At 68.7% G+C, this 109,772-nt stretch carries 118 protein-coding genes and 1 tRNA gene (2 of these 119 running past the window's edge); 55 read left to right on the top strand and 64 right to left on the bottom strand.

What is annotated here, in order from left to right:
- Both CVV72_RS27610 and CVV72_RS27605 read left to right on the top strand, forming a co-directional pair.
- Positions 1-639, top strand: the 3' portion of a protein-coding gene (locus CVV72_RS27610; RefSeq protein WP_219146423.1) for an SDR family oxidoreductase. 30 nt of this gene lie to the left of the window's left edge; 639 of the gene's 669 nt are visible here — the last part of the coding sequence; its start codon lies beyond the left edge, outside the window; it ends in the stop codon at positions 637-639.
- 4 nt (positions 640-643) lie between these two features.
- Complete coding sequence (locus tag CVV72_RS27605) at positions 644-1,537, top strand: SWIM zinc finger domain-containing protein (protein WP_219146422.1); 894 nt, start codon at positions 644-646, stop codon at positions 1,535-1,537.
- Here the strand turns inward: CVV72_RS27605 and CVV72_RS27600 are convergent.
- Positions 1,534-2,526 carry a tetratricopeptide repeat protein gene (locus CVV72_RS27600; protein ID WP_219146421.1) on the bottom strand — a complete coding sequence of 331 codons (993 nt, stop codon included), beginning with the start codon at positions 2,524-2,526 and terminating at the stop codon, positions 1,534-1,536. The genes CVV72_RS27605 and CVV72_RS27600 overlap by 4 nt on opposite strands.
- A 156-nt stretch (positions 2,527-2,682) precedes the next feature.
- Between CVV72_RS27600 and CVV72_RS27595 the strand changes: the two genes are divergently transcribed.
- Positions 2,683-3,351 (top strand): HNH endonuclease family protein, encoded by a 669-nt coding sequence (locus CVV72_RS27595; RefSeq protein WP_038507695.1) that lies wholly within the window; start codon positions 2,683-2,685, stop codon positions 3,349-3,351.
- A gap of 28 nt (positions 3,352-3,379) precedes the next feature.
- A complete protein-coding gene (locus CVV72_RS27590) occupies positions 3,380-4,036 on the top strand; it encodes an alpha/beta fold hydrolase (RefSeq protein WP_219146419.1) in 657 nt (218 codons plus the stop codon).
- On the opposite strand, the gene CVV72_RS27585 is transcribed toward CVV72_RS27590, so the two are convergent.
- Positions 4,014-4,649 (bottom strand): nitroreductase family protein, encoded by a 636-nt coding sequence (locus CVV72_RS27585; protein ID WP_219146417.1) that lies wholly within the window; start codon positions 4,647-4,649, stop codon positions 4,014-4,016. The two genes, CVV72_RS27590 and CVV72_RS27585, sit on opposite strands and share 23 nt — an antisense overlap.
- Before the next feature lie 55 nt (positions 4,650-4,704).
- On the opposite strand from CVV72_RS27585, the gene CVV72_RS27580 reads away from it, so the two are divergent.
- The gene (locus CVV72_RS27580) at positions 4,705-5,181 is read left to right on the top strand and encodes a MarR family transcriptional regulator (RefSeq protein ID WP_219154161.1); all 477 of its coding nucleotides are present in this window, start codon (positions 4,705-4,707) and stop codon (positions 5,179-5,181) included.
- Here CVV72_RS27580 and CVV72_RS27575 read toward each other — a convergent pair.
- From CVV72_RS27575 to CVV72_RS27565, 3 genes are all read right to left on the bottom strand, one after another.
- Entirely contained in the window at positions 5,150-5,575 is a 426-nt protein-coding gene (locus CVV72_RS27575) for an ATP-binding protein (RefSeq protein ID WP_219146415.1), read from the bottom strand. The two genes, CVV72_RS27580 and CVV72_RS27575, sit on opposite strands and share 32 nt — an antisense overlap.
- A 77-nt stretch (positions 5,576-5,652) precedes the next feature.
- The gene (locus tag CVV72_RS27570; protein ID WP_219146413.1) at positions 5,653-6,426 is read right to left on the bottom strand and encodes a SigB/SigF/SigG family RNA polymerase sigma factor; all 774 of its coding nucleotides are present in this window, start codon (positions 6,424-6,426) and stop codon (positions 5,653-5,655) included.
- A complete protein-coding gene (locus tag CVV72_RS27565) occupies positions 6,423-6,839 on the bottom strand; it encodes a Serine-protein kinase RsbW (RefSeq protein WP_005149761.1) in 417 nt (138 codons plus the stop codon). The genes CVV72_RS27570 and CVV72_RS27565 overlap by 4 nt, the downstream gene beginning before the upstream one ends.
- A 136-nt stretch (positions 6,840-6,975) precedes the next feature.
- Here CVV72_RS27565 and CVV72_RS27560 point away from each other — a divergent pair, with 136 nt between their 5' ends.
- The 6 genes from CVV72_RS27560 (at position 6,976) to CVV72_RS27535 (ending at position 10,120) form a co-directional block, all read left to right on the top strand.
- A complete protein-coding gene (locus CVV72_RS27560) occupies positions 6,976-7,284 on the top strand; it encodes a WhiB family transcriptional regulator (protein WP_034319872.1) in 309 nt (102 codons plus the stop codon).
- Between the two features lie 214 nt (positions 7,285-7,498).
- On the top strand, positions 7,499-7,852 hold the full coding sequence (locus CVV72_RS27555; protein ID WP_219146410.1) for an STAS domain-containing protein: 354 nt from the start codon (positions 7,499-7,501) through the stop codon (positions 7,850-7,852).
- Between the two features lie 54 nt (positions 7,853-7,906).
- A complete protein-coding gene (locus CVV72_RS27550; RefSeq protein ID WP_219146408.1) occupies positions 7,907-8,692 on the top strand; it encodes a metal-dependent hydrolase in 786 nt (261 codons plus the stop codon).
- A 63-nt stretch (positions 8,693-8,755) separates the two neighbouring features.
- Complete coding sequence (locus CVV72_RS27545; protein ID WP_219146407.1) at positions 8,756-9,313, top strand: TetR/AcrR family transcriptional regulator; 558 nt, start codon at positions 8,756-8,758, stop codon at positions 9,311-9,313.
- A 53-nt stretch (positions 9,314-9,366) separates the two neighbouring features.
- Positions 9,367-9,690 (top strand): hypothetical protein, encoded by a 324-nt coding sequence (locus CVV72_RS27540; protein WP_219146405.1) that lies wholly within the window; start codon positions 9,367-9,369, stop codon positions 9,688-9,690.
- 37 nt (positions 9,691-9,727) lie between these two features.
- On the top strand, positions 9,728-10,120 hold the full coding sequence (locus CVV72_RS27535) for a hypothetical protein (RefSeq protein WP_219146403.1): 393 nt from the start codon (positions 9,728-9,730) through the stop codon (positions 10,118-10,120).
- 42 nt (positions 10,121-10,162) lie between these two features.
- Here the strand turns inward: CVV72_RS27535 and CVV72_RS27530 are convergent, their stop codons facing one another.
- Positions 10,163-11,800: an ABC transporter permease gene (locus CVV72_RS27530; RefSeq protein WP_219146401.1), complete on the bottom strand. Its 1,638-nt coding sequence runs from the start codon at positions 11,798-11,800 to the stop codon at positions 10,163-10,165.
- Complete coding sequence (locus tag CVV72_RS27525; RefSeq protein WP_219146399.1) at positions 11,797-12,693, bottom strand: ABC transporter ATP-binding protein; 897 nt, start codon at positions 12,691-12,693, stop codon at positions 11,797-11,799. Before CVV72_RS27525 ends, CVV72_RS27530 begins: the two co-directional genes overlap by 4 nt.
- Positions 12,694-12,787: 94 nt before the next feature.
- On the opposite strand from CVV72_RS27525, the gene CVV72_RS27520 reads away from it, so the two are divergent.
- Positions 12,788-13,291, top strand: coding sequence for a GbsR/MarR family transcriptional regulator (locus tag CVV72_RS27520; protein ID WP_192747577.1), 504 nt, complete (start codon positions 12,788-12,790; stop codon positions 13,289-13,291).
- Between the two features lie 48 nt (positions 13,292-13,339).
- Here CVV72_RS27520 and CVV72_RS27515 read toward each other — a convergent pair whose 3' ends face one another.
- Positions 13,340-13,930, bottom strand: a complete 591-nt coding sequence (locus CVV72_RS27515; protein ID WP_219146397.1) for a TetR/AcrR family transcriptional regulator — start codon at positions 13,928-13,930, stop codon at positions 13,340-13,342.
- 96 nt (positions 13,931-14,026) lie between these two features.
- Here CVV72_RS27515 and CVV72_RS27510 point away from each other — a divergent pair, with 96 nt between their 5' ends.
- From CVV72_RS27510 to CVV72_RS27485, 6 genes are all read left to right on the top strand, one after another.
- Positions 14,027-14,659 (top strand): NAD(P)-dependent oxidoreductase, encoded by a 633-nt coding sequence (locus CVV72_RS27510; protein WP_219146395.1) that lies wholly within the window; start codon positions 14,027-14,029, stop codon positions 14,657-14,659.
- An 85-nt stretch (positions 14,660-14,744) separates the two neighbouring features.
- Complete coding sequence (locus CVV72_RS27505; RefSeq protein WP_219146393.1) at positions 14,745-15,470, top strand: SGNH/GDSL hydrolase family protein; 726 nt, start codon at positions 14,745-14,747, stop codon at positions 15,468-15,470.
- 116 nt (positions 15,471-15,586) lie between these two features.
- Positions 15,587-15,757 (top strand): hypothetical protein, encoded by a 171-nt coding sequence (locus CVV72_RS27500; protein WP_219146391.1) that lies wholly within the window; start codon positions 15,587-15,589, stop codon positions 15,755-15,757.
- Positions 15,758-16,089: 332 nt separating this feature from the next.
- Positions 16,090-16,695 (top strand): RNA polymerase sigma factor, encoded by a 606-nt coding sequence (locus CVV72_RS27495; protein WP_007030724.1) that lies wholly within the window; start codon positions 16,090-16,092, stop codon positions 16,693-16,695.
- A complete protein-coding gene (locus CVV72_RS27490; RefSeq protein WP_007030725.1) occupies positions 16,692-17,171 on the top strand; it encodes a hypothetical protein in 480 nt (159 codons plus the stop codon). The genes CVV72_RS27495 and CVV72_RS27490 overlap by 4 nt, the downstream gene beginning before the upstream one ends.
- A 42-nt stretch (positions 17,172-17,213) precedes the next feature.
- Entirely contained in the window at positions 17,214-19,814 is a 2,601-nt protein-coding gene (locus CVV72_RS27485) for a CHAT domain-containing protein (RefSeq protein ID WP_219146389.1), read from the top strand.
- Positions 19,815-19,983: 169 nt separating this feature from the next.
- On the opposite strand, the gene CVV72_RS27480 is transcribed toward CVV72_RS27485, so the two are convergent.
- Entirely contained in the window at positions 19,984-20,424 is a 441-nt protein-coding gene (locus CVV72_RS27480; protein WP_219146388.1) for an SRPBCC family protein, read from the bottom strand.
- Positions 20,425-20,558: 134 nt separating this feature from the next.
- Between CVV72_RS27480 and CVV72_RS27475 the strand changes: the two genes are divergently transcribed.
- From CVV72_RS27475 to CVV72_RS27460, 4 genes are all read left to right on the top strand, one after another.
- A complete protein-coding gene (locus CVV72_RS27475; RefSeq protein ID WP_219146387.1) occupies positions 20,559-22,523 on the top strand; it encodes an FUSC family protein in 1,965 nt (654 codons plus the stop codon).
- 76 nt (positions 22,524-22,599) lie between these two features.
- Complete coding sequence (locus CVV72_RS27470) at positions 22,600-22,938, top strand: hypothetical protein (RefSeq protein ID WP_219146386.1); 339 nt, start codon at positions 22,600-22,602, stop codon at positions 22,936-22,938.
- 202 nt (positions 22,939-23,140) lie between these two features.
- The gene (locus CVV72_RS27465) at positions 23,141-24,073 is read left to right on the top strand and encodes a TauD/TfdA family dioxygenase (RefSeq protein WP_219146385.1); all 933 of its coding nucleotides are present in this window, start codon (positions 23,141-23,143) and stop codon (positions 24,071-24,073) included.
- Positions 24,074-24,134: 61 nt separating this feature from the next.
- Positions 24,135-24,365, top strand: coding sequence for an antitoxin (locus tag CVV72_RS27460; protein ID WP_219146384.1), 231 nt, complete (start codon positions 24,135-24,137; stop codon positions 24,363-24,365).
- 68 nt (positions 24,366-24,433) lie between these two features.
- Here CVV72_RS27460 and CVV72_RS27455 read toward each other — a convergent pair whose 3' ends face one another.
- The 5 genes from CVV72_RS27455 to CVV72_RS27435 all read right to left on the bottom strand — a co-directional run bounded on the left by CVV72_RS27455 (position 24,434) and on the right by CVV72_RS27435 (position 29,455).
- The gene (locus CVV72_RS27455; RefSeq protein ID WP_219154159.1) at positions 24,434-25,387 is read right to left on the bottom strand and encodes a prephenate dehydrogenase; all 954 of its coding nucleotides are present in this window, start codon (positions 25,385-25,387) and stop codon (positions 24,434-24,436) included.
- A gap of 48 nt (positions 25,388-25,435) precedes the next feature.
- Positions 25,436-27,454: an NADPH-dependent 2,4-dienoyl-CoA reductase gene (locus tag CVV72_RS27450; protein WP_219146383.1), complete on the bottom strand. Its 2,019-nt coding sequence runs from the start codon at positions 27,452-27,454 to the stop codon at positions 25,436-25,438.
- Positions 27,455-27,463: 9 nt separating this feature from the next.
- A complete protein-coding gene (locus CVV72_RS27445) occupies positions 27,464-28,000 on the bottom strand; it encodes a PadR family transcriptional regulator (RefSeq protein WP_219146382.1) in 537 nt (178 codons plus the stop codon).
- Between the two features lie 111 nt (positions 28,001-28,111).
- On the bottom strand, positions 28,112-28,960 hold the full coding sequence (locus CVV72_RS27440; protein WP_219146381.1) for an SAM-dependent methyltransferase: 849 nt from the start codon (positions 28,958-28,960) through the stop codon (positions 28,112-28,114).
- Positions 28,961-28,987: 27 nt separating this feature from the next.
- Complete coding sequence (locus CVV72_RS27435) at positions 28,988-29,455, bottom strand: MarR family winged helix-turn-helix transcriptional regulator (protein ID WP_125679026.1); 468 nt, start codon at positions 29,453-29,455, stop codon at positions 28,988-28,990.
- A 146-nt stretch (positions 29,456-29,601) separates the two neighbouring features.
- On the opposite strand from CVV72_RS27435, the gene CVV72_RS27430 reads away from it, so the two are divergent.
- Positions 29,602-30,549: an alpha/beta hydrolase gene (locus tag CVV72_RS27430; protein ID WP_219146380.1), complete on the top strand. Its 948-nt coding sequence runs from the start codon at positions 29,602-29,604 to the stop codon at positions 30,547-30,549.
- Positions 30,550-30,673: 124 nt separating this feature from the next.
- Complete coding sequence (locus CVV72_RS27425; RefSeq protein ID WP_219146379.1) at positions 30,674-31,891, top strand: esterase family protein; 1,218 nt, start codon at positions 30,674-30,676, stop codon at positions 31,889-31,891.
- Here CVV72_RS27425 and CVV72_RS27420 read toward each other — a convergent pair whose 3' ends face one another.
- On the bottom strand, positions 31,892-32,731 hold the full coding sequence (locus tag CVV72_RS27420) for an oxygenase MpaB family protein (protein ID WP_219146378.1): 840 nt from the start codon (positions 32,729-32,731) through the stop codon (positions 31,892-31,894).
- A gap of 45 nt (positions 32,732-32,776) precedes the next feature.
- Entirely contained in the window at positions 32,777-33,673 is an 897-nt protein-coding gene (locus CVV72_RS27415; protein ID WP_219146377.1) for a class A beta-lactamase-related serine hydrolase, read from the bottom strand.
- 132 nt (positions 33,674-33,805) lie between these two features.
- On the opposite strand from CVV72_RS27415, the gene CVV72_RS27410 reads away from it, so the two are divergent.
- Complete coding sequence (locus CVV72_RS27410) at positions 33,806-34,402, top strand: DUF4383 domain-containing protein (RefSeq protein ID WP_219146376.1); 597 nt, start codon at positions 33,806-33,808, stop codon at positions 34,400-34,402.
- A 3-nt stretch (positions 34,403-34,405) separates the two neighbouring features.
- On the opposite strand, the gene CVV72_RS27405 is transcribed toward CVV72_RS27410, so the two are convergent.
- The 3 genes from CVV72_RS27405 to CVV72_RS27395 all read right to left on the bottom strand — a co-directional run bounded on the left by CVV72_RS27405 (position 34,406) and on the right by CVV72_RS27395 (position 37,410).
- Positions 34,406-35,389, bottom strand: coding sequence for an SCO0930 family lipoprotein (locus tag CVV72_RS27405; protein ID WP_219146375.1), 984 nt, complete (start codon positions 35,387-35,389; stop codon positions 34,406-34,408).
- Positions 35,390-35,471: 82 nt separating this feature from the next.
- Positions 35,472-36,845 (bottom strand): 3-carboxy-cis,cis-muconate cycloisomerase, encoded by a 1,374-nt coding sequence (gene pcaB, locus CVV72_RS27400; protein ID WP_219146374.1) that lies wholly within the window; start codon positions 36,843-36,845, stop codon positions 35,472-35,474.
- A 25-nt stretch (positions 36,846-36,870) separates the two neighbouring features.
- Complete coding sequence (locus CVV72_RS27395) at positions 36,871-37,410, bottom strand: DinB family protein (protein ID WP_219146373.1); 540 nt, start codon at positions 37,408-37,410, stop codon at positions 36,871-36,873.
- A gap of 99 nt (positions 37,411-37,509) precedes the next feature.
- On the opposite strand from CVV72_RS27395, the gene CVV72_RS27390 reads away from it, so the two are divergent.
- A tRNA-Lys gene (locus CVV72_RS27390) sits at positions 37,510-37,582 on the top strand.
- A 43-nt stretch (positions 37,583-37,625) separates the two neighbouring features.
- On the opposite strand, the gene CVV72_RS27385 is transcribed toward CVV72_RS27390, so the two are convergent.
- The 13 genes from CVV72_RS27385 to CVV72_RS27325 all read right to left on the bottom strand — a co-directional run bounded on the left by CVV72_RS27385 (position 37,626) and on the right by CVV72_RS27325 (position 47,861).
- Complete coding sequence (locus CVV72_RS27385; protein WP_219146372.1) at positions 37,626-38,795, bottom strand: site-specific integrase; 1,170 nt, start codon at positions 38,793-38,795, stop codon at positions 37,626-37,628.
- Positions 38,795-38,989: an AlpA family transcriptional regulator gene (locus CVV72_RS27380; protein WP_219146371.1), complete on the bottom strand. Its 195-nt coding sequence runs from the start codon at positions 38,987-38,989 to the stop codon at positions 38,795-38,797. The genes CVV72_RS27385 and CVV72_RS27380 overlap by 1 nt, the downstream gene beginning before the upstream one ends.
- 10 nt (positions 38,990-38,999) lie before the next feature.
- A complete protein-coding gene (locus CVV72_RS27375; protein WP_219146370.1) occupies positions 39,000-40,619 on the bottom strand; it encodes a replication initiator in 1,620 nt (539 codons plus the stop codon).
- Positions 40,619-41,005: a hypothetical protein gene (locus tag CVV72_RS27370; RefSeq protein WP_219146369.1), complete on the bottom strand. Its 387-nt coding sequence runs from the start codon at positions 41,003-41,005 to the stop codon at positions 40,619-40,621. The genes CVV72_RS27375 and CVV72_RS27370 overlap by 1 nt, the downstream gene beginning before the upstream one ends.
- On the bottom strand, positions 41,002-42,558 hold the full coding sequence (locus CVV72_RS27365; RefSeq protein ID WP_219146368.1) for an FtsK/SpoIIIE domain-containing protein: 1,557 nt from the start codon (positions 42,556-42,558) through the stop codon (positions 41,002-41,004). Before CVV72_RS27365 ends, CVV72_RS27370 begins: the two co-directional genes overlap by 4 nt.
- 307 nt (positions 42,559-42,865) lie before the next feature.
- Entirely contained in the window at positions 42,866-43,120 is a 255-nt protein-coding gene (locus tag CVV72_RS27360) for an AMED_5909 family protein (RefSeq protein ID WP_063277333.1), read from the bottom strand.
- Positions 43,098-43,346 (bottom strand): hypothetical protein, encoded by a 249-nt coding sequence (locus CVV72_RS27355; protein ID WP_219146367.1) that lies wholly within the window; start codon positions 43,344-43,346, stop codon positions 43,098-43,100. Before CVV72_RS27355 ends, CVV72_RS27360 begins: the two co-directional genes overlap by 23 nt.
- Before the next feature lie 294 nt (positions 43,347-43,640).
- Positions 43,641-44,102 (bottom strand): hypothetical protein, encoded by a 462-nt coding sequence (locus tag CVV72_RS27350; RefSeq protein WP_219146366.1) that lies wholly within the window; start codon positions 44,100-44,102, stop codon positions 43,641-43,643.
- A 23-nt stretch (positions 44,103-44,125) separates the two neighbouring features.
- Complete coding sequence (locus CVV72_RS27345) at positions 44,126-44,422, bottom strand: hypothetical protein (RefSeq protein WP_016331156.1); 297 nt, start codon at positions 44,420-44,422, stop codon at positions 44,126-44,128.
- Between the two features lie 162 nt (positions 44,423-44,584).
- Positions 44,585-44,923, bottom strand: coding sequence for a hypothetical protein (locus CVV72_RS27340; RefSeq protein ID WP_219146365.1), 339 nt, complete (start codon positions 44,921-44,923; stop codon positions 44,585-44,587).
- An 18-nt stretch (positions 44,924-44,941) separates the two neighbouring features.
- Positions 44,942-45,436, bottom strand: a complete 495-nt coding sequence (locus CVV72_RS27335) for a flavoprotein (protein ID WP_255632279.1) — start codon at positions 45,434-45,436, stop codon at positions 44,942-44,944.
- A gap of 71 nt (positions 45,437-45,507) precedes the next feature.
- Positions 45,508-46,746 (bottom strand): helix-turn-helix domain-containing protein, encoded by a 1,239-nt coding sequence (locus CVV72_RS27330; protein ID WP_037319070.1) that lies wholly within the window; start codon positions 46,744-46,746, stop codon positions 45,508-45,510.
- An 89-nt stretch (positions 46,747-46,835) separates the two neighbouring features.
- Positions 46,836-47,861, bottom strand: a complete 1,026-nt coding sequence (locus tag CVV72_RS27325) for a hypothetical protein (RefSeq protein ID WP_219146363.1) — start codon at positions 47,859-47,861, stop codon at positions 46,836-46,838.
- Positions 47,862-48,863: 1,002 nt separating this feature from the next.
- On the opposite strand from CVV72_RS27325, the gene CVV72_RS27320 reads away from it, so the two are divergent.
- On the top strand, positions 48,864-49,175 hold the full coding sequence (locus tag CVV72_RS27320) for a helix-turn-helix transcriptional regulator (protein ID WP_219146362.1): 312 nt from the start codon (positions 48,864-48,866) through the stop codon (positions 49,173-49,175).
- A gap of 3 nt (positions 49,176-49,178) precedes the next feature.
- Complete coding sequence (locus tag CVV72_RS27315; protein ID WP_255632278.1) at positions 49,179-50,060, top strand: SRPBCC domain-containing protein; 882 nt, start codon at positions 49,179-49,181, stop codon at positions 50,058-50,060.
- Here the strand turns inward: CVV72_RS27315 and CVV72_RS27310 are convergent.
- Positions 50,045-50,233 carry a hypothetical protein gene (locus tag CVV72_RS27310; protein ID WP_219146361.1) on the bottom strand — a complete coding sequence of 63 codons (189 nt, stop codon included), beginning with the start codon at positions 50,231-50,233 and terminating at the stop codon, positions 50,045-50,047. The two genes, CVV72_RS27315 and CVV72_RS27310, sit on opposite strands and share 16 nt — an antisense overlap.
- A gap of 241 nt (positions 50,234-50,474) precedes the next feature.
- On the opposite strand from CVV72_RS27310, the gene CVV72_RS27305 reads away from it, so the two are divergent.
- A complete protein-coding gene (locus CVV72_RS27305; protein WP_219146360.1) occupies positions 50,475-50,804 on the top strand; it encodes a putative quinol monooxygenase in 330 nt (109 codons plus the stop codon).
- 65 nt (positions 50,805-50,869) lie between these two features.
- Here CVV72_RS27305 and CVV72_RS27300 read toward each other — a convergent pair whose 3' ends face one another.
- Together CVV72_RS27300 and CVV72_RS27295 are read right to left on the bottom strand one after the other, a co-directional pair.
- The gene (locus tag CVV72_RS27300) at positions 50,870-51,616 is read right to left on the bottom strand and encodes an SDR family oxidoreductase (protein ID WP_219146359.1); all 747 of its coding nucleotides are present in this window, start codon (positions 51,614-51,616) and stop codon (positions 50,870-50,872) included.
- A 30-nt stretch (positions 51,617-51,646) separates the two neighbouring features.
- Complete coding sequence (locus CVV72_RS27295) at positions 51,647-52,138, bottom strand: carboxymuconolactone decarboxylase family protein (RefSeq protein ID WP_255632277.1); 492 nt, start codon at positions 52,136-52,138, stop codon at positions 51,647-51,649.
- A gap of 185 nt (positions 52,139-52,323) precedes the next feature.
- Here CVV72_RS27295 and CVV72_RS27290 point away from each other — a divergent pair, with 185 nt between their 5' ends.
- A complete protein-coding gene (locus CVV72_RS27290; protein WP_219154154.1) occupies positions 52,324-53,202 on the top strand; it encodes an RNA polymerase sigma-70 factor in 879 nt (292 codons plus the stop codon).
- Between the two features lie 12 nt (positions 53,203-53,214).
- Here CVV72_RS27290 and CVV72_RS27285 read toward each other — a convergent pair whose 3' ends face one another.
- Entirely contained in the window at positions 53,215-53,475 is a 261-nt protein-coding gene (locus tag CVV72_RS27285) for a hypothetical protein (protein WP_219146358.1), read from the bottom strand.
- 746 nt (positions 53,476-54,221) lie between these two features.
- Between CVV72_RS27285 and CVV72_RS27280 the strand changes: the two genes are divergently transcribed.
- Entirely contained in the window at positions 54,222-54,548 is a 327-nt protein-coding gene (locus CVV72_RS27280) for a MerR family transcriptional regulator (RefSeq protein WP_219146357.1), read from the top strand.
- A gap of 124 nt (positions 54,549-54,672) precedes the next feature.
- Complete coding sequence (locus CVV72_RS27275; RefSeq protein ID WP_219146356.1) at positions 54,673-55,227, top strand: dihydrofolate reductase family protein; 555 nt, start codon at positions 54,673-54,675, stop codon at positions 55,225-55,227.
- Here CVV72_RS27275 and CVV72_RS27270 read toward each other — a convergent pair whose 3' ends face one another.
- The 4 genes from CVV72_RS27270 to CVV72_RS27255 all read right to left on the bottom strand — a co-directional run bounded on the left by CVV72_RS27270 (position 55,228) and on the right by CVV72_RS27255 (position 62,762).
- Entirely contained in the window at positions 55,228-56,061 is an 834-nt protein-coding gene (locus CVV72_RS27270) for a MarR family transcriptional regulator (protein WP_219146355.1), read from the bottom strand. It lies immediately after the preceding gene.
- 91 nt (positions 56,062-56,152) lie between these two features.
- On the bottom strand, positions 56,153-56,878 hold the full coding sequence (locus tag CVV72_RS27265; protein WP_219146354.1) for a dienelactone hydrolase family protein: 726 nt from the start codon (positions 56,876-56,878) through the stop codon (positions 56,153-56,155).
- 169 nt (positions 56,879-57,047) lie between these two features.
- Positions 57,048-58,256, bottom strand: a complete 1,209-nt coding sequence (locus CVV72_RS27260) for an amidohydrolase family protein (protein ID WP_219146353.1) — start codon at positions 58,254-58,256, stop codon at positions 57,048-57,050.
- Between the two features lie 60 nt (positions 58,257-58,316).
- Positions 58,317-62,762: a DUF6531 domain-containing protein gene (locus CVV72_RS27255; protein WP_219146352.1), complete on the bottom strand. Its 4,446-nt coding sequence runs from the start codon at positions 62,760-62,762 to the stop codon at positions 58,317-58,319.
- Between the two features lie 213 nt (positions 62,763-62,975).
- Here CVV72_RS27255 and CVV72_RS27250 point away from each other — a divergent pair, with 213 nt between their 5' ends.
- Together CVV72_RS27250 and CVV72_RS27245 are read left to right on the top strand one after the other, a co-directional pair.
- Positions 62,976-64,499, top strand: coding sequence for a nucleobase:cation symporter-2 family protein (locus tag CVV72_RS27250; protein WP_219146351.1), 1,524 nt, complete (start codon positions 62,976-62,978; stop codon positions 64,497-64,499).
- Between the two features lie 338 nt (positions 64,500-64,837).
- The gene (locus CVV72_RS27245; RefSeq protein WP_005149851.1) at positions 64,838-65,041 is read left to right on the top strand and encodes a cold-shock protein; all 204 of its coding nucleotides are present in this window, start codon (positions 64,838-64,840) and stop codon (positions 65,039-65,041) included.
- 185 nt (positions 65,042-65,226) lie between these two features.
- Here the strand turns inward: CVV72_RS27245 and CVV72_RS27240 are convergent, their stop codons facing one another.
- Genes CVV72_RS27240 through CVV72_RS27225 form a run of 4 tightly spaced genes read right to left on the bottom strand, consistent with a single transcriptional unit; the run spans position 65,227 to position 70,805 of the window.
- Positions 65,227-66,588, bottom strand: coding sequence for a DUF4407 domain-containing protein (locus tag CVV72_RS27240; RefSeq protein ID WP_219146350.1), 1,362 nt, complete (start codon positions 66,586-66,588; stop codon positions 65,227-65,229).
- Entirely contained in the window at positions 66,578-67,828 is a 1,251-nt protein-coding gene (locus CVV72_RS27235; RefSeq protein WP_219146349.1) for a hypothetical protein, read from the bottom strand. Before CVV72_RS27235 ends, CVV72_RS27240 begins: the two co-directional genes overlap by 11 nt.
- On the bottom strand, positions 67,825-69,855 hold the full coding sequence (locus tag CVV72_RS27230) for a hypothetical protein (RefSeq protein WP_219146348.1): 2,031 nt from the start codon (positions 69,853-69,855) through the stop codon (positions 67,825-67,827). Before CVV72_RS27230 ends, CVV72_RS27235 begins: the two co-directional genes overlap by 4 nt.
- Complete coding sequence (locus tag CVV72_RS27225) at positions 69,852-70,805, bottom strand: BTAD domain-containing protein (RefSeq protein ID WP_219146347.1); 954 nt, start codon at positions 70,803-70,805, stop codon at positions 69,852-69,854. The genes CVV72_RS27230 and CVV72_RS27225 overlap by 4 nt, the downstream gene beginning before the upstream one ends.
- 177 nt (positions 70,806-70,982) lie before the next feature.
- Between CVV72_RS27225 and CVV72_RS27220 the strand changes: the two genes are divergently transcribed.
- Positions 70,983-71,198, top strand: a complete 216-nt coding sequence (locus CVV72_RS27220; protein WP_219146346.1) for a DUF397 domain-containing protein — start codon at positions 70,983-70,985, stop codon at positions 71,196-71,198.
- Between the two features lie 102 nt (positions 71,199-71,300).
- On the opposite strand, the gene CVV72_RS27215 is transcribed toward CVV72_RS27220, so the two are convergent.
- Positions 71,301-72,182, bottom strand: a complete 882-nt coding sequence (locus tag CVV72_RS27215) for a helix-turn-helix transcriptional regulator (protein WP_219146345.1) — start codon at positions 72,180-72,182, stop codon at positions 71,301-71,303.
- Between the two features lie 452 nt (positions 72,183-72,634).
- On the opposite strand from CVV72_RS27215, the gene CVV72_RS27210 reads away from it, so the two are divergent.
- Positions 72,635-73,279 (top strand): GNAT family N-acetyltransferase, encoded by a 645-nt coding sequence (locus CVV72_RS27210; protein ID WP_219146344.1) that lies wholly within the window; start codon positions 72,635-72,637, stop codon positions 73,277-73,279.
- Here the strand turns inward: CVV72_RS27210 and CVV72_RS27205 are convergent.
- Positions 73,269-73,916, bottom strand: coding sequence for a response regulator transcription factor (locus CVV72_RS27205; RefSeq protein WP_219146343.1), 648 nt, complete (start codon positions 73,914-73,916; stop codon positions 73,269-73,271). The genes CVV72_RS27210 and CVV72_RS27205 overlap by 11 nt on opposite strands.
- Positions 73,913-75,115 (bottom strand): sensor histidine kinase, encoded by a 1,203-nt coding sequence (locus tag CVV72_RS27200; protein WP_219146342.1) that lies wholly within the window; start codon positions 75,113-75,115, stop codon positions 73,913-73,915. The genes CVV72_RS27205 and CVV72_RS27200 overlap by 4 nt, the downstream gene beginning before the upstream one ends.
- A 139-nt stretch (positions 75,116-75,254) precedes the next feature.
- Between CVV72_RS27200 and CVV72_RS27195 the strand changes: the two genes are divergently transcribed.
- Positions 75,255-76,343: an alpha/beta hydrolase gene (locus CVV72_RS27195; RefSeq protein WP_219146341.1), complete on the top strand. Its 1,089-nt coding sequence runs from the start codon at positions 75,255-75,257 to the stop codon at positions 76,341-76,343.
- Here CVV72_RS27195 and CVV72_RS27190 read toward each other — a convergent pair.
- On the bottom strand, positions 76,340-77,296 hold the full coding sequence (locus tag CVV72_RS27190; RefSeq protein WP_219146340.1) for an SDR family NAD(P)-dependent oxidoreductase: 957 nt from the start codon (positions 77,294-77,296) through the stop codon (positions 76,340-76,342). The two genes, CVV72_RS27195 and CVV72_RS27190, sit on opposite strands and share 4 nt — an antisense overlap.
- Before the next feature lie 55 nt (positions 77,297-77,351).
- Here CVV72_RS27190 and CVV72_RS27185 point away from each other — a divergent pair, with 55 nt between their 5' ends.
- From CVV72_RS27185 to CVV72_RS27175, 3 genes are all read left to right on the top strand, one after another.
- Complete coding sequence (locus CVV72_RS27185; protein ID WP_219146339.1) at positions 77,352-77,744, top strand: MerR family transcriptional regulator; 393 nt, start codon at positions 77,352-77,354, stop codon at positions 77,742-77,744.
- A complete protein-coding gene (locus CVV72_RS27180; protein ID WP_370641977.1) occupies positions 77,663-78,112 on the top strand; it encodes a PPOX class F420-dependent oxidoreductase in 450 nt (149 codons plus the stop codon). The genes CVV72_RS27185 and CVV72_RS27180 overlap by 82 nt, the downstream gene beginning before the upstream one ends.
- Before the next feature lie 106 nt (positions 78,113-78,218).
- Positions 78,219-79,205 carry an MCE family protein gene (locus CVV72_RS27175; protein WP_219146338.1) on the top strand — a complete coding sequence of 329 codons (987 nt, stop codon included), beginning with the start codon at positions 78,219-78,221 and terminating at the stop codon, positions 79,203-79,205.
- A 113-nt stretch (positions 79,206-79,318) separates the two neighbouring features.
- Here CVV72_RS27175 and CVV72_RS27170 read toward each other — a convergent pair whose 3' ends face one another.
- A complete protein-coding gene (locus tag CVV72_RS27170) occupies positions 79,319-79,729 on the bottom strand; it encodes a hypothetical protein (protein WP_219146337.1) in 411 nt (136 codons plus the stop codon).
- Complete coding sequence (locus CVV72_RS27165) at positions 79,722-80,087, bottom strand: hypothetical protein (RefSeq protein WP_219146336.1); 366 nt, start codon at positions 80,085-80,087, stop codon at positions 79,722-79,724. The genes CVV72_RS27170 and CVV72_RS27165 overlap by 8 nt, the downstream gene beginning before the upstream one ends.
- Before the next feature lie 425 nt (positions 80,088-80,512).
- Between CVV72_RS27165 and lanKC the strand changes: the two genes are divergently transcribed.
- The 4 genes from lanKC (at position 80,513) to CVV72_RS27145 (ending at position 86,769) form a co-directional block, all read left to right on the top strand.
- A complete protein-coding gene (gene lanKC / locus CVV72_RS27160) occupies positions 80,513-83,074 on the top strand; it encodes a class III lanthionine synthetase LanKC (protein WP_219146335.1) in 2,562 nt (853 codons plus the stop codon).
- A gap of 39 nt (positions 83,075-83,113) precedes the next feature.
- On the top strand, positions 83,114-83,257 hold the full coding sequence (locus CVV72_RS27155) for a SapB/AmfS family lanthipeptide (protein WP_091598068.1): 144 nt from the start codon (positions 83,114-83,116) through the stop codon (positions 83,255-83,257).
- A gap of 111 nt (positions 83,258-83,368) precedes the next feature.
- On the top strand, positions 83,369-85,036 hold the full coding sequence (locus CVV72_RS27150; protein ID WP_219146334.1) for an ABC transporter ATP-binding protein: 1,668 nt from the start codon (positions 83,369-83,371) through the stop codon (positions 85,034-85,036).
- Positions 85,033-86,769: an ABC transporter ATP-binding protein gene (locus CVV72_RS27145; protein WP_219146333.1), complete on the top strand. Its 1,737-nt coding sequence runs from the start codon at positions 85,033-85,035 to the stop codon at positions 86,767-86,769. The genes CVV72_RS27150 and CVV72_RS27145 overlap by 4 nt, the downstream gene beginning before the upstream one ends.
- Here the strand turns inward: CVV72_RS27145 and CVV72_RS27140 are convergent.
- Together CVV72_RS27140 and CVV72_RS27135 are read right to left on the bottom strand one after the other, a co-directional pair.
- Entirely contained in the window at positions 86,725-87,144 is a 420-nt protein-coding gene (locus CVV72_RS27140; RefSeq protein ID WP_219146332.1) for a thioesterase family protein, read from the bottom strand. The two genes, CVV72_RS27145 and CVV72_RS27140, sit on opposite strands and share 45 nt — an antisense overlap.
- The gene (locus CVV72_RS27135; RefSeq protein WP_255632276.1) at positions 87,138-88,370 is read right to left on the bottom strand and encodes a hydroxyacid-oxoacid transhydrogenase; all 1,233 of its coding nucleotides are present in this window, start codon (positions 88,368-88,370) and stop codon (positions 87,138-87,140) included. Before CVV72_RS27135 ends, CVV72_RS27140 begins: the two co-directional genes overlap by 7 nt.
- A 210-nt stretch (positions 88,371-88,580) precedes the next feature.
- Here CVV72_RS27135 and CVV72_RS27130 point away from each other — a divergent pair, with 210 nt between their 5' ends.
- From CVV72_RS27130 to CVV72_RS27115, 4 genes are all read left to right on the top strand, one after another.
- The gene (locus tag CVV72_RS27130) at positions 88,581-90,203 is read left to right on the top strand and encodes a thiamine pyrophosphate-dependent enzyme (protein ID WP_219146330.1); all 1,623 of its coding nucleotides are present in this window, start codon (positions 88,581-88,583) and stop codon (positions 90,201-90,203) included.
- 256 nt (positions 90,204-90,459) lie between these two features.
- Positions 90,460-90,630 carry a hypothetical protein gene (locus CVV72_RS27125; RefSeq protein ID WP_167373513.1) on the top strand — a complete coding sequence of 57 codons (171 nt, stop codon included), beginning with the start codon at positions 90,460-90,462 and terminating at the stop codon, positions 90,628-90,630.
- A 248-nt stretch (positions 90,631-90,878) separates the two neighbouring features.
- The gene (locus CVV72_RS27120; RefSeq protein ID WP_005163378.1) at positions 90,879-91,082 is read left to right on the top strand and encodes a cold-shock protein; all 204 of its coding nucleotides are present in this window, start codon (positions 90,879-90,881) and stop codon (positions 91,080-91,082) included.
- A 201-nt stretch (positions 91,083-91,283) separates the two neighbouring features.
- The gene (locus tag CVV72_RS27115; RefSeq protein ID WP_219146329.1) at positions 91,284-91,994 is read left to right on the top strand and encodes a hypothetical protein; all 711 of its coding nucleotides are present in this window, start codon (positions 91,284-91,286) and stop codon (positions 91,992-91,994) included.
- Here the strand turns inward: CVV72_RS27115 and CVV72_RS27110 are convergent.
- Positions 91,964-92,626: a response regulator transcription factor gene (locus CVV72_RS27110; protein ID WP_219146328.1), complete on the bottom strand. Its 663-nt coding sequence runs from the start codon at positions 92,624-92,626 to the stop codon at positions 91,964-91,966. The two genes, CVV72_RS27115 and CVV72_RS27110, sit on opposite strands and share 31 nt — an antisense overlap.
- Positions 92,623-93,882, bottom strand: coding sequence for a sensor histidine kinase (locus CVV72_RS27105; RefSeq protein ID WP_219146327.1), 1,260 nt, complete (start codon positions 93,880-93,882; stop codon positions 92,623-92,625). Before CVV72_RS27105 ends, CVV72_RS27110 begins: the two co-directional genes overlap by 4 nt.
- A gap of 132 nt (positions 93,883-94,014) precedes the next feature.
- On the opposite strand from CVV72_RS27105, the gene CVV72_RS27100 reads away from it, so the two are divergent.
- The 6 genes from CVV72_RS27100 (at position 94,015) to CVV72_RS27075 (ending at position 99,556) form a co-directional block, all read left to right on the top strand.
- The gene (locus tag CVV72_RS27100; RefSeq protein ID WP_219146326.1) at positions 94,015-94,698 is read left to right on the top strand and encodes a DUF998 domain-containing protein; all 684 of its coding nucleotides are present in this window, start codon (positions 94,015-94,017) and stop codon (positions 94,696-94,698) included.
- On the top strand, positions 94,649-95,521 hold the full coding sequence (locus CVV72_RS27095; protein WP_219146325.1) for an ATP-NAD kinase: 873 nt from the start codon (positions 94,649-94,651) through the stop codon (positions 95,519-95,521). The genes CVV72_RS27100 and CVV72_RS27095 overlap by 50 nt, the downstream gene beginning before the upstream one ends.
- A gap of 72 nt (positions 95,522-95,593) precedes the next feature.
- The gene (locus CVV72_RS27090) at positions 95,594-96,856 is read left to right on the top strand and encodes a GAF domain-containing protein (RefSeq protein ID WP_219146324.1); all 1,263 of its coding nucleotides are present in this window, start codon (positions 95,594-95,596) and stop codon (positions 96,854-96,856) included.
- Positions 96,857-96,931: 75 nt separating this feature from the next.
- Positions 96,932-97,090 carry a hypothetical protein gene (locus CVV72_RS27085; RefSeq protein WP_219146323.1) on the top strand — a complete coding sequence of 53 codons (159 nt, stop codon included), beginning with the start codon at positions 96,932-96,934 and terminating at the stop codon, positions 97,088-97,090.
- 106 nt (positions 97,091-97,196) lie between these two features.
- Positions 97,197-98,591, top strand: a complete 1,395-nt coding sequence (locus tag CVV72_RS27080; protein WP_219146322.1) for a hypothetical protein — start codon at positions 97,197-97,199, stop codon at positions 98,589-98,591.
- A complete protein-coding gene (locus tag CVV72_RS27075; protein WP_219154150.1) occupies positions 98,591-99,556 on the top strand; it encodes a glutamate ABC transporter substrate-binding protein in 966 nt (321 codons plus the stop codon). The genes CVV72_RS27080 and CVV72_RS27075 overlap by 1 nt, the downstream gene beginning before the upstream one ends.
- 43 nt (positions 99,557-99,599) lie before the next feature.
- Here the strand turns inward: CVV72_RS27075 and CVV72_RS27070 are convergent, their stop codons facing one another.
- From CVV72_RS27070 to CVV72_RS27055, 4 genes are all read right to left on the bottom strand, one after another.
- Positions 99,600-101,084: a hypothetical protein gene (locus CVV72_RS27070; RefSeq protein WP_219146321.1), complete on the bottom strand. Its 1,485-nt coding sequence runs from the start codon at positions 101,082-101,084 to the stop codon at positions 99,600-99,602.
- A gap of 18 nt (positions 101,085-101,102) precedes the next feature.
- On the bottom strand, positions 101,103-101,666 hold the full coding sequence (locus CVV72_RS27065) for a DUF3558 family protein (protein ID WP_219146320.1): 564 nt from the start codon (positions 101,664-101,666) through the stop codon (positions 101,103-101,105).
- Complete coding sequence (locus CVV72_RS27060) at positions 101,667-102,089, bottom strand: hypothetical protein (RefSeq protein ID WP_219146319.1); 423 nt, start codon at positions 102,087-102,089, stop codon at positions 101,667-101,669.
- Positions 102,090-102,183: 94 nt separating this feature from the next.
- Complete coding sequence (locus CVV72_RS27055) at positions 102,184-102,936, bottom strand: ESX secretion-associated protein EspG (protein WP_255632275.1); 753 nt, start codon at positions 102,934-102,936, stop codon at positions 102,184-102,186.
- Positions 102,937-103,072: 136 nt separating this feature from the next.
- Between CVV72_RS27055 and CVV72_RS27050 the strand changes: the two genes are divergently transcribed.
- Positions 103,073-105,727 carry a serine/threonine-protein kinase gene (locus tag CVV72_RS27050; RefSeq protein WP_219146318.1) on the top strand — a complete coding sequence of 885 codons (2,655 nt, stop codon included), beginning with the start codon at positions 103,073-103,075 and terminating at the stop codon, positions 105,725-105,727.
- A gap of 66 nt (positions 105,728-105,793) precedes the next feature.
- Here CVV72_RS27050 and CVV72_RS27045 read toward each other — a convergent pair whose 3' ends face one another.
- The 6 genes from CVV72_RS27045 to CVV72_RS27020 all read right to left on the bottom strand — a co-directional run.
- Positions 105,794-106,378, bottom strand: a complete 585-nt coding sequence (locus tag CVV72_RS27045) for a PaaI family thioesterase (RefSeq protein WP_020633063.1) — start codon at positions 106,376-106,378, stop codon at positions 105,794-105,796.
- 9 nt (positions 106,379-106,387) lie between these two features.
- A complete protein-coding gene (locus CVV72_RS27040; RefSeq protein ID WP_219146317.1) occupies positions 106,388-107,803 on the bottom strand; it encodes an MFS transporter in 1,416 nt (471 codons plus the stop codon).
- Between the two features lie 214 nt (positions 107,804-108,017).
- Entirely contained in the window at positions 108,018-108,470 is a 453-nt protein-coding gene (locus CVV72_RS27035) for a hypothetical protein (RefSeq protein ID WP_255632274.1), read from the bottom strand.
- Positions 108,471-108,474: 4 nt separating this feature from the next.
- The gene (locus CVV72_RS27030) at positions 108,475-109,032 is read right to left on the bottom strand and encodes a SigE family RNA polymerase sigma factor (RefSeq protein WP_034310423.1); all 558 of its coding nucleotides are present in this window, start codon (positions 109,030-109,032) and stop codon (positions 108,475-108,477) included.
- The gene (locus CVV72_RS27025) at positions 109,033-109,386 is read right to left on the bottom strand and encodes a hypothetical protein (protein ID WP_126732296.1); all 354 of its coding nucleotides are present in this window, start codon (positions 109,384-109,386) and stop codon (positions 109,033-109,035) included.
- Between the two features lie 288 nt (positions 109,387-109,674).
- Positions 109,675-109,772: the 3' end of an Ig-like domain-containing protein gene (locus CVV72_RS27020; RefSeq protein ID WP_219146315.1), read on the bottom strand. The gene runs 1,144 nt beyond the window's last position; the window shows 98 of its 1,242 coding nt (coding positions 1,145-1,242); its start codon lies off the right edge, out of view; the stop codon is at positions 109,675-109,677.

Below are 109,772 nucleotides of genomic sequence, written 5' to 3'. Positions count from 1 at the left end.
CGGGGGATCGGCGCGGCGATCGCGCGGAGGCTCGAGCAGGACGGCATGACCGTCTTGAGGCAAGACAGCAGTCAGGCCGACTTGTCGACCATGGCGGGAGTCGACAAAGCCCTCGAGGGCATCGACAGCCTGGACATCCTGGTCAACAACGCGGCCGCCCAGCCGGCGGGCCCGATCGAGACGGACACGCCCGAAAGCTTCGATCGCCTGATGGCGGTGAACGTGAAGGCGCCGTACTTCCTCATCCAGCGAGCCCCGCTGAACGACGGCGGCCGCATCGTCAACGTCTCGTCGGTCGCGACCAGGATGGCCAACCCCGCCCAGACGTCCTTCGCGATGACCAAGGGCGCGCTCGAGACGATGAGCCGCACCCTCGCCCACCAGCTCGGACCGCGCGGGATCACGGTCAACGTCGTCGCGCCGGGCGCCACCAGGACCGCGGACAACGGCCGGATCTTCACCCCGGAGCTGGAGGCAGCCATCAAAACCCTCACCGCGCACCGGAGGCTCGGCACCGCGGAGGACGTGGCGGACGTCGTCGCGTTCCTCGCCTCCGACGACGCCCGGTGGGTGACCGGGCAGGTCATCGAGGCGAGCGGCGGGTTGTTCCTCGGGCCGCCGGGCCAAGGCGCAGAATAGGCCGGTGACGTGGTTCAGCGAGGACGAACTCCGCAGGCAGGCCGGTGACGTCTCCTTCGCGCGCGGCGCCAAGTACCTGGAGTCGGTCGAGACGCTGGACGACGTCGCGGGCGGGGTCACGGCGGTGGTCAGCGGCACCGACCGGTACACGGTCCGGTTGCGCAACGTCGACGGCGAGCTGGCCGGCGAGTGCTCCTGCCCGCACGCGGCGGACGGCTTCTTCTGCAAGCACTGCGTGGCCGTCGGGCTGCTGGTCCTCGAGGGTGTGGCGGACGGCGGCGCGGCCGACATCCGAGGGTACGTCGAGACCCTGGACCGCGCCGAGCTGATCGAGCTGCTCGTCGGGCACGCGAACGAGGACCCGGTCCTGTTCCGCAAACTCTCGCTCAAGGCGGGCCGCGGCGACCTCGACGCGTTGCGACGGCACGTCGAGGGAACGTTGCGGTTGCGTGGTTTCGTCGGTTTCCAGGGCACGGTCGCGTACACCGAGAAGGTGCGCGAGGTGCTCGCGACCGTCAGGGAACTCATGGACGGGCCGCTGTTGTGCCGCGTCATCGAGCTGGTGGTGGAGGCGCTGGACTTCGTCGAGGACTCGTTCGGCGCGCTCGGTTCCGAGGTGTCGGGAGCGCTCGCGTTGTACGCGGAGGCCTGCGCCGATTCGCCGCCGGAGCCCAAGGAGCTCGCGGAGTGGTTGCTACGGCTGGACCTCGACGGCTCCGGCCGCGTCGACGTGAACATCGCGGACTTCACCGCGGGCCTCGGTTTCGAGGGGCTCGCGGTGTTCCGCGCCGGCGTCGAGGAGCGGTGGCGGCTCGACGACGGCGAGGACCCGTACCGCAGCCGCAAACTCCAACGGTTGCGCGAGGGGTTCGCCGCGATGCGGAACTGGCAGAGCTAGTACCGCTGACGGTTGCGGTACAGCTCCTCCAGATCCCGCCGCCCCGCCTGGTCGCCGGTGTCGGCGGCCGCGCGGAACCAGTGCTCGGCCTCCTGGAAGTTCCCGTGGTCGGCGGCGAGCCTGCCGAGGTTGGTGTACGCGGGAACACTGCCGAGTTCCGCGGCCTTCCGGTACCAGGCGGTGGCCTCGCCGGGATCGTTCCGGTCGTTGGCCAGCACACCCAGGTTCGTCATCGCGGCGGCGTCGCCCCGTTTGGCGGCCTTGAGATACCAGCGTTCGGCGGCGTCGAGTTCGCCGCGCCGGTGCAGCACCAGGCCGAGGCGGACGGCGGCGTCGGGGGCGCCGGCGGCCGCGGCCGCGTGATAGCAGCTTTCGGCACGCGTGAGGTCGCCGCGTTGCTGGGCCTGGCGGCCGAGTTTGATCAGCGACGTCGCGTCGGCCTCTTCGCTCGCCTTGCGCCACCAGGGATCCGCTTCGGCCGTCCGTCCGGTGTCGCAGAGCACGGCGCCGAGCGTGATCATCCCTTCGACGTTGCCCGCCTCCGCGGCCTCGCCCGCCCAGTACTCGGCCTCCTGGAGTTCACCGCGCCGGTGCAGCGCCCGCGCCAGTTCCGCCATCGCCTCGACGCGGCCCTCTTCGGCGGCCCGTCGCCACCAGTTCTCGGCGGCGTCGGAATCACCTCGGCGCGCGCAGAGATTTCCCAGATGCGACATGGCCTGCGAATCACCGGCCGTCGCGGCTTCGCGGTACCAGCGTTCGGCCTGTTCCGGCACGCCGCGCTCGGTCAGGAGGTGCGCCAGGTTGCCCATCGCGACCCTGTCCCCGCCCTCGGCGGCCTTCCGGAACCACGCCTCCGCCTCGTCGAGATCGCCGCGCTCCAGCGCGGTGGATCCCATACGTGCCATGGCGATCACGTGTCCGCGTTCCGCGGCCTTCCGGTTCAGATAGTCGTCGACCCGGGTGTTCCACTTACGTTTTTCGGCGCCCACAAGCCCGCTCCTTCCGGCAGCGTCCCTGGGGTAGTCGCTGCTCAGGACCCGGATGTGACAACAACTACCGGGTGTCATCGCCGTGTCGCACCGGGTTTCCCCGCCCATCGCGGCGATACTTGGCGCTCCCCAACCCCCGTCGAGAGGAACCGTGCGGTGGCCACGCGTACCAGCCAGATGACCACGGCTCAGCGGCTGCTCCTGCTGATCACCCTCGCCGCCGTCGTACTGGCGGTCTTCTGGTTCGTGAGCGGCAAGGGCGACGCGTTGCAGCCGAAGCCCGCCAACCCCGCGAGCGCCGCCGACGCGCGCAAGCAACTGGACGAGCTCACCGTCGCGCCGCGCGGTTCGATGGACGGCTACGACCGCAAGAAGTACCCGCACTGGGACAACCAGGGGAACAACTGCAACACCCGCGAGTTCGTGCTCAAGCGTGACGGCAAGGACGTCAAGGCTGGTTCCGACTGCGCCCCGACCTCCGGCAGCTGGACGAGCATCTACGACGGCGAGACCTGGACGAAGCCGACCGACGTCGACATCGACCACATGGTCCCGCTCGCGCAGAGCTGGGTCAGCGGCGCGAAGTCGTGGACCGACGAGAAACGGCGCCAGTTCGCGAACGATTTGACCAGGCCGCAGCTGTTCGCCGTCACCGACAACGTCAACCAGGAGAAGAGCGACAAGGCGCCGGACCAGTGGAAGCCGCCGCTCGTGTCGTTCTGGTGCACCTACGCCACCGACTGGATCACCGTGAAGCACTACTACGGCCTCACGATCACCACCGCCGAAAAGAGCGCGCTCAGCGACATGCTCGGTCGTTGCTGATCCGCCCGGATTCGGGTTGGCTGGGGCGATGGCGACCTTCGTATTGATCCACGGCGGTGGCGGCAGCGCCTGGGACTTCCACCTCCTCGAGGCGGAGCTGACCGGCCGCGGGCACGACGTCGTCGCGGTGAACCTGCCGATCGACGACGAGAAGGCCGGCTTCCCGGAACACGTCGACGCCGTCGTGAACGCGATCGGCGACCGCGAGGACCTGGTAGTGCTGGGCCATTCCTACGGCGGCTTCACCGCGCCGATCGTCGCCGGGAAACTTTCGGCGCGGCTGCTCGTGCTGCTGACCCCGATGATCCCGAAACCGGGCGAGACGCCGGGGGACTGGTGGGGCAACACGGGTTTCGAGGACGCGGAGGGCCTCACCGACGAGGAGAAGTTCTTCAACGGCGTCCCCGCGGACATCGTCGCGGAGGCGGGCTCGCACGGCCGGAACCAGGTCAGCGCCGAATGGGGACAGCCGTGGCCGCTGGACGAGTGGCCGGACGTCCCGACGAAGGTGCTCATCGGGCGCGAAGACCGCTTCTTCACGCCAGAGTTCCAACGCCGGGTCGTCCAGGACAGGCTCGGTTTCGCGCCCGACGAGATCGACGGCCCGCACTCCGTGCCCTTGAGTCACCCCAAGGAACTGGCGGACCGGCTGGAGTCCTATCTCACCAGCGGTCCAGCCGCATGACCTCTTCGAGCGGCTGACGCGGGGCGGGTTTGAAGGTGTCACCGGTGTAGAACGCCGTGGGGATGAGCGCGGCCTGGTGCACGTTGTCCGGCAGGCCGAGGATCTCCGCGGCCTCCTTCTCGTACGCGAGGTGCAGCGTCGTCCACGCCGTGCCGAGCGTGACGGCCCGCGCCGCGAGCATGTAGCTCCAGACCGCGGGCAGCAGGTTCCCCCACAGCCCGGCCTGGTTGCCGGCGGGCAGTTCGGCGCTGCTCGTCTCCAAGCACGGGATGACGTGCACGGGCACCTCGCCCATCTTGTCGGCCAGATACTCGACACTGGAGCCGACGCGCTTCTGCACCTTCGACCGCTGGGGGTCGTCCGCGAACAGTTTCCCGGCCGCGTGCGGGGAAGCCAGGTACTCGCGGCACGCCCGCTGGTACAGCTTGCCGAGTTCGGCACGCTGCCCGGGGTCGGTGATCACGAGCCAGTGCCAGCGCTGCGTGTTCGACCCGCTCGGCGCCTGCAACGCCACCTGCAGGGCGTGTTTGACCAGTTCGAGAGGCACCGGCCGGGTCAGGTCCAGTCGTTTACGGACGGTCCGGGTGGTCGTCAGCAGCTCTTCGGGCGTCATCCGGCGATTATGTCGTTATGATCCGCTGGTGGGGAGGCCGCCGCGCGAACGAGGGATGGGCACTTTGCTCAGGCACGTCCTCGAAGTGACCGAGGCGGACGTCGCCGCGTTCTTCGAGGACATCGGGCTGGGTGACTACCGCCCGCGGTTCACGCCGTTCGTCCGCGCTCTAGTCGCGCACGGACCGTCGCCCATCCGCGACCTCGCCGCCGAAGTCGGCGTGACCCATTCCGCGGCCAGCCAGACGATCGCGCAGATGGCGCGGCAGGACCTCGTCTCGCTCCGGCCCGGCGCCGACGCCCGGCAGAGGATCGTTTCGCTCACCGAGAAGACGCGGCGCCTGATGCCGACACTCGAAGCCGAGTGGGCGGCGACCAGCGCCGCGGCCGCGCAGCTGGAAGCCGAACTGCCGTATCCGCTCAGGGAGGTGCTGGTCGCCGCCGTCGAGGCCTTGGAGCGGAAATCGCTCCGGGAACGCATCGCCGAAACCGACGCCGCGCTCAAGCTGAAGCGTCGGCCCGATCGAGACTGAACACGGCCCACACGTACTTGCCGCCCGAGCAGAGCTCGTGGCCCCAGTCGTCGGACAACGCGTGCACCAGCTGGAGACCGCGGCTGCGCGCCGCCATCGGCGACGGCTCCTTCAGCTTCGGCCGCTCCGATCCGGAATCGAAGACCCGCAGGGTGAGCCTGCCGTCGGAGTACTCGATTTCGAGCCTGTCCGGTTTCTCCCCGTGCTCGAAGGCGTTCGTGACCAGCTCGGAGGTCGCCAGGAGGACGTCGTCGACCGCCGGGCCGTCCACACCGAAGCTCGCCAAAGTCGCTCGCACCGCCTGCCGCGCGACGGCGGGTGCCGTCACAGCGACCGGCAGAGGGAGGGAGACCACCGGCAACGAGCCCTCCGATCGTGTCTTGGACATCGTCATGGTTCCGCACCTCCCCTCACGAGAGACTCCCAGATCCGCTGTTCGCCTCCCAGATACCCACAAGCGCCGAGGTCGAATCAGACTCCGTCCGTGAGTTCCGTCTCCGTCAGTCCTTCACGCAGTTTCTTGAGCGTGGAGGCCAGCAACCTCGACACCTGCATCTGGGAAACCCCGACACGGCGGGCGATATCCGACTGGCTCATCCCGGACCCGAACCGCAGCGCGACGATCTTGCGCTCACGGTCGGGCAGCCGTTCCAGCATCGGCCGCAGCGCCTCACGCAGCTCCGCCTGACTCAGATTGGCGTCGGCCTCGCCGAAGCGGGTGTGCGCGGAGTTCTCCAGGAGGTTGTCCAGCGAGGCGCCGTACCGGCCTTGGCCGGCACGGAGACCTTCATAGACCTCGTCGATCGGAACGCCGAGATGGGCGGCGATCTCACTGGGCTTCGGCGCGCGGGAGAGCCGGACCGTCAGCTCCTCGCGCACGGCCGAGATGTTCGCGTTCAGCTCCTTGAGCCGCCGCGGCACTCGCACCGACCAGCTGTTGTCGCGGAAGTGGTGGCGCAGCTCGCCGGAGATGGTGGGGACCGCGAAGGCCAGGAAATCGCTGCCCTGCCCGGGATCGAACCGATCGACGGCGTGGATCAGCCCGATCGTCGCTATCTGGACCAGGTCCTCCATCGACTCGTCCCGGTTGCGGAACTTGCGTGCCAGGTTGCGCGCGAGTTCGAGGTGCGTGCGCACCAGCTCGTCGCGCAGCGCTTCGCGTTCGGGAGCGCTCTGGGGCAGCGCGCACATGCGCTCGAACAGGGCCGGGACGTCCGCGCCGTCTTGCTCGACGGGTTCGGTCACGGCCGGGCCGCCTCGCTCTCCCGGATGAGCTCCACCCTGGACAGGTAGCCACCATCGGCCGGGGTGACACTCCGCCGCGCGGACGTCGCCAGCGCGGTGAGCAGCTGCCAGGACAGACCTGTCTCGTCGTCGGGTTCCGGAGAGTCCGAAAGCACCGAGACGGTCACCTCGATCCGCCCGTCCTTCCACGAGAAAACGCAGGTCAGGTGCCCGTCGGCGGCCGAGGGGAGGAGCATGGAGCACGCCTCGTCCACCGCCATCCGGAGATCCTCGACGGCGTCCAGGTCGAAGTCCTGGCGCATCGCGATGTCCGCGACGATCGTCCGGAGTGTCGGTACCACGTGCGGTACCGCGGCCGTGCGTACCTCGATGAGTTGAGCGCCCTCCCCGCTGGGCGGGGTGTTGTCCACCACGTGTGTTCCTCTCTCGAGCTGCGCTGCCGATCGGTCAGATGCCCTGGGTGTGAGCAAACCAAACCCACGTTTGAGCCGTGCAAGGGGCGGGCATGTAACCGGCGACAAACGATCTCCTGGGAAGGCGGGGACCGACATGGCTGACGTGAGCCGGCTGCCGAACGTGGTGGCGGAAGAGTGGGATTGGCAGCTCCGTGGGTCGTGCCGAGGCGCCGACAGCAGCTTGTTCTTCCACACGGACAACGAGCGCGGTTCGGCCCGCGAGCGGCGCGAGTCGCGGGCCAAGGCCATCTGCCAGACCTGCCCCGTGCTGGCGCAGTGCCGCAAGCACGCGCTCTCGGTGCAGGAGCCGTACGGCATCTGGGGTGGGCTGGGCGAGATCGAGCGCCGCGAGTTGTTCCTCCGCGAGCGCCGCGCCGAGCGCAAGGCCTTGACCGCGCATTGAGCGCGTCCCGGGCACCGGTCGGCGACGCGCGAGACGGCGATCGTGGCGCCCCGTCCGTACTGGGTTAGGGTTGGGACTGTCGTTGCGGGGACAGCCACGCCTACCCGCCGAAGAAGAGCGTGCGTCCGTGTCCGGACTGGGCGCGGCCGTCGCTTGAGACCACAGGCGCGTTCCGGCGCTGAGCGTCGGTTCTCACCTGATGAGGAGAATGTGCATGCCCGCAGCGGACCAGAACACCACGCCGCCCGGTTTCAGCATCACGCTGGACGCCGAGGCGTCTGAACAGCGTGTGGTGGTCACCGGTGAGCTCGACCTGCTGACGAGCCCGCAGCTCCAGGAGACCCTCGGGGCCCTGATCACGGACAAACCGTCGGGTCGGGTGGTCGCCGACCTGACCGGGGTGACGTTCTTCGACTCCTCGGCGCTGAACGTGGTGCTCCAGGCACAGCGTCAGGCCGCCGAGAACGAGGTCGAGCTCGAACTGGTGCCCAGCCCGCAGGTGAGCCGAGTGATCGAGCTCACCGGCGTCGCCGAGCACCTCAGCGTGTCGGAAGAGCCCCCCGCCTGATCCCCCGCTACGGTCGTGGGCTCGTGATCCGCGACACCTGGGGGCAGCACGATGATGGGGCGGACGCATGCCCTGACCGGCTGGTGCGCGGGCCTCGCGCTCGCACCCGTCGTCGGGGCGGGCACGGTGCACCAAGCGGTCGTGTTCGCCGCGACCACGGCCGGATTCGCCCTCCTGCCCGATCTCGACCACCCGGGCGCCCGCGCGTCGAAGCTGCTCGGCTGGTTCACCGGAGCGATCTCCTGGCTGCTCCGCCGGGTTTCGGCGGCCCTCTACGCGCTGACCAAGGGGCCTCGGGACGAGAAGGTCACCGGTAAGCACCGCCATCTCTCGCACACCGTGCTGTTCGCCGTCGGTCTCGGCTTCCTGACTTCCTGGGGTACGGCCGAAGGCGGCCCGTGGGCGGTGTTCGGTGTCGTCGTCCTCGGCCTGCTGCTCGCGGAAGGCGCGCTCGGCGACTGGCTCCTGCCGGTCAGCGGCGCCGCGGTGGGCTGGTGGGTGTGGACCGCGCCGCCGGACAAGGCGGCGCAACTCGCGGAGATCTCCGGCTGGCTCGGCATCGCCGTCGCGGCCGGGTGCTTCGTGCACTGCCTCGGCGACGCGCTGACCGAGTCCGGCTGCCCGTTCCTGTTCCCGATCCCCATCGCGGGCGAGACCTGGTACGAGATCCGGCCGCCGAAGGCGCTGCGGTTCCGCACCGGCAAGAACGTGGAGAACCGGCTGATCTTCCCGGTGTTCGCGGTCGCCGCGGTGGTGCTGATCCCCGGGGTCTGGGAGTACCTGTTCACCACCGTCCAGGGCTTTTTCCCGCCGGAGGGCACACAGACCGCGGTGCAGTGAGGAATGCCCTCGTCGGCGGCGGCGTTGAATCGGAACGCCGGACCCGGTTCGAGGAGGGGAACAGTGGACAAGCCAGTGCTGCGCGCCGACGCGCGCCGCAACCGAGCGAAGGTGCTCGCGGCCGCTGAAGAGGCCTTCGCCGTCGACGGCCTCGCCGTCCCCCTCGACGAGATCGCCCGTATCGCCGGTGTCGGCGCGGGCACCGTCTATCGGCATTTCCCCAGCAAGGAAGCGCTCTTCCAGGCCGTCGTGGTGGACCGGCTCGAACAGTTCGCGGCGGAAGCGCGCGAACTGCTGACCGCCGAAGACCCCGGTGAAGCGTTCTTCGGCTTCTTCAAACGCGTCGTCCAGCAGGCGTCGCGCAACCGGGCACTCTGCGACGCGCTCGCCGAGACGACCGGGCTGGGGTTCAAGGCGGGCGCGGGCGACGACTTCCGGGCGGCGTCACAGGCGCTGCTGGCCAGGGCGCAGGCCGCGGGCGCGGTCCGCGAGGACATCGACGGCGACGACCTGCGCGCCCTGATCGCCGGATGCCTCGCCGCCGAACGGTACTCACTCGAAGAGCGTCATCTCGTGCGGATCATTGTCGACGGTTTGCGCACGTTACGTAACAAAACGTAAGATCAACGCGAGAAGTCCTCGTACCTGCGCTTCGCACGGCGAGGGGGTGCCGGATGTTCGGTCAAGGTCCCACCGCCGGTTCCGTCACGGTCGCGGCCATCGCCGGCCTGGCGACCGGGCTGCTCGTCGCCGCCCTCCTGGTGGCAGGACGCGAGCCGCAGCGCCGCGTGTACGAAGTCGGCACGACCCCTTCCCCGGTCACGACGTCCCGTTCGGTCGGGCCGGTCACGGTGACCGTGCCTGGCAGCGCGCCGGAACCGCTCGTCGTCACCCGCACCAGGACGCCGGCGCCGCGCACGGTGACCAAGACCGTGACGCCTTCACCCACCTCGACGGAGCTGCCGCCCAGCACGACCACGGGATTCCGGATCGACTGAGGCAACCCGGGCGGCCCCTCGCGCCGTCTGTCCGGGTATGCGGCGGCTCCCCGTTTTCGTGCTCTTGCTCGCGTCCTTGACCGCGTGCCATCCCGGCGAAAACGCTTGTGCGGCCATCGGGCTGAGCGAGGGGATATCCCTCGCCATCCCGCCGGAAGTGGCCGCCCGTGTCACCCGTGTGTCGCTGGAGTTGTGCTGGGCCGGTACCTGCGTGACCGAATCCGCGCCCGGTGGCGAGCGCGTCTTCATCCCGACCCGGGGCCTGCCGACCACGCCGGTCCGGACCACGGTGACCCTCGACAACGGAAAGCCCTATGTCCTCGACGTCACCCCGGTGATCGCCTATCCGATAAACAAAGCGTGCGGAGACGGCGTGCCGGTCGCGAAACTGGTCGTGACGCCCGGCGGCGAAGTACGGCAAGGACCGTGAAGGCCGCCCCCGATGAACGGCCTCCACGGTCATCCCCTGTGGCTAGCCGACGTCCCTGCGCCGCCAGCCCATGAGCCCGGCCACGAGCGCGACCACGGCGACCCCGGTCAGCCAGACCAGCGGTGTCGCGGTGAACTCCGCGGCGGGCAGTTTCGGAACGTGCGAGAACGGGGAGGCGTCCACGACCGCCTGCGGCAGGTTCAGCACCGGGCCGAACAGGCTGAGCAGCAACGCCAGCCCGGCGATCGCCCACGCCGCCGTCGAGAGTTTCGGCGCCAGCCCGAAAAGCGTCACGGCGAGGCCGGTGATCACCCACACCGCGGGAAGCTGCGCCAGCGAAGCGAGCACCATGTCCCCGACCGAGTCGGGGACACTGCCCGCCCGCATCCCGTTCGACAGTCCCAAAAGGACACCGCTGACCACCATCATCAGCGCCGTGCCGCCGAACGTGAACACGAGATGGCTCCCCAGCAACCGCATCCTGCCCACGCTCGTCGCGAGGAGCGGCTCCACCCGCACGGCGGTCTCCTCGGCGCGGAGCCGCAAGGCGGACTGCACGCCGTAGAGCGCGACGACCATGGCGAACAGGCCGGCCATCGCCGCCATGAAGGCATCGATCAGCCCGTCCGTGCCGCCGAGGCGCTGGAAGATCTCCTTCGCCTGCCGGCTTTCCCCGACGACGTCACCGATACCGCTCGCCACCGAGCCGAACACCGCGGCGCAGACCGCCGTGCCGACCAGCCAGCCGATCAACGGACCCCGGTGCAGCCGCCACGCCAGCGCGAACGGGCTGCGCAGCGACGACGCCGCCTCGGCGGGCCCTGGACGCGGAGGGATGATGCCGGTGCCGACGTCACGCCGCGGAAGAAGCGCGTACCCAGCGGCGCCGACGACCACCGTCGCGGCCAGCGGCAGCAGGAACACCCACCAGCGCTCACCGGCGAACGGCCGGATCTGCTGCGCCCACCCGATCGGGGAAAGCCAGGAGACCCACGTCGCGTCCGAGGTCGAGTCACCGACGGCACGTAGCAGGAACGCGACCCCGACGGCGGTGGCGCCGATCCCGTTGGCCGTCCTCGCGTACTCGGCGACCTGGACGGCCACCGTCGCGATCGCCGTGAAGACCAGCCCGGTCACCGCGGTGGCGGCGCCGAGCGCGAGCGAGCCGCCGACGGGCAGCTTCGCGCCGATCATCAGCCCGGTCTCGACGAGTCCGATGAGGACACTCGCGCCGGCGGACACCAGCACGCCCGCGGTCAGCAGGGCGTAGCGGCCGACCACCGCGGAGGCCAGCAGTTCCGCGCGGCCGGAGTCCTCCTCGGCGCGGGTGTGCCGGGTGACGGTGAAGACCGCCATCAGCCCGGCGATCAGGGCGAGGAACCCGCCGAGCCGCCACGCGGTGAACCCGCCGGCGGTCGAAAGGTCGAAGGCCGGTCCGTAGATCAGCGAAAGCGACGGGTTCGCGCCCATGCTCGCGGTGAGCCCGGCCCGTTCGGCGGCCGTCGGGTACAGCGTTTCGAACGTCCCCGAGGACGTCGAGGGCATGATCCCGAGCAGGACGACCCAGATCGGCAGGACGATCCGGTCCCGCCGCAGCGCCAGCCTGGTCAGATGCCAGGTGCCGACGAGTCCGTGCGACGGCCCGGAAACGGTCACCGGGCGCTCCAGCGTCGCGGTCATTTCGCGCTCGCTTCGGTGGTGTAGTGACGGAGGAAGAGTTCTTCGAGCGTCGGCGGCTGGCTGGTCAGGCTGCGGACGCCGACCTGGGTGAGCTGACGCAGCGCTTCGTCGAGGGAGCGGGTTTCGACGTCGAAGCGGACCCGGTTGCCCTCGACCTTGAGGTCGTGGATGTTCTCCAGCCTGGTCAGCCCGTTCGGCGGGCCGGCGAGCTCGGCGGAGATCGACGTCCTGGTGAGGTGCCGGAGCTCGGCCAGCGTGCCGGTCTCGACGGTGTGCCCGTTGCGGATGATGCTGACCTTGTCGCAGAGCGCCTCGACCTCGGCGAGGATGTGGCTCGACAGCAGCACCGTGCGGCCCTGCTCGCGTTCCTCCTGGATCGCGTACTGGAAGGTGGCCTCCATCAGCGGGTCGAGGCCGGAGGTCGGCTCGTCCAGGATCAGCAGGTCCACGTGCGAGGCCAGCGCGGCCACGATCGCGACCTTCTGCCGGTTGCCCTTGGAGTAGGTGCGCCCCTTCTTCCTGGGGTCGAGGTCGAACCGTTCGATCAGATCCTTGCGGCGGCGCTGATCGAGCCCACCCCGCAGCCGCCCCAGCAGATCGATCACCTCGCCGCCGGACAGGTTGGGCCAGAGGTTCACGTCGCCGGGGACGTAGGCGAGGCGCCGGTGCAGGCTCGCCGCGTCCTTCCAGGGGTCGCCGCCGAGGAGGCGGACGTCGCCCGAGTCCGCATGGAGCAGGCCGAGCAGGACCCGGACGGTGGTCGACTTCCCCGCGCCGTTCGGGCCGAGGAAACCGTGCACCTCCCCGACGGGTACCTGCAGGTCAAGGCCGTCCAAAGCCTTGGTCCGGCCGAAGGATTTGTGAAGGCCGGAGATGGAGATGGCGTTTTCCATGAAGCTGAAGGTACAGTGATTTCACGAAGTTGTGAAGTTAAGAAAACGTATGGACGGTGTGATCACTCTGGGGGTCGTAGGAGAGGATGTGTCCATGACGACGACGCCTGAGAGTGCTTCGAGCACCCAGAGAGACGAGGACGCCGTCCGCCGTTACGTGGAGCACCTGGGCCTCACGCTTTCCCAGATCGGGATGCAGCGGATGCCCGCCAGGGTGTTCGCCGCGCTGATGACCACCGACGCCGGCCGCCTCACCGCGGCCGAGCTGGCCGACCAGCTTTCGGTGAGCCCCGCCGCGATCTCGGGGGCCGTGCGATACCTGGAACAGATCGGGCTGGTCGCCAAGGAACGCGAGCCCGGCTCGCGCCGCGACCACTACCGGCTCTTCGACGACCTCTGGTACGCCACCTTCATGAAACGCGACCGCATGATCACCATGTGGCGCGACGCGGCCGACGAGGGCGTTTCGGCGCTGGGCGAGGACACGCCGGCGGGCGAGCGGGTCGCCGAGATGCGGGACTTCCTGAGCTTCATGATCAAGGAACTCAACGACATGTACGCGAAGTGGCACGAGATGCGGGCCGAAAAGGGCAAGTAGGTGCTGGGCCTCGTGAGTGGCTAGGACGGTTAGAACCGTCCTAGCCACTCACGAGGTCACCGCGACCACCAACGTGCCCGCGAGCCTTTTCGCCCACTCGTCCAGCTCTTCCGAGGGCGGCTCACGGTCGTCGAAGGACGCCAGGAACGCGTACTGGAAACAGGCCCCGAGCAGCAGTGACGCCGCCGCGTCCAGATCCGCGTCCTCGCGAACCCTGCCGAGCCGGGCCTCCTCGCCCAAGTACGCGGAGACGCGCACCAGCGGGACGTCCGGCCCGCCCGCCCGGCTCATGACCTGGTCCCGATGGGTCGCGAGCAGCTCCCGCGAGGAGAACAGCGACACCGCGATCGGGAAGCTCTCCAGGTAGAACGACAGCGTGACGCGTGCCAGCCGGGCGAGGTTCTCCGCGAGCGACGTGTCCGCCGCGGACCTCATCAGCTCGTCCAAGGTCGTCCCGAGCGCGGGCAGCCGCTCGGTGAGCACGCTCATGAAGATCTCGGTCTTGTCCTTGAAATGCTTGTACAGCAACGCCTCGGAGTAGCCCGCCGCCCGTGCGATGGCCTTCGTCGTGGCGTGCGCGTAACCCTGCTCGCGCATCACCTTCGCCGCCGCGGCGACGATCTCCTCGCGGCTTCCCATATTCGCTCCTGAGGGCTTCTCAGCGTTCGCTCGACAAGTGGTGGGTGAACACTCACCATAGTGGGTGAGTGTTCACTAACCCAGGAAGGCGTGACCATGAAGCTCACTGTTCTCGGTGCCACGGGCGGGGTCGGCTCCGAAGTCGTCAAGCAGGCACTGGCCGCGGGGCACCACGTCACGGCGGTCGTCCGCGACCCGTCCCGTCTGGACGCGGAAGGCGAACTGCTGGAGGTCGTCGTCGCCCAGCTGTCCGAGCACGGCGTGCTGACCGAGGCCGTGTCCGGGCGCGACGTGGTGATCTCCGCCCTCGGCTCCCGCGACCGCAACCCGACGACCATCGTCACCGACGGGGCGCACGCCGCGATCGCCGCGCTCGGATCGGCGGGCACGCGGCGGCTGCTCCTGGTGAGTGCCAGCGGCCCGTTCGTCGACGGCGACGCCTTCTTCACCAGGAACGTCGTCAAGCCGATCCTCGGCAAGGTCCTCCGGCACGCCTTCGCGGACATGGTCGCCGCCGAGCGGATCGTGCGCGCGAGCGATCTCGACTGGACGATCGTGCGCCCGCCGCGTCTGCTGAACGGGCCGCACACCGGCGCGATCGCCGCCCGCACCGACGGCAACGTCCGCGGGAGCTACAGCATCAACCGCGCCGACGTCGCCGACTACCTGCTCCGCGCGGCCGCGGACGACTCGCTCGTCCGCCAGACGGTCTCGATCGCACAGGGCTGACACCCCGCGTTTCGTCCGCTGAAAGCGGTTGTTGCGTGCGCAACGATCGCGTTCGGATGACGAAACGCGGAAGTAGGGTCGCGGGGTGATCAGCCGTGCGGTGGTGCTCGCCCCGATCCTGCTCGCGCAAGCCGTCCGGGTGCGCCGTACGACGCCGAGGCTGCCCGGTGCCGAAGGGCCGGTCACCGGACTCGTGAAGGGCGACGGCCGTCCGCTGCGGCTGGCGGTGCTCGGCGAGTCCACCGTGGACGGCGTCGGTGCGGCCACCCACGCCGAGGCGCTGACCGGACGGCTCGCGGACGAACTCGCGCGGGACGGCGGCGCGGTCGCCTGGCAGGCCATCGGCAAGACCGGCGCCAACGCGCGCGTGGCGCGCGAGGAACTGCTGCCGCTGCTCGAACCCGCCGACCTCGTGGTGATCGCGCTGGGTGTCAACGACACGATCGAACTGCATTCGGCCACTCGTTACCGGCGCGACCTGCTCGATCTCGTCGTCGCCGTGCGGCGCCGGGCAGGCCGGGTGCCGGTGGTGCTCGCGGGCGTGCCGCCGATGGGCCGGTTCCCCTCGCTGCCGCGTCCGCTGCGGGACGTCCTCGGCGCGCGGTCGGCCGTCCTCGACGCCGCGGCCGCGCGGCTGGGGTTGCTGCCCGGTGTCGTCCACGTCCCGATGCCCGCCGCGATGCTGGACCCGGCGACCTTCGCCGAGGACCGTTTCCATCCCGGCCCCGAGGGCTACCGGCGCTGGGCCGAACAACTCGCGGACGTGAGCCGACGGCTACTCAGCGACACCATTTCCGGGCAAAAACGCTGATCAGGTCACCCGCCTGCCACAGATTAAGAAATTTCCGCGAAAAAGCTGGCTCTGCGTGTATCTGGTGGCAGCCTCATTGCGTCCTATGGAGCAGTCGAGGAAATGAGGGACACCCGATGACGACCGAGACCAACACCGCGCCCGTCGACGACGAGGCCACGGCCACCGAAGACCTCGAAGAGACGACCCCGAAGCCGAAGCCGATCACGGCGCCGGTCCCGCCCCGTCCCGGCACCGGCCCGGACGGCAACTGGGACCCGTACGGCACCAACCCGCCGTCGAACTGAATGAACACGGACAGGTGATGTCCGGAGGCCGAGGGGGCCGCCGGGCATCACCTCCGGGTGCTCCTTCGGGGGAGGGGGACGCCCGGACGCGGGCCCGTTGGGGAGCGGGCCCGGGGGGAGGGAAAAAAGGGCCGGCCGGTGCGCAGTCCACACCTACTCGCGCCGGCCGGTGCCTTTGTCCCTCGCCCAGACCGAAGAGGACGACCGAAACTCGACGAAAAAAAGTTAGTGACTTGATGTATCCCAGAGCCTCTTGCACGCTCCTTCTCCCCGAAGGGCCCGCGATACTGCCAGCGCCGACACGAAGACACGTCCGAAGTGGGGCAGATACGGTGACCGACGTGCAAACGACCGAGGTAGACCCGCCATGGGAAGGACTGACCGGTGCCGACCTGCATGCCGCCTGCATGCGCGCGGCGCGGGCCGGTGACCGCCAGGCGATGGACAGACTTGTGCACGAGCTGACCCCGCTCGTATGGCATGTCGCGCGCGCGAACGGGCTCGATCGCCTGACCGCCGAGGACGTGGTCCAGACGGTGTGGCTCGCCCTCTTCAGCCAGCTCGAAAAACTCCGTGACCCCAAAGCGCTCGCCGCCTGGTTGATCACCACCACCAGGCGCGAGGCCCAGCATCCCTTCGGTCGCCGCGCTCAGCCCGTTCCGCTGACCGACGAGCTGGCCGAAAGCATGGAGAGCACCCATCCGGCCCCCGAAGAGGAAGCCGTCCGCGCCGACCGGGATCGCCGGGTCTGGCGCGCCTTCCTCCGCCTGCCGCACCGCTGTCAGCAGCTCCTTCGGCTGACCGTGCTCGCCGGGCGGGCCGAATACCAACTGGTCGCCGAAGCACTCCGTATGCCGCGCGGAAGTGTCGGCCCGACCAGGGGCCGTTGCCTCGAATCGATGCGCGACCTGCTGGCCCACGAAGGGGGAAGCCGATGAACGACCTCGGGACGCCGGGGGAGATGACCTCCCCGGGCGATGAGGCCTTGCTCGCCGATATCGGGCGCTTCATGGACGAACTGGACCCGCCACCGGGAGACCTGGTGCAGCGGGTTCAGTTCGCGCTCGCGCTCGAAAACCTCGACGTCGAGGTCGCCCGCTGGGAACGGATGGACGCCACCGCGGGCGTTCGCGGCAGCGACACCGGCACGATCACCTTCACCGTCAGCGACCTGACCGTGATGATCAACCTCACCAAGATCGGCAAGAAACACCGGATCGACGGCTGGCTCGTGCCCGCCGGCGAGTACGGAGTGGAGGTTCGCGTCGCCGAGCACGGCACGAGTTCCACCACCGCCGACGAAGGAGGCCGGTTCGTGCTGGACAATGTCCCCCAGGGCACCACCCAGATCGTGATCCACCTCGGCGACGTGACCTGTCGCCGGACGGTCGTGACCCCGACAGTGGTGCTGTAACCGGACGGCTGTTCCGTTATGCGGCGTGGGTGTGCTCCCATAGTGCGTGTGCCCGCGCAGCCTTCCGTCGTCGACGCCGTAGTCGAATCGGCGGCCGATCTGCACCGCCGGGCCAGGGTCGCGGCTTCCGACCACGGGCCCGGCGCGGCGATCAGGTTGCTCCAGAGCGGGTTGTCCCGGCTCGGGCAGGTGGACGCGGACAGCCCCGAACGGCTGGAGATCCGGGTCCGGATCCTGGTCAGTCTCGCGGCCGCGGAAGCGGAGATCACGTCCCAAGAGGACGGTTTCGTCCGGCTGGACGAGGCGGAGCGGACAAGGCTTCGGCTGCCGAGCGGTGAAGCCCGGCGAGAACTGGGTTTCATCGTCGTATTGCAGCGCGCGCTGGTGATGATGCGAGTGGGGCGGCTCGACGAATCGCTCGCGCTCTACAACGCGGTGATCCCCCAGCTCGTCGCCGAGGCTGACAGGCACAGTCTCCTGCTGACCAGGACCTTGGTGAACCGGGCCTGGCTTCAGCTGCAGAAGACCAATCCCGTCGACGCGCACCGGGACCTCGTCGACGCACTCGATCTCGCCGTCGAACACGGGCACCGGATGCTCGAAGGGAAGATCCGGCACAACCTGGGGGATCACGCCCAGTTGCTCGGCGACATCCCCGAGGCGCTCCGGCACTACGAACAGGCGGCCTCGATCTTCGTCACCGACGGGCCCGGCTCGCTGCCGCTCGTCCGGCTCGACCAGGCGAAGGCCCTGCTCACCGCCGGGCTCGCCGAGGAGGCGGCGCGACACCTCGACGAGGCGATCCCCGAACTCCGGGACAACGGCGCGCACCATCTCGTCGCGGAAGCGGAGGTCGCGCGGGCCGGGGCCGCCATCCTCGAGGGTGACCACGTCCTCGCGAAGAAGCTCGCGACGTCCGCACGGCGGAGCTTCCTGCGGCGTGGCAACGGCCGGTGGGCGGAGATCGCCGAGTTGACCCGGCTCCGCGCGGACGCGGTGAAGGCACTGGCGGACCGGGAGAAGAAGCCGTCCGCGAAACTGCCGGAGCGGCTCGCCGACCTCGCCATCCGGCTGGCCGGGCTCGGTCTGCGCGACGAAGCGGGCGCGGCCCGGATGTTCGCGGTGCGGCTGCTGATCCGTCGCGATGAGACGGTCGTCGCGCAGGAACTCCTGGCGCAGGTACCGAAACCGCGGCAGACCACGCCGATCGACCACCGGATGCAGCTGCGGTTGTGCCGGGCCGAACTCGCGGTGGCGTCGCACCGGCCGCGTTCGGCGCTCGCGCAGGCGCGGGCCGGGCTGGCGGAACTCGGGCAGATCCGCGACCGCATGGGCGGGCTCGATCTCGTCTGCGGGACCGCGGCGCATGGTGAGGAGCTGGGCAAACTCGCGCTCACGCTGGTGCTCAAGAAGGCGAGGCGCAGCGGTGCCGGGGCGAAGAGCCTGTTCGCGTGGCTGGAGCGCACACGCGCGCAGGTGTACCGCTACGAACCGCTGCCGGTCATCGAGGATCCCGCGCTCGCCCGGCACATCAACGAAATGCGGCACGTGCAGGGGACGATCCAGGCACGTCGGCTGTCCGGTGAACCGGTCGGGAAACTCGAGGAGCGCTACGACCGTCTGCAGCGGGAGGCGACGCGGCTCGGGTGGTACACCAGCCAATGGGGTCGTCCGCGCCCGGTCTCGGCACCCGAAGAGGTGGTGGAGCGGCTCGGCGATCGCGTACTGGTCAGCCTGATGGGGTATCGCGACACCTTGTACGCGGTGGTCGTCGACCGCGGCCGGTTCCGGCTGCTGAAGCTGGGGCCGCTCGCGGAGATCGTCGAGACCGCGCGGCAGTTGCACGCGGACCTCGACGCGCTCGCCCCGGACAACCTGCCCGCGCCGCTGGTCGAGGTCGTCACCGGTTCCGCGCGGCGCCGGGCGGACAAACTGGACAAGCTGATCTCGGCGTCGCTGGCGAAGACGCTGGAAAACCGCGAGCTGATCATCGTGCCGATCGGCTCGCTGTACGCGTTGCCGTGGGGAGCTTTGCCGTCACTGCACGGACATCCGGTGTCGATCGCGCCGTCGGCGACCGCCTGGGTGACCGCGTCCGGACGGCGGAGTTCCGGTCCGGTCCTGCTCGCCGGCGGCCCCGGTGTGCCGGGTTCTGTCGGTGAAGTGCGGAACCTGCGGGCCGTGTACCCGCAGGCCCGTCTCGTCGACGGGAAAGATGCGACCAGCGACGCCGTACTGTCCGCTTTGGACGGTTCCGGGATGGCGCATCTGGTCGCGCACGGCGCGCACGAACCGGCGAACGCGCTGTTCTCGCGGTTGGAACTCGTCGACGGCCCGTTGTACGCGCACGAAACCGCCCGGCTCGCGAAGCCGCCGGAACGGGTGGTGCTGGCCGCGTGCGAACTCGCGATGAGTCATATCCGGCCCGGCGAGGAGGCGCTCGGTTTCGCCGGGACGCTGCTCGCCAGTGGTTCGCGGACGGTCATCGGCGCGATCGCGCGAGTCGGCGACAAGGCCGCCGCCGCGGCGATGTCCGACCTGCACCGGCGGCTGGCTTCGGGGACGGCGCCCGCCTTGGCACTCGCGGAAGCGACCGCCGCCGATCCGCTGCGGCGCCCCTTCCTGTGCCTGGGCGCGGGCTGAAGGGGACTCTCGCCGCGTCCAATGTGGCCATGGCGTCCTTCAGTTCCCCACAGGACTTGTCCACAACCATCGCCACCTGTGGACAACTCCGCCGAGCGGCCCTTTCCCACGCCCAGCGCCGGTAGACTGGACTCGGGGTCGCCCCCCTTGGGAAGGGCGGGGGGTGGGGTCAGGCGCGTTCCGCGTATTTCACCAGGCGGGTGGCCAGGATCGAGACCACGGTGCGCAGGGCCGTGCGGACGGCGGCGCCGGTGCCGGGCAGCGGTTCGGTGAACCGGCCCGTCCAGCGGAGATCCGTGCCGCCGGAAGCGTTCGGCGTGAACGAGACTTCGGCGCGATAGTCCTTGAGCGGCGCGAGACCCGCGAAGCCGTAGACGTGCTTTCGGTCCTGTTCGTACTCCAGCGTCTCTTCGTGGAGGTACACCGGCCACAGCCCGACGGCCCGGACGGCGCCCACCCCGTCCGCGTCCGGTTTCCGCGCCCAGCGCGAGTGGAACACCACCGGCTTCGCCCATTCCGACCACCGGGAACCATCGGCCTCCAGCGCGAACAGAGAAGCGGGCGAGGCGCTGCTCGTCCGGTTGACCTCGAAAGAGTACGTCTTGCCCATGTGGCGACGATAACCGCTCCGGCCGCCACGGATAAGTGGACAAGGGTGACAATGCCGCCTCCGTCGATGTTGCCAAAGTGGCTTTCGCAACGCGCCACCCCTGGCCGTACCGTCCGATAAGTCAAGATAGGGGCGTGAGCACGACGCGTCGCGAGATCGCCGCACCACATTGGCTGGTGCAGCTGCTCCGCAGCACGCCGGTTCCCATTCCGTGGAACATGGTCGCCCGCGCCGTCCTCGCCCTCGCCGTCCCGCTGGCCGTCGGCTACGCGCTCGGCGACATCGGGGTCGGCGCGCTCGTCTCCACCGGCGCCCTGCCCACCGTCCTCTCCGAATCCGCCGGCCCGTACCGCTACCGCGCCCGGCGGCTCGGCGGCGCCACCGCGGCCGCCGCCCTCGGCTACTTCGCCGGGTTGATCACCGGCGGAATCCCGGCCGCGTCCATCCCGGTCGTCGTCGGCGTCGCGGCGGTGTCCGCCCTGATCAGCGCCGCGGGCAGCAACGCGTCGGTCGCCGGGCTCCAGATGTTCGTCTTCTGCGTCCTCGGCACCGGCCAGCACGTCACCGGCCTGCGCGTCGAGGTCCTCCTCGGCTACTTCTGCGTCGGCGCCGCCTGGAGCCTGCTCGTCGCGCTCGCCACCTGGACCTTCCGCGCCACCAGCCCCGAACGCGGCGCCGTCGCGCACGTCTACGTCGAACTCGCCGCGATGTTGTCCGCGACCGACGAAGCCACCTCCCGCGTCGCGCGCCACCAGCTGACGACCGCGATGAACACCGCGTACGACCGGCTGCTCACCGCGCGATCCTGGCTGTCGGGCCGCGACGCCACCTACCGCCAGCTGCTCAACCTGCTTTCGGCCAGCACGCCCGCCGTCGAGGCGTCGGTCGCGATGGTCAACGCCGGCCGTCACGCCCCGGACGACGTGATCGATCACTTCATCGCGACTTCGGCCGCCGTACTCGCGAACCAGGAACTACCGGAGCCGCCCGAAGCGCCCGAAGACGCAGACCCGGTCCTCGCCGCGCTCTACGCCGGACTCGCCCGGATAGGCAAGGGCGACAACCGGAAACGGCGCGAGGTCCAGCCGTGGCACAAACGCCTCCGCGGCTGGGCGGGGTCGCTCGTCTCCGGCCCGCTCACCTGGTTCGCCGCGCTCCGCCTCACCTTGTGCGTCGCGATCGCCGAAGTCGTCGCGCTGCTCGTCCCGTTCGAACGGTCCTACTGGATCACGCTCACCGTCGGCATCGTCCTCAAACCCGACTTCGGCTCGGTCTTCGGCCGCGCCGTGCTGCGTGGTATCGGCACGGTGATCGGGGTGGGCATCGGCGCGGCCGTACTCGCCGCGGGCGGCGAAGGCTGGCTGCTGGTCCTGCTGATCGCCGTGTTCGCGGGCGGCGTCGCGGTCGGCAAGGTCCGCAACTACGGCATCCTCAGCGCCTTCGTGACGCCGCTGATCATCCTGCAGATGGATCTCGCCAGCACCGGAAGCTGGGACGTGGTGCTCGCACGGCTCGTCGACACCGTGCTCGGCTGCGCGATCGTCCTGCTCTTCGGCTACCTGCTCTGGCCGGGCAGCCGGCGCCCGCAGGTCGGCGGACGGCTCGCCGACAGCCTCGACAGCCTGGTGAAGTACGTCGACAAGGGCCTCGTGCTCGCACCCTCGGGTGAAGCGCGCCTGGAACGTTCCCGCGCCCGTCGCCGCGCCTATCGCGCACTGGCCGATCTGCGGACCGCGTTCCAGCAGGTCGTCGTCGAACCCTCCGCCGCCGGGCGGCAGGCCGTCGCCTGGTGGCCGGTGATCGCCGGGCTCGAACGTGTCGCCGACGCCGTCACCGAGGTCGGCGTCACCCTCGGCCGCGGTACCCCCGCCCCGGCCGACGCCGACATCGCCCTCCTGACGGCCGCCCTCACCGAACTCGCGGTCGCCGTGCGCGAAGAACGGGAACCGGCGGAGATGCCGATGCCCGACAACGAGCAGCTGTCCGGCGTCGTCGACCAGATCGGTGCCGCCTTCGACGCCGTGCGCGGCCCCGACCTCGTCGAACGCGCGCCGCTGCGGCTGGTCCGGCGGTTCCTGCCGTACCACCGCCGCGCCTGAGGCCTGCCACCACCCGGACGGGGGAGGGTGAGCATCATCTCGAACTAATGTTCGAGTTTTCACGCATAATCGACGCATGCTCGACACTGGTGACACGCTGCCGCCGGGGCCGCGTCACCTGCACATGGTCCGGCCCAACCAGCCCGTTTGGGTCGATCTCAAGCTGGTGTACCCCGTCGGCGCGGTGAAGACCCGCCTGCCCGACGGCCTGGATCTGACCGGCATCGTCCCCGGTCTGCTGGGGATGTGGCGGGCGACGACGACGGGACACTGGGTCGGCTGGGTCACCTTCCAGCTCGGCCCGGTCGGCCGGGGCGGCACGACGCATTCGCAATGGGTGCTGGCCGAGGCGCTGCGCCCGCGCGAGGAGCGGAACACGTGGTCGGGAAGTTTCCCCTCCGAGCGGAGACGATGATCGTCCCGTTCCGTGGACGCTGTTGACCGCACGCCAAATCGCGCCCACGATGGCCCTGTGTCCGTCCACTGGGAGTCCGCGCCGACGCGTTCGGCCGGCGAAGGCGTCGCCGCACTGCTCCTGCGCCGTGGACGGTTGGGCTCCCCGCCCGCGTAGCTCCTCATCTCGCCAAGTCATCCGACGGTGAAGCCTGGGAGCACGTATGTCCATCGCCCTGCCCGGCCGTGTCCGTCTCCGCCCCGCGACCGTCCCCGACGGCGGCATCCTCGAAGGGCCGCGGCTGCTGCGGCGCCTGCCGGAAGGCGTCGAAGAACGCCCGTACGAACTTTTCTCGCTGCGTCCGCTGGGACGGGTGATCGGTGCCGAAATCGGCGGCGTCGACCTCGCCCGGCCGCTGACGCCCGCTCTCCACGCCGAGCTGAATCGCGCGCTGCTGGAGTGGAAGGTGTTGTTCTTCCGCGACCAGGACATCACTTCGGAACACCAGCGCGCCTTCGCCGCCAACTGGGGCGAACTGGAGACGAACCCGTTCATCCCGCAGGGGGAGACCGAGGACACCACCCGGTTCACCCGTTCGGCGAGCATGCCCGCGTTCGAGAACATCTGGCATGTGGACGTCACCTTCCTGCCCGAGCCCGCGCTCGGTTCGGTCCTGCGGCTGATCGAGGTCCCGCCGGTCGGTGGCGACACGATGTGGGCCGACATGGCCGCCGCCTACGACAACCTGCCCGAAGACGTCCGCGAGCGGATCGACGGGTCGACCGCGGTGCACGACTTCATCCCCGGCTTCGACCGCTTCTCCGATCCGGAACTGCTGCTGCGTCACCAGGACGCGTTCCCGCCGGTCGAGCATCCGGTCGTCCGCACGCATCCGGAAACCGGGCGGCGCACCCTCTTCGTGAACCAGGCGTTCACGACGCATATCGTCGGCATGGACCGCGGCGAGAGCGACAAGCTCCTGCGGTACCTGTTCAGCCGGGCGCATGTCCCCGAGTTCCAGGTGCGCTTCGCCTGGCGGCCGGGTTCGGTGGCCTTCTGGGACAACCGCGCCACCCAGCACTACGCCGTCAACGACTACCACCCGCACGCGCGGGTGGCCGAGCGCGTCGCCATCGTGGGCGACCGGCCGTTCTGAGCGTCCCCACGACGGGTGATCGCCGGGGCGTCTTCGCCGGTACCTGTGTGACGATGTGGCCATGGGCATCAACTTCGACGAATTGAAGAACAAGGCCACCGACGCTCTCCGCGAGCACAACGACAAGATCGAGGGCGGCCTGGACAAGGCGGCGGACTTCGCGAAGTCGAAGTTCTCCGGTCACGACTCGCAGATCGACTCCGGGGTCGAGAAGGCGAAGGGCTTCATCAACAAGTTCGACGACACCCCCGACAACCCGCCCCAGGGCCAGCAGCCCCCGCAGGCCCAGTAGCCCTCGCGTTTCGTCCTCTGGATGCGGTCCTTGCGCGTGCGACTACCGCATTCAGGGGACGAAACGCGTCAGGAGACCTCGCCGATCGCGGTGTCCCCGTCGATCGCGGTGATCCAGCCGCCGCGCTCGCCGAGCGCGATCAGGCCGTCCCGCGCGTCCGGCGCGCTCAGGCTGATCCGGACCCCGGCGCGTTCCGCGTCCTTCGCGGCCGCGAACGCTTGCGCCCCTTCATGACCCGCGTTGACCGTCACCGCGAGACCGCCCGTCGACGCCAGTGAGCCCCGCGCGGCACCCAGCCGCCCGAGCGCCTCGTCGACGATCGGCAGCAGCGCGTCCCGGTTGCCCTCGGTCATCGCCCGCACCAGCGCCGGGCTCGACCCCGCCACCCGCGTGCCGTCCGTGTAGGACCCGGCGGCCAGCGACATCGCCAGCGGCCCGCCCTGCGCGCCGATCGTGGCCAGGATGGCCGCGAAGATATGCGGCAGATGCGAGATCCGCGCGACCGTCTCGTCGTGCGAGTCCGCCGGCAGCGGTACGACATGCGCGCCGACGTCCAGCACGAGCTGGGCGACTTCGGCCCAAGCGGTCAGATCGGTGTCGTGTTCGACGCCCAGCACCCACGCCGCGCCGCCGAACAGCGCCGGGTCGCTCGCCTTCCAGCCGGAGTTCGCCGTCCCGGCCATCGGATGCCCGCCGACGAACTTCGCGTACGGCGCGCGACGGCGGACCGAGTCGAGCACCGGGCCCTTCACGCTGGTCACGTCGGTGAGCACGCAGTGCCCGGCGACCCGCGAAACGGTCCGGAGTACCTCCTCGACCGCGGGCAGCGGCACCGCGAGCACGATCATCGCGTCCCGCTCCGCCGCCTTGCCCAGCGCGGCTTCGACCTGCGTCGTCACGTCGAAACCCGCTCTGCTGGCGGCGTCCGCGTCAGCTTCGGAGGTCGTCGCCCCGAACGTGGTGCGGCCGATCGAATGCGCCGCGCGCAGCAGCGAACCACCGATCAACCCGAGCCCGATCACGCATACGTCCCGCACAAGGGTTCATCCTGCCATCTACAAGGCCCCACGTCAGAGAACGGCGGCGAGGCGGGTTCCCTGATCGATGGCCCGTTTGGCGTCCAGTTCGGCCGCGACGTCGGCGCCGCCGATCAGATGCACCGGCAGTCCGGCCGCGCGCAGGTCGTCCACGAGGTCGCGTACCGGCTCCTGTCCCGCGCAGACGACGACGTTGTCCACATCGAGCACGCGTGGCCGGTCACCGACGGTGATGTGCAGGCCGTCGTCGTCGATCCGGTCGTAGGTGACCCCGGTGAGCTGCTCGACGCGTTTGGCCTTCAGCGCGGCCCGGTGCACCCAGCCGCTGGTCTTGCCCAGCCCCGCGCCGATGCCGGACTTCTTGCGCTGCAGCAGGAACACCTGCCGCGGTGACGGCTCGACCTTCCGCTCGGTCAGCCCGCCCGCCGCCCGCTCGGGATCGGTGACGCCCCATTCGGCCATCCACGCGTCCAGATCGAGCGCGGGGGAGGTGGTATGCGTCAGGAACTCGCTGACGTCCACGCCGATCCCGCCCGCGCCGATCACGGCGACCTTGCCGCCCACCGGTTTCCCGTGCCGGACGACGTCCACATAGGACAGAACCTTGGGGTGGTCGATACCGGGGAGCGACGGCACCCGCGGCGTGACGCCGGTGGCCAGTACGACCTCGTCGAATCCGGCGTCGACCAGGTCGGCGGCGGCCACGCGCGTGCCGAGGTGCACCTTGACACCGGTGACCTCCAGCCGTCGCGTGTAGTACCGGATGGTCTCCGCGAACTCCTCCTTGCCGGGGATCTTCCGCGCGATCCCGAACTGGCCGCCGATCTCGTCGTGGGCTTCGAACAGATCGACCGTGTGCCCGCGCTCGGCGAGGCCGGTCGCGGCCGCGAGCCCGGCGGGACCGGCGCCGACGACGGCGACGCGTTTGGTTTTGCGGGTGGGCGAAAGCGTCAGCGTGGTCTCGTGGCCGGCACGCGGATTCACCATGCAGGAAACCAGTTTCCGCTTGAACGCGTGGTCGAGACAGGCCTGGTTGCAGGCGATGCAGGTGTTGATCTCGTCCTCACGCCCGCTCTCGGCCTTGCGGATCCATTCCGGATCGGCGAGGAACGGCCGCGCCATCGACACCAGGTCCGCGTCCCCGCTCGCCAGCGCCTCCTCGGCGACCTCGGGCATGTTGATCCGGTTCGACGTGACCACCGGGATCCCGACGTGCGGTTTGAGCTTGCCGGTCACCCAGGTGAACGCCGCGCGCGGCACGGACGTCACGATCGTCGGCACCCTCGCCTCGTGCCAGCCGATGCCGGTGTTGATGATCGTCGCGCCCGCCTCTTCGACCTCCTTGGCCAGCGCGACGACGTCTTCCCAGCGCTGCCCGCCTTCGACGAGATCCAACATGGACAGCCGATAGACGATGATGAAGTCCTCGCCGACCGCCTCGCGCGTCCGGCGCACGATCTCGACGGCGATCCGTCGGCGGTTTTCCGCGCTCCCGCCCCATTTGTCGGTGCGCTTGTTGGTCCGCTCGGCGAGGAACTGGTTGATGAAGTAGCCCTCGGAGCCCATGATCTCGACGCCGTCGTAGCCCGCTTCCTTGGCGAGGAAGGCGCAATCGGCGAACGCGCGGATCTGGCGCAGCACGCCGTACCCGGAGAGAGCCCGCGGTTTGAACGGGTTGATCGGCGCCTTGATGCCCGACGCGGAAACGCTCAGCGGATGGTAGGAATACCGGCCCGCGTGCAGGATCTGCAGTGCGATCTTGCCGCCCGCCTCGTGCACCGGATCGGTGAGTCGCTTGTGCGCCTTGGCTTCCGCGCGCGTCGAGAGCTTCGACGCCAGCGGCAGGAGCCAACCGGTCCGGTTCGGGGCGAAGCCGCCGGTGACGATCAGCCCGACCCCGCCGCGGGCGCGTTCGGCGTAGTACTCGGCCAATTGCGGGAAGTGTGCTTCCTTGTCCTCGAGGCCGGTGTGCATCGAACCCATGATCACCCTGTTGCGCAGGGTGGTGAAGCCGAGATCGAGGGGGGACAGCAGGTTGGGGTACTGGCTCATCGCTGGTCCTTACGCATCGTGGTGGAATGCCCGGAGGACTTCCTCGAGCCACTCGACGTGGCCCTGTTCGGTTCGGATTCCTCCGCGCAGCACGAGGTACTGATGCAACGACTGTCCACTGAGGACGCTGGGGTCGGGAAAGTCGTGCTTCTCGATCAGCAGGTAGGCGTCGAGTCGTGCCGCGTGCGCGTCGCGATGCCGGGCGACCTCGGCGGCGACGGCGGCCGGATCGCCGAGGGCGGCGCCGCGGATCTTCACGGCGAGCTCCCTGGCGGTGGCCGACGGATCGGGTTCGGCGAGCCAGCGGGCCAGTTCGGCCCGTCCCGCGTCGCCGACGGTGTAGACCTTCTTGTCGGGTTTCCCGGACTGCGCGACGGGGGCGACGGCGACCCAGCCGGCGTCCTCCATCCGCTTGAGGACACGGTAGATCTGCTGGTGGGTGGCGCTCCACCACAATCCGATGGACTTCTCGAAGCGGCGCGTCAGCTCGTAGCCCGAGCCGGACCGCTCGGACAGCGAAACGAGGATCGCGTGCTCCAATGCCATGCACCTAGTTTCATATGCACCTAGTTGCACTGCAAGGCGACGCGCGTCACAAGCGCGTGAAGGCCCCCTTCCCTCGGCTGAGCCGAGGGAAGGGGGCCTTCACGGGAAAAGCTATGGCTTGCGGGCGATACCGCCGATGACGCGGGACTCCGAGGGGTTCGCGGCGAAGATCGTCTTCTCGTCAGGATGCCACGCCGGCGCGTAGACCAGGCCCGGCTCGAGCAGCGGCCAGCCACCGAAGAACCGCCGGAACTCGTCCATGGTGCGCAGGAAACCGGGGTTCGTCGTGGTCTCGTAGTACTCGAGGATGTCGAGCAGCGCCTGTCGTTCCTCGTCGTTGGCCGGATTCTCGTTGGTCATCTGGGAAAGCACCAGCAGCGAACCCGGCGCGAGCCGGTCGCGGTAGAAGTCCAGCAGCCCGTCGGGGTCCTGCTCGTCCTTGATGAAGTGCATGACCGCGTTGACCACCAGCGCGATCGGCTCCCGGACGTCGATGATGCCGGAGTCCATCACCCGGTCCCAGAGGTCTCCGGGGTCGAACAGGTCGGCGGCGATCGCGTGGTGACGGTCCGGGTCGGCGGTGTCGGCGAGCAGCAGCGTCGAATGCGCGAGCGCGATCGGCTCGTTGTCGATGTAGAGGACGTGCGTGTCCTCCTGCGGCCGCGCCTCGTCGGCGACCTCGTGCACGTTGCCCGCCGTCGGCAGGCCGGAGCCGATGTCGACGAACTGCCGGATGCCCAGTTCGGCGCAGTGCCGCACGGCCCGGCCGAGGAACTGCCTGCTGGTCTTGCAGTAGTCGCCCATGAGCGGCAGGCGCTCGCGCACCTTCTCGGCGAAGTTGCGGTCGATGGCGTAGTGGGTGTCGCCGCCGATGAAGTAGTCGTAGACCCGGGCCGCGGACGGCCGGTCCAAGCTGTTCTCGACGGCCCTGAGCGCCGCGTCGTGATCGATCATCGTCATCCCTTTGTCCGCGCCGGAAATCCCATGCTAACCGGCCGGGACGTAGGCCTCGCGGTAGGCGTTCACGGATTCGGTCAAGCGATCGAGCTCCGCGCGGGTGCGGGCGAGACCGGCCGCGTCGAGCCCCATCGCGTCACCGATGATCTTCGGGATCCCGCTCGCGCGCTCCCGGAGCCGGGCACCGTCCCCGGTCAGGCTGATGCGGACGGACCGTTCGTCGTCGGCTTGCCGGACGCGCTCGACCAGCCCGGACTTCTCCAGCCGCTTGAGCAGCGGCGACAGCGTGCCGGAATCGAGGTTCAGCACGGTGCCGAGTTCCTTGACCAGCCGCTCGTCCTCCTCCCAGAGCGCGAGCATCACCAGGTACTGCGGATAGGTCAGGCCCAGATCGTCGAGCACCACGCGATAAAGCGCGGTCACGGCCCGCGATGCCGCGTAGAGCCCGAAGCACAGCTGATCGTCCAGGCACAGCGATCCGGTGTTGTCCGTCGGCATCGGTCCTCCTCGTCCCCATGGTGCGTCGATCATGCCGCAGAACGCCACTCGAGTGAGCCAAATCTCCTTGAGTACATTTTAGTTGTGCACAACTTAGTTGCGAGCTATCTTCGATCTCGTCCCACTTCGGCTTTCAGGAGGCAGAGATGACCGCCAACCCGCACAACCTGGCCCTCGAACCGGCCGCGCAGGCTTTCGTGGAGGCCACCGCCACCCCGCCGTTCCTCTTCCAACTGCCGCCGGACGAAGGCCGCAAGGCCGTCGACGAGGTCCAGGGCGGCGACGTCGAGCTGCCCGCCACGGACGTCGAAACCACGCACGTGGACGGCGTCGAAGTCCGCATCGTCCGCCCGCGGGGCGTCACCGGCCCGCTGCCCGTGATCGTCTACATCCACGGCGCCGGCTGGGTCTTCGGGAGCTTCCACACCCACGAGCGCCTGGTCCGCGAGCTCGCCGTCGGCGCGGGCGCGGCCGTCGTCTTCCCGGAATACGACCGCTCGCCCGAGGCGCGGTACCCGGTCGCCATCGAGCAGAACTACGCCGTGGCGAAGTGGGTCGCCGAGCAGGGCGCCGAAAACGGTTTCGACAGCACGAAGATCGCGATCGCCGGGGACTCCGTCGGCGGCAACATGACCGCCGCGCTCACCTTGCTCGCGAAGCGACGCGGCGACGTCGCCTTCCGGCAGCAGGTGCTCTTCTACCCGGTCACCGACGCGAACTTCGACACCGAGTCCTACCGGCGGTTCGCCGAGGGCTACTTCCTCGCCCTGGACGGCATGAAGTGGTTCTGGGACCAGTACACGACCGACCCGGCGCAGCGCGCGGAAATCACCGCGTCGCCGCTGCGGGCGAGCCTCGACGACCTGGCGGGCCTGCCGCCCGCGCTGGTGATCACCGCCGAGGCCGACGTCCTGCGCGACGAAGGCGAGGCGTACGCCGCCAAGCTCCGTCAGGCCGGGGTTCCGGTGACCGCCGTGCGGTACCAGGGCATCGTGCACGACTTCGTCATGCTCAACACGTTGCGTGGAACGCACGCCGCGGAAGCCGCGATCACGCAGGCGATCGGAGTGCTGCGCACCGCGCTCGAAGGCTGAGCGATCCGTCCAGGGTGACACGCGTCACCCTGGACAACACTTTCCGGTGGTCGCACGTCTCTTGATCCAGATGTGGGAAGTGCGGTGCGGGGGCGCGCCGCCGCCGGAGAGGGACACGATCGCCATGGGATTGGGACTGAGTGCCATCCGGCTCGATTCCACGCTGAACCTCGTCATCGTCGTGGTGCTGGCCCTGCTCGCGATCATCGCCGTCCCGTTCTTCTGGGAACGCTGGCGCCGCAAGCTTCTCGGCCGCAGCGGCACGATCCTCGTCGCGGTGGTGCTGATCGTGGTCAGCACCGCGATGGGCGGGAACATGATCGGCGGGTTCTTCCCGACGGTCGGCGCCCTCTTCGGCACCGGCGTGTACTCGGCCGACAGCGTCGACGCCGTCGCCGGGGAGAACGGCTCGGACCTCGACAAACTGCGCGACGCCGGGGCGATGCGAGCCAAGGAGGGCAAGGGATCCGTCGTCCACATGACGGTGACCGGCAAGCGCACCGGCCTCACGCGCGACGTCTCGGTGTACTTCCCGCCCCAGTACTACGATCCCGCGTACCGGTCGCTCAAATTCCCGGTCATCGAATGGATCCCGAACTACCCGTCCGGCCCGGAAGTGGTCACCGGCCCGTACGGGATGCCCGCCAGGCTCGACGAAGCCATCGCGAAGCACGTGCTCCCGCCGACCCTGGTGATCATCCCGGACCCGACCGGGAAACCGAAGGTCGGTCACGACACCGAATGCGTCGACGAAGTCGACGGCGCGGCCAACGACACCTATCTGACCGCCGACATCCGCGACTGGGCCATCGAAAAACTCGGTGCCGGCACGCAGCGGAAGGCATGGACGATGGCGGGCTGGTCCTCGGGCGGCTACTGCGCGATGAACCTGGTGACTCGACACCCGCAGTGGTACGGCCAGGCGGCGAGCGTCAGCGGCTACTTCAAGGCCGCCGTGGACGCCGAGACGGAGAATCTTTTCAAGGGCAGGCAGGACATCGTCGACGCGAACACGATCACCTTGAACCTGCAGAAGCACCCGTCGCCGGTCGACATCCTCGCGATCGCGGGGGAGAAGGAAAGTTTCGAGAGCTTCTCGCTCGATCAGCTCCAATCCGCCGTCCGCGCGCCCACGACGCTGTCCACTTGGCGGATCCCGGACGCCGGGCACAACATGAACACCTTCAAGACCCAGATCCCGGACGTGCTGGCGTGGATCGGCGCACGCACCGCGCCGCCGAGTGCGCCGCAGGACAAGAAGATCGTCGGCAGCGGCGGGGTCAAGCCGTGGCCGCTGCCGAACACGGGCGCCAAGGGCGCACTGGTCGACGTCGTCGAATAGCTACCCGCGCTTGGCGTGGTAAGCCTTGGGGTACAAGCGAAGGCGGTCGGGAACGCGGCTGCCCGCCATCCTCGTGGCCGTGCCGACGCGCCTGAGGCGCCGCTCGTCCGCGTCTGTCCACTTGAGACTCAATCGGTCGCGCAAGGATGAGGGGAGCAGGCCGATCGCGCACAGGGTCAGCACGGTCCCGCCCACCGGCCGGACGGGACGCCACAAGGCCTCCGGCAAGAACCACCACGGCGGCGGTGGCGTGTCCCGCATGGTGATCGAGTGGAGCAGTTCCCGGACCGTGTGGTTGTCTTCGAGCCGATTCGCGACGACGCCGTCGAAGTAGGCCTCGAACCCTTCGAAATCCTCCGGCATGTGGTGTTCGCGGAGGCCGAGAAGCAGGCCGAGCCGTCGCCATTCCGCGTAGAAGCGACGCTTTTCGTCGTGGGACAGAGGGCGTATGAACACCTCCTGCATGCGAACCGCCGTCCAGAACGTCGAGCCGTGCACCCACCAGTAGGCCTCGGGGTTCAGCGCGTGATAGCGCTTGCCGTGGTGGTCGACGCCCTTGATCGCCTTGTGCATCTCCCGGAGCCGTTCGGCCTCCGCGATCGCTTCCTGGCCGCCGAAAACCTGTGACAGCAAGGAATCGACGGTCCGGTCGAGGCGGCCCCACGGATCTTCGGTGAAGTTCGAATGGTCGTGCACGCCGGCGCCGATCACCGGATGGGCGACCTGCAGCAGCAACGCCGTCCCCGCGCCGAGCAGCAGTCTCCGATCGCCGACCACTCGCCAGGCGACGGAATCCGGGCCGAGCGGGGTCACGGCGGGCAGGCGGGCTTCGATGCTCATGACGACCTCCCGAGAGAGCGGCGTGCGGCCACTGTCCCACCTTGTTTACAGGTCGTCAATAGCCGGTCGAAGCGCTTTCACCACCTCGGTCGCCCGCCTGCCCGCGCCGGTGTAGGTGGTCGACACCGGTTGGGACGTCAGTACTACGACGATGTGGCGATCGTCTTCGCCGACGGTGCCGGAGCTGTGCAGGATCCGGGAACCGCGGCAGCACGCCCAGCCCTGCTTGACCGACCAGCGGAGGGAACTGACGGCGTCCGGGATGCCGAAGTATTGCCGGACGCCGTCGGATCCGCTCTCCGTCGCGCCGCTCAACGCCCGCATGATCGTCGTCCGCGTCCCCGCTGCCGCCTGGTCCAGCAGGTAACGGTAGATCTTCGCGACGTCCGCGGCGGTGGTCCTGGTGTCGCCCCAGCGGCCGGGATCCTCGGGGGGACGCGTGGCGCCGAGGCCGATCTTGGTCGCCCAGCGGGTGACGATGGCGGGTCCGCCGTGGGCCGTCCACAGCCTGCTGGCGATGTCGTCGTCGCTGACCGAGAGCATCCGTTGCACGGTGCTCGACGGCGCGCCCGCTTGAAGCGCTTCCAGCGCGATGAGCAGTTTCACCAGCGAAGCCGAGGTGTACGGCCGGTCCGCCTTGACGGAGACCGTGGTCTTCTTGGCGGTGCGGTCGTAGACGACCACGCTCACCTGCCCGCCGGGGACGAGGCCGGGGAGGGCCTCGGTGTCGACGGACTTCGGCGGCGGTCCTGGCTCCGCCGAGGAGGACGGGGCCGGTGATTCGGCCGGCTCCAGTTCCGCTTCGACGGTCATCACCGTGTCCCCCGACGCCGCGACCGCGACCGCCACCGGGCCCGGACGTGGCAACGGAATCAGCACCATCGCGAGAATGGCCCCCAGGCACAGTCCCACCAGGAGGACGACTCCGCTCACCTTGCCCACACGACTTGTTGACCGGATCACCCGATCGTGTTCACGGCTAGGCCGTTCGGACGCCTCGGTTTGCCCGGGAGGGTCCCGGGGTATCCGGCACCCAAGCCTTAATCGAGGTCGCCAACTCTGGGAGGCGGAGCAATGGCACGTGCACAACGCGCTCGAATCCGGACGGCGGGTGTCCAACCCGCGCAGGTTCTCGCCGGGCTGTCGAGCCTGGCCTTCCTGGTGTTCGGGATCGTGGGCTTCACCAGGACCGGGTTCGCCGATTTCGCCGGTCGCAGCGACGCGACGGTGCTCGGATTCTCGGTGAATCCGCTCTACAACCTCGGGTTCGTCCTACTGGGCGCGATCGGTCTGCTGCTGACCTTCGGCTCGGGCCGGTCCAGGGTCTTCGGTCTCCTGACGTTCGCCGCCTTCGGCGCGCTGTTCGTCTGGGGACTGATGATCACCGGCACCGTTTCGACGAATCCGGTCTCGGAGGCGGGGAACCCGTTCAACCTCAACGCGACGGACAACTGGCTGCACCTCGGCCTCGCCGCCCTGGGGCTGCTGATCGCGTTCCTGCCCGCGCGGCACAAGGTGCTGCTGCCCGAGGACGAAGAGGAGAATGTGGTGCCGGGCCGGGCCGACAGCGCTACGGTCGTCGAACCCGTTCCCGACGGCACGCGACGGCCGAAGCATGAAAAAGGCCCGACCATCGCTCGCGATGAGCGACCGCCGGGCCTCGCCCACTAGGCGTCAGTAGCCGTACTCCTGGGCGGGAGCGCCTTCCTCCTTCTTGGGGGCGGCGTTCCCGCTCTGCTCGGCCTTGTTCTTCACCGGAGCGGTGCTCTTGCAGCCGGCGGGCTCGATGACGAACCACGTGCCGCCGACGCCGTGCCCGTTCGCCTCACCGGCGTTCGCGTCCTTGGCGTAGCGGTAGACAGCCCATCCGCCGACAGTGACCTGCGTGGTGCCGTCCGCGCGCTTCACCGTGCCGAGCAGCTTCTGGTCGATGCCTTCGAGCTGGACGTCGCCCTCGGCGAGCACCGGCGGCCAGGCCTTCGCGCAGTCACCGTTGCAGGTCGGCTGCTTGTTCTTCTTGTCCTTGGTGAACATGTAGAGGGTGAAGCCTTCCTTGTCCACAATGGCCGGTCCGATACCGTCGACGTTGCTCGCGACGAGCTTCGTGGCACCGTCTTTCTCTTCGGCCGGAGCCTCCGCTTTCGCTGCCTGGCCAGCTTTGCCGCCCTTGGCGTTCGCGGCGTACCAGGTGCTGCCGACGCCCTGTCCCTTCGCTTCGCCCGCCTTGGCGTCCTTGGCGTACCGGTAAAGCGCCCAGCCACCGACGGTCACCTGCTTGCGTCCGTCGGCGCGGGTCACTTCGCCGACCAGCGCCTGGTCCACACCCTCGATCTGGACCTCGCCCTCGGCCAGCATCGGCGGCCAGGTCTTCGCGCAGTCACCGTCGCAATTGGACTTCGGCGGCTTCGCGCTGTCCTTGTCGAAGCGGTACAAGGTGAACCCGTCCTTGTCGACGAGCACCTGGCCGAGATCGCCGGCTTCGGCCACGGCCACCTTGGTCTCACCCTTGGCTGCGGGGGCGTTCCCTCCCGCCCCGGCCACCGCGGCGGCGGGAGCGACGGCCGGTGCCGCCGTCTCGGTGCCGCCGGAGCAGGCCGACAGCACGACCAGGCCCGCGGCCGCGGACGCCGCTGCGACGACGAAACGCTTGCGAAGCATGGGATTTCTCCTTGTTCGTAGGGGTTCCGCGGCTTGGCGCGGTGAGCTTGTACCCCCTACACGGAGCCGGCACGGGACCGGTTCAAGGAGTTTTCGGAATTTCTTCGCGGGCCTCCAGCGCGGCGTCGGTGAGCACTCCGGCCGACCCGGTGTAGTTCGCCGGATCCAGCAACTCGGCAAGGGAATCCGCGGGGAGGACTCCGGTTATCTCCGGCAGGCCGGAAAGAACCTCGCCGAGCGGCTTGTCCTGCTCCAGCGCGAGCTTGGACGCGCGTCCGAGCACCTCCTTGGCCCGCGCCTTGCCGAGCAGCGGGGCGAGCACGGTCGACAGACGCTCGGAGACGATCTGGCCGTGCGTGAGGCCGAGGTTCTCGCGCATGCGCTCGTCGTCGACCACCAGACCACGGGCCAGTTCGGCCGCCGTGTGCGCGGCACCGCCGGTCAGGCGCAGGCATTCGCGCAGCAGTTGCCACTCGGCGTGCCACGCGCCCGCGGACCGTTCGTCCTCGGAGACCAGGGCCTGGGTGACGCCGGTGGCCAGCACCGGGACCTGGAGCGCGGCCGACCGGATCAGCGTCGCGAGCACCGGATTGCGCTTGTGCGGCATCGCCGAGGAACCGCCACGGCCCTCACCCGCCGGTTCGGTGACCTCGCCGACCTCGGTGCGCGTCAGGAACTGGACGTCGACCGCGATCTTCCCGAGCGCGGCGGCCGTGAACGCGAGGGCGGCCGCGAGATCGGCCGTCGGGGTGCGGAGGGTGTGCCAGGGGAGCATGGTCTCGGCGAGACCGGTCTCCTCGGCGAAGGCCGTCTGGAGCCGCTGCGGATAGCCGTCGGGCAGGTCGGCGAGGCGCGCGTACTCGGCGTACGCGGCTCTCGTGCCCGCCGCGCCACCGAGCGAGACCGGGAGGACGACACGATTCAGCCGGGCGCGCGCGTCGAGCGTCAGCTGACGCCAGCCCGCCGCCTTGAGCCCGAACGTGGTCGGGACCGCGTGGGCGGTGAGGGTGCGCCCGGCCATGATCGTGTCGCGATGCGTGCGAGCGAGGTCCCGCAGCGCGTCCGCCGTCGCCTCGAGGTCGGCGACAAGGATCGCCCGGGTCCGCGCGGCGACCAGCATCATCGCGGTGTCGAAGATGTCCTGGCTGGTCGAGCCGCGATGGACGTACTCCGTGCCGGCGGCCTCGGTCAGTTCCTTGATCAGCCCCACGACCGGGTTCGCCGTCTCACGAGCCGCCCTCGCCAACGCGACCACGTCGATCTCGGCCGACGCGGCGGCCTCGGTGATCGCCTCCGCGGCGGCCCGCGGAATCAGCCCGGTACTGGCCTGCGCCCTGGCGAGCGCCGCCTCCGTGTCCACCAGCGCCCGCACCCAGGCGAGATCACCCGTCGCCGCCTCGGCGGGCGTGCCGGCGCGGACCGGGGACAGGAGGCCGGAATCGGGATCGGCGTTCATCGGCCCAGCATCGCACTTCAGGATTTCAGTGGCCTGTCCTCCCGTCGACGCGCTCGCGCAGCAGGTCGGCGTGGCCGTTGTGGCGCGCGTACTCCGCGATGTGATGGGTCAGCAGCCAGCGCAGCGAGAACGGCTCCCCGTCGCGACGGCCCTTGCCCGTGTCGTCGAGCGACGCGGCCGCCACGATCTCCCGCGACCGCGCGCACTCCGCACGCCACGCCGCCCACGCCTCCTCGACATCGCCGCCCAGATCCTCGAAGTCCTGCTCGGGCCACTCGTCGGAGTAATAGAGCAATGGGACGTCCTCGCCCGCGAACTGCAGGCGGAACCACCAGCGCTCGACGCCCGTGAGGTGCCTGAGCAGCCCGTGCAGCGACATGCTCGACGGCTCCACCGCCCGCAGCGCCATCTGCTCCGGCGTCAACCCCTGGCACTTCAGCTCGAAGGTGCGGCGATGCCAGTCGAGGGTGGACGTCAGGATCTCGCGCTCGCTCGCCACGCGCGGAGGCTCCGGACGGTCGCCTTCCCAGCTGGCCGCGTAGTTCTCCTCGGGGACCGTATCCATGCCTCCGAGCATGGCAGAGACCTCCGACAATTCCGTGGCGCTCCGGCGGCCGCCCCGCCATCCTGGTGGTCGACAGCGGTCTACTAGACTCAGCCGCACGGGCCGTTAGCTCAATTGGTAGAGCTGCGGACTTTTAATCCGTAGGTTCTGGGTTCGAGCCCCAGGCGGCCCACTCTTTCGCCTGGTCCACGCGTTGTGGCCACCCGAGACCAAGATCATCTCCCCGGTTTATCCCCGGTTTTGGGTCGAACGGGTTTATCCAAGAGCCCCTCCAAGGCCTTCGCCGTGGCCGGGTCGACCGTCTTCCGCTCCAGGTAGTTGTCCTGCGTCATCGACACCCGCGAGTGGCCGAGCTGGTCCGCGATCAGCCTCGTCGGCACCCCCGCGTCGTCCAGCGCGGTCGCGGTCGTCTTCCGGAAGGTGTGCGAGGTGACCCACAGGAAGTCCTCCCCGCCACGAATCTCCCGGATGACCCGCAGGACGTTGTTCGGGTCTCGCATCCCGCCGGTCGAGCTGGGGAAGATCGGGCCAGATGCCGCCGCCCGCTTCGCCAGCAGCTCCACCGCCCAGGACGGGAGCGGCAGTGCGCGTTTGCTCGACTCGCTCTTCGGACGCGGCTTGCGGAGCAGCCCTTGCCCCTTGATCCGGACCACGGTGTGCGTGATGTCGACCGTGCCCTCCACCAGGTCGACGTCCTCCCAGTACGTCGCGAGCGCTTCGCCGACCCGGACACCGGTAGCCATCATGAACCGGGACAAGTCGGGCAGGTCCCAGCGCACCGCTTTCTCATCCGCCTCCAGCCGTGCCAGCCATGCGGCGCGCTCGTCCGCGTCCAGCGCGCGAGGCTTCTTCTTCGCAGTCGGGATGCGCCGGGTGTCCCGAGTCGGGTTGCCGTCGATCGCGTCGTACCGGGCCGCCAGCCCGAGCATTCCCGAAAGGACGGTCCGCGCGGTCTTCGCCGTCGACGCCCCGATGTTGCGCTGAAGAGCCCCTAGGAAGCGATCGAGCCGCATCACGGTTGCTTCCCGCGCGCGCAGCTCACCGAGGCCGGGCACGACGTGAGCGTTCAGGACCGATTCGTACGCGGTCTCGGTGGTCGGCGACTTCTTGCCGTCCTCGACGTCCTGCCGCACCTGCTCCATCCAGACTTCGGCCAGGACCTTCAGGTGCGTCTCCCGCGTGATCTCGCCAGTCGTCGACCCGGTCCACTCGCGGAAGACGTCCTTGAGCCGCTGCGCAGCCTTGCCTTTCGTCTTCCCGGTCCGCTCGACCTCCCGCGTGTTGCCGTCGAAGTCGCGGAACAGCGCACGAGCCCGGTACCCGCCCGCGACAGGCGAATACCGGATCTCCCCGTACGTTCCGATCTCCAGTTGAGGCCGAGGCATCAGGCCACCTCTACGGCCAACTGGTCCACCCACGCCCGGACGTCCTCAGGGCGGTACCGCACGTATCGGCCCATGCGACGGCCAGCAGGGCCGTAACCCTTGCTGCGCCACTGGTACAGCGTCCCGACAGGGACACCGAGGTACGCCGAGACGTCTTCCACCGTCCAGAGTGGATCGATGTTGTGCACGTTCATGTGATCCCCCTTAGGCCGCGAGTGGAGTTGCCGAAAGATCCGGCGGACTCTGCGCGGCTAGTAGTGCTTTGTCATACTCGGCTTTCCAGGTGATGCGTTCGGAGATGGCGTGCATCACCAGGTGGTCCCGAGGTGGCACGGAGGGGTCGCCGGAGTCGACCTTGCGCCAGACCAGCCGGGCCGGGTCGGGTGCTGGTTTCTCGATTCCAACCGCCGCTAGCGCCTCCAGGACGAACGCCTTCCGGTCAGCCTTGTGGTCGACGAGCGTCTTGCCGGACCACTTGCGCGACACCAGCACCCGGCGCCCCGGAAGGCCGAGGGTGGTCCGCCGATGCGCCCGTCCCTTGCAGTGGCCTGGTGTGGTCTTTCCGTTGGCTCCCTTGGGATTGACGCCGTACAGCAGCCACAACGCGCAGCGAGGCGAGCAGGGTGTCACCGACAGTTCCGCGTGCAACCGGTCGTGGTGGTCCCTCTGCTGGGCCGTGTCGGCTTCGACCACCTCACCGGTGGACTTGGTGAGGTACTTGGTTAGGTAGCCGATGTGCCGCCCGGCTTCTTCGGTGCCGCCGAGGATGCCCTTGGAGTGCACCTGGCGGCCGAAGGTGACCACGTGCGCCGGGTGCTCTACGGCTTCTATCGCGTCGTCCCAGTCGGTCAGCGGTGCGCGGGTGTCCGGGTCGACGAACACCCTGGCGTCGCCGTCCCAGATCGGCATCCGGTCGACGTAGACGACCTGGTCGTGGTCGGGCCACCAGACCTGGTGATAGGTCGCTTCGGTGACTTGGCGGATGACGTCATGCGGCACCGATCCCCGGATCGCCGCGTGCAGGTGTGGGGCGGCCCGTCGTTGGGGTTCGACGGTGGCGAAGTACTGCGCGTCCCAGCCGACCACACGCCGGAGGTTCTGCCACCAGCGGTCCACCAGGGCCGAGAAGTGGACCGCGTCCCGAGCGGCCCGCCGGTAGTCATAGGTCGACGGGTCGACAGGTGCGGCGTCGGAGCGGACCGGGCCGTAGGTGTCGCAAGTGAGCGTGACGAACATCGACGGCCGGAACCGTCCCGCGTACTCACGGCCCACGGTGGTCTTGGCGACCTTGCGTCGAGGCAGGTTCGGCGCGTCCTGCCGCCGCTTGGTCGAGCGCTTCACCGCCTTCTTCGTGGGCATGTCGATTGAAGGGAGACGGCCCCTCATCCCGAGTTGCCGAAGTTCCTCATCGACACTCTGGATCTCCTCCCGCAGCTCCTCGGCTTCCCCCTGGTCTGTCTCTTGCCGGTGAGCGGCGACGAGGTCAGCCCGGAACGCCAACAGCTCCGTCTGCGTCTCAGTCGGTGGCTCCGGGGTGAAGTCCGGTTCGGTCTCCATGTGCCAGCCCTCACGGCACTGAACCTGTCGAAGTGCCTTCGCCTTACGAGCGCACGGCAGACACACCGATTCCACGGTCGAACCGCACGGAACAGGGACGTAGCGGAGTTCGCCGGTATCGGTGTCGCCGACCTCCATCGTGAACGGCCGAACGCACACGCCGTGCTTCTCAGCGGTCGCTTTCACCACGTCCGACGCCAAGGGCTCACGCATCCGAGCGGCCCGAGTTTTGGCCGGCATGGTCACCGCGGATTCCTGGGTACTCATCAGGCGGCCACCTCCCCAGGGCTGTTCCACTGCCGCAGCACGAACACCGGCATCTCTTGCCGCATCCCCGCAGGCAGGTCCGGGAAGGTGGCTTCGTCGAACCGGACGCCGCCGTAGACGACCACGGGGACGCCGCAGGGAGTTCGGCCGCTGAGTTCCAGGTGCACCGACCCGCCGCCCGCAGGACGCCACAGGGATGCCGTCACGTCGTCGAGCGAGGCAGCCCAGGTGAGCAGGCCACGGGCAACGTCCTCCAGGCGGTCGGAGTCGAGTTGCACCGTGATCGGATCAGGTCCCACCCCGACTCGGACCGAGGCGGCCGGAGGCAGGGCGAACGAGTCCAGGTGGTCGCGGATCGCGTCGAGGAAGACCATCAGCCGGTTCATGCCGCCCTCCCCTCGGAGACGATGTGAGCGCCGCCGTTGGTCACGTAGGCCTCCAGAGCCTTGATCTCCTCGTCGGCGACCCATCCGGCCCGGACGCGCAGGGGTTCGCGGACGCCTTCGCCCCAGACGTAGCCGACACCGGCTTCGGAATCGCCGATCCGGTTCGCCCACGCGCCCCGCTCGTACGCGCCGTCACCGAGGACCATCCCGACGTGGGTCTTGGACGTCACCCGCAGACACACGCGGCGCGGGAACAGCTCACGAACCGGGACGGTGTCCTTTGTGGGCTCCTGCACGTAACCGCGCACCGTGATCCCCAAGGCCCGGCCTTGTGTGGTGAGGAGCGCGACCTTCTCCACGATCGCGTCACGCGTCTTGCGGTCGGTGTACTTGGTCAGCGCGCCGATCTCGTCGAACTCCAGAACCTCAAGCGGATGCTCGACGCTGATCGGGATCATCCGCACGCGTCCGGCGAACTCGTGCTTGCGGGCTTCCATCTCCTCAAGCAGGCCGTCGAGAAGTTCGAGCGCCTGCTTACCGGTCACCGCGTACCGGGCGAAGATCCCGCGCCCGTAGGCGAGTTCCATCCCTTTGGGATCGATGCCGGACACCCGGACCACACCGGACCGGATCGCGGGTGCGGCCGACACCAGCGGGCACCACATGACCGAGTTCTTGCCCGATCCGGTCGCGCCAGCGGTCAGGCAGTGCGCTCCCGAGCCGACCAGCGGAACCCGCCAGTCCGAGCCGTACTCCGTGGTCCCGGACCACACATGCCGCAGATCCACGCCGAGCACATCGGGGGCCACCAGGTCAGGAACCGGCAGGGAGGTCACCGCGGATTTGAGTAGGTCACGGCGCTGGAAGTCGATGGAGACCACGTTGGGCTCCAGTTCCCGCACCTGGCACCGCTTGACCTTGCGCGCCACCGCGAGCGCCCGCGCGGCCTCGTCGAAGTCCTCGGGCTTCTGCCCCGGAACGAGCTGCACCCGCACCTCATCCCACGACGACCCCGACCGGACCTTGAGCACCTTCGGCACCTGCACTGCGCGAGATGCCGACGCGGCCTTACGGGACAGCAAACGTCGACGGCCGACCAGGTTCACCGTCACTTCCACCGGCAGCGTCTCATCCCGGATGCTCAGCCCGCAGGCGTGCAGCCAGGCCGGGAGCTTGCGCGCGTAGACCGCCCAGCGCATCCACCAGGACCGGAGGAACCGGCCGCAGTGGTGGTCATAGGACACCACGTCGAGCAGCCACCACGACGCCAGCACGGCGACGACCGAGCCCACGACGACCGCCAGCGACAGCCACCCGAGGTACTGCCACCACGCCACGAGCGCCACCACGGCAAGGCTGGTCCTCCAGCGCGTGACGACTTGCTTTCCCAACCACAGCAACGATTTCAGCAGCCACCAGAGGGCGATGAACACCAGCGCGGCCGCCGCCAGGACTTCCAAGATCGTGGCGAGCGCGCGACCGAGCTTGTGCAGCAGCCACACCACCACGCCGAGCGCTCCGCCGCCGACGAGAAGGACACCGATCCCGTTCATCGGCGACCACCGCCGGTCAGATCCAGCGGAAGCATTCCCTGACAGGGCGCGCATTCCTTCTCGCCGGGCAGCAGCTTCGCGAACCGCTTACAGACCGTGCAGCGCGTTCGAGTGACCCCGTCTAGCGCACGCTTGTTGCCATCGTTTAGCGTTGTCATTGTTCACTTCCAGAGGTTGTGGACAGCGCAGGAGCGGCAAGGTTGGTAGCCGGATTCCGCTTCTGCGCCTTACAGGACAAGAAAAGCGATTGAGGACGTGTTTGTACGCCGCACGTCCCCACGTGCGTTTTCGCTCTGTCATTCAGTTTCTAGCTAGCTTGCGACTTCTCCTTCTGGATCTGGGCGGCCACCTCCTCCGCCTTGCGCTCCTCATAGCCCACCCAGTAACGGAGTTCGTGGTGGTGACCTCGGTCCACATCGGACACGGCGCGATACATGCGCGCGTTCTCCCTGTGGAATTTCAGCCACGTCGACAGATTCGAACCGGGTTTCGGGCGACGAGCGGAAGCAACGGCGTGTGCGTCCGCCAGCGTCTGCGGCTCATTCCGGCCGGGCGTCGTCATCACGCACCGCCTTGTGCTTGTCGAGAAACACGGCCAGTTCGTCCGCGCTGTCGCGGATTTGGCGAAGGAGCCGGATGAATTCCGGCCACGCGGCCGGGTCGGACGGCGGCAGGATCGCCAGGCTGTCCGGATCGAGGTAGATCACCAGGGCCGGGTTCGCCGAACCATTGCCCTGCATCCCCGCGACCGCCTGCGGCCCCGGCTTCCACATCGCGTTGAACGCCACGGCCTTGTCCCTCCTCACTGTGAGCGCGGATCTCCCACGACCGCGCGTTCTCCTCGAATCCCTCAGCCGCCGCTGTCACGGCCGCGAGCACCCACCACGGCAACTGGCCTTCCGAAGCGAGGTCCCGCCAGGCCGACGCCACCGCGAGGGAAGCAACGGCCAGGTCATGCGCCGCCAACGGGTCGACCGCGTGCGCCCGCAGAGCGCCGTAGTGGTGGTAGGCCATCTCCCACGCCTGGACCAGGTGCGGAGGAACCACGGCCACACGGTGGCTCCCCGGCACCCCGTCCGGCATCACGCAGCCTTGGGCGTCGACTCAGCGGAACCCGAGGCCCGGCCCGACTTCGACGCACCGCCAGCGGCCGCCGCCTTGAAGCCGGTCGCGCGGAACGTGTACGACTGGTACTTGAACTCGCCCTGACCAGCCACCTTCGGCTCAGCCGTCAGGCCCTCCAGTTCGATCGGCCGCATACCCGGCAGCACCTCGGACGTGGTCGGCACCGGCTGCACATCGGCCAGCAGCGTGATCTCGAACGACGCGCGCTTGGCCTTGACCTCGTCCGGGTCGGTCACTGTGACCTTCCACTGACGCTTGCCCGTCACTTCGTCGACCCGCTGCCGAGCCGGACGACCCGACGACCGGTCCTCTCGCGACTGGTACTCGTTGTCCGGCGACACTTCGCCGACCATCACCAAGCCCTGACCGAAAGCCTCGTCAAAGTCGATGGGAAACCGGAAACCCTTGTAGATAGCCATTTGTTGCTCCTAGGTGCGTGTGATCAGTCGTTCTTGCGCGTGACGGCGTCATCGGCAGCGTCGGACCACTGGTCATGGAAGGAAGAGGAATGCGAGCGCGTGCGGTGCTGGGTCTCGCACCACTCGCTGAACTCGCTGGCAGCGGCCGCGAGACTCTGCGCGAACCGTGCGGTGTCCATCAGGCCGCCGATACGGGCGGGTACCTGGACGATGAAGGAGGTCTCTTCACTTCCGGCGACGAGCTGACGAACGCCAGGAGAGGGTGAAACCACCGCCGCGCCGTAGCCGACGAGGGGCTGAATCACCACGTGAATGCCCATGTGTGCTCTCCCGATGTCTCGGTCTCGGCGAGCCCGGTCGGGCGCGCTGGACACAGGAGACACCCAGTGAGGAGCCTCACCCCGGACAAACTGTCCGGGTAGGTACTAGCGGGGGAGAGCGTCCTCAGAAATGACGGCCCACCTGGCGTGACGTGGCCGGGTTCAGGAGGCCCGGTACTCGTCGAGGAGGCGGAAGAACACCTTCAGAGGTTCCTCACCGTCGGCGTGCGCCTCGATGGCAACCGCCCAGCCAGCAGACATCGACCAGCCAAAACGAGCCTCGATCCATTGGGCGAACGGACCGACAGCCCCCATCGTGAACTTCTCATCGAGTCCGTGAACGTCCAGGGCGACGCCGTAGCCGAAGAGGATGCTCTCCAAGTCCCGCAAAGACCGTTGCCGGAGCCACATCCCCGGCCGAAGCCGGATCTGGTCGAGGATTTCTTGAACGTTCTGACACTGATCGATGGGTTTCGGCCGTTCCCCAGACGCAGCTGTCACACCGTCGATCTTACCGAGCTAGCCCGGCGACGGGACCGCTGCGTTCACCGCGGAAAGTACGGCTGACCAGGGCAGCTCCCTCCCGGGAGCGCTCCGCGGTTCATGCAGCGGCCACACGTCATCCCCGTACACGAGACGCACCCCAGCACGCCGCAGCGCGTCGATGTGGGTTTCCCAGGACGGGTGACGGGCGTGCGCGGCGTTCACGCGTGGGAAGACGACGACCGGCAGGTTCAGGGTGCCGATGGCCTCGTTGACCTGCGTCAGAGCTTGATTGTCGGCGATGCCCATCGCGAGCTTGGCGACCATGTTCGCCGAGGCGGGCGCGACCAGGTAGCAGTCCGGGGCCGGATGCGGGCTAGATTCGGCCGGCGAGCGCGGCTCCACCCGGACCGGGAACCCGGTGGCCTCCTCGATCTCGGCACGGCCGCCGTTCTCGTCCAGCCAGCGCCCCGCCGTCGGGGTCAAGGTCACCGCGACCGTCCAGCCGTCCTCTTGAAGGGGCTGGATCACGCGCGGAAGAAGGTCCTCAACACCACCAGCACCCGAACCGACCAGGCCCAGAACACGCGACGCCACCCGACCTACCTCACCGCGCCACAGCGCTCAGCCAACGCCAACAAGGGCGAGGACTTCTTACCAGCCGTCGCCGGGGCACGGCGATACATCGACCGCACGACCTCCCGCACGGCGGTGCTGTGCCGGACGATCCCCGGAGCCTTCTGCTCAGCCGTCAGCAACGCCGACAACGCCTCGTCATCCTTCGCGACCAGGCTCAACGCCCGCGCGAAGTCGATCAGGTGCGTGACCTGCCGCTCTACTGGCAGGTGGTCAACGCTGATCCTCGGAGCCGACTCGATCACCTGCGAAATGTCGCCCAGATCCAGCGCCGCCGACAACCTGTGCAGCTCGACGTTGGCCGGGCCGAACCCGGTCTGCCAGTGGTTGGCGTCCACGCCGAGCTGATCAGCCGCCCGACCTGCGTGAGACAGCAGCTCGTTTGCCGTCGACCGGTCCTGTTGCCGGGCAGCGGCGACGGCCGTCCGCAGATAGAGCATCCCGTAGAGACTCAACGCGGCCGGATCACCATCGCGCATCCTCGGGACCAGCCACTTCGCGGCCACATCGCCCAGCTCAAGCGCGTCATCGAACCGGCCGACGGCCAGGAGCGCGTGAGTGCCGGACCGGGCAGCGGAGGCCAGCACCAGGGGATCATCCGCCTCGTCGGCTGCCTGCATAGCGCGCTCTGCCGCGATCCACGCGAGGTCGGCTTCACCGATCTTGCTCAGTGTCGTTGCGGCCAGGTGGTGGACGCGTGCCGACACCGCTGCACAGGCTCGCCGGTAGGCCGCGTCATCGGCCGAGGCGGACTCCATGCCCTGGCTGGTCTTGATCAGACCCGGCAGGGCCGCGACGACACGGCCGAGGTCACCCTTCTGATAGCTGGACCAGGCACCCTCCACCAGCTGAGCCACCGGGGCCGGGTCGATGTACTCCGGCGACATGGCAGAGGAGAACAGAGTGCGGGACAGCCGCCGGGGAGCCATGAGCGCGTCACGGATGGCCGGGACGTCGTCGTTCTTGTCCTCGTCCTCCATCAGCACCGGTTCGCCGAGGAGATCTCCCAGCGTCACCCGCAGGCCACGCGCGACGTCAGCCAGCACGTCCAAGCGCCGGATTTCCCGTTCGCCGCGCTCGATCTTGCTCAGCCAGTCCTCAGTACGGCCCACCAAGTCAGCAAGAACCGCCTGCGACAGACCACGCCGCCGCCGGTAGAAGGCAATACGCTCCCCAATGCTGAGCTGATCACCCGCACCACGCATAGCTCCAGGCTAGCAGAGTTCGCACAGCTGCCGATTCATGTGAGCCGCTCCATCAAATTTGTTCGATTAATGCAGGAAGGCGCCCGTTTTTACAAACTTGTAGGTAGTATTTCATTGTTTGTCCCAACGGTTCGATATACTGCGAGCGGAACTAATGAGAAGCTTGGATACTGGGGAACGTCGGCGAAACCGATTCTTGCGAAGTGTTCTACGTAGGCGTTCAAACCCTGGGCAAATTTATTTCGATTGATATCTCCATCGACGAACGCTTGTGCGATCTCTGATCCATCGGGAACTGCATTTTCCTTGCCGGGGGAGTGGCATCCAAGTGTCCCAACGACCGTCCACTGCTGTGGCGAAAAACCGTACCGGGCAAACACCATCTCGGGATCTGATTCAAGATGCCTCCTTCCTTCTTGGAGTCGAATGTTGACGGCGTAGGACTTGTTCGAGCAGGGCAATAGGCTTAGGTGCAGTCCTGGCTGGAAGACCCCGCGGGCGATCCTTACAAACGCTCTCAGGAACTCGGGATTCAAGTCATCCCCGTCGGTAAGGGTGGGGAAGTCCTTGATTTCGTCTTCAATTTGTTCGGATGAGTCTGGCGGGCTACTGGAATCTCTTTGCCTGGAGCCGCCTTTGGTCTTCGATGACCCCGGCCTTCTGGGTTCGACTTGGTCAAATAGCTGCGGCGCAATTTTGGAAAGGCCAAGTATGGTCGAGCCGATCCCGGCGAACAGTTTGCCGACGTATCGAGCATCGAATAAGGATCCTTGACTCGTCACCCTTATCAGGGTTCCTGGAGGCATGTCCCTTTGCAAAGAACCATTCGTCCAAACTTCCGGGGATGAAAGAATGCTCGATGCTTCTGTCAGTAGTTGGTTAACTTCAAGTATTTCTTCCAGGTCTGAGTAGATGGCATCTGCGAGTGATTTTTGTACATATTCCTCGGTTCCCCAGTTGCGCTCGTGACTCGCAATAGACTTCACGCCACCCGTAGTCGTCTTTATCGTCTTCTCTGTTCGACGTGCTTCTTCGGCGACGCCGCCATCGAGTTGTGTAAGTAGGGAGCGAACTTTGTCTGCGTCGACGTAGAGGTACTCCCGAAGTGGCATCATCTGATCTCCGATCGATCTTGCAACGCTGGAATGGCTGCCGAATCTGGCTCTATGGGATCAAGGGCGCGCCGCCGCCGGGCGGCGCGCCGGGCGCGTAGGTAGCCCCTCGCCTGGGCGGCCGCGCCGGTTCCCGACACGGCGGGCTGCCGCTCCGCTCCGCCCACCGGCCGGGCGACGCGGCCGCCAGCGGGTCACCTTGCGCAGCGCCACCCAGCGGCGGCGCACATGTCCCCATAGCCAACGTCGGCCCTCCTCAACGAGCGTCGTGACATACCGGTCGTCGGTGTATCGCCACCTGTTACGCGCCGTCGTCGATCTCCTCCACCCCGACGCCTGATCGTGACAACGGCCGGTAACGCCGCGTCAAGGCTGGAAAGCATGCCTTGACCCGACGTCACCGGCCGCGTGCTGGCTTCGTATCGGGATGAAGGGGAGGTGTGGGCAGTAGAATGGCGTCACGCGAACGTGCGCGAGACCAGGGCGAGAAGCATGATCATCTCCCCGGTTTATCCCCGGGAAACGACCGCAGACGACGCCAAACGATCACAGGCCATGATCGTTATCGGTCAGAGTTCGCGCTGGTGAGAGCGGTTGTCGGCAGCTAACGGCAGACGTCCACAGGCCCCGCCCAAGATTCCGTAGGTTCTGGGTTCGAGCCCCAGGCGGCCCACTCTTCGACATCCCCGCTGGACTGCGGGATGTTGCTTCTTCTGGGGCTATGTCCGCCTCGGCGTTCTTCACGATTGGTCTCCGTTCGCTCTGCAGTGCTGGTCAGCGCAACTGCCTGCATGACCGTTCGGATGGAGGCTTGAAGGACATCGCCCAGGGCCGCGCGGGCGTCGACTTGCTGAGTTCGCCGAAGCCGAGTCTCGGTCTGCGATGGAGACAGACCCGCACAGGCGGACCACGGAGTTGCCATCCGCCTGAGCAACCGAACCGCCGCGTCGAGCCCGGTGAAGGGTGCACCGGGCACGAATATGCCACTTCAGCTATATTGCTGACATGGCATCTACCTTCGCCGTGCTGGCGGATCCGAGTCGCCGGGAGATTCTTGACCTGCTGCGTGAACGCGAGCAGCCGGTCGGCGACCTCGTCGACCGGCTGACGCTGACCCAGCCGACCGTGTCGAAGCACCTCAAGGTGCTGCGTGAGGCCGGCCTGGTCGAGGTGCGCACGGACGCCCAACGCCGCTGGTACCGCGTCAACCCGCACCCGCTGGCGGAGGTCGACGCTTGGCTCGCGCCCTACCGCGCGATGTGGGAGAAGAGCTTGGACGCGCTCGAACGCCGACTCGACGAGATCGAAGGGAACTGACCAGTGGACGCGGAACTGCAGATGATCGAGGGTAAGCCTGTGCTGCGCTTCGAGCGCCGGCTGCGACACTCGCCGGAGAAGGTCTGGCGGGTGGTCACCGAACCGGCCGAGATGAAGCACTGGTTCCCTGCCGAGGTCACGATCGACGGCCGCACCCTGCGCTTCACCTTCCCGGATGCCGCCCCGGTCGACGCCGACGGCGGCGAGGGCGAACTGCTCGAGTCCGACCCGCCGAAGGTCTTCGCCTTCCGCTGGGCGAACGACGTGCTGCGCTTCGAGATCCTCCCGCAGGCCGACGGCTGCCTGCTCGTGTTCACCGCCGTGGTCTCGTCGAAGCTCTCCGCCGGCCGCGACGTCCCCGGCTGGATCACCTGCCTGGACGCCCTGGTCGCCCACGCCGACGGCACCGAGTTCGAGCCTCCCACCGAATGGCTCTCGCGCATCGAGTACTACATCGCGAAGTTCGGCCTCGACGAGGGCACCGACAACCCCGACGGCATCCACTTCGCCCGCGATCTGGTCTGGACCCCGCTCGACGACGTCTGGGCCCTCCTCACCGAAGGCGCCACCGGCACCGTTCCCACCCGCGCCGCCCACCCCGGCATCACCCCGGGCAGGCTCACCCGCTCCGAAGCATCTCACCTGCTGGAGTACGAGTGGCTCCAGGACGGCATCCCACAGGGCGTCGTGCGCTGGGAGTTCCAACACGAACACCTGCAGGGCACCACCGTGACCCTTTTCCAAGAAAACGCACACGGCCCCGAAGCCCTCGCCGCCTGGCACGTGCACATGGAACTCTTCTTCGCCGCCAGCCAAGGCGACATCCGCTGCCCCTGGCCCACGGCCCGAGAGGAGGAGCTCGCCAAGCGCTACGCCGACCAGTGATCACCCGGCCTGCGAACCATCGCAAGCGGGTCCACGCCGACACCGCTGATCGGCATCCGCTCCTTGCGGTTGCCGACCAGCCGCTGGGTCCAGTCGACGAACCCGCCGTCGACGTGCAGGAACACCTTGAAGCGCAACTCCTGTAGTACCCGGCGGAGGTTCGTCCAGGGCAACTGGTCACGGGTCGGTTACTGAGCCGGGCGCAGGCGTCCTGGATGAGCTCTTTGCTGACGCCGTGCTCTATCCGCGGAACCTGTTGGTGCGCAGGCCTGGAGTTGAATCACGTCACCGAAGTAGCGGAGAAGACATACGGCCACGCCACGTTTCGCGGGGCAGCTTCCGATCTTCCTGTGACTCACCTCATGCCGAAGCGGCTTGAGGCTGACATTGATGTCACCTCTTAACGTTGCTTGCATGACGACCATTTCGACCGCGCCGGCGCCCGTCTCGCTCTATGGCTTCCTGACCCCCAAGCCCGGGCACGCCGACGAGCTCAGGAAGCTCCTGATGGACCTCGTCGAGCCGTCGCGAGGGCACGCGGGCAACCTTCAGTACCACCTCCACGAGCAAGAAGACGGCCGGTTCTTCCTCTATGAGATCTGGCGTTCGCAGGAGGACCTCGATCGGCACAACGCGACCCCACTGCTGCGCGCCTTCATGGACGAACTGCCCGAGCACCTCGAGGGAGCGCCCGAGGCCTACTTCGGCGCCATGAGGAGTCCCTACCCGGCCACCGTGGCTTGATCGTCGCGGATCTCCTGGTGAATGCGCGGTCGGCGTGGAACCCCCGAACGGCGCTTCGCTTCCGTTCAGGATTGGGCGTCGAGCCAGTCTGAGAACGTGGGGCCCGCGAGCTTGGCGTGCGGGCTCGGCAGGAAACCGCCGGCGGCCGCGATTTCGGCGTCGGGCATGCCGGAGCCGTCGATGCCGACGACCTCGATGCCCCGGCGGGCGGCGAGGAGACGGGCGGCGTCCGACATGATTTCCTTGCGGGGCCCCGCGATTTCGGGGATCGGCGATCCCTGGGCGTCCCGGTCGAGGGCGAGGTCGACCAGTTCCTCCGCGACGGTGCGGCAGGCCACGAGCTGCGTGGGCAAGGCGGGCAGGTGGACGACGTCGCTTCGCTGCCAGTCCAGGAGCTGGCCGACGAACTCGTGGAACTGCGCGGCCCGCAGGATGCGAACGGGCAGGGGCCCGGCCAGGAGAAGTTCCTCGTGCACCTTCTTGGCGGCGATGAAACCGGCCGTGGCCTTGTCGGCGCCGATGATGGAGACCGCGGCGATCCGCGCGACCCCCGCCTGACGGCCGGCTTCGTGCAGATTGCGGGCGGACGCGCGGAAGAATTCCGTCGCCGCCTCCTGTTCGGAGCCGTGCCAGGAGGCGACGTCGATGATGACCTCGACTCCGGCGAGTGCTTCGACGAGTCCTTCACCGGTGACGATGTCCACGCCGGTGGTCCGGGACATCGGCACGACGTGCTGTCCTCGTTTGGTGAGGACGTCGACGACATGCCGTCCCAGCCGGCCGGTCGCTCCGGCAACCGCGAACTTGCTCATGGGTCAAGCCTTTCTCGAAGGTGGGGAAGGTCAGTCGGTGTAGTTCCGGCCGGGCGGCATGCCCGGAATCGGCTTGGCGATGAGCGCGGCGGGGGCGAAGAAGCCGATATGCGCGATCGCCATTACGAGCGTCCAGAGTGCTTTGGTGTCGTAGCAGGCGGATGCCTTGGCGTACAACGAATCGGGCACGCGCTCGCCGGATGGGTTCGGGGTGAGGACGGCCTCCGCGAGTTCCAGTGCGACCCGTTCGGGAGCGGTGAAGCAGGTGGCGTCCGGCCAGGTCGCCACCGCGGTGATGCGCTCCTCGGACTCCCCGGCTTCCCGAAGAGTGCCGGTTTCGCGGATCGTGAAGTAGGTGCTGCCGAGCAGTTGCCCGGCCCGCAGCTGCAGCAGCGCGATGGTCGTCGAGGGGATCGCGCCGTTCTCGAGGACCTTGTGCAGACCGCCCGCGACCTCGGCCATTTCGGGGACGAAAGGGATCGGACCGGGCATGCGCGAGCGCGGGCCCGTCGTCGTGGACATGGGTGGATTTCCTTTCTCTCGGCGTCGCCACCAAGAGATCCCGGTGACCCGATCCCCGTGACAGGCCTGCCTTGTGACGCAGGCCACCGGGCTTCGGTGTCACAAAGGGAGGAGGGCCGGGATCGTATGGGCCCGGGCACGTTCGAGAAAGGCAGGAACCGGTGACGAGTGAACGAGACCCCGCCATGGGGCCGGCCACCGACGCGTTCGTGGCCCACCGCAACCTGTTGTTCACCGTGGCCTACGAGATGCTCGGTTCGGCCACCGACGCCGAGGACGTCCTGCAGGAGACCTGGCTGCGGTGGGTGGACGTGGACTTCGTGACGGTGCTGGCCCCGCGCGCGTTCCTGGTCCGGATCACCACCCGGCAGGCGCTCAAACGGCTGCGGACGCTCGGCAGGCGCAAAGAGTCCTACGTCGGCCCGTGGCTGCCGGAGCCGCTGCTGACCGCGCCGGACGTGGCCGAGGACGTGGAGCTGGCCGAAAGCGTCTCCATGGCGATGCTGCTGGTACTGGAGACGCTCGCGCCGACCGAGCGAGCGGTGTTCGTGCTTCGCGAGGTCTTCGCGCTCGACTACGACGAGATAGCCGAAGCGGTCGGCAAAGCGCCGGCCACCGTGCGCCAGATCGCCCATCGGGCGCGGGCGCACGTCGCCGCGCGCCGACCCCGCGGCGCCGGCTCTCCCGCCGAACACCGGGCGGCACTCCAGGCCTTCCAAGCAGCGGTCGAAACCGGGGATCTGCAGGGTCTGCTCGACATCCTGGCGCCGGACGTCGTCGCACTCAGCGACGGGGGCGGGGTGAAACACGCCCTGCCGCGCCCGGTCGTGGGCGTGGACAAGGTGGCGCGTCTGCTGGCGGGCGGCTGGTGGAAACGTGACGCGGAAAGGACGGTCGAGCCGGTCCAGATCAACGGCGGGCCGGGCCTGCTCGTCCGCGTCGACGGCGAGATCGACGGCGTGCTGGCGGTCCGCGTCGAGAACGGCTTCGTTACCGGCGCCTACCACGTCCGCAACCCGGAGAAGCTGGCGAGCGTGGAGAGAGAGATCGCCGTCAGCCGCTGAGCTTCGCCGTCTTCAGGCGCCGAGGCGGTTGTAGATCCGGCTGGCCAAGGAAGCGGCCAGCTGGTTCAACGCGCTCCAGGGTTCGCTGAGCGCGAACCGGCCGAGCAGTTCCGCCACCGCGTAGGCCTCGGCTTCGGAGAGCAAGGTCGTGCGCTGGTCTCGCAGTCCCTGCTCGACCAGCCGGTTGAGGGCTTCGGCGTACTCCCCCAGGTCACGCACCTCCGCCAGGCCGTACCGCTCATCGAGCGAATCCCCGGCGAGGTCGTCACTCATGGTCGTCTCTCCTTCTGCCTTCACCCGTCCGACGCGCCGTAGAAAATCTATGGTGGCTGGAGTAGACATTCAACGGCGGGTGTGTGTAGTGTTCTCCTTGTACCGAGAAAGACAACGTCAAGCAGGCGCGGGAGATGACGTAACTACCCGCGAGGTGAGACAAGCCGGTCAGGCGGCGCGGGGCCGATCAAGGAACAGGTCCCGCACGGTGATCGGGAGCAGGACCCCAGGGCCGGGTTGTGAAGAGGTTCGACCAGGTAGTGCCGGCCCTGGCAGGAAAGTGCAGGACGCGGGCGGAGCAGGTGCGTCCGTGAGGAAAACGCAGGTTGTAGTCAGTAAATGCAGTTGCAGGACCGGTCAGGTGGCCGGAGCCGATCGGTGACGGGGCTCCGGGCAGTGGCCAGCGGCGTCAGCGTGCTGGGACCGATCAGTGGAAGGGTTCCCGTCGTTGGCGTTCGCAGTAGGTGAAGTAGCAGTACCCAGCAAGGTGAGAACACAGGAAAGAAGGGAACGGCAACATCATTGGATCGCCCGCAGCGGCAAGGTAGCGCCGCGCGGGTGCCGTAGTTCCATCGAGTTCGGAGGTGGTTCGCGGTCACGAATGAGCGATCCCCGCAAGGTCCGGCTTTCCAGCGGACGCGGGTGCAAGAGGCCGGCGGTCACGTCGGTTGACAATGGTGAAACCCAACCCTGAGGACCCCGGGTGCCGTTCTGGCACCCGGGGTCCTTTGTGATGTGGAGGTGGAATGATCCCTGACCAGAACGGATCGGCCGACGGGGCCGACAAATTCGACGACGAGCACTACCCCGCCTACACGATGGGCCGGGCCGCCGACATGCTCGGCGCCACCCAGGGCTTCCTTCGCAGCCTCGACGAGGCCGGTCTGATCGTCCCGCAGCGTTCCGCCGGCGGCCACCGCCGCTACTCCCGGCACCAGCTTCGCCTGGCCGCCCGGGTGCGGGAACTGGTCGATCAGGGCACCGCCGTCGAGGCCGCCTGCCGCATCGTCACCCTCGAAGACCAGCTCCACGAAGCACAGCGTGTCAACGCGGAACTCCGCGCCGACGACTGAAACCCCGCCCTGTGAACGCCCTTGTCCGGATCGGGCAAGGGCGTTCGTGCGTGGATGTCGAGACGGCCGAATCCGCTCCGACTCCCTCCCGAATATGCCGGACGGGAGCGAAGGAGGCCTTGCGATGAACAAGGTGGTGCTGGATGTGTCGATGTCGCTGGACGGCTTCACCGCCGGGCCGGACGTCCGGGCCGAAGAGCCCATGGGAGACGGCGGGGAACGCCTGCACGAATGGATGGCCGGAACGGGGCCCGACGCCCGCGTTTTCGAGGAGGTGAACGCGAGGGGCGGGGCGGCCGTCATCGGCAGGCGCACTTTCGATCTCGGTCTGCGGCCGTGGGGCGGGACGCCGTGGCCCGGTGTCCCCAGCTTCGTGATCACCCACCGGACCAGGGAAGACCTCCTCGGCGACAACGGCGGCACCTTCGCCTTCGACGGGCTGGAGGCCTCGGTCCGCCGTGCCAAGGACGCCGCGGGGGACAAGGACGTGCTCGTGCTGGGTGCCGACGTCGCCGGGCAGCTGCTGGCGGCGGGCCTGCTCGACGAGGTCTGCCTCCACCTCGCCCCGGTGGTGCTGGGGCGAGGGACCTCGGTGTTCGCCGGGCACCTGGGCGAGTTCGTCCTCCAGGGCGAACCCGTCGCGGGCGTCGCCACCCACCTGCGTTATCGCGTCCGGTGACTACCACGGGATAGTGGCCCGGATGGCGGCCGAGATCGGTTCGAGGTCGGCGACAAGGTTCTTGAGTTCGGTGGGGCTCAAGGCGTCGTAAGGCGCCTCCGCGAGCCGGTCGGTCGTCGCCTCGACGCGCTCCTTCGTGGCCCGGCCCGAGTCGGTGAGCCGGTCGTCGGACCCGATCAGGCCGCGGTCGCGCATCCCGTCCACGACCGCGGCCAGCTGCGCGGCGGGGAGATGCCAGACCCGGCCGAACTCGTTCGCGGGGATGTCGACGGACAGGGCGTGGAGCACGTGGCACTCGGTTCCGCCGATGCCTTCGGTCAGCAAAGCGGCGGTGTGCCCGTCGCCCCGGTGCTCACGCAACAGGGTGGCCGCGTGCCACAGCCGTGCCACGGGCTCCTGCGGGATCGGAAGCGTTCGGACGGCGGCGAAGAGGGCGCGCCCCTCCACGGGTGCGCTGGTCGCCGCCTTCAGCAGGAGTTCGCCGGCGCGCGTGACGCCGGGGTCGTCGGCGAGGTCGCCGAGGATCCGCCGCATCCCCGCGACGCATCCCCGTTCGCGGGCGGCCAGCGCCGCCTCGGGCGTGGTCAGCTCCCAGACCTTCGGGAGGTGACGTGCCACCTCGCCCGGGGCGAAGTTGTAGAAGATCGCGTGGATCACCTCGGCGGGCGCCGACCGGCCGAACGGCGCGGCCCGTCCGGCGAAGTAGGCGTCCCACTGGTTGCGCAGGCCGAGCGCGATCAGGGCCTCGTCCGACTCGTCGGCGAAGTAGGGGATCAGGCCGATGGGCTCGACCAGGTCGTACATGCGGCGGGCGACGGGTTCCGGGTGCGACATCGGGTCTCCTGTGGTCGTGGCGGCGCCCTCGTGGCGACCGCTCGACTACCCCACGAACGCCGCACCCGGAAATCGACATCGGCTCCGCGGCCTATTTCAGGTGCCGGGTGATGAACCGGCCCGCGGCGTCTCCTTCGAAGTGCGGGACGCCGGTGTGCCCGCCCATGTTGGCGTGCAACGTCTTCTCCCGCGAACCGAAGGCGTCGAACAGGTCGAGGGCGTGCTGCCGGTCGTTCCCTTCGTCGTCCCACTGCAACAGGACCAGCAGCGGGATGGTGACCTTCCTGGCCTCTTCGAGGATGCTGCGGGGAACGTAGCTTCCGGCGAACAGGACGGCGGCCGCGATCCGGGGTTCGACCACCGCGAGCCGCGTGGCGATGGCGATCACCCCGCCCGAGAACCCGACCGGACCGCCGATCCCGGGCAGCGTGAGAAGGGCGTCCAGAGTGGCCCGCCATTCCGGGACCGCCGCGTCGACCAGCGGGAGGACGAGCCGGTCGACGATGTCGTCGCTGACCGGCTCCCCGGCCTTCAGTGCGCTCAGCAGGTCGCCACGGGCTTCGTCGACGACGGGGAAACGGGGCCGGTCGCCGGCTCCCGGGAGTTCGATGGTGGCCGCGGCGTAGCCCGTCGCCGTGCAGGCCAGGGCCCTGGCCGCGAGCCGGGGATACATCTTGCCGAGTCCGCCAGGGTGCCCCATCAGGATCAGCGGGGCCGGGGCCGCCGATTCGGGCGTCCACAGGATTCCGGGGATGTCGCCGAGGGTGAATTCGCGCTCAAGGGCGCCTTCGAGGCGTCGTTCGGAAGTGAAATGCATGGTCGTGCCTTTCGGGAGTGCTCGTGAGACGGCGCTCCCGGACGACCTATCGCCCGGCCGTGACCCCTGAGAGGAGCACCCTGGTCGGAATGTCCACGGGTACCACCTCCTCGTTCGCTCGCACGGCCTCCGGCAAAGTAGCAGCGGCCGTCGCCGTCACGCCAGCGGTTTACCCGAGCACCGAAAGCCCGTCCGCCACGACGACGCCGTCGTGCAGCACCGTGCGGTCCTTGCCGCGGTCCATCACCGCGCTCGTCGGGGTCTCGCCGTCGACCAGGACCAGGTCGGCGCGGTCGCCGACAGCCACCCCCGGCCGGTCTTCGATACCCGCCAGTCGGGGGACATCGTGACTCATGATCGACGCGCCGCCCATCGTCGCGACGGCCAGCGCCATCTCGATCAGGTCGTCGCGGCGGAAACCGTTGGTGAAGGCCAGCTGCCAGGTGCGGTCGAGCAGGTCGCAGTTGCCGTACGGGCTCCAGTAGTCCCGCTGGCCATCCTCGCCGAGGCCGACGCGCACCCCCGCGGTCGTGAGGTCCGCGAGCGACAACTGCCCGTCGGTGGACGGCGCGACGGTCGCCATCGCGATGTCCAGTTCGGCGAACGTGTCGATCAGGCGGCGGCTCACCGATTCCGAGATCGAGCCCAGTTCGTACGCGTGCGACATGGTCACCTTGCCGCGCATGTCCAGCGCGCGGACCCGTTCGATCACCAGGTCGGTCGAGAACAAGCCGAGGTGGCCGGGTTCGTGCAGGTGGATGTCGACCTCGACACCGTACTTCTCGGCGAGCCCGAACACGACGTCGAGATGTCCCTTGGGGTCCTTGTCCAGCGAGCACGGGTCGATCCCGCCGACGACCGTGGCGCCCGAGCGCAGCGACGCTTCCAGCACGTCCACGGTGCCGGGCTCGCGCAGGATCCCGGCCTGCGGGAACGCCATGATCTCCACGTCCGCTTGCTTGGCGAAGCGCTCCTTCGCGGCAAGGACGGCGTCGAGCTTTTCGAGCCGGCAGTCGACGTCCACCTGCGCGTACGTGCGCACGCGGGTGGTGCCGTTCGCGATCATTCGCTCTAGCGTCCCGGTGACGCGTTCGGGCAGCGGAACCTCGGCGTTCCGCCAGTTCTCGCGGTCGTTCAGCATCATCGCCCAGACACCCGGCGCGCCGGTGTGCGGCCGGAACGGCAGCCCGATCCGCGTCGAGTCCAGGTGGACGTGCACGTCGCTGAACGACGGGAACAGCAGCCGCCCGCGCCCTTCGACCGTGTCCGGCGACGACGCGGCGGCGGGATCGTGCGGCCGCACCGCGGTGATCCGGCCGTCGGCCACCTCGACGTCGCTGCGCTGTCCGCCCCAGGGGCGGACGTCACGGATCAACACGGGCACACCTTTCTCGCCGGACTCTCTTTGGTATACCAAATCCGGTGAGCGGGGGCAACGTCACTTGGTGTGCCGGTACGGGCGCGTGTGCCCGGTTTCCGCGTTGTGCTTGGTGATGTGGTCGATCCCCATCTTTTCGAGCCGCGGGTACTCGGTCACGTCGAACACGTTGTCCTCGCGGCGATGCGGGTAGACGTCGTGTCCCTTGCCCGGCCAGTAGGGGAAGACCACGTGCGTGTCCTTGTTGGAGTTCTTCGCGAAGGTTTCGGAGACGTAGTCCCATTTCTCCTGGACGAGCGGTTTCCTCGGGTCGTGGGGATCGTTGATCCACCCGGGCATCTTGATGTTGTTGTCCTTGAGGGTTCCCTCGAGGGTGTTGCCGCCGTTCTGCTTCGCGATCTTGGTCGCCTTCTCCTCGACCGAGCCGAGATACTCGTCCTCTTCGCCACGCTTGCGTTTCTTGGTGCCACCGGACCAGAAGAAGTGCTTGTCCGCCTTTAGGATCTGGTCGAGTTTCGGCTTGAACTTCTCGAACTCCTCCTTCGACATCTTGTCGACGTCGATGGGAGGCTTCCGCGGGCTCCGCCGCAAGGGCTGGGGTTGCCCGCTGGGCCCGACCGGCTGAGGTCGCTGCTGGCTGCCCGGACCGCTCCGCCCGCAGGGCGGGACGAGGCCGAGCGGGTCACCGATGAGCAGCGGCTGGTCGACGTAGCCGACGGGGTTCGGCGCGGCGGCGAGGCCGAGGGGATCCTGGCTGAGGTACCGCGACGTCCTGGGGTCGTAGTACCGGAAGACGTTGTAGTGCAGCCCGGTTTCCTCGTCGCGGTGCTGGCCGGGGAACGCCAGCGGTATCGACGCGGTGTCGGCGCCGGGCAGCGGCACACCCCAGAAACTGCTGCGGTCCTGCCAGACCAGCGTGCCGTGTTCGTCGAGCAGTTCGGTCGGCGTTCCCGCGGGCGACGTGATCACGGCACGGAACACGGCGTCTTCGAGGGCGCCCGTGCGCTCGATCTGCACGACGGGGCGGTCGTCGTCGTAGCGTTCCCAGGTCAGGAGCCGGTAGGACTCGTCGGCGGGGTCGTAGTCCATCCGCTCGACCACGTTCATCCCGCTCCACAGGAACCGGACGTCGTGCGTGAGCTCGGCGTCCCCCTCCTGGTCGATCAGCCAGCGGCGTTTGGCGAACCGCCGCCCGAGCGGGTCGTAGTGGTAGGTCCAGAGCGCGCCGTCGGGGGTGCGCACGGAACGCAGCCGGTCGAGGTGGTCCCACTCGTAGGCGCAGGACTGGTCCGCGACGACCCGGCCCCGCTCGTCGCCGCGGTAGCCGTCCTCGCCGATGGTGATGGTCCCCGCGGCGTCGTGGGTGAACCGTTCGGCCCCGCCGGGCCCGCGCGCTTCGCTGACCCTGCCCGCGGTGTCGTAGGTGAGCCGCCAAGGCCGGATCGCGTCGTCGACGGCGGCGAGCCTGCCGTCCGGCCGGTAGCCGTAGACGCGGGGCCCGACGCCCGCGATGTGCTCTTCGGCGAGCCGGTCTTCCGCGTCGAAGCGCCGCCGGAGCACCACGGTGCCGTCGACGCTGCGCGTGATCTCCCGTCCGGCGTCGTCGTAGCCGAACTCGACTTCGTGGCCGGCGATCCGCAGCGACCGCGGCAGTCCGTCGCCGGTGAACCGCCACTCACTGTCCACACCGGACGATGTCCGGCGGACGAGCACGTCGCCGTCGTGGCGCCAGCACACCCCGAGCCCGTTGATCGTGTCGACGACGACCCGGTCCCCGTCGTCGTGGACGAGTTCGACCCGCGACTCGGTGTTCTCGGCGACGGTCATCCTGCCGAGCGCGTCGTATTCGTACCGCGTGACGTCGTCCGGGGTACGCCTCGCCACGACGTTGCCCTGGAGGTCGTAGTCGTACTCGGTCGCTTCACCCGTACTGCTGGTCATGCGGAGCAGTTGCCCCGCCGCGTCGTAGGCGTAGCCGATCCGGCGGCCGTCGTAGTCGATCTCCTCGACGAGCCTGCCCGCGGCGTCGCGGACATAGCGCCAGGTGCGGCCGTTCGGGTTGGTCACCGAGGTGAGCCGGAGTTCGCCGTCGTAGGTGAACAGCGTGCGCGCGCCCGCGGCGTCGGTCTCCTCCAGGACGAGGCCGAACGGGCCGTACTTGCGGCGCCGCGCGGCACCCGCCGCGTCGCGGTGCTCGACGACGTGGCCTTCGGCGTCGTGCACCCACGTCTCGCGGCCGCCGTCGGGGCCGAGCCGCCAGGCACGGCGACCGTCGGCCGTCCAGCCGAGCCTCGCCGCGCCGCCGGAGGCCGTGTACGCGAGACGGGGGCGGCCGAACAGGTCGCGGTCGCCGGGACGGTCCGTCACGGGGGCGTCGGTGAGCGGGTCGGGCGCGTCCGGGATCTCTACCGGCATCCCGGTGCCGACCAGGGTGGTGGCCGGGTCGAACGCGGGGACCACGCGCTGGACGTCGCCCGAGGACAGCCGCACCTCGCCGTCGGCGGCGCGGGCCAGCCGCACCGTCGAGCCACCGGGACGGTGGACGGCGACCAGTTCGCCGTCTTCGTCGTACTCGTAGCCGGTCTCCCGGCCGAGTTCGTCCACTTGGGACAGCAGTTCGTCGCGCCGGTTCCAGGAGTAGCGCTGGGAGTTGCCGAGCGGATCGACGCGTTCGACCAGCTGCCTGGCGTCGTTGAGGCGGTACGTCCACGTGTGGCCGTCGGCGTCGGTGTGCCGGGTCGTGCCGGGTTCGTAGGCGAACGTCGCGTTGTAGTAACCGCTCGCCCCGACGGCGCGGACGCACCGTCCGGCGTCGTCGTAGACGTAGCGGTACCAAGTGCCCGTGCGGTCCCTCCAGCCGACGAGCCGGTGACTGAAGTCGTAGTCGAGGGCCATGGGGCGGCCGGCGTAATCCATGACGGTGCTCAGCTGGCCGAGCCGGTTGTACGAGAAGCGCACCAGCGGCGGCTGCCCCGGCGCGCCGAGCGCGACGATCCGCCCGTTCGCGGTGCCGATCGCGAGCTCGACGCCGTCGGCACGGCGGAGCCGCGCGGGCGTGCCGTCGGCCGCGTAGGCGAACTCGGTACGGACGCCGTTCTGTTCGATGGCCGTGAGCGGCAAGATCCGGCCCGCACCGGTGAAGTGCAGCTCGCGATCGCCCATCGACAGCCGGTAGCCGTCCGCCTCGCGGCGCAGCCGGTGCCGCGGTCCCTGTACCGGCAGGACGGCGCCACCCGCCGGGACGGGATAGGTCAGCACCATGCCGTCTTCGGCATAAAACAGGACTCGGCCGGACTGGACCGCCAGTCTTTGGTCCATTGTGGACGTCCAAGATGGACCGAACCAGCGGCCCGCGGTGTAGGACGACAGATGGGTGCGGGAGAGTTCGAGATCGCCCGCGTCGCCGGGCAGCGTCACGTCGACCTGCTTCATGACGACCTCGCCGGTCGCGACGTCGACGGGGTCGCCGCAGTAGTTCTTGGAATCCGACGACGTCGAGCGGTCGCCGCTGCCGTCCTTCTTGGTGGTGTCGGTGTTGCCGCCCCGGTCGCGAGTGCCGCCACCACCGCCGGTGCCGCTGGTGTTCGTCTGGTCGTTGTCGCTCTTGGTGTTGGTGCCCCTGTCGTTGGTGGGGCCGTCGTTGCCGCCGCCCGGTTTGCCGTTGCCGTCGGCGCTGGAACTGCTGGTGCCCTCGTCGATCCCGCGGTCGTTGCCGCCCTTGGTCTTGGGTGGCGGCGGCGCGTCCACCTTGCCGCTTTGCAGCTTCCGCAGGGCTTTGGCGGCGTCGTCGAAGAGCGTGTCGGCCTTCTTGAGCAGCGGCATCAGGCCCTTGAGCGCCTTGACGAGCTTGGTGGTGAGGTCGGCGATCTTCGAAGCGGTCTTGGCGACCGCGGTCACCACCTGCGGCACCACCCAGGTCAGGCCGATGCCGAGGGTGAACAGCACCTGCAGCGCCCAGCTGATCAGGTGGCCGACGAGTTCGGCGATGATGTCGCGGACCAGGGTGCGGACGGCGGCGACGACCTCGCCCGCGGTCTTGACCCCGCTGGACGCGCCCTCGCAACCCTTCTGCGCGGCGGTGAGCACGGTGACCGTGTCCTTTGACCGTTCGCGGTAGCGGTCCGCGGCGTCGCCCGCCCACGTCCGCAGGTCGGCCTTGACCAGGTCGGTCAGATCCGTGCCGATGGCACCGAGTTCCTTCGCGATGTTGGACCAGGTCTCGGCCTGCGCCTTGATCTGATCGGCGTCGCCGGTCAGGGCGTCGAGCGCGTCGGAGAGCGGGCCGACGTGTTCGAGCAGCCAGCCGACGCCCGCGGCGAGGATCGAACCGAAGGGGTCCATGGCCATCGACAGCGCGTCGAGAGCCGTCCCGACGGCACCCATCGCGACCGCGGCCCAGTCGCCCTTCTCGATGCCTTCCTTGAGGTCGATCGCGGATTCCAGCAACGGGACACCGGAGTGCGCCTTCGTGGAGTCCTGGCGCTCAGCGACCAGCGGATTCGCCATGTATGCCGTCTTTCCTGCCTCGGGATCCTCACCGACTGGGCAGCCGATTTCTACCATCGCCGCGCCGGGGCCTCCCCGTGCGGAACGGATCTTTGTCCGGCCGCCGCAAGGACGACCCCTACGGGCAGGGTCTTGCAAGTTCTGCTATGTGGAAGTTAACCTCCGCAGATTGAAATTGCCCGGCATCGCTCGCTTCTATCGAGAGGCGGATCCATGGTGAAGAGGACGCGGGCCGAAGCGGCCGCGAGCGGCAGGCCCGAGGACGAACGGCTCGGGATCGGCAAGAGTTTCACTTACGGCGTCCAGCACGTCCTGACGATGTACGGCGGGATCATCGCGCCGCCCCTGATCATCGGCGGCGCCGCTGGCGTCTCGACGGCCGAGATCGGGCTGCTGGTCGCGTCGTGCCTGTTCATCGGCGGTCTGGCGACGATCCTGCAGTCGTTCGGCATCCCCTTCTTCGGCTCCCGGCTGCCGCTGGTCCAGGGCACCTCGTTCGCGGGCGTGGCGACGATGACCGCGATCGTGGCCGACGGCGGGCTGCCCGCCGTGTTCGGCTCGGTGATCGCGTCCGCGCTGCTCGGCCTGCTCATCACCCCGGTGTTCTCCCGGCTGGTGAAGTACTTCCCGCCGGTGGTCACCGGGACGGTGATCACCGTGATCGGGCTCAGCCTGATGCCGGTCGCGGCCCAGTGGGCGATGGGCAACAACACCAAGTCGCCGGAGTTCGGCTCGGTCTCCAACATCGGGCTGGCCGCGATGACGCTGGCGATCGTGCTGCTGCTCAGCAAGGTCGCCGTCCCGGCCATCTCCCGGCTCTCGATCCTCCTGTCGATCGTGGTCGGCACCGTGCTGGCCGCTGTCCTGGGCAAGGCCGACTTCTCCCAGGTCTGGGACGGCCCGATCTTCGCCGTGCCGACCCCGTTCGGCTTCGGCGCCCCGACCTTCGACGTCGCCGCGATCGTGTCGATGTTCATCGTCGTGCTGGTGACCCTCACCGAGACCACGGCCGACATGCTCGCGGTGGGGGAGATTGTCGGCACGCGGGTCGGCAAACGCCGGATCGGCGACGGGCTGCGCGCCGACATGGCGTCCTCGGCGGTCGCGCCGGTCTTCAACGGGTTCATGCAGAGCGCGTTCGCCCAGAACGTCGGGCTCGTCGCGATCACCGGGGTCCGGAGCCGCTTCGTGGTGACCGCCGGCGGCGTGATCCTGCTGGTCCTGGGCATGCTCCCGGTACTCGGCCGGGTCGTCGCCGCGATCCCGTACCCCGTACTGGGCGGCGCCGGTCTCGTACTGTTCGGCACGGTCGCGGCGTCCGGTATCAAGACGCTGTCCAAAGTGGATTACAACGGGAACATGAACCTGGTGATCGTCGCGGCGTCGGTGGGGCTGGGCATGGTCCCGATCGCGGCGCCGGAGTTCTACCACCACTTCCCGGCGTGGGTCGGCACGATCTTCCACTCGGGGATCAGCTCCGCCGCGCTCATGGCCGTCGTGCTGAACCTGCTGTTCAACCACCTGAAGCCGGCCAAGGCGGGCAGCGACCCGTCGGTGTTCGCGACCGCCACCCGGGTGATCGACTACTCCGACCTCAAGGCCTTCTCCCGGCTCAAGGACGGCGACAGGATCGTCGACGGCAAGATCGTGGACGCCGAGGGCAAGCCGGTCGAGGTGTGCGACGAGGACGGCAAGCCCGTGCCCTACCGGATCGGCTCCGAGCCGGAAGAGCACTGACGCGGCGGGGGCACCTGCGTCGATCGCTCGATCGGGTGTCCCGAAGGTGCCCTTCGAGACGCTCAACGTCCGCAAGGGCACTTTCGGGACACCCGGCCCGAAGCCTCATCGGGTCCCGGCTGCGTCGGCGTCGGCCAGGCTCGCCACGGGGGCTGCCAGGACCCCGGAAATCGGCGGTCCACCCCCTCCGGGTGACCCGCCGAGGGTGGCCTTGACCTGGCGATCTGCACGAATTTGAGACGGCGACGTGTGTTACCGGGCAAGACCTGCGAGAATGGTCCACGAGATCGGGGCATCGAATGAGCTCAGACTCGCTATGAAGAGCAGGTAGAAAAAGTATGGCTCAGGGCAGCGTTAAGTGGTTCAACGGCGAAAAGGGCTTCGGCTTCATCGCTCAGGACGACGGCGGACCGGACGTTTTCGTGCACTACTCGGAGATCCAGGGCAGCGGTTTCAAGTCCCTGGACGAAGGGCAGCGCGTCGAGTTCGAGATCGGCCAAGGTCAGAAGGGCCCGCAGGCCCAGCGCGTCGTCGCCATCTGACTTTCTTCACGCCGAAGGCCCCCATCCGTACCGGGTGGGGGCCTTCGGGCGTCTCCGGGCGAGGCAGGGCCGCCCGATCGTGGCTCGCAAACGGGTACCGACGGCACCCCGGGGCAGCAAGGGAACTGCGGCCAGTTTCGAAGGGTGGCGTGGCATGGGCGTCTTGGACGCCCATGCCACGCCCCTCACCGCCTTTCCAGCTGTTCGGCCAGGCGGTCGATCTGCGCGGTCAGCTCCTGCTTGCGTTTGGCCCGGCCCATGCGCTCCTCGTTGTCCATGTCGCCGGTCTTGGTGCGGAGCTTCTGTTCGGTGCGTTGCGCCAGGATGTCGAGATCGACGCTGTCCCGACGTTCGTAGAGCGAGACGTGTTTCGTGTGCAGGCGCTTCGCGGACTCCAATTGCCGTGACACGAGGGTGTCGTAGCAGGTGGCGCCGCCCATGAGCTTGGCGAAGACGGGCATGCAGTCGATCGCGATCAGCAGTAGCCGCAAAACCCAGCCGGCGACGGACACGGCCGTGCTTTCGTCCGAGAGCCGGTCGAGCGCGTCAACCTCGTCAAGCAAACCTCGATCGTCGAGGTTCGCCCTCTTCGCGTCGACCTTAGCGGTGATCGCCAGGCTGATCGTGGTCTCGCTGTTCGCTCTCGCGGTTGACAGCTGTCCGTTCAGGGCGGTCACCTTGTTGTTCAGCGCGACCAGATCGGCGTGCTGCTTGTCGAGCTGGTTGTCCGTCCGGAACTGATCGGCCTTCTGCCGGTTTCGAAGGCATTCGCCGCCTTCACCGCGGTCCCCGGTCAATCCCGGCCCTGATTTGCCGGCACATTCGTCCCTGGCGAGTTGCTCGAGCCCCGAGTGCTTGCCGTCCAGGTCGGTGAGGGTTTTCTGCGTGTCGTCGCGCAGCCGGATCGTGTCGCCGAGCTCGGCCTGGATCGCGGCCGGACTGTTCGGGATGTTGACCAGGGAACCGGCGCAATCCGGGGCCCCGGTGGGTTCGCCGGTCGGCGGATTGCACCGCCGCAGCAGGCCTTCGTACTCCTCGACCACCTTCTTCCGGTGGTCGTCGATGTTGTTATGGATCGACGGCTGGAAGACCCAGAGCACCAGGGGTTCGGCGATGGCGGCGCCGAGCAGTACCGAGATGACGATGCGTGGCAGGAACAGCCGGAGCTTCGAGACGTGCTGCACGCCGTGCGTGCTGGAGATGAGCCAGCCGTCGAAAGTCATGATGAGGTAGCCCCACAGCGCGCCGAATGGCAGCAGCAGCCACCAGGCACCACCCACGACGCTGTGCAACGCCACCACCAGTGACAGCCCGGCGAGCAAGCCCGTGTTCAGCACGATCGCGCCGAGCCTGGTGTACCTCGATCGTTCTTCCGGCACCCAGTCGAGGATGTCCTCGCGGATCCCGGCGAGCTGTCGCAGCCGCCTGGCGACACCGAGGGCCGGGCGGACCGGCCGGTAGAGACCGACGGCGGAGTCGTTCGGCAGGGAGGACCGCGCCGCCGGATCGCCGTTGACGACTGGCGGGTCGGCGAGATCAGTCGGCATCTTCTTCCCTCACCTCGATGTCGTCACCGCGGTCCTCGTCGGTCGGCTGATCGGGCTTCGACGGCAGCTCGCCCATCGTGCGGCCGACCCGGTCGTCGCGGAGGTACTTGTTGACGACGCCCTCGAGCCTGAGATTCGCCGTGTCGAGGGCTCCTCGCTGGACGAGTTCCTTGATGAGAGTGACTTCCGCTTCGAGCTGGCGGTTCTTGTCCTCGCGATCCCACTCTTCGAGCCGCCGCTCGTCCTCGCGTTTGAGTGCCATCCGCTGCGCGTGCAGACGCCGGGATTCCTGGTGGTCCTCGCGCTCCACTTCCCACTTGTGCCGGGTCGTCTCCTGTTCCCAGGCCCGGCGTTCCCGGGAGTCCTCGCGATCCCATTCCCGGTTGTCCCGGGTCTCGGCCCGGCTCGCTTCGAGCCGCTCTCCTTCACGGCGGATGATCTCGTCGGCGAAGTCCTTGGCGCTGATCTCGCGCTGTGACAAGGCGAGGATCAACGCGCTGTCGGGATCGGATTCCACCACTTCCTGCTGCTTCTGGTACTGGTAACGCTCGAAGTCGCGCTGAGTCGCGTCCAGGTCGAGCGTGTGCCGTTGGGTACGGACTTCGTCGTAGTGCTTGTACTTTGTTTCGTCGTTCTGCAGCGTGTGCTGGTTCTCCTGCTCGCGCAAGGACTTGTGCAGCGCCGAGATCTCTTCCGGGGTCAGTAGCTCGACACTGGCGAGGTCCGCGCTGACTCCCACGAAGACGGGCGGATTGATCGTGGTGAACGCCTTCACCTGCGCGTTGAGTTTCAGCCGCGCCCGGTTGATCTCGGCGAGGGAGAAGTCGAGACCGAGTTCGAACAGCCGGTGATGTCCTTTGAGGTAGCCGCGGAGAGCGGCTCGAAGGTCCGGTGATCCTTCCCTGACCACCGCGGCGGCATCGTTGACGGAACAGACGAAGGTGACGCGAAGCGTGAACATCCCGGCGTCCTTCGACGGGATTTCCAGTTCCACCACCACTTCGACGTTCTGGGCCACGTCGACGAGGCTCACATGCGAAGCGGCGATGACTTCGGGTGAGTCGAGCGGCAGCGCGGCGTTGTCCAGCACGTACTCCCCGCTGATGCGATAGACCAGGCGATGGTTCGCACTTCCCGACGGGATCTCGGCAAGGGTCCGGGTCCGTTTCGGACCGAACAGCCGCCGAGGTGCCACCGGCGTCAAGGTCCGCTGCTCGACCACCGGGTAGGGGACGTTCATCGAGTTTCCTTCCTGACCGTGTCTTCAGGGATGAGTGCTTTGAGCAGGGTGGTGAACAGGACGGTCACGACCTCGTTGTTCCCGGCCCGCTCCCGTTTCGTGATCCGGCGCATCTCCGCTTCTAGGCGGACCCGTTCTTCCGCGGTCATTTCGGCGGCGAGCGCGCCTCCGAGCCGCGCCGCCTCCTTCGACGGGTTTTCGTGGTGGTCCGAGATGTCCTCTACCGCGTCGCGCAACGAGCGGATCGCGTCGCGTCGGGTCGGCGAGTTGCCCAGGACGGCGACCCACAGCTTCGCGACCACGCCGATGCGGTCAGGGGATCTATCGAGGTAGCGAAGGAACGCGCGACGGCCTCTGACGTCGTCCTGGACCGACAGCACGGCGAGCGTCGCTTTCATCGCGACCGCCTGCATGACGACGTTTCCACCGGGGCCGCGGAAGCGCCTGAGCTTGCCGTCCAGCGTGCTCAGCACGATGCCGGCGTCCGGGGTGTTGCTGGCCAGCGAGCTGAACAGTCTCGCGAGCGCGAACGAGGGGTCACCGGAGGACGTGTGCGGCTGGGTGCAGAGCTGCCACAGCCGGTTCACCGCCTCGTGCGGGAATCGCCTGCCGAGGTCACCGCTGAAGGCCACCGCCGCGGTCCAGCGTTGCGCCGCGTTGTCGCTGTTGATCCATTTCGTCGAGGTTTGCAACGCGGCGGGGGCCAGCTCGTTGCTCACGGCCATTGTGGACAGGACCAGGATGGCGACCCATTGGCCTCGTAAGCCGCGGCTCCCACGCGACCACGGCACGAGTAGCGTGCGGACCTCGGCGAAGGCGACCTCGGCGAGGCCTGCGAGCCCGAAGCCGACCCCGCCGTCGAGAACGGTCATGCGATTGAGCCATTCGCGGACCGCGTCCCAGAACGCGACCTCCATCCGTTCCCACAACACGGCGAGGACGTGCCGGTGCAGTGAGCTCGACGCGAAGGCCAGTTCGGTGCGCGGTCCGAGTTCCGAGGTGACCGTCCGGCGCACGATCAGGCTGTCCGGCCCGGTGAGCAGATGCCGTCGCTGCGGGAGACTGGTCTCCTGCGGCACGTCCTCCGTGCTCTCCGGCTCGGGCATGTGGAGGAGCAGATGCTGTTCGAGCGAGGCGAGCACCGACTCGAAATGCCGGTCGTCGGCGCCGAGCGCGAAGGCCAGCGCGGTCACTTCGGAGATCTGCCGGCGGCTCGGCTGCCCGTCGAACCACGCGCTCACCTTGCTCCGCGCGGTCTGGTCGAGGTGGCCGACGGCGTCCACCATGGACTCGCCGTCGGTCAGGCGGTTGGCGAGTTCGACGACGTCCCGCATGCGGATCGAACCGGCGAGCGCCTTCGTGAGCGTGTCCAGGTCGTCTTCGGATAGCGGTATCGACGTCCGTTTGGCGAGCACGTCGTCCGGTCGCGGCGGCCCCCAGGCGACGTGCTGGACCGCGGCCATCGGAAGGGATGGTGAAGTGGTCGTCGTAACCACCAGGTACGCGCCCGCCTTCACCAGCCGTTCGCGGACCACTCGCCATTCGAACTCCTGCTCGCTGGTGGTGGGCACGACGATATGGTCGACGAGGGCGTAGCCGGACCCCTTGTCGTAGTCGCGGTCCCCGAGTTCGGTGAGGTCCAGTTGCGGCGAAAGGAGGATGATCGGGCCATCGGTCCGCTCCCTCAGCAGCATGATGGCGCTGGCTCGTTTCCCGACGTCCGCGGGGCCGTGGAGCACGACCGCGTTCTCGTTTTCCAGTGCCTTCGAGGCCAGCGGGTAGCAGTCCGGTGCCGCGTAGGTCGTGATGGCCTCCGCGATGTCCTGATCGGTGACCCGGCCGGTCGCCCGGGCACGGCTTGTAGACGTCCTGTTGTCCACTCCGAAGAGTGCGGTCTCGATGTTCATCTTCGACGGCGAGAGGTAGGTCTGGACGTGGTTGACCGTCTCGGCGTCGAAACTCGTCGCCGCGGGCCCCTCTTCCGGGTCGGGGGGTTTTGGGTTGGCCTCGTCCGGGGCGGCTGTCACCGGGACCCCCGGTTGTCGACTCCGAAGAGGACGTACTCGCTCGTGATCGGTCCGCTGACGTTGTTGACCACCTGTGGCGCCGGGCCGGCCTGAGCCTGCTCGGTCTCCTCTGGACGTTCTGTCGCATCAGGCTCTTCTCCGGCCTCGGAAGCGCCGTCGGTGAAGGGGAAATCCTGAGGCTCGGGCACGAAGTCCTTGTCGTCACGCAATATTTTGGTGTGCAGGTCCCGCATCTGCTGTGGTACATCCCAACCGATCTCCTGCCGGCTCTTCCGGTACCGGTCGAAGATGTTCAGCGCGGCCTGCTGCCGCCCCATCGTGTGCAAGGCGTACATCGTGAGACTCGCGATCTGGGTGTCGTCGGGCTGCTCCTCGAAGAGCCGGATGAGATCCGGGATGTGGTGTTCGACCCGGCCCAGCCGGGTGTCGGTGCGAAAGAGCATCAGCTTCGCCCTCCTGCGCAGTTCGATCAGCGACTGTCGATAGGGGTCCAGCCGGTGGTCGCCCAAACCGGCCAGGGGGTCGCCGCCGCAGCGGGCGAGGTGCTCGCGAAGCAGGTCGGCCGCGATCCGCCGATCCATGGTTTCCGCTTCGTTGAGCAGTTTTTCGAGGTTTCGCGAGTCCACGGCGTCGGCCGGGACCTTCAGTTGGCAGAGTCGGTCGCGATTGACCAGGGCTTCACCCATGCCGAGCGGGGTGAGACTCTGGCGAAGCAGTGTCATCGCGCGGTGGAAGAGGTTCACCCCCGATTTCGGCAGCTCGTCCCACAAGTAGTCCAGCAGGACCTCGCGCGGGACCGGGTTTCCGTTCGCCAGCAGCAACCTGGCCGCCAGGGCACGTTCCCGTTCTCCTCCCAGGGAATGAGTTTCCCCGCCGACGCTCGCCTCCACGTGCCCGTAGAGGTGGAACATGACGGTGCTTCCCTGCCGGGTCTCGAGCTCTTTCGTCATCTCTCGCCTTCGGCTTCCGTCGACACGAACGATCGCGGGAGCGGATCGAATCGGTCGGATATCCAGCCGTCAGTGCAGCTGGATGTGCAGTAGGTCGTGCGGCTGTTCGTACAGTTCCAGGGGCCAATCTGACTTCGTACGGCGACAACGGGTCGCCGGAGAAATCAGGAGGATGTCATGAACAGCCACATCGAGAATTGGATCCGCGCGAACGCCGCTTTCCGGAAGAGTAGCCAATCCAACGAAGGGAACTGCGTGGAGGTGGCGAAGACCGAGATCATCGGTGTCCGCAACTCCAACGATCCTGAAGGGCCGCTGGTGTTCTTCACCCGTGCCGAGTGGGCCGCCTTCGCCGACGGAATGCTCGCCGGCGACTTCGACCACATTCTCTAGCGCGGGAAGAGATGGCCGGGATGGCCGATCAGGCCATCCCGGCCACTTTCCCTCTCCCTCCCCGGTGAGGTCATCGTTTTTCGGAAATAACGGGCTTGAATTCTAGTGATTCGTCTCGGCTCGAAGGTTCGAGGCGACGGAATCCAGGAATTTCCGCGCCTCGTCGTCGAATATCGCCATCTGCTGGAGGAGGTTCCAGCGAGCGCGGTAGATCTGCACGTGTTTCGCCGCGCCGGTTCTCATCTCGCCGTGGATCATCTCGACCAGGACCGAGGTGTCCCGTTCACCGCCGTCGCCTTCATAGATGTCGAAGCCGTGGGTTGTGAGCGTGGTGGCCGTCGTGTCGAGGGGGATCAGTCCGACCCTCACATTGCCCAAGGTGCTCAGCGACGCGATGCGGTCGAGCTGGGCCAGCAGCAAGGTGGCCGAACCCGGCCGCCAGCGCAGAGCCGACTCGGTGATGAGGAATTCGAAGTGACGGCTCTCGTCGTAGAGGGCGAGCTGCCGGTGCACCCGCTTCGCGACCTCCGCGCGGAGGTCGTTGTCGGTGTATTGCCTGTGAAACAAGGTGATCACCCGGCGCGCGTACTCCGCGGTCTGCAGCAGCCCGGGGACGACCGAAGGCTGGAAGACCTGGAGCCGGGTCGCCACGGACTCGTGTTCTTCGGCTCCTTCCTGGAGGACGCCGGGTTGTTCGAGTGCTGAATGCCAAGGGTGCACCTCGTTGTAGGCCGCCTCGGTCAAGGCCGTCAACCGTTTCTGGGTCTCGACCGGCACGCCCAACTCCTTTCCCCACGCCGTGACCTCCGGAAGCGACGGAACGACGGCACCCGCCTCGATGCGTGACACCTTGGACTGGCTGATGCCGACCCGTTGTGCCAGATCCCGGCCGGAAACACCGGCGAGATCTCGCAGACGCCGCAGCTCGGCCGCCAATTGCTCTCGTCCTGTCGGCGCCGGGCCCAACTCGTCAGAGAAGTCCATGACGCTCTGAAATCTCCCGTCGGTAGGGCGACGGGACGACTCGGAATGATTCGGTACGAGTCATTCCAGCAGTCCCGTCGGGCGGTGTCAAGCTGCGATCCGACCCCAAGATCAACCACCTTTAGGCTACTCGCCGGTACATGTATGCCTCAGTTGGCGCAGTGATCGCGGTTCTCGTTGACACACTGTAGCACAAGTGATTCACTTTGATTCAATATGATTCAACTTGGTGACGGAGGAAGATGATGCGCGTTTGGTTCACGCTCTCGTATGTCGCCAAGCTGATGTTCGCGGGATTCATGGTGGGCCTCTTCCTCGGCCTCGCCCTCGCGGGATAGGCGGCCGCAAGGTGCCCGTGCGAGAGCGTTGCCTGGCCCGGTTCGGGCCAACGGCGACGCGCCCCGTCACACCCGATATCGTCGATGCATGCTTGTGATCGTTCGTGAGCACCCGTGCGGCCGGACGCGGTGAGCCGCTCCGCCCTGGAACCCGAGCAGGTCGGGCGGAAGGTGCGGTTGCGCGAGGTCGGGCTGGGGGATCGCCGGGTCCTGATGGGCTTCGATCGTGACATGGCCCGCGAGGCGACGCCGCTGATCGGCGGCGGGCACCGCCACTGGGCCTCGCACCGCTCGGGATCGTCGGGCGACGACATCCACTTCGGCATCGAGACGGTGCGCGGCCGGATGCTGGTCGGTTCGGTGTGCACCATCGGCGCCGACCCGGTGACCGGCCGGTTCGGTTACGGCATCGGGATCGCCCCGCGCCACCAGCGCTGCGGCTACGCCACGGACGCCATCACCGTCCTCCTGGCGCATATGTTCGGGCAGCGCGGCTTCCGCAAATGCGAGGTCACCGTGTACGGCGGCAACCTGGCGTCGCTTTCGCTGCACGGCGGTCTCGGCTTCCGCGAGGAAGGCAGGCTGCGTGACACCGAGGTGGTGCGCGGCGAGATCAAGTACCTCGTGCGGATGGGCATCACCGCCGAAGAGTTTGCCGCGCGCCCCCTGGAAAGCCTCGCCGACCTCGGCAGGCGTGGGCAGCACCGGCGGCCCCGGCGCGGCAAGCACTGGCGCACACCCGCCGCGATCAGCGGCTGATCATCCCGGATTCGTAGGCGAAGACGACGGCCTGGACGCGGTCGCGGAGGCCGAGTTTCGTGAGGATGCGGCCGACGTGGGTCTTCACCGTGCCCGGCGAGAGGAACAGCAGCTCGGCGATCTCGGCGTTGGACAGGCCGCGCGCCAGCTGCTGGAGCACCTCGTTCTCGCGCCCGGTGAGCAGCGCGAGCCGGTCGTCCGGCGGTGACGCGGGCAGGCCGGTGACGACCCGGTCGAGCAGCCGCCGGGTGACGGTGGGCGCGAGGGTCGCCTCGCCCGCGGCGACCACCCGGACCCCGGCGAGCAGATCCGGCGCCAGCGCGTCCTTGAGCAGGAAGCCGCTGGCCCCCGCCTGGAGCGCGGCGTAGACGTATTCGTCCAGGTCGAACGTGGTCAGCACCAGGACACGGGCGCGCTGTGCCGCGGCGATCGCGGCGGTGGCCTCGACGCCGTCCATCTCGGGCATCCGGATGTCCATGAGCACGACGTCGGGATCGAGCTCCGCCACCAGCGCGACGGCCTCCGCGCCGTCGCCCGCCTCGCCGACGACGTCGATGTCGTCGGCGTTGTCCAGGATCATCCGCAGGCCGGTGCGCACGAGCGCCTGGTCGTCGGCGATGACCACCCGGATCGTCATGACGGCAGGGTCGCGCGGACGGCGAAGCCGCGTTCCGGCCGTGGTCCCGCGTCGAAGGTGCCGCCCAGTATGTTCACTCGCTCCCGCATCCCTTCGAGGCCGTGCCCGGTGCCGGACGGCGCTTCCGCCGCGACGCCGTCGTCGGTGACCTCGACCTCCAGCGCCCCTGGCCTGTACCGCATCACGATAGTCACCGACGCGCCCGGACCGGCGTGTTTCAGCACGTTCGTCAGCGCCTCCTGCACGATCCGGTAGGCCGCTAGGTCCACTGTGGACGGAAGTGGCCGGGGTTCCCCTTCGACGCGGAACTCGACCGGCGTGCCCGCCGACCGGATGTCGGCGGCCAGCCGCGGCAGGCGCTCCGCACCGGGCTGGGGCTCCCAGTCCGGCTCGTCCTGGCCCAGCGCGCCGAGCAGCCGCCGGATCTCGCTCAACGCGGTCCGCCCGGTGTCGACGATGGCGTCCAGCGCCTCCCGCGATCGTTCCGGCCGCCGGTCCAGTTCCGCCTGCGCACCCTGTGCCTGCAAGACCACCACGGAAAGCGCGTGGGCGACGACGTCGTGCAGTTCGCGGCTGATCCGGCCGCGTTCGGCCGCCACGGCCAGCGCGGCCTGGGTGTCGCGCTCGCGTTCGAGATCGGCGGCCCGCTGTTCCAGCACCGACAGTCGGATCCGGCGCTGCCGCGTGTTCAGCCCGGCGAGCCACGCCACGCCGAGCGACAGGCCGATGGCCGGAAAACCGCCCCAGTCCTGCACTTGATGGTCGTCGGCGTCGGTGTCGGCCGGTGCCAGCCGATCGATGATGATGATCCGCGGTGGCGTCGGGCCCGGGGTCCGCGTGTTCGCTTCGGAGGCATAGAAAGCCCACGACCCGGCGACGAACAGACCCACCGCCAGCAAAGCGACGGAACGCCGTCGCGACCCCCAGGCCGCGACGGAGAAGAGACCGGCCAACGCGACGACGTCGACGGGTTTGAGGTCGTTGCCCATCGCCAGATGCAGGAGCGAGGCCGTGCCCCCGGCCGCGAAGGTGATCGTGGGGTTCCGGTGCCGGACGAGCAAAGAAGCCAAGGCCACCAAGGAGACCAGCCACCACTCGAAGCCTTCCGGATCGTCGGCTGTGACCACAGTGGACAGTCCGATGAGGATGGTCAGGCCGCGGTCGACGGCTCTTGGGTGAGTCTTGAGGAAGGCCGGCACCAGCCGAGCGTAACCCCGCATCGGGCGTCGCGGATCCCTCTCGCGGCAGACCTCCGGATACGACCTGCGGCAGACGCGCGAATACGGCGCCGGGCGCCAGCCTGGACGCAGGAAGATCCTCGACAGAAACGGAAACCTCATGAGAAGGCTTCTCGTCGCACTGGTCGCCCTCGCCGGCATGGTGTCCTTGGCGAGCCCGGCCGCGGCGGCCCCCCGTCTCACGCTGCCGCCGCCGACCGGCTCACATCCCGTCGGCTCCACCGACCTTCATCTCGTCGACCGCTCGCGCCAGGACCCCTGGGTGCCGTCCGGACCGCGCGAGCTGATGGTGTCGATGTTCTACCCCGCGCTGGTGCCGATCGGCCCGAAACGGCCCTACCTCACCTTGGCCGAAGCCAAGGCGTTACTGACCGAATCCGGCCTTCCCGACGTCGACCCCGCACTGGTCGCCGGGACCCGGACCAGTGCCAGGGTCGACGCGCTCCCGCTGCCGGGGAAGCACGCGCTCGTCGTCCTGTCGCCGGGCTTCGGCAAACCGCGCACGACGCTCACCGGGCTCGCGGAAGAGCTGGCGAGCAAGGGGTTCGTCGTCGCGCTGATCGGCCACAACTACGAGTCCCACGGCACCGCCTTCCCCGACGGGCGCGTCACCGAATGCGCCGCGTGCGGGTCCGAGTCGACACTGCTCCCGCCGATCCGTTCCGCGGACGCTTCGTTCGTCCTCGACACGCTGACCAGGCCTTCGTCGCGCTGGTCCCGGCTGATCGACCGGACGCGTATCGGGATGGCCGGGCATTCCATCGGCGGGTACAGCACGCCGGCCGCGATGATCGACGACCGGCGGATCCGCGCGGGCGCCGACCTGGACGGCAGGCTGTGGTCGCCGATCCCCTCGTCCGGGATCGACCGGCCGTTCCTGCTGCTCGGCCGCGAAAGCGAGTACACCCCGGCCGGCCCGGACACCACGTGGGCGGGCAGCTGGCCGAACCTCACCGGCTGGAAGCGCTGGATCAGCGTCGCGGCGGCCGGGCACGCGTCCTTCACCGACGTCGGCGTACTGGGTGAACAGCTAGGGCTCGGCAAGCCCGGCTTGCTTGACGGCGAGCGCGGAATGGCGCTGACCAGGACGTACGTGTCCGCGTTCTTCGACAAGAACCTGCGCGGCGGGCATCAGCCACTGCTGGACGGGCCGGTGCCGGGCAACCCCGAGATCAAGTTCTGGAACTAGCCCAGCGAGGTCCCGGTGAGGTTCTCGGAGAGCTCCCAGAGCCGCGCGGCCTCATCGGGATCGATCGCGTACGGGCGCACGCCGACCCACTCGCCCTCGTCGACGGCGACTTCGGCGAGGTCGCAATCCTCGCAGTAGAGCCCGCCCAGCCCGTCGAGCAGCGGTGACGTCGCCGCCCAGACCTGGGTGGCCGCGCCCTGTTCCGGCGTTTTGAAATCCGGGTCGGCCTGGTCGCCGTGTTCGTCGATCCAGCCCCGCTCGACCATTTCCTCCTGCCGCAGATGCCGTTGCAGGGGAGTGAGGATGGCGCCCGGATGCAGGCTGAACGCGCGGATCCCGTGTTCGGCGCCGAGCGTGTCCAGCCGCACCGCTAACAGCACGTTCGCCGTCTTGGCCTGGCCGTACGCGAGCCAGCGGTCGTAGCCGCGCTCGAACTGGACGTCGTCCCAGCGCATCGGCGAGGAATGGTGACCGGAGGAGGACACCGTGACGACGCGGGCGCCGCCTGCCGCCTTCAGCGCGGGCCAGAGACGGCTCACCAGGGCGTGGTGGCCGAGGTGACAGATCGCGAAATGGGACTCCCAGCCGGGGCCGACCCGACGTTCCGGCGCGGCCATGATCCCGGCATTCGCGATCAGCAGGTCGACCGGGCGCCCGGTGCCGAGGAACCGCCGGGCGAAGGCCTCGACGCTCGCCAGGTCGGCGAGGTCGAGCTGGTCGACCTCGGCGCCGGAGATCCCGGCGAGCGCGGCCTCGGCGTCGGCCGGACGACGTGCGGGGACGACCACCCGCGCGCCCGCGTTCGCCAGCGCGCGCGTGGTTTCCAGGCCCAGCCCCGAATAACCGCCGGTGACGACGGCGAGCTTGCCCGAAAGGTCGATCCCGTCCAGTACGTCTCCGGCGGTGCTGCGCGCGTCGAAGCCGGAGCCGATCTTGTGCTGTGAAGTGGTCATGCGGCGGACGCTAGGAGCTAGAGGGCTCTCTAGGTCAAACGCTATCGTCGCCCGAGTGACGGAACTCGCGATCGGCCAGGTCACCGCCCGGACGGGCCTCAGCGTGCACGCGCTTCGCTTCTACGAAAAGGAAGGACTGCTCGCGGCGCCGGTGAAACGGGACTCGAACGGCCGCCGCGTGTACACCGGACAGGACGTCGACTGGCTGGTGAACTGCACGAAGTTCCGGGCGTCCGGGATGCCACTCGCCACCATCCGCGCATTCGCCGGACTCGTCCGGCAAGGGCCGGGAAACGAGGAAAAGCGGCTGGAGCTGCTGCGGGAACACCAGAACACCGTCCGGGACCGGATCGCCGAGCTGGCCGACTGCCTGGAGCTGATCAGCCGGAAGGTCGAGATCTACGAGGAGCACGTCGCGCGGGGGACTGCGGACGGGCTCTGGCGCTAGCCGTCACGTTCCGCGCGGCGCCTTCGTCGATCCTGCTGAAGACCTTCAAACGGGACGGGACGCCCGTCGGGACGCCGGTCAACATCGCCGTCGAAGGGGATCACGGGTACAGCCGTACGTATGACGCCGCGTGGAAGGCCAAGCGCTTGCGGAACGATCCGCGCATCGAGATCGCCCGGTCGACGTTCCGCGGCACTCCGACCGGGGAGCCGGTGCGCGGGCGGGCCCGTCTGCTCGACGGTGAAGAAGCACGGCACGCGGCCGGCCTCCTGGCCCGGAAGCATCGGCTCCTGCACGGGTTCCTCGTCCCGCTCGTGCACCGCCTGAAGAAGTACAAGACGCTCCACTACGAAGTCCGGCTCGATTAGCGTCTACAATGGACAGACGTTGCCACCCGATCGGTGCAACGTTTCGCCTGGCGATGGGCACGAGCGGCCCTTAAGCTTTGCCGCTTGTGACCTGCGAGGTGAGACGATGAGGTCCTTCGGCGCGGTGGATCCGGTCAAGCTGGCGCTCGCCGGGCTCACCACGATGGCCCTCGGGATGGCGGCGGCGCTCAACGCGGACGCGCTTCCCGTGATCGGCGGCGGCACGACCTATTCCGCCGAATTCTCCGACGCGGGCGGACTGCGCGCCGACAACGACGTCCGGATCGCCGGGGTCAAGGTCGGCAAGGTGTCCGAGATCGACCTCGAAGGCGATCGCGTGCTCGTCTCCTTCCGGGTGAAGGACGCCTGGGTCGGCGACGCCACGAGCGCGTCCATACAGATCAAGAACGTCCTCGGGCAGAAGTACTTGGCGCTCGACCCACGCGGCGAAGCGATCCTCGATCCCGGCGACCCCATTCCGCTGCGGCGGACCACCGCGCCGTACGACGTCCTCGAGGCATTTCGGGATTTGTCGAAAACCGTCGACGCCATCGATGTCGGCCAGCTCGCGAAAAGCTTCGACACGATCTCGGCGACCTTCGCCGACACGCCTGCCGACGTCCGCTCCGCGCTGGACGGGATCTCGAAGCTCTCCGGCACCATCGCCTCCCGCGACCGGCAACTCCGGGCGCTGCTCGCGAACACGCGGCAGGTGTCGCAGACGCTCGTCGACCGCGACACCGAGGTCCAGCGGCTGATCCAGGACGGCGACGCGCTGCTGCGCGCGATCTCCGCCCGGCAGCAGGCGATCAAGAATCTGCTCGACGGCTCGAAACGGCTCGCGACCGCGCTCGACGGCATCATCGCCGACAACGACGGGCAGCTCGGGCCGGTGCTCGAACAACTCGACCGGCTGACGTCGATGCTCCAGCGCAACCAGGATTCGCTGGCCAAGGGGATCGCCGCGTTCGCGCCGGCGATCCGGGTGCTCACCAACGTCGCGGGCAACGGGCGCTGGATCGACGGTTACCTGTGCGGGCTGGTGCTGCCCACCTTCGGGCCGCTCAACGAAAAGGGCTGCTTCGACTCGTGAGTGGTAAGGCGTATCTCGCGTGATTGGAGCCGTAACTCGCGTGATCAGAGGCGGAACACACGAGTTACGCCTTCAATCACGCGAGATACGCCTCTGATCACGCGAGTTCCGTGTCAGGGCTTCGTCCGCCGCAACCAGTACAGCCCGATCACGGGCAGGATCAGCGGGATGAAGAGGTAACCCTGGCCGTAGACCGACCACACGGTGGCGTGCGGGAAGGCCTCGCGGTCGAAGAGGCTGAACGTGCCGACGGTGAGGACGCCGAGCAGTTCGACGGCGCAGGCGACGAGCGCGACCCGCCACCAGCCCGCGCCGCGGCGGGCCAGCGCGACGGTGGCCAGGAGGTACACGACGGCCGCGAACGCGGAGAGGGCGTAGGCCAGCGGGGCCTCGTGGAACTTGGTGCTGATCTGCACGGCCGCGCGTGAGGTCGCCGCCAGCGCGAAGATCGCGTACACGGCGACCAGGATCCGCCCCGGGCCGGAGGCCTTGTCCACCGTCTTCTCCTCGGTTTCTTCACGCACTGGCGCCCGCCCACACCTCGTGCAGCCGGAGCACCATCACCGGGATCGCGAGGCAGGCGATGCCGAGGATGACGGTGCTCGACCGGGTGCGCTCGGCCAGCGCCCAGAACGTGCCGAGCGGGAGCACGACCAGGCAGCCGATCAGGTAGGCGAGATACGTGGCCATGCTGCCGGGGGTGCCGCCGCCGATCAGCAGCACGACACCGATCACGAGCTGGGCCACCAGCAGGGCTTCGACCACGGCGAGGCCGGCGAGCAGGGCGTTGTCGGGCAGTTTCTTGCGCGCGGCCTGGACGAAACTCCACGCCGCGACCAGCATCGCGCAGATCGCGACGGTCACCGCGAAGCCTGTGATCACGTCGGCCTCCTTACCTGCTTCACCGGCGACAACGTACCTCCGGACGGATCACCGCCGACGGGCGACCGGTGGGCCGCGTGGCGGGCGCCACGGCCGGCGTAGTGGTCCAGACCTCGGGTGAATAGATCACGAAGCGCCTCCGGTCGGCGCCCGGTCGATTCGGGCGCGCGTTATTGTGTCCGCCACCTGGACCAGGGATTACTTCGCCGGTTCGCTCCTGTTACACACCGACCGGGTGGTTGAAATAAGAGTTGATCTCACGCTGGGTACCCCTACCATTCGGTAGATTTCGAATTCACGTCCCTGAACAGCCCATCCGAACCCCCGGTATGGCGGATTGGCCGTTCGGTGTCCGGCGGGTGGAATATTCTCCATCGCGATGGTGCACATGGCCCATCCGATTGGTGCCAAGGAGGGGGCGCTCGATGGACGTCCGGTACGAAGCGTATTGCTTCGCCGATCCACTGTTCTTCGATGAGCAGCGGGAAAACGGGGACGTCGCCGACGATTTCGCCGCCCTGCTGCCCGCTCCCGAGGCCGGCTGGCGCACCGGAGTGCGTGGAGTGTGGCGGCTGCTGCACCCTGTTGCTCGAAACCTTCCCTTGCAGGGCTGGAAAATCCACGTTTCGGCAGGTTTGGGCAACGCCGAGCGGGTGCTCGTGAAGGTGCACGAGCATTGTGTCGAGCACGAAGTGTCCTACAAGCATCTGCGCTCGCGGAGCACCCTGCTCGCGAGGAATTCGAAATACGCTCCGCGTGACGGAAGCGGTAAGTTACTGACTCTTTATCCGGCTGACAACAACGAGCTCGAGCGGGTTCTCGCCGAGTTGTCGGCGAAACTCGACGGCGAACCGGGGGCATACATTCTCAGTGATCTCCGGTACGGTGCCGGGCCGCTCTACGTCCGCTACGGCGGATTCGCCGAGCAATGGGTCGAACTCGACGGCAAGCGGGTCCTCGCGGTGCGCAAGCCGGACGGGACGCTGGTCCCGGACAAACGCGAGCCGACCTTCTCCGTACCCGATTGGGTGACGATTCCGGAGTTCCTCGCGCCTCATCTCGCCGCTCGCAAGAGCGGGGGCGCGGATCAGTTTCCCTATCAGGTGAAGAGCTCGCTGCACTTCTCCAACGGCGGCGGCGTGTACCTCGCCGACCGGAAGACCGACGGGGAACAGGTGGTCCTCAAGGAGGCCAGGCCGTTCGCGGGCCTGGACCGCGACGAGGTCGACGCCGTCGAACGCCTCCGCCGCGAGCACGAGGTGCTGGAGCGGTTGAAGGGAATCGTCGGGATCCCCGCCACCTACGATCGCTTCACCGTCTGGGAGCACCACTTCCTGGCGATGGAGTACATGCCCGGCGTCTCGCTGGGCAACTGGCTCGCCCGCAACTACCCGCTGACCAGGCGCGACACCACCGAGGCCGACATCGCCGCGTACACCGAACGCGCGCTGGCGCTGGTCCGCCGGGTGGAGGCGATGGTCGGTGAGGTGCACGGCCGCGGGATCGTCTTCGGCGACCTGCACTCCCTGAACATCCTGGTCGACGAAGGCACCGAAGACACCGAAGACACCGACACGGTGTCGCTGATCGACTTCGAGATGGCGTCCGACATCGAGAGCGGCAAGCGGCCCGCGCTCGGCGCGCCCGGCTTCCGCGCCCCGCGGGACCGGAACGGGTTCGAGGTCGACGAGTACGCGCTCGCCGTCCTGAAGCTGTGGATCTTCCTGCCGCTCACCACGCTCCTCGAGCTTGCCCCGGCGAAACTGCGCGGGCTCGCGGACTTCGTCCAGCAGCGCTTCGACGTCCCGGAGGGCTACGCCGACTCGATCGTCGCCGAGCTCGCGCCCCGGAACACCCCGCCGCTGACGAGCGTGACCGAACTCGACCAGGACAAACCGGACTGGGCGCTGGTGCGCAAGCAGATCACCGAGGCGATCCTCGCCAGCGCGACCCCCGAGCGCGCCGACCGGCTCTTCCCCGGCGACATCGAACAGTTCCGCGTCGGCGGAGCGTGCTTCGGCTACGGCGCGGCCGGCGTCCTCTACGCGCTGAAAACGGTCTGCGGTGAGCGCCACCGGGAGCACGAGCGCTGGCTGCTGGACTCGATCCGCCGCGAACCGCCGGGACGTCCGGGGTTCTACGACGGCTCGTACGGGATCGCGTACGTCCTCGAAGAACTCGGATACCGCGACGAGGCCACCAAACTGCTGACGGCGTCGGCGACGCTGGTCGAGCAGACCACCGACCACGGTCTCGAAGGCGGCCTGTCCGGTATCGGGCTCACCCAGCTGCACTTCGCGGTGTCCCGCAAGGACAACGAGTTCGGCAGGCAGGCGCTCGCCACCGCCGTCCGGCTCGCCGAAGCGCTCGAAACCGCCGCCCCGCCCGGAGACTTCGGCAGGGCCGGGCTGCTCAACGGCTGGTCCGGTCCGGCGCTGCTGTTCGTGCGGCTGTTCGAGCGCACCCGCGAAGAGGGCTGGCTGTCCTTCGCGGACCAGGCGCTGGAGCGGGACATCGAGGAGTGTGTCGAGAGCGACGACGGCTCACTGCAGGTCCGCGACGGCGAGACCCGGACATTGCCCTACGCGGGTGTCGGCAGCGCCGGGATCCTCATGGTCGCCGAAGAGCTGGCGAAACACCGTCCCGGCGCGAAGGCGTTGAAGAGCCTTCCCGGCCTGCGTGAAGCGTGCCGCGGCGAGTTCGTCATCCACCCCGGGCTGCTGTTCGGCCGGGGCGGGCTGATGACCGCGCTGGCCATGGGCGCCGAACCGGACCAACGCGTCCGCGACGCCATCGACCTGCATCTTTCCCGGCTGGCCTGGTACGCGGTGCCGTACAAGGGCGGCCTGGCGTTCCCCGGCAACCAGCTGCTGCGGCTGTCGATGGACGTCGTCACCGGCGGCGCGGGCGTCCTGCTCGCACTGGCCGCCACCCTGGACGGAAAGGCCGCACTGCCTTTCCTGTCCTCCCGAACTGCCGTCCAGTGAGGACGGCGGACCAAGAGATAACTAGTGAAAGGGAACACCATGGAACTGGTTCTCGACCTGCAGGCTCTGGAAACCCCCGAGGTCCTCGAAGGCGGCGGCGGTGGCAGCCACGGCGGCGCGAGCAACCTCAGCCTGCTGGCCTCCTGCGCCAACAGCACCGTCAGCCTGCTGACCTGCCACTGAGTCACGGCTGATCACTGAGGGCGCGGGAGCGGCACAGGCCAAGTGCGCCGCTCCCGCGCCTTCATTTTGCCGTCTGGTTCGTCTCGTTGGGATCACGTTGTAAGGAGTGGGATGGCGGGTTCAGCCGATCGCCTGCTGGTCACCGTGACCCTGCTCGATCGCCCCCGCCTGATCGCGCTGATCCTCAGCGCGCTCGCCGGGACGGCGTCGGGACTGCTGCTGCCCGGCGCGCTCGCCGCCGCGGTGGACGCCGTGGTGGCCGGGCGGCCCAGCCTTCCCGAGGTCTCCTGGCTGATCGTCCTCGGTGTCACCGAGATCGCCGTCGGCCTGATCGGCGGCATCCTCACCGCGCGGATGACCGCGGCCGCGACCGCTTGGCTGCGCCGGAAACTCGCCGACCGTCATCTCGCCCTCGGCACCCGATCGACCTTCGCCGACGGCGACGCGATCAGCAGGCTCACCGGTGACTGCACCGGAGCGGGAATGGTCGCCTCGGTCGTCGTCCAGCTCGGATCGACCACCTTGATCTCCGGCGGGGCCGTCGTCCTGCTCGCGCTGATGGACTGGCGGCTCGCGCTCGTCTTCCTCGGCAGCATCCCGTTCGGCCTGATGCTCGCGCGCACCCATCTGAAGCACACCGCGGACGACGTCCTGACCTATCAGGAGGTGTCCGGCGAACTCGCGGCGAGGATGGTCGACGCGGTCGCCGGGCTCCGCACGATCGCCGCGTCGGGTACCGCCGACCGCGAGGCCGAACGGGTCCTGCGGCCGCTGCCGAAGCTGAGCCTCGCCGGCCGCGGGATGTGGCGGACGCAGGCCAGGATGGTGTGGCGCTCCGGTCTGCTGCTGCCCGCGGTGGAACTCGCGGTGCTCGCCGCCGCCGGTTTCGGCGTGCTGGAAGGCAGGCTGACCGTCGGCCAGGTCCTCGCGGCGCTCGGCTACGTCGCGCTCGGCATGGGCCTGATCACCCAGATTCCCTTGCTCACCACACTTTCCCGCGCGCGGTCGTGCGCGCGGCGGATCAACGAGGTGCTGGACTCGCCGGTCCCCGAGCCGGGCGACCTCGGTGTCGTCCCCGGCCGGGGCGCGCTCGAACTGCGCGGTGTCACGGTCGAAGGCGCGTTGCGGGACGTCGACCTGCTCGTTCCGGGCGGCCGGTTCACCGCGATCGTCGGGCGATCCGGTTCGGGGAAGTCCGCGCTGGTCAACGTCCTCGGCGGGCTGCTGACCCCGGACCGGGGGACGGCGCTGCTCGACGGCCGTCCGCTGGACCGGCTGCGGCCGAACGAACTCCGCGCGGTCGTGGGGTTCGCCTTCGAGCGGCCCGCGCTGCTCGGGGCGACCATCGGTGACGCCGTCGGCTACGGCTCGTGGGCGGGCGACGCCGCCGTACGCGCCGCGTGCCGGTCCGCGCAGGTCGACGACCTGATCGTCCGGCTGCCGGACGGCTATCGGACGCCGCTTTCGGAGACACCGCTTTCCGGCGGCGAGGCGCAGCGGATCGGGCTGGCGCGCGCGATCGCGCACGCGCCGCGGGTGCTCATCCTCGACGACGCCACCGCCAGCCTCGACACGGTCACCGAAGCCGCGGTCGAAGAGGCGATCGAACGCACGCTTCCCGGCCGGACCAGGGTGGTGGTGACCCATCGCGCGGCCACCGCGTCGCGGGCGGACACGGTGGTGTGGCTGGAAGACGGCCGCGTCCGCGCGGTCGGCACCCACGATGGGCTGTGGCGGGATCCCGCCTATCAGGCGGTTTTCACCGAGGGCGCGCAATGAGCGTCTGGGGGCTCTACCGCTCGGCGCTGGCCGGGCAGTGGCGCGGCGGGCTGGTCCTGCTTGCCTGCTCCGTACTGGAAAGCGCGCCCGCGTTCTTGTCCGGTCGCCTGGTCGAACTCGCGGTTGACGAGGGGTTTGCCGCGGATCGGCCAGGCACCGGACTGCGTTGGCTCGCGGTCTTCGGGCTGGTCGCCGTCATCGGCGCGCTGGGCTCACGGCTGGTGTGGCATCAGCTCGGCAAGGTCGTCGAGCCGTTGCGCGACGCGCTGGTGACGGCCGTCGTGCGCGGGGTCCTGCACGATCCGGCGCCACCGCGCAACCAGCCGGACGCCAGCGGCGTCGCCCGGATCACCCAGCACGTCGAAGTGGTCCGCGACGCCACGGCCGGGCTTCTGGTGCAGGCGCGCGGGATGATCGTGACGACGGTGGCGGCGCTGGCCGGGCTGTTCACCGTCGCCGGTTCGCTCGCGCTGATCGTCGCGATCCCGGTGGTGGTCGCGGTCGCGGTGTTCGCCTGTCTGCTCCCGTCGCTGGCCCGTCGTCAGCGTGCGCTGGCACTGGCCGACGAGCGGACCGCCGAGGTCGCGGGCGCGTCGCTGTCCGGGATGCGCGACGTCGTCGCCTGCGGCGCGGAACCGCTGGCCGCGCTGGAGCTCTACGACGCCATCGACACGCAGGCCGCGGCGGCCGTGCGGGTGGCGCGGTCCGGGGCGGCCAGGACGGTGGTGATCGCGACCGGCGGGTTCGTGCCGCTGCTCCTGGCGTTGCTGGTGGCGCCGGGCATGGTCAGGGACGGGGTGCTCACGGCCGGGGCCGCGCTCGGCGCGCTCGTCTACCTCGCGACGACGATGCAACCGGCGTTGCGCGGGCTGGCCGCGACCGCGAGCACCGTGGTGCTGCGGCTGATCGTCGCGCTGCGGCGGCTGGCGGAGACCGCGCAGGCCGAACCGGAACCCGACGGCACGGCCGAACCCGACGGGACCGCGATCTATGTGCGCGACCTGACCTTCAGCTGGGGCGCGGCCGCGCAGCCGGTGGTGCGAGGACTCGACCTGCACCTGCGGCCCGGCGAGCGGCTCGCGGTCGTGGGGCCGAGTGGGATCGGCAAGTCGACTTTGGCCGGGCTCCTGACCGGAATGCTCGAACCGCAAGGCGGCCGGGTGCTGCTCGGCGGGGTACCGGTCCGGGAGGTCCCGGCGGCGCTGCGGCACCGGATGATCGCGCTGATCCCGCAGGAGGCCTACGTCTTCGCGGGGTCCGTGCGGGACAACGTCGGCCTGTTCGCGCAGACCGCGATGGACGGCGAACTCCTGGCCGCGGTGGCCGCCGTCGGCGCGGAACCGCTGGTCACGCGGCTGGGCGGACTCGACGGCGAGATCGGGCACGGCGCGTTGTCCGCCGGTGAGGCGCAGCTGATCGCGCTCGCCCGCGTCTACGCGAGCGAAGCGGGCGTCGTCATCCTCGACGAGGCGACGTCGCACCTCGACCCACCCGCCGAAGCCCGCGCGGAACGGGCGTTCGCCGAGCGGGGCGGGGTGCTGGTGGTGATCGCGCACCGGCTGACGTCGGCGTTGCGCGCGGACCGGGTCCTGGTGATGGACGGCAAGGAGACCGCGTTGGGTACCCACCTCGAACTCATGGACCGGTCCACGCGCTACGCCCAGCTCATGCACGCGTGGTCGCCGCGGCTACCCCAGCCCAGTGCGCAGTTCTTCGAGCGCACTCCTGAGTAGACCCTCGACGGGGACCGGCCGCCGGGATTCGCGATCCACGAAGACGTGCACGAAGTGACCTTCGGCGATCACCGTCTCCTTCGAGTACATCCCGACCTCGTAGCGGACGCTGGACCGGCCGAGATGGCCCATGCGCAGGCCGACTTCGAGGTCACCCGGGAACGACACCGAAGCGTGGTACTTGCACTGCGATTCCACGCACAGCCCGATGACCTCACCGGTTTCGATGTCGAGACCGCCGCGTTCGATCAGCCACGTGTTGATCACGGTGTCCATCACCGAGTAGTGGACGACGTTGTTGACGTGCCCGTAGACGTCGTTGTCCTTCCACCGCAACGGAACCGTCTGCCAGTGCGGGTACTCGGCGTTCACCACAGCGTCACCGACTCGCGCAGGATGACGGCGAGGTCCGCTTCGGACGCCTCGCGGGGCGCCGTCGCCAGCAGCCGTTGTTGTTTCACCGTGCCGGAAACGAGTGAGTCCACATCGGACTCCGCGTAGCCGACGGCGCCGATCCCGTTGGGGATCCCGATCTCCCGCATGATCCGCCCCAGCACCGCGGGCAGGTGTTCCCGCAGATCGCCCGGCCATTCGTAGTCCGGCGCGAGCAGCCTGGCCACCCGGATGTGCCGGTCCGGCGCGGCGTCGAAGGTGAACCGGAACGCCGCGGGCGCGGTCAGCGAGACCGCCATCCCGTGCGGCACCATCGCTTCGTCTCCCGGATAGCCGGACGGATGGAAGTCCCGGACCTGCCCGGCGATCGGATACGCGTTGGCGTGCGGGATGTGCACGCCGGCGTTGCCGAACCCCAGCCCGGCGAACGTCGCCGCGAGCGCCATCGCCTCGCGCGCCTTCAGGTCGGAGCCGTCCCGCACGGCCGCGGGCAGCGCCCACGACAGCAGCCGCAGCGACTGCTCGGCGAACATGTCGGCCAGCGGATTCGAGCCACAGTAAGGGACCCTGTCCTCCGGCCGCTTCCGGTCGAATTCGGTGTACGGCTTGGCCGTGTAGCTCTCCGCGGCGTGGCAGAGGATGTCCATCCCGCTCGCGGCGGTGACCTCCGGCGGCTGCGAGACCGTCAGCCGCGGGTCGACCACGGCGAGGCTCGGCCGCATCCGGAGATGGCTGATGCCGCTCTTCACCCGCAGTGACAACACGTCCAGCACGCAGACCGTGGTGCTCTCCGAACCCGTCCCGGTGGTGGTCGGCACCGCGACCAGCGGTTTCAGCGGCGCACTCGGCGCGCGGCCGCCGCCGACCGGGGCGTTGACGTAGTCCATCAGGTCACCGTCGTTGCTGGTCAACAGATTCACCGCCTTGGCGGTGTCGATGGCCGACCCGCCGCCCACGGCGACGAAGGCGTCCCACTCGCCCTGCCCGCGGGCGAAGTCGACGGCCTTCCGCATGCTGACGTCGGTCGGCTCGACGTGCACGCCGTCGAAGACGACGGCTTCGATGCCATAGGTCTCGATACCTTCGGCGATCCGTTGTGGCCAGCCCGTCGCGGCGACACCCGCGTCGGTCAGGACGAGCACGCGGCGCGCGCCGTACTGAGTGAGGTCGTAGCCGATCTCGTCGCTCGACCCGGTGCCGTACTTCAAGGCCGGCGCCCCGTAAGTGAAAACAGTTTCACGTCCGGCGGTGGCTGAGGTCACGTTTTCGTGCTCCCTTGCTCGAACACGTTCCGAATATCGGACATTCCGCCGCTCCGGGGTTGCCGGAATCGGAAGATCGCTTGACGGCACCGATCACCGCCCGCCTAAGCTCTTCTCATTAGATACCAACCGGGAGCGTCCGTCGCCCAGACGGCCGTGAGGATCCTGACCGAGGCGCAGATCCACCGTGTGTACGCGGTGGTGGGTGAGTCCTTCCTGGATCTGCTCGACGCGCTGCAACGGGAGCGCTCGATCACCTTCGTCTCGGCGAGGCACGATTCCGGCGCGGCCTTCATGGCCGAGGCCGAAGGCAAGCTGACCGAGCACCCCGCGGTGCTGCTGGCGGGCCGCGGCCCGAGCGCGGCGAACCTCGCGATCGGCGTCTCGACGGCGTACCAGGACGAGAGCCCGATGGTCGTCCTCCTGGAGAACCCGCCGCAGGATCCCGGCCCGACGAGCGAACTGCCGACCGCCGATCTGACCGCGATGTTCGAGCCGATCGCCAAGTGGACCGGCCGCGCGGAATCGCCCGACGAGGTCCCCGGCCTGCTGGTCGAGGCGCTGACCCGCTGCCGGGAAGGACGGCCGGGGCCCACCGTCGTCGCCGTCCCCGCCGACTTCTGGGGGGTCCCGTTCGATTCGGCCAAACCCGTCGCCGCCGTGCGCCCGCCCGCCACCGGCGCTCTCGGCAGGACCGCCGAGGCCGTCGCGCAACTGGTCGACGAGGCCCGCTACCCGGTGGTGATCGTCGGTGGCCGGGCCCGCGCCGCGCGCGACGAGCTGATCGCCGTCGCCGACGAGCTCGCTCTGCCGGTGTACAACGCGTTCCGCCGTCAGGACGCCTTCCCCGAGAACCACGCGCGCTACGCCGGCCACCTCGGCATCGGCATCCCCGCGCGGCAGCTCGACGCGCTGGAGCGCGCGGACCTCGTGCTCGCGCTGGGCACACAGCTCGACGAGGTCACCACCCAGTCCTTCCGCTATCCGACGCCGTCGCAGACCCTGGTGCTGGTCGGCACGGGGATCGAGCCCGCCCGCCGCGGCGGGCTGACCTTCCGGGTCGACTCCGAGGTCGAGCCCTTCCTGCGCGAACTGCGCACTGTCGCCTCGCCGCGGCAGCGGCGCGCGTCGGCCGCGAACGCCGCCGTGCACACCTTCATGACACCGCCCGACACCAGCGGCGCGACCCGCGTCCACCCCGCCGACGTCATCCGGGCGGTGCGCAAACTCGCGCCCGAGGACGCGATCGTGACCAGCGACGCGGGCAACTTCGCCCAGTTCATGCACCGGTACTGGTGTTTCACCGCGCCGCGCAGCCAGCTCGGGCCGAGCAACGCGGCCATGGGCTACGCGGTCCCCGCGGCGGTCGCGGCCAAACTCGCCGAACCACGCCGGACGGTGATCGCGATGGCCGGCGACGGCGGCGCGCTCATGACCGGGCAGGAGATCGAGACCGCCGTCCGCTACCGCGTTCCGGTGACCGTCCTGGTGTTCCAGAACGGAGTGCACGGCCCGCTCGCCGTGCATCAGGCGCGCAAACACGGCCGGCTTTCGGGCGTCACCGTCCCCGTCACCGACTTCGCGTCGTGGGCACGCGGGCTCGGCGCCGCCGGGTACACCGTGGACGACCGTGAAGAGCTGGAGCCGATCATCGCGAGCGCGCTGGTGCGGCAACGGCCCTGCGTGATCGACATCAGGACGGATCCGGACGTGGTGACCCCGGACATCCGGCTGACGAGCCTGCTGGGCGCCGCGAGGTCACAGCAAGGAGGCCAGTAGGGCCGCCGTGCCGGACTACCGGGCGGTACTTTTTCTCAGGGGATACACAGAAACCCTTGTGGTGCCGCCTTCACCTGCTCCAAAGGGTGGGAAACCGGTGACGACTCGGCCGACTTTCGGTCGCGGAGACCGGATTTTGTCGGTCGGCCGTGGCACAATCGCCGCAACACCGAGGGTCCGATATGGACCGGGACGATCACCGGTGAAGTTGTTGGCACGCAGTACTTAGAGCCTTGTGTTGACACTGGGAGAAAACATGGCTGACGAAACGAAGCCACAGGACAAGTCCGTTTCCGGCGTGGTGCCGGTGCAGTTCAGCGCGGACGCCGAGACCCACGACATCGCCGTCGTGGCCACGAACCGGGAGGCGTTGCGCCGTTCGCCGTTCGGCGCCGAGGTACCCCTGCGCGCCGCCAGCGGCGAATAACCCGGGCGGCGGAGCCTCCGGCGGGAGAGGTACAGTGCGGCTGCGCACACCAGGGTGAAGACGCTTGTCGGCCTGCGTGAGGTGTGCTTTACTGATTCAGGTCTCGTTTTTTGTGTTCGTGTTGGTTCACGCTCGCAGAACTCAGCGGGCGTAGTGTCTCCTCGTGTTTCCGGGGAAGCAAACCGTCTGGTCATGACCCGGGCTGCCGACGTGGCTTCCTGTTTGTTTGTGTTGCATATGGAGATTTTATGACTCAGGGCACTGTGAAGTGGTTCAACTCCGAGAAGGGGTTCGGCTTCATCACTCCCGACAACGGCGGCGGCGACGTCTTCGTGCACTACAGCGAGATCAAGGGCAACGGCTTCCGTACCCTCGAGGAGAACGCCCGCGTGGAGTTCGAGATCGGGCAGGGCGCGAAGGGTCCGCAGGCCACCTCGGTCACCGTGATCTGACCCAAGCTTTCCAAGCAGGGCCGTCATCCCTTCGGGGAGGCGGCCCTGCTGCTTTTCCGGGGTGTCGTCCACCCATCACGCGTGTCGTCCGTCCGCGCACCGGCAGGACCGCCACGCTGTCCTCGAACCTGACGAAAGTCGAGGCTCCCGCCTGACCTTCGCCCGCTGCCCCGTGCCGTCCCCATCGGCGACGCTTCCGCCATGAACGGGAAAACCGGCCGATGGATCGGCGGAGTGGCACTGATTCTCGCCCCGCTCGTGTGGTGCGCGGGCCTGCTGCTGCGGCATCTGGTGCTCAAGGACTTCACGCCGGAGCAAGTCGCGTGGTTCGACCAGCAGCCCTTCGCCGCGCCTGGACAGCTGGCCGCGTACGCCGCGAACCCGGGCTTCGTGACGGCCGCGTACTCGCTCTTCCTGCTGGGAGCGGTCCTCCTGCTGCCGGCTTTCCTGATGCTGGCGAAAATCGTCGCGGCGAAGGCGCCGGCGCTGGCCGCGTGGGGATTCCTGCTGCTCGCGTTCGGCTTGTTCGCACGGGTCTACTTCGCCGGTGTCGAGCTGACGGCTTTCGAGCTCGTCGACAAACTCGGTCTGGACCACGCGACGAAGCTGGTGATGGACGACTATGTCGACCTGTCCTACGGGCTGTGGCGGGTCCCGGTCACCGCGTCGGTCGGCCAATACGCCGGCGGGCTGCTGCTGGCCATCGGCGCGTTCCGGGCGGGCACCTTCGGCATCGTGCGGGCACTGCTGTTCCTCTGGCCGTGCACGCTCTGGATGGGAGTGCTCAAGGAAAGCGAGCTCCTGAGCGTCTTCACCGCGGTGGCCCTCGGCCTGGCGCTCGTCCCGCTCGGTGTCCGCGTCCTGACGAGGCCCGCCGACCGTCAGGTGGGGGAGACGAGTCCCGCCTCGTAGGCGAGCACGATCGCCTGTGCCCGGTCCCGTAACCCGAGTTTCGCCAGTATCCGGCCCACATACGTCTTGATGGTCTGTGCCGAGAGCACCAGATCCGCGGCGATCTCCGGATTGGACCGTCCTTTCGCGATCAACCGCAGCACTTCCCGCTCGCGTTCGGTGAGCACGTCGAACGTCGCCGGGGACGGCCGCGGAACCGGTGCGCTCGCCACGAAGTTCGCGATGAGCCGCTTCGTGACCGCGGGGGAGAGCAGCGCGTCACCGGCGGCGACCACTTCGATGGCGTTGATCAGTTCGGCCGACGGCGCGTCCTTCAACAGGAACCCGCTCGCGCCCGCCCGCAGCGCCTCGTAGACGTAGTCGTCCAGATGGAACGTCGTCAGGACGAGCACTTTCGGCTTCTCGCCGTCGCCTTCGAGCAGCCGCCTGGTCGCTTCGAGACCGTCCATCACCGGCATCCGGATGTCCATCAGGACGACGTCCGGTGGCGTGGCCAGCGCGGAAATACCCGCGAGCGCGGCGATCCCGTCACCTGCTTGGCCCACCACGTCCAGACCCGGTCGCGCGTTCAGCAGGCCGGCGAAGCTTTCCCGCACCAAGGCCTGGTCGTCGACGATGAAAACGGTCGTCACGCGTCGTCCACCCCCGGGAGGTCCAGCTTGACGGCCACGCGGAAACCGCCGTCGGCCCGCGGTCCTGCCTCGTAGGAACCGCCGATCATGCTAACGCGTTCGGCGATCCCGGCGAGACCGGTGCCGTCGCCTGCCGAAGGGGAGGCAGGGCGCGTGGGCGGCCCGTTCTCCACGAGGATTTCGAGCCCGTCGGGTCCTCGCCGCACCTGGACGTCCACTTCCGCCCCTGGGCTGTGCCGTGCCGCGTTGCTCAGCGCCTCCTGGAGGATCCGGTACGCGGCCAGTTCGATCAGGGCGGGAACGCCTTCCCCTCCGGAGATCTCGGCGCGGATCCCGATCCCGGAGGCCCGGCAGCCGTCGATCAGCGTCGGCACCTCCGCGAGCCCCGGCTGCGGTTCATGCTCCGGCTCGGCCTCGGTGTCCCGCAGCACGCCGACCAGACGTCGGGCCTCGTCGAGCGCTTCCCGCGCCGCGACCCCGATGGCGCGGAATTCCTCCTCCGCGGCCTCGGACACGTCCGGGACTCGGTAGCGCGCGCTGTCGGTCCGCAACGCGATCAGGGAAAGGTGATGGCCGATGATGTCGTGCAGTTCTCTGGCGATCAACGCGCGTTCCTGCAACGAAGCCCGCTTCGCCCGCTCCTCGACCGTCGTGCGCTCGGCCGCGTCGGCCTGCTCCAGCGCCCGGCGGCGTTGCTGCATCCCGTAGCCCGCCACGATGGTCGCGGCCACCACGATCAACGACCACACCAGGGTCTTCGAGCCCGTGCGCGGCAGCTGCGCGATGCCGACCCCGACGGCCAGCGTCACGGCGATGATCGAGATCCCCCTGCCCTGCCCGGGTTTCGTGCGGGCGAGCGTCATCGCGAGCACCGGGAGATACGGCAGGACGTGGACCTGCAACGGCCAGTCCGAAACCGTCCGGCCGAACAGCGTGTGGCCGGCGGGGACGAGGACCGCGATGATCGCGCCGACCATCCCCGCCGCCGCCACCCGGACGGCGGTCAGCGGGCGCTTGACGACCAGCAACGGCGGCACGATCTGCAGGAGCAGCAGGAAGAAGACCAGCGGCGCGTTGCTACCGCCGAGGTACCGCGCCCACGTGCCGTAGGTCAGGCCCGCCAGCACCGCGAGCGTGGACGCGGTGAGGACGGCCTTGATCCAGGCAGGGACTTGCCACCAGGCCGAAGGCGGTTCCAGATCGGCGTCGCGTCCGGTGAGGAGCGCCCACCCCAGTGAACCGCCGTACGAGTCCATGGCTCGACGCTAACGACGCCGCGGACCGGGCACATCCCCTCGTGGGGGACACCGGGAGTCCCCCACGAGGGGACGCGGACTGCTCGCCCGGGCGGGATGTGCCGGACGGTGTCGCGCGGTCAGGCTCGGTTCATGAACGACATCAGAGGGCTGATCCGGCTGTCCGCGTTCGCGTGGCTGGCCGTGGGCCTGGTCATCGCGGTCTACGTCGAGATCGTCAACGCCGGCGCGGTCGATCCGCTCGCCACCACCTTCAGCGAGTACGTCCACGTCGGCCAGGGCGCGCGGCTCGTCGGGGTCGCCATGCTGGCCGTCGGCTTCGGCGCGCTGACCGTCGCGGGCGGCGTCCGCCTGTCCGGGGCGGTGTGGGCGGCCAGGCTGGTCACCTTGTTCGGCGTTGGGCTGTGTCTGCTCGCCGTGTTTCCGCAGGAGCCGATGGACCAGCCGCTGACCTGGCACGGCGCGATCCACCGGTACGTCGCGCTCGCTGCGTTCACCGCGTTGCCGCTGGCAGGGCTGCTCCTCGGCGGGACCCGGCGGCTGTCCTACGCCACGTTGGCCGCGCTGGGGGTCTTCGTCGCGACGTTCCTGGTCAACGCCCGTGGCGTGAGCGGAGTGGCCGAACGGATCCTGCTGATCCTCGAACTCGCGCTGCTGGTCGCCTTCGTCCGCCGAGGTGGCTTTGTGATGCAACCTCGTGCAACTCTTTCTTTCGTGGCCCGGACGTCGTTTCCTTGTAGGGACTTGGCGCGGCAGCGGAGGACATGTGAGCGAAGCGGTTGCGGGGATCGTGGCGAACCCTGCTTCGGAGCGTGACATCCAGGGGCTGCGTTCGGCACTGAGAGTGGCCGGCGTCGGCCGCGTGATGGTGTGGACCGACGCGGGGAAGATCATCGGCACCGTCCGCCGGATGGTGGACGCGGGTGCCAGCGTGCTCATCTGCCTCGGCAACGAGACCATGATGCGGGCGGCGGCGGCCGCCTGCGGCGACGTGCCGTTGCTGATGTTGCCGTCCGGAGGCGCCGACGAGTCCACTGTCGCCGGGCTCGCCGCCGGGCTGGTGGCCACCCACCAGGTGGACACGGACCTGGTCACGAACCGCGCGACCGTGCTCGAGGTCGTCACGAAGGCCCGCCGCGAGATCGCCTTGACCGACGTCAGCGTGTGTTCGGAGAGCCGGTGGGACCCCGCGTCGCTGACCGAGCTGTACTGCACGTTCGCCGTCCCGGACGGGGTCGGGCTGTCGAGCATCCCCGGGCGGCTGTGTCCCAGTCCGAAGTCCACTGTGGACGGCGTCGCGGTCTCCCTCGGGCCGGTCGACGAGACGCCGTACGTCGTGCAGGCGCCGATCGCGCCCGGCGACGTCCGGGCGGTGGGTGTCCGCGGCTGGAGCGTGCTGCACGCGGGGGTCCGCGTCGACCTCGCCGCGGCCGGCGGTTCCATCGCGCTCGACGGCCAGCCGCATTTCGTGCTCAAGCGGGGAGAGAGCGCTTTCGTGGAGCTGAAGCCCGACGGCCCGTGGTGCGTCGACGTCCGCGCCGTGATGGCCGAGGCCACCAGGACCGGTCTGCTGCTGGGCCGGAAGCCGGCGGAGGTCGTGCCCATGCCCCACCTCGTGGACGCGCCCTTCCCCGGGTAGACCGCGCCCAGGTCACAGAGACCTTCCGCTCCCCGGGAGACCCGGGCACACTGCCCTGAACAGAGCAGAGGAGTGGGCCAGGTGCAGCTGGAGGCGGCGCTGCCGGTCGGCGCGGACCCGCGGCGGCACGCGCGTGCCCTCGCCGAGGTACGCGAGGCGGCGCTCGCCGGGACCACGCTCCCGAGTCCTCCGCGAGCGGTCATCGCCGCGTCCTGGCAGCGTATGCGGCATCTCGGGCTGGACCCGGATCGCGGCTCGCCGTCGTCGGCGCTCACCCCGGACCGGCTGGAAGCCCGCCGCCGCCAGAGCGGCCTCGCGGCCGTCCTCCCCGTGCTGCGCGGCGGCCTGATCAGCCTCGCCGAGCAGGCCGCGCACATCATGGCGGTCGTTGACGCCGACGGCCGTGTCCTCTGGCGTGACGGCAGCACCGCGGTCCGCCGCCGCGCCGACGGGCTCGGGTTCGTCGAAGGGGTCGACTGGCACGAGCGCGCCGCGGGCACCAACGCCATCGGGACGGCGCTGGTCGCCAGGCATCCGGTCCAGGTCTACTCGGCCGAGCACTACGTCAGCAACCAGCACGACTGGACCTGCGCCGCCGCGCCGTTGCACGATCCGAGGGACGGCAGGCTGCTCGGCGCCGTCGACCTCTCCGGACCCGCCGCCACCGTGCACCCGACGACCCTCGCCCTGGTCGATACGGTCGCGAAGCTCGCCGAAGCACATCTGCGCACCACCCACCTCTCGGAACTCGAACGGCTGCGCGGCCTGGCCACGCCACTGCTCGCCAAGGTGAAGGGCCGGGCGGTCATCGCCGACCCGCACGGCTGGATCGCGGCCTCGGCCGGGCTCGTCCCGGTCGGCCGGATCGCGTTGCCGGACGACGCCGCCCCCGGTCGCACCTGGCTGCCGGCCTACGGCGAATGCCTGCTGGAGCCGCTGCCGGGCGGGTGGCTCGTCCGGCTTACCGAGGAGGAGGAGGAAGCGCCGCCGACACGGGTCGTTCTCGATCTGCGGTCGTCGCGGGAAAGCATGCTGCGCGTCTCGGGTGCGGCCGGAACCTGGTCGCATCGGCTGAGCCCGCGGCACGCGGAGATGCTGTACGTCCTCGCGCGGCATCGCGAAGGCAGGTCGGCGTCGGAACTGTCGCGCGACCTCTTCGGCGACGCCGGCCGCACCGTCACCGTCCGCGCGGAGATGTCCAGGATGCGGCGGCATTTCGGCGGGTTCCTGCTGGCCAGGCCGTACCGGTTCGACGACGACGTCGAGGTCGTCGTCGAACGGCCGTCCGAGGGCGAGGTGCTTCCGCATTCGGTCGCACCCGCCGTCCGGGGTTGAATCTCCACCCTGGTTCAACCCGGCGACGGTCCCGATCCACCCCGCCGCGTGCCTGACGTCCGTGGCATGGGAAAGATGAACGTGAAAGGCCAGGTGGCGCTGGTCGTAGTGGGGCCCATGGGGAAGCGGGGCAAGCCGCTGCTGACGGACACGATCGCGCCCAGCTGGCTGGTCAAGATCGGTGTGCGCAATCGTGCGGAAGCCGTGCGGCACGGCCTGGAAAAAGGCCTCTGACACCGCCGGGAGATCACGTGCCGATGACACACGCCGGTGTCACTGGCTGCGCTGATCCCGACTCGGATACCTTCTTTGCGGGTAGAGCCAATGGGGAGGATCGGCGATGACGAGCACAGTGACCCGGCCGGGGCCGCCGGGGAGCCCCGAGCCGCCCCCCGCGCCGGGAGGTCGCGGAGGGATCGCCGGGCTGCTCGAACTGCCGGGCAACGGGATCCGCGCGATCGTCCGGTCCGCGGCGACCACGCCGGGCAGGCTGTCGGTGATCGCGATCGGGCTCGTCCTGCTGTCGCTGGTCGCGGGCCTGTTCGGCACGCTGGCCGCGCAGGACAAGAAGGACACGATCAACGGACTGATCGACCACCGCGAACCGCTCGCCGCCGCCGCGCAACAGGTCTACCGCGCGCTTTCGGACGCCGACGCGACCGCGGCCAGTTCGTTCCTCTCCATCGGCACCGAGCCGCTCCCGATGCGCCAGCGGTACGAACGCGACATCGCGGAGGCCGGGGCGGCACTGGCGAAGGCGGCATCGGACTCCTCCGGCGTCGACGAAGCGGCGGAGCGGATCAACACCCTCGGCCGCGAAATCCCGGTCTACACAGGACTGATCGAGACCGCGCGCACCTACAACCGGCAGGGTTTCCCCGTCGGCGCCTCGTATCTGCGGGAAGCGTCCGAGCTGATGCGGGCGAAAATCCTTCCCGCCGCCCAGGACCTGTACCGCATCGACACCGACCGGCTCGCCGCCGAACAGGACGACGCGACCGGGTTCCCTTGGCTGGCAACGGCTTTGGTGCTCGCCCTGCTCGCCGCGCTGATCGTCACGCAGGTGCACCTGACGCGGAAGACCAACCGGCTGCTGAACGTCGGGCTGGTCGTCGCGACGGTGTCGGTGGTGGTGGCCCTGCTGTGGGGCGCGGTCGCGCTGATCGTGCAGAGCTCCCTCGTCGGCAGCGGTGAAGAAGACGGCTCGCACCAGGTGGACGTCCTCGTCCGCGCCCGGATCGCGGCGCTGCAGGCACGAGCCGACGAAACGCTGACCCTCGTCGCCAGGGGTGACGGCGCGGCGTACGAAAAGGACTTCGTCGATCTCGCCGGGCAACTCGGCGGGACGGACGGCCAGGGCGGCCTGCTGGGCGAGGCCCGCGGTCTCGCCGCGGGCGGCGCGGCCGCGGACAAGGTGGACGCGGCCATCCAGGCGGCGTCGGCCTGGTTCAAGGCGCACGGGCAAGTGCGGAAGCAGGACGACGACGGCTCCTACCAGGACGCCGTCGACACCGCCATCCGCGACGACAAGCCGGACGGTGCCGCCAGGGCGTTCCTGCGGCTCGACGAGAACCTGGTGGCCGCGATCAACGTGGGACGACAGGAATTCCTCGACGACACCCGCGGCGCCGAACGCGCGCTGACCCTGCTCGCGCCGGGGATCGCGGTGCTGGCGCTGATCGCGGCGGCGGGGTCCGCGTTGGGAATCCGTGAACGGCTGAGGGAGTACCGGTGATGCGAAACGGTCTGCGAACGGCCGTGCTCGGCGCGGTCTTGGTACTGGCGACGGCTTGTGGCAGCGCGGGGGCGCCGGTCGACCCGGCCCCCGTCGGCGAGGTCGCGCCGCCGCTGCCCGCGAACGTCGGCGGCGCCGACAACGCCGGCGGTGGCGGAACGACCGACACGAGCTGCAACCCGCTGGCCAGCCTGCGGCCGACCAGCGGCACGTCGATCACCAGCGGCTCGACGATGGCGAAGATCAAGGAGAAAGGCAAACTCGTCGCGGGCGTCGACCAGACGACATTCCTGTTCGGTTTCCGGAACCCGACGTCCGGTCAGCTCGAAGGTTTCGACATCGACATGGTCAACGAGATCGCGAAGGCGATCTTCGGCAGCGCGGAGGGGCGCGTCCAGTACCGCGCGATTCCGTCGAAACTGCGGGAAGAAGTGCTCGAGAAGAAGCAGGTCGACATCGTGGTGCGGACCTACAGCATCACCTGCAGCCGACTGAAGAAGGTCAACTTCTCGACCGCGTATTACCAGGCGGGGCAACGGATCCTGGTCGAATCCGGCTCGAAGATCGGGAACCTGGCGGACCTCGGCGGGCGGCGGGTGTGCGCGACCAAGACGTCGACCTCGCTGACGAAGATCGCGGCGGATCCGTCGAAGCCGGTGCCGGTCTCGGTGGACAACTGGTCGGACTGCCTGGTGATGCTGCAGCAGAAGCAGGTCGAGGCCGTGTCGACGGACGACGTCATCCTCGCCGGGATGCTCGCGCAGGATCCGACGCTGAAGATCGTGGGGAGCCGGTTCACCGAGGAGAACTACGGCATCGGTATCCCGAAGGAGAACGAGGACATGGTGCGGTTCGTGAACGCCGTCCTGGAGAACGTGCGCGGCGGCGCGTGGCAGGAAAGCTACGCGAAATGGATCGGGAACAAACTCGAAGGCGGGACGCCGCCTCCGCCCCAGTACAAGTGAGAACGGGCCGTTCGGGATTCGCTCCCGAACGGCCCGCTTCGGCTCAGGGGGACTTCTCGCCGATCACCGGCGGCACCGGCTTCGTTTCGCCTTCGTAGCCGCCGAACAAGACGTCGGCGTCTTCCTCCTGCAGGTAGTTCGGGGCCTTCTTTTCCTTGTCCTCTTCCTTCTGGCCCCTGCCGCCCGGGGCGCCACCGGCACCCATCGCGCCCGGGCCGCCGCTCTTGCCCGCGGCGGCCGCACCACCCCGCGTGATCCGCTCCTCCGGCAGCTTGCCCGCCCCGGACCCGCCGCCCTTGCCCGCGAGCTTCTCGGCCTCACCGGCCGAAACCTTGCCGCCCGCGAGCCGCTCGGCGACGTTGCCCGAGCCGCCGTTGCGCCCGAACCCGCCGCCTCCGCCACTGGTCAACCGGCTCGCCGCGCTGCCGCCCGGCCCGCTCGTCGTCCGGCCGGGCTTACCGCGATACTGCTCGCTGCCCAACCGGCCGAGCCCGCTGGGGCCGGGCGTGTTCAGCGCCGCCAACCCCGGCGTCGGCCCAGGCCGGAACGTCCCCGGCGGCCCGCCGGCCGGCTGACCCGGCGTCGGCCCCCCGGTGTGCCCGCCACCCGTGGTGATCCCGGGCCCCGGCGCCGGTGCGCTCGGACCTCCAGGCCCCGGCGTCCCCGGCCCAGGACCGCTGTTGGGCCCCGGCCCACCGCTGAAGCCGTTGACCTCCGTACCCCCGGAGAACCCGGACGCGGTCGTCGACTCGCCCATTTCCGGCGGCGGGGCGAACGTGGGCTGCTTGGAGTTGACGTCGAAAAGCGACTGGTCGTAGGTGTGCATCACCTGCGCGGCCTGCTGGTGCGCCTGGAACGACTGCTCCTGCTTGGCCGAAATGTTGCCGACCGTGTCCACCGCGCCCGCGAGGTTCCCCGTCGCGAGCTGGTTGAGGGCGTTCTTGTACTCGGCGTTGCGGTCGAAGGGGACCTCTTCGGGCATGGAGTTCTTCGCGGTGGTGGCCGCGGCGGCGGACTGGGAGAACCGGTTGGAGGCGAGGTATGCGCCGTCGCCCGCGGTGTCGGCCCACTTGCTGAGGCTCTTGAAAAACCCGTGCGCGGCCTCTGCGGAGGTCCCCTGCCAGTGGGCACCCTCTTTGTTGGCGGCGGAACTGAGGGCGTTGCTGAAGGTGTTCAGCGCGTTGCCTTGGTTGTTCCAGAGCTCGCCTTTTTGGTCGATCTTCTCGGCGGAGAGGTTGTTGGTGACCATACCGACCAGTTCGCCGTGCGAGTTGCCCTCGTAGCGCTGGCCGGACGGCCCGAGCCCCGCTCGGAACTGCTGGCCGTGAGCGAGAAGCTCGGCCTGCTCGCCCGAATACTCACCCGCCCTCGCCTCCGCTGTCATCCGGGCGGTAACCGAATTGCCTCCGGGACCTTGGGCGACCTCGTCGTAGGTTTCCGCGTAGCGCTTGCCCTCGTACGTCCGGTGTGCCTTGCCGTCGGCACGCGCCAACGAGCCGGCGATCTCCTGGCCGAGGTTCTCCGCCATGGTCCCCTCCCTATCCGTTCAGTTCACTCTGGGCAGTTTGGGCGCGATCTGCTCGGCCATCGTTTTCACGACGGAGCAGGCCTCGTCGCTGGTTCCACTGTTCGCCATAGCGATGGACACTGTCGCCCTGGCGGTCGCGGTCACCGAGATTCCGATCATGCAACTCCCTTTACCCGCGTTGCCTTTGATCTCGACCGCATCGCGGCCGTCGATCGTCGTCGGGCTTTTGGTGCCGCCGTTCAACTTGAGGTCCGTGATCCCGGCATTGGGAACCAGATAGGCCGAGACGCTCCCATAGCGGGACTTGCTTGTGCCGCAACCATTGTCGCTTTGGTAGGTCTCGACTTGAACCGGATCGAAGCCCTGCGATGAAGTAATCGGCTCGAGCAAGTCGCATGCCTTCAGATCGGCGAAGACGTCCTTCGGCGGTTCGGAACTTTTTTGCTCCCCGCTTGAAGGTGCTTGCGATGACGGAGTGGGAGAGCCTCGATTTTCCGTCGTACAACCCGCGACGTACGAAAGCGTGGCCATCAGTGTCAGCAGGGCGACGAGCTTCAAGGTTTTCGGCCGACTGTGGCGCATCTAGTAAATTTCCTTGCCGATTTTGGACAGGTCCATGCTGCCCGCATGGTCGCTGGACTTGTATTTGCTCATCGCCGTGTCGATGGCCGAGACTGCGCGTTCGACCACGGCTTGCAGGGTTTCGAGCTGTGTTTTCGCGGATTGCCCGTCGCCTTCGGCGATCAAGGACATGTGCTGACCGACCTGGCCGGCGTACGGGCTTCCGCCAAGCTCGGGGGACTGACCGAGGCCGTCGAAATGGTTGCGGTTCTTGGCCCAGCTTTCCAGATAGTCCTGCAGGGCCGCCTTGTAGGCGTTCCCCATCTCCTCGCTGACCGCGAACCGCCCCTCCTTCGCAGCCGTCACCATCCGGTCGGCCTGCGCCGAGAAGTCGCCCAGAATGTCCGAGAAGTTGCCCGGCGGTCCGCCGGCACCTTCAGTCATGGTCTCTCCCCTGTACCAAGTCCCGGTTACTCATAGCGCTCGTCAGATCACGATATCAGCGGAAACGGCCCGCAAGAACGCCTTCCGGCGCGGATCACGCGCTGCCGACGCGGGCGGCTTCGACCAGGTCGTGGACCCATCGTGCCAGGTGAGAGCCGCTCGTCGGGGTGAACGTGCGGCGGACTTCGCCGTCGGGGAAGCGGTCAGTGGCGAGCATGAAGCGGCCCTGAACGCTGTCGAACCACTGGACGCTCTTCTGCTGCGGTTTGCCCCGGTCGTCGCGCAGGGTGACGCTGACCGTGCCCAGCCGCGCGAGGGGGTGCTCGAAGAAACGGCCGGCGGCGCCCAGTCGGAGGTTGTCCGGGTCCTCGTCGAACGGGTCGTCCGGTCGTTTGGACGGGGGGAGTGTGCTGGACGTCGTCACCCGTCCGGGGAAGGGTTGCAGCGACGGCAGGTAACCGAGGAGGGTCGCGACGACCTGTTCGGGGTAGACCGGCTCGAAGAGGATATCGAATCCGCGTTGCTGGCTCACCACACCCAGGCGACTGTTCCACGCGCCCCGGTAGAGGTATTCGGCGTCCTGCTCGACCTCGTGCGCCTCCATGGTGAGAACGAAGTCGCCGGTGGCCCAGAGGCGGAGGGTCTGGTCGTGATCGCGCAGGAGTTCACCACCGCGGGCGAAGCCCCGGTCGGCCAGCCCGGCCCAGATCTCTTCGCGGTGCCGCTCACGTTCGGAGATGGTGGTCCCGACGGTCGGGATCTCGAAGGGCAGTACGAATCTGCCGAGCCCGAGATCTTCGAGTACGACGTCGAGCTGGGCCATCGACATCGAAAATGACGCAGGCACCGGTCCCTCCCCCTCATCACCTGCTGAATCGGTTCTCCACCGCACCGTAGCGGGTTCGACCCGGCGCGGACACGACCTGCCTGCTCACCACTAGGATCGGGGATGACGCCGTCGCGGGGATTTCGGGAGGTAGCCAGTGTCGGAAGAGCCGCGCCGTCCTCGGCACGCAGCGCCGGACGACGCCACGCCGGACCGTGAGGCGGAGTCCGCCTCCTGGACGCCGCCGGCGCCGGTCCGCTGGGAGACGCCCGAACCGTCCATTTCCGGCAGGCTCGATCTCTCCGATCCGTCGCGGCCCAAGCAGGAGCCCACGCCGGAGAGAGACGCCGAGCGCACGGCCATCAACGCGCCCGTCCAGCGGCCGCAGACTCCGCCGCGCGGCCGGCAGCGGCCGATCCCTGGCGCCGAGGATCCGACGCGTCCGCCGGGCGACATGGCCCCGGTGAGTCCGAAGAACCAGGCGCCCGCCGACGCGCCGCAGCCGACCAGCGTGCTCGCCTCGCCGGCGCCGGAGACGCAGAGCATCATGCCGCCGACGCCGCGCGTCGACAACGGACCCGGGCAGCTGCCGGATCCGGGCACGGAGAGCGTCCTCCCCGAACGATCCAGCGAAAGCCGTGGAACCGGCACCGGCACCGGATCGGGCAGCCGCGGCACGGGCACCGGCACCGGAACCGGCTCGTTCCCCGGCACCGCGCGCCGGACGTCGTCCCGCACGTCCCGTCGTGGCCGCCTCGGCGCGGGGCTCGTCGACGTCCCGCAGGTGCCGTACCGCGACCCGGCGTCCGCGGTCCTCGAGAACCCGATGGTGTCGGAGGAGAAGCGCTTCTGCGGTAGTTGCAGCGCCAAGGTCGGCCGCGGCAAGGACGGCAAGCCCGGCTCGCCCGAGGGCAACTGCGAGAAGTGCGGCAACCCGTTCTCCTTCGTTCCGAAGCTGCGGCCGAACGAGATCGTCGGCGGCCAGTACGAGGTCCTCGGCGCGCTCGCGTACGGCGGGCTCGGCTGGATCTATCTCGCGCAGGACCACAACGTCAGCGACCGCTGGGTGGTGCTCAAGGGCCTGATCGACACCGGCGACGCCACCGCGATGGCGGCCGCTGCCAACGAGCAGCGGTTCCTCGCCGAGGTCGAACACCCCAACATCGTCAAGATCCACAACTTCGTACAGCACCCGGACGGCGACACCGGCAATTCGGTCGGCTACATCGTCATGGAGTACGTCGGCGGCCAGTCGCTGCGCCAGCTCGCGCTCGCGCACCACCGCGAGACGAAGCGCCCGGAGCCGCTGCCGATCGGCCAGGTGATCGCCTACGGGCTCGAGATCCTGCCCGCCATGGGCTACCTGCACGGCCAGAACCTGCTGTACTGCGACCTCAAGCCCGACAACGTCATCCAGACGCACGAACAGCTCAAGCTGATCGACCTCGGCGCGGTCCGCCGCATCGACGACTACGAGAGCCCGCTGTTCTTCACCACCGGCTACAGCGCGCCCGAGCTGGCGACGCATGGCGCTTCGGTGGCGTCGGACCTGTACACGGTCGGCCGCACGCTCGCCGTCCTCAGCTTCGAATTCTCCGGCTACACCACCAAGTACAAGACGACCCTGCCCGGCCCGGACGTCGTCCCGTTGTTCGCGCTCTTCGGTTCGTACTACCGGTTCCTGAAGCGCGCGACGCATACGGACCCGGATCGCCGGTTCATCGCGGCCGAGGAGATGGCCGACCAGCTGACCGGTGTGCTCCGCGAGATCATGGCGCTGGGTACCGGGAAGCCGCGCCCCGGCGCTTCGACCGTGTTCGGGCCGGAGACGCGTACGTTCGGCGTCGACATGGTCGTCCCGGAGCACGGCGGGAGTGTGCCGTTGCCGGATCCCGGCGAGGTGGTCGCGGGTCTGCCGATCCCTCAGGTCGACACGGACGACGCGGCGGCGGGCGTGCTCGCGTCGACGGTCGCGCTCGATCCCAAGGGGGCGATCGAGTCGCTGGCCGGCGCGCCGCGCGAGTCGATCGAGGTCCGGTTGCGCATCGTCCGCGCCCGGATCGAGCTGGGTGAGCTCGTCGAGGCACAGCGGCAGCTGCAGGCGGCGCAGTACCTCGCGATCAAGGCGGGCTTCCCGCACGACTGGCGGATCGACTGGTACCGCGGGCTGATCGAGCTCGCGGGCGGCCGGTCCCGCGTCGCGCACGTCGCTTTCGAAGCGGTTTACGACGACCTGCCCGGCGAGATCGCGCCGAAGCTGGCGTTGGCCGTCAGCGCGGAAGGCGTCGGGGACTACTTCGGTGCCGCGCGCTACTACGAGCTGGTGTGGCGAACGGACCGGTCGTACGTCAGCGCCGCCTTCGGCCTCGCTCGCGTGTACCTCGCGCAGGGCGCCAGGGCGAGCGCGATCGAGGTGCTCGAAGCCGTCCCGGCGTCTTCGACGCATTATGTCGCCGCGCAGGTGGCCGCGATCAAGATCAAGACCAGGATCAACGGCGGCGGCAAGGACCCGGTGATGGTGTCCGAGCGGGATCTCGTCGACGCCTCGACCAGGCTGGAGCGGCTGCAACTCGACGCCGAACGTCGCACGCGTTTGTCCGCGGAGGTCCTCGAAGCGGCGTACGGCTGGCTCAACTCGCAGAACCGGCCGACGCCGGGGGCGAAGGTGCTGGGCTGTGACCTGGACGAACGAGACCTGCGGTTCGGGCTCGAGCGCTGTTACCGGACGCTTGCCCGGCTGGCAGGCTCGGTCGACCAGCGTGTCGAACTCGTCGACAAGGCGAACGCGATCCGGCCCCGCACCCTCACCTAGCCCGCAATTCGTCATCTGGATGCGGTAGTTCGTCCCACGAACCACCGCATTCGGATGACGAAACGCTCAGGGGTTGATGTCCCATTCGCGTTCGCGCTTGGCCTTTTCGTGGGCGGCGGCGAGCTTCTGCAGCGCCTCGGGATCCCCGTGGGTGCTGAAGTGCTCGAACTCGACCCGCACGAACAGTGCCCTCGCGCGCACCGCGACAGGGCCGTCTTCGGCGTCGAGCCGTCCGTCGGCGCTCACGTAGATCTTCCGGCCGGCGACGCCGTCCAGTTTCGTGGCGATGTACAGGGTCGAACCGACCGGGACCGGCCGGAGGAAGTCCGTCTCCAGCTTCCCGGTGACCGCGGGGCGGCGCAGCAGGTTGCCGACGGTCGCGCCGAGCGCCTCGTCGAAGGCGCAGGCGAGGAGGCCGCCGTGGGCGAGGCCGGGCGCACCCTGATGGGCGGAGGTGACGGTGAACTTGGAGTACACCGTCGTCCCTTCGCCCACCGTCGAATGCAGGTGGAGCCCGGCCTCGATCTCGTCGCCGCACCCGAAACACTCACCGAAGTGGATGCCGAGGTGACTGCCCGGCTGCGGGGCTTTCGGATGAACGGTCGCCGGTTCGACTTCGACCGGCGGCCACGGCTGCGAGATACGGCTCATGGAAAGACGTTAACTCGCCGGTAGCTCCGAGGCGCCGCCGGGAGTGGCCGGTTCCGGCTTCCGGCGCCGGATGATCCGCGAACTCACGATGCGGCGCAGCGACACCCCGGCCGTCTCCGGCAGCAGCAGGATCGGGATGGCCGCGATCGCCGCCGCGCCCATCAGGTAGTACGCGGGCCACAGGTTGTCGCCGGTGGACTTCACCAGGCTGCCGATGATGTACGACGCCGTGCCGCCGAACGCGGCGGTGGAAACGCTGTACCCGATGGAGAAACCGCCGTAGCGCTCCTGAGTCGGGAACATCGCCGGCAGCGTCGCCGCCAGCACGGCGAGGATCAGCACGAGCGGTACCGCGATCATCACCAGGCCGAGCATGAGCTGCCAGGCGTTCTGATCGTCCGCGGCCGCGCCCATCAGCGAGAACGCCGGGATCGGGAACACCAGGAAGCTCGCACAACTCGCGATCAGGATGGGTTTTCGGCCGATCTTGTCGGACAGGATGCCGACCGGCACGATCAAGATCAGCATCAGCGCGATGGTCGCCAGGATGATCAGCAACGGCGCGTGCCCGCTGAACCCGACGACGTCCTTGAGATAGGTCTCCAGGTACGTGATCACGATGTAGTCGGCGACGTTCAGCATCACCACGATGCCGATCAGGTGCAGGATCGACGTCCAGTGCTTCTTGAGCAGCGCCTTCAGCGGCGACTTCTCGACCTGGTTCTTCTTCTCGATCTCCTGGAACAGCGGAGTGTCCTCCAGCTTGTTCCGCAGGTAGAGACCGATGATGCCGAGCGGGCCCGCGATCAGGAACGGCAGGCGCCAGCCCCATTCGCGCATGGCCTCGTCGCCGAGGACGACGGTGAAGATCGTGACGAAGCCGGCGCCCATCGCGAACCCGACGAGCGTGCCGAACTCCAGCCAGCTGCCCCAGAATCCCCGGCGCCGGGCGGGCGCGTACTCCGCGATGAACGTCGCCGCGCCGCCGTACTCACCGCCCGCCGAGAAGCCTTGGATGGTGCGCAACAGGATCAGCAGGACGGCCGCGGCCGGGCCGATCGTGGCGTAGGACGGCAACAAGCCGATGATGAACGTCGACCCGGACATCAGGATGATCGTCAGCGCGAGCACCTTCTGGCGCCCGATCTTGTCCCCCAGCGGACCGAACACGAAGCTGCCGAACGGCCGCACGATGAAGGTGATCGCGAGGACCGCGAAGGTCGCCAGCGCACCTTCCGAAGTGCTCGAAGCGTTGAAGAAGACCTGCCCCAGGATGGCGGGCATGAAGCCGAAAACACCGAAGTCGTACCACTCGATGCAGTTACCCATCGCCGCTCCGGCGACGGCCTTTCTGATCTGCTCAGGTGGGGCCTCCGCCGGTTCCCCTTTTTCCTGATGTGACGCGCTCAGCGCCTCTTCGGCCATGGGTTTGACCTCCCGACCCACCCGTTTACTTACCCATCGTCGAGGGTTTGTTCCCCCGACCGTAGGCGTTCAAACGTGCTGGTTCAGCGCTTTGGATCGGCCGCGCGAGCACCGTTCCCCCAAATCGGTGACGAAGCACCAGGTGAAGCCAGTGTCGGAGAATTTCCGATTACTTTGGGTCACATCCTGCGAATCGGACGTTCCGGGCAGGAGGTCAGCGGGTCGTGACCGCCGTCGGCGGTTCGCTCGGCTGCTTCGTCGGAGTGGGCCCTGGTGGGACGGCCGTCGTCGTGCGGCCCGGCTGGACGGTCCGGGGAACCGAACGGGTCTGCCCGGGTTTCGGCGTCGTCTCCGAAACGGGTGGTTCCTGCGGAGCGACCTCCGGCCGTGGAGTCTCGGAAGGCGCGGGCGAGACCGGTGCGGGGGCGATGGTCGAAAGGCCCGGCACCGCCGGCTGTACCGGCGTGGAACCCTCGCCACCACGACCGCCGACGGCGATCGCGCCGAACACGATCACCGCGACCGTCGCCAGCGAACTCCCCGCCACCGCCAGTCGTTTGCGTCGTCGCCGGATCCGGCCACCCCGCTCGATGATGTCCGCCGCCCGGATACCCAGCGGGGGACCGCTCACCCCGTGCGAAAGCACGCCTTTGATGTCCTCGTCCATCTCCTCACCTCCCATCGTCGTGCGCTCCGCTCAAGGCCAGTTCGCTGAAATGCGGTCCGAGCCGCTTGCGCAGGGTCGCCAGGCCCCGCGCGGCCTGGCTCTTCACGTTCCCGGTGCTGCAGCCCAGCGCCGCGGCCGTCTCTTCGACGCCGAGATCTTCGAAGTAGCGCAGCACCAAAACGGCCCGCTGCTTCGGGGCGATACCGGAGAGGGCGTGCCTGACCAGCATCTCCTGTTCGGTGCCACCCGCCTCGCCCGGGACGTCGGGAAGAGTGTCGGTGAGCTTCTCCCGTTTGCGCCACACGCGCCGATGCTCGGAGAGGAAGGTCCGCAGCACGATCTTGCGCGCGTAGCCGTCGAGCGCGTCGTGCCGGGAGAGCCTCGGCCAAGCCAGGTACAGCTTCAGCAGCGCGGCCTGGGTGATGTCCTCGGCCTGGTGCCAGTCACCGCACAGCAGGTACGCGGTGGCACGCAGATTGTGCGCGCGCTCGTCGAAGTACCGGGCGAACTCGCCGTCCCACGGCGAGCCCGTCCCGGTCTTCGACGAGCGGCTCAGCGACACCTAGTTACCGGCTCCTTCGACGATGGCGGGGAGGTGCAGATCCCCGGTCGGCCCGGCGGGAACGGCCTTGGGCACGCGGTGCTCACCCGGCTTCACGACGCCGGGGCGGGTCGTCTGCGGGGCAGGCTCCGGACGCGCCGGGGCGGTGGTGGCGCGGGTCGGTTCGCCCGGTGCCGCGGTGGGGGCCTTGGTCGGCGGCTGGGGCGCCTGAGTGGCCGTCGGCGACGGGGCGCTCTGATCGGCCGACGCCAGCGACGTGGTCGCGAAGGCGGCGCCGCCCGCCAGCAGCAGCGCGCCGAGGGAAAGAGCGATACGAGTACGCAAGAGTGTCTCCTCGATCCGGGCGCCGCTCATTGGCCGCGGCGCCTTACGTCGTTAGACATGCGTCCCGCCCCACCTTCGGTTGCAGTGTCTTTTTCCGCGCGCTGACGGAAAGATTTCGCCGGGCGCTCGACCGCTGGTCAGCGGCGGTTCGCCGGTCAGGCGCCCGGCAAAATATTTCCGTGGCCTCCGGCCAAAGGAGGCGCGCGGGGTGAAGTCTTCCCGTCGCGCTGACGCGCTCCCGGAAGACAGGTCCTCGGTCAAGCACGAACGGCCGGGAGACTTGTGAGTCTCCCGGCCGCCCGGTTCCATGGAAGTACTTCAGCTCGCGAGAGCGGACAGCTTGGTCCACTCGTCCCAGGAGTAGGTCCAGTCGCTGTAGTCGCGCGCCCGGTTGATCTTCACCGTGCTGCCCTCGA

The sequence above is a fragment of the Amycolatopsis sp. TNS106 genome (genome assembly GCF_019330265.1).
Taxonomy (GTDB): domain Bacteria; phylum Actinomycetota; class Actinomycetes; order Mycobacteriales; family Pseudonocardiaceae; genus Amycolatopsis; species Amycolatopsis lurida.
Note: the sequence above shows the minus strand (reverse complement) of the source record. Positions and strands in the feature narration are given on the sequence as shown.

What these genes read in the sequence shown, in the direction of transcription:
- CVV72_RS27120 (WP_005163378.1), top strand. Translation starts at nt 90,879, where the DNA reads ATGACTCAGGGCACTGTGAAGTGGTTCAACTCCGAGAAGGGGTTCGGC.
- CVV72_RS27115 (WP_219146329.1), top strand. Translation starts at nt 91,284, where the DNA reads ATGAACGGGAAAACCGGCCGATGGATCGGCGGAGTGGCACTGATTCTC.
- CVV72_RS27325 (WP_219146363.1), bottom strand. Translation starts at nt 47,861, where the DNA reads ATGATGCCACTTCGGGAGTACCTCTACGTCGACGCAGACAAAGTTCGC.
- CVV72_RS27425 (WP_219146379.1), top strand. Translation starts at nt 30,674, where the DNA reads ATGGGATTGGGACTGAGTGCCATCCGGCTCGATTCCACGCTGAACCTC.
- pcaB (WP_219146374.1), bottom strand. Translation starts at nt 36,845, where the DNA reads ATGAACGCCGATCCCGATTCCGGCCTCCTGTCCCCGGTCCGCGCCGGC.
- CVV72_RS27255 (WP_219146352.1), bottom strand. Translation starts at nt 62,762, where the DNA reads ATGGCGAATCCGCTGGTCGCTGAGCGCCAGGACTCCACGAAGGCGCAC.
- lanKC (WP_219146335.1), top strand. Translation starts at nt 80,513, where the DNA reads ATGGACGTCCGGTACGAAGCGTATTGCTTCGCCGATCCACTGTTCTTC.
- CVV72_RS27560 (WP_034319872.1), top strand. Translation starts at nt 6,976, where the DNA reads ATGGCTGACGTGAGCCGGCTGCCGAACGTGGTGGCGGAAGAGTGGGAT.
- CVV72_RS27285 (WP_219146358.1), bottom strand. Translation starts at nt 53,475, where the DNA reads ATGAGTGACGACCTCGCCGGGGATTCGCTCGATGAGCGGTACGGCCTG.
- CVV72_RS27580 (WP_219154161.1), top strand. Translation starts at nt 4,705, where the DNA reads ATGGGCACTTTGCTCAGGCACGTCCTCGAAGTGACCGAGGCGGACGTC.
- CVV72_RS27550 (WP_219146408.1), top strand. Translation starts at nt 7,907, where the DNA reads ATGGGGCGGACGCATGCCCTGACCGGCTGGTGCGCGGGCCTCGCGCTC.
- CVV72_RS27290 (WP_219154154.1), top strand. Translation starts at nt 52,324, where the DNA reads ATGGGGCCGGCCACCGACGCGTTCGTGGCCCACCGCAACCTGTTGTTC.
- CVV72_RS27085 (WP_219146323.1), top strand. Translation starts at nt 96,932, where the DNA reads ATGAACGTGAAAGGCCAGGTGGCGCTGGTCGTAGTGGGGCCCATGGGG.
- CVV72_RS27065 (WP_219146320.1), bottom strand. Translation starts at nt 101,666, where the DNA reads ATGCGCCACAGTCGGCCGAAAACCTTGAAGCTCGTCGCCCTGCTGACA.
- CVV72_RS27345 (WP_016331156.1), bottom strand. Translation starts at nt 44,422, where the DNA reads ATGGGCATTCACGTGGTGATTCAGCCCCTCGTCGGCTACGGCGCGGCG.
- CVV72_RS27535 (WP_219146403.1), top strand. Translation starts at nt 9,728, where the DNA reads ATGCGGCGGCTCCCCGTTTTCGTGCTCTTGCTCGCGTCCTTGACCGCG.
- CVV72_RS27295 (WP_255632277.1), bottom strand. Translation starts at nt 52,138, where the DNA reads ATGTCCACGACGACGGGCCCGCGCTCGCGCATGCCCGGTCCGATCCCT.
- CVV72_RS27365 (WP_219146368.1), bottom strand. Translation starts at nt 42,558, where the DNA reads ATGAACGGGATCGGTGTCCTTCTCGTCGGCGGCGGAGCGCTCGGCGTG.
- CVV72_RS27070 (WP_219146321.1), bottom strand. Translation starts at nt 101,084, where the DNA reads ATGGCGGAGAACCTCGGCCAGGAGATCGCCGGCTCGTTGGCGCGTGCC.
- CVV72_RS27060 (WP_219146319.1), bottom strand. Translation starts at nt 102,089, where the DNA reads ATGACTGAAGGTGCCGGCGGACCGCCGGGCAACTTCTCGGACATTCTG.
- CVV72_RS27370 (WP_219146369.1), bottom strand. Translation starts at nt 41,005, where the DNA reads ATGAACCGGCTGATGGTCTTCCTCGACGCGATCCGCGACCACCTGGAC.
- CVV72_RS27125 (WP_167373513.1), top strand. Translation starts at nt 90,460, where the DNA reads ATGGCTGACGAAACGAAGCCACAGGACAAGTCCGTTTCCGGCGTGGTG.
- CVV72_RS27175 (WP_219146338.1), top strand. Translation starts at nt 78,219, where the DNA reads ATGAGGTCCTTCGGCGCGGTGGATCCGGTCAAGCTGGCGCTCGCCGGG.
- CVV72_RS27460 (WP_219146384.1), top strand. Translation starts at nt 24,135, where the DNA reads ATGGGCATCAACTTCGACGAATTGAAGAACAAGGCCACCGACGCTCTC.
- CVV72_RS27575 (WP_219146415.1), bottom strand. Translation starts at nt 5,575, where the DNA reads ATGACGATGTCCAAGACACGATCGGAGGGCTCGTTGCCGGTGGTCTCC.
- CVV72_RS27380 (WP_219146371.1), bottom strand. Translation starts at nt 38,989, where the DNA reads ATGAACGTGCACAACATCGATCCACTCTGGACGGTGGAAGACGTCTCG.
- CVV72_RS27225 (WP_219146347.1), bottom strand. Translation starts at nt 70,805, where the DNA reads ATGACGAAAGAGCTCGAGACCCGGCAGGGAAGCACCGTCATGTTCCAC.
- CVV72_RS27035 (WP_255632274.1), bottom strand. Translation starts at nt 108,470, where the DNA reads ATGGACGAGGACATCAAAGGCGTGCTTTCGCACGGGGTGAGCGGTCCC.
- CVV72_RS27405 (WP_219146375.1), bottom strand. Translation starts at nt 35,389, where the DNA reads ATGCTTCGCAAGCGTTTCGTCGTCGCAGCGGCGTCCGCGGCCGCGGGC.
- CVV72_RS27155 (WP_091598068.1), top strand. Translation starts at nt 83,114, where the DNA reads ATGGAACTGGTTCTCGACCTGCAGGCTCTGGAAACCCCCGAGGTCCTC.
- CVV72_RS27080 (WP_219146322.1), top strand. Translation starts at nt 97,197, where the DNA reads ATGACGAGCACAGTGACCCGGCCGGGGCCGCCGGGGAGCCCCGAGCCG.
- CVV72_RS27305 (WP_219146360.1), top strand. Translation starts at nt 50,475, where the DNA reads ATGACGACCATTTCGACCGCGCCGGCGCCCGTCTCGCTCTATGGCTTC.
- CVV72_RS27500 (WP_219146391.1), top strand. Translation starts at nt 15,587, where the DNA reads ATGACGACCGAGACCAACACCGCGCCCGTCGACGACGAGGCCACGGCC.
- CVV72_RS27320 (WP_219146362.1), top strand. Translation starts at nt 48,864, where the DNA reads ATGGCATCTACCTTCGCCGTGCTGGCGGATCCGAGTCGCCGGGAGATT.
- CVV72_RS27590 (WP_219146419.1), top strand. Translation starts at nt 3,380, where the DNA reads ATGGCGACCTTCGTATTGATCCACGGCGGTGGCGGCAGCGCCTGGGAC.
- CVV72_RS27215 (WP_219146345.1), bottom strand. Translation starts at nt 72,182, where the DNA reads ATGGACTTCTCTGACGAGTTGGGCCCGGCGCCGACAGGACGAGAGCAA.
- CVV72_RS27025 (WP_126732296.1), bottom strand. Translation starts at nt 109,386, where the DNA reads ATGAGCGGCGCCCGGATCGAGGAGACACTCTTGCGTACTCGTATCGCT.
- CVV72_RS27105 (WP_219146327.1), bottom strand. Translation starts at nt 93,882, where the DNA reads ATGGACTCGTACGGCGGTTCACTGGGGTGGGCGCTCCTCACCGGACGC.
- CVV72_RS27220 (WP_219146346.1), top strand. Translation starts at nt 70,983, where the DNA reads ATGAACAGCCACATCGAGAATTGGATCCGCGCGAACGCCGCTTTCCGG.
- CVV72_RS27395 (WP_219146373.1), bottom strand. Translation starts at nt 37,410, where the DNA reads ATGGATACGGTCCCCGAGGAGAACTACGCGGCCAGCTGGGAAGGCGAC.
- CVV72_RS27555 (WP_219146410.1), top strand. Translation starts at nt 7,499, where the DNA reads ATGCCCGCAGCGGACCAGAACACCACGCCGCCCGGTTTCAGCATCACG.
- CVV72_RS27040 (WP_219146317.1), bottom strand. Translation starts at nt 107,803, where the DNA reads ATGGCCGAAGAGGCGCTGAGCGCGTCACATCAGGAAAAAGGGGAACCG.
- CVV72_RS27470 (WP_219146386.1), top strand. Translation starts at nt 22,600, where the DNA reads ATGCTCGACACTGGTGACACGCTGCCGCCGGGGCCGCGTCACCTGCAC.
- CVV72_RS27530 (WP_219146401.1), bottom strand. Translation starts at nt 11,800, where the DNA reads ATGACCGCGACGCTGGAGCGCCCGGTGACCGTTTCCGGGCCGTCGCAC.
- CVV72_RS27420 (WP_219146378.1), bottom strand. Translation starts at nt 32,731, where the DNA reads ATGAGCATCGAAGCCCGCCTGCCCGCCGTGACCCCGCTCGGCCCGGAT.
- CVV72_RS27145 (WP_219146333.1), top strand. Translation starts at nt 85,033, where the DNA reads ATGAGCGTCTGGGGGCTCTACCGCTCGGCGCTGGCCGGGCAGTGGCGC.
- CVV72_RS27150 (WP_219146334.1), top strand. Translation starts at nt 83,369, where the DNA reads ATGGCGGGTTCAGCCGATCGCCTGCTGGTCACCGTGACCCTGCTCGAT.
- CVV72_RS27525 (WP_219146399.1), bottom strand. Translation starts at nt 12,693, where the DNA reads ATGGAAAACGCCATCTCCATCTCCGGCCTTCACAAATCCTTCGGCCGG.
- CVV72_RS27265 (WP_219146354.1), bottom strand. Translation starts at nt 56,878, where the DNA reads ATGCATTTCACTTCCGAACGACGCCTCGAAGGCGCCCTTGAGCGCGAA.
- CVV72_RS27330 (WP_037319070.1), bottom strand. Translation starts at nt 46,746, where the DNA reads ATGCGTGGTGCGGGTGATCAGCTCAGCATTGGGGAGCGTATTGCCTTC.
- CVV72_RS27275 (WP_219146356.1), top strand. Translation starts at nt 54,673, where the DNA reads ATGAACAAGGTGGTGCTGGATGTGTCGATGTCGCTGGACGGCTTCACC.
- CVV72_RS27300 (WP_219146359.1), bottom strand. Translation starts at nt 51,616, where the DNA reads ATGAGCAAGTTCGCGGTTGCCGGAGCGACCGGCCGGCTGGGACGGCAT.
- CVV72_RS27490 (WP_007030725.1), top strand. Translation starts at nt 16,692, where the DNA reads ATGAACGACCTCGGGACGCCGGGGGAGATGACCTCCCCGGGCGATGAG.
- CVV72_RS27385 (WP_219146372.1), bottom strand. Translation starts at nt 38,795, where the DNA reads ATGCCTCGGCCTCAACTGGAGATCGGAACGTACGGGGAGATCCGGTAT.
- CVV72_RS27240 (WP_219146350.1), bottom strand. Translation starts at nt 66,588, where the DNA reads ATGCCGACTGATCTCGCCGACCCGCCAGTCGTCAACGGCGATCCGGCG.
- CVV72_RS27515 (WP_219146397.1), bottom strand. Translation starts at nt 13,930, where the DNA reads ATGGGAAGCCGCGAGGAGATCGTCGCCGCGGCGGCGAAGGTGATGCGC.
- CVV72_RS27585 (WP_219146417.1), bottom strand. Translation starts at nt 4,649, where the DNA reads ATGACGCCCGAAGAGCTGCTGACGACCACCCGGACCGTCCGTAAACGA.
- CVV72_RS27450 (WP_219146383.1), bottom strand. Translation starts at nt 27,454, where the DNA reads ATGAGCCAGTACCCCAACCTGCTGTCCCCCCTCGATCTCGGCTTCACC.
- CVV72_RS27445 (WP_219146382.1), bottom strand. Translation starts at nt 28,000, where the DNA reads ATGGCATTGGAGCACGCGATCCTCGTTTCGCTGTCCGAGCGGTCCGGC.
- CVV72_RS27410 (WP_219146376.1), top strand. Translation starts at nt 33,806, where the DNA reads ATGGCACGTGCACAACGCGCTCGAATCCGGACGGCGGGTGTCCAACCC.
- CVV72_RS27375 (WP_219146370.1), bottom strand. Translation starts at nt 40,619, where the DNA reads ATGAGTACCCAGGAATCCGCGGTGACCATGCCGGCCAAAACTCGGGCC.
- CVV72_RS27250 (WP_219146351.1), top strand. Translation starts at nt 62,976, where the DNA reads ATGGTGAAGAGGACGCGGGCCGAAGCGGCCGCGAGCGGCAGGCCCGAG.
- CVV72_RS27540 (WP_219146405.1), top strand. Translation starts at nt 9,367, where the DNA reads ATGTTCGGTCAAGGTCCCACCGCCGGTTCCGTCACGGTCGCGGCCATC.
- CVV72_RS27100 (WP_219146326.1), top strand. Translation starts at nt 94,015, where the DNA reads ATGAACGACATCAGAGGGCTGATCCGGCTGTCCGCGTTCGCGTGGCTG.
- CVV72_RS27280 (WP_219146357.1), top strand. Translation starts at nt 54,222, where the DNA reads ATGATCCCTGACCAGAACGGATCGGCCGACGGGGCCGACAAATTCGAC.
- CVV72_RS27360 (WP_063277333.1), bottom strand. Translation starts at nt 43,120, where the DNA reads ATGACGACGCCCGGCCGGAATGAGCCGCAGACGCTGGCGGACGCACAC.
- CVV72_RS27235 (WP_219146349.1), bottom strand. Translation starts at nt 67,828, where the DNA reads ATGAACGTCCCCTACCCGGTGGTCGAGCAGCGGACCTTGACGCCGGTG.
- CVV72_RS27245 (WP_005149851.1), top strand. Translation starts at nt 64,838, where the DNA reads ATGGCTCAGGGCAGCGTTAAGTGGTTCAACGGCGAAAAGGGCTTCGGC.
- CVV72_RS27435 (WP_125679026.1), bottom strand. Translation starts at nt 29,455, where the DNA reads ATGCCGACGGACAACACCGGATCGCTGTGCCTGGACGATCAGCTGTGC.
- CVV72_RS27520 (WP_192747577.1), top strand. Translation starts at nt 12,788, where the DNA reads ATGACGACGACGCCTGAGAGTGCTTCGAGCACCCAGAGAGACGAGGAC.
- CVV72_RS27075 (WP_219154150.1), top strand. Translation starts at nt 98,591, where the DNA reads ATGCGAAACGGTCTGCGAACGGCCGTGCTCGGCGCGGTCTTGGTACTG.
- CVV72_RS27440 (WP_219146381.1), bottom strand. Translation starts at nt 28,960, where the DNA reads ATGACGATGATCGATCACGACGCGGCGCTCAGGGCCGTCGAGAACAGC.
- CVV72_RS27465 (WP_219146385.1), top strand. Translation starts at nt 23,141, where the DNA reads ATGTCCATCGCCCTGCCCGGCCGTGTCCGTCTCCGCCCCGCGACCGTC.
- CVV72_RS27270 (WP_219146355.1), bottom strand. Translation starts at nt 56,061, where the DNA reads ATGTCGCACCCGGAACCCGTCGCCCGCCGCATGTACGACCTGGTCGAG.
- CVV72_RS27205 (WP_219146343.1), bottom strand. Translation starts at nt 73,916, where the DNA reads ATGACGATCCGGGTGGTCATCGCCGACGACCAGGCGCTCGTGCGCACC.
- CVV72_RS27430 (WP_219146380.1), top strand. Translation starts at nt 29,602, where the DNA reads ATGACCGCCAACCCGCACAACCTGGCCCTCGAACCGGCCGCGCAGGCT.
- CVV72_RS27510 (WP_219146395.1), top strand. Translation starts at nt 14,027, where the DNA reads ATGAAGCTCACTGTTCTCGGTGCCACGGGCGGGGTCGGCTCCGAAGTC.
- CVV72_RS27190 (WP_219146340.1), bottom strand. Translation starts at nt 77,296, where the DNA reads ATGACCACTTCACAGCACAAGATCGGCTCCGGCTTCGACGCGCGCAGC.
- CVV72_RS27045 (WP_020633063.1), bottom strand. Translation starts at nt 106,378, where the DNA reads ATGAGCCGTATCTCGCAGCCGTGGCCGCCGGTCGAAGTCGAACCGGCG.
- CVV72_RS27350 (WP_219146366.1), bottom strand. Translation starts at nt 44,102, where the DNA reads ATGGCTATCTACAAGGGTTTCCGGTTTCCCATCGACTTTGACGAGGCT.
- CVV72_RS27480 (WP_219146388.1), bottom strand. Translation starts at nt 20,424, where the DNA reads ATGGGCAAGACGTACTCTTTCGAGGTCAACCGGACGAGCAGCGCCTCG.
- CVV72_RS27195 (WP_219146341.1), top strand. Translation starts at nt 75,255, where the DNA reads ATGAGAAGGCTTCTCGTCGCACTGGTCGCCCTCGCCGGCATGGTGTCC.